Source organism: Galbibacter kalidii, assembly GCF_026241135.1.
GTDB lineage: Bacteria > Bacteroidota > Bacteroidia > Flavobacteriales > Flavobacteriaceae > Galbibacter.
The window spans coordinates 57,672-173,014 of the sequence record NZ_JAPFGA010000008.1; the positions used below are offsets into that span (position 1 = coordinate 57,672).

The window sequence follows — 115,343 nt, forward strand, 5'->3', positions numbered from 1 at the left end:
TGCTTATGATGACTACAGCATGGAAGGGAGAACATATAAGTATATGGATGAAGACCCGATGTACCCTTTTGGTTTCGGATTGAGCTATTCAAGTTTCAGTTATGGAACGATGGATGTGTCATCAGAAACAATAGCGGAAGGAGAGGAGCTTTCAGTAAAAGTTAAGGTCACAAACGATGGGAGATATGACGCAGAAGAAGTGGTTCAGTTGTATATTAGTGATTTGGAAGCTTCGGTAAGGATTCCTAATTTCCAATTACAGGGAACACAGCGTGTTCATCTTCAAGCAGGGAATTCTGAAGAAGTCAATTTTAAAATTACTCCTGAAATGTTGGAATTGGTCAACAATGAAGGAAAGCGTGTTTTGGAAAAAGGGGAGTTTAAAATATATTTAGGCGGTTCGAGTCCGATGAAACGAAGTCTTGAATTGGGCGCTTCAAAATTAGCTGAAGCAGTTGTTACTCTTCAGTAATTTATGATTTTTTCCTGTTGGACGAATCGCGCACAATAATATCGGTGTGCAATACCGTAACTTCAGAAATACCCTCATCATGCGTTTTGTCTGAATGGTTCAGGATTCGTTTTGCTGAGATCCGGCCCATTTTTTCGGCAGGATGCGATACTGTTGATAGCGACGGCTCTACGATAGAAGCGATGGGGTCGTCGTTAAAGCCAATAACGGCTAGTTCTTCCGGTATTTTCACGCCTTGTTTTTTAGCTGTCATAACTGCACTGACAGCAGCGGTGTCGTTGGCAGAAAAAATACCATCCGGAGGGGAAGGAAGTTTGAGAAGCTTTTTTGTTGCTTTTTCGCCTTCCTCAAAACTTAAAGTTTTAAAATGGATTATAAGTTCGTCGTCGATCTCGATTTCATGTTCCTTTAGCGCATCGAGATATCCTTTTTTACGTCCTTCATAAATGTTTCTGTGTTGTGCTCCTGCAAAATGCGCGATTCTGGTGCAACCTTGTTCGATGAGGTGTTTGGTGGCGTTATATCCTGCGGTATAATTATCGATAACTACCTTGTATGAGTTTAATCCGTGAGGAGCCCTATCTACAAATACAACCGGAATACCTTGTTTCATAAATTGTTTGAAGTGATCCAGTTTTATGGTTTCCATGGATAGTGAGACAATGAGTCCGCTTATTCTACTATCATAGAGAGCTTTGGTATTGTTGACCTCATTTTCATATTTATCGTGAGACTGACTGATAATCACATTGTATCCGGATTTTCGGGCTTCTTCTTCTATTCCGCTAATGAGCGAAGACATAAAAGGCCTGTTGATACGGGATATGGAAATCCCAATGGTCTTACTTTTATTGTTCCTCAATCCTGCTGCCAATGTATTGGGCCTGTATCCCATTTCTTGGGCAGTTTCTTTGATCTTCTTGATCGTTTTCTTGCTGATGCTTTTATGATCATTCAAGGCCCTGGAAATTGTTGAGGGTGAATAATTAAGCTCTCTGGCAAGATCATAAATAGTGATCTCTTTTTTTAAACTCATATTAATCTTTAGTTCAGAGTGGTGATGAGAAGTCTTTCTACTTTATAAAAATGTAAAATAAGACTTCCTGTTATGTTTTTTTGTTTTAAATTTCAAACTAGTTTCATTTAAAAACCAGAATTATAGCGCGAAATTTTTATTTGAGGGCTTTCTGTTAATTTGAAAATCAATTGGCTGGATAAATTTAAAGATTTCATTTTTTTATGTAATATTTTTAGATATTATTTTATGCAACCGATTCCGTTATTTATATTTGAGACCTCAAAAGTAATAAAAAAATATGTTTAGTATAGGATATGATATTGGGAGTTCTTCAATAAAAGCAGCTTTGATCGATCAAAAAGATGGTCGAGTAGTAGCAAAAACCCAATATCCGGAAAAAGAAATGCCCATTACATCCTTAAAAATAGGTTGGGGTGAACAAGACCCTGAAATGTGGTGGGAGAATGTTTGTAAAGCAACCCAAAAACTTCTTCAGCTTTCAAAAATAAACGCAAATGAAATAAAAAGTATAGGAATTTCATACCAAATGCACGGTTTGGTGTTGGTCGATAAAGATTTGAATGTGTTGCGACCTTCAATCATTTGGTGCGACAGTAGAGCTGTGGAAACCGGAAACGGATTGTTTTTGAAAAATAAAGAACGAAGTATCGATACTTTATTGAATTCCCCGGGAAATTTCACTTTATCTAAATTGAAATGGGTGAAGGATAACGAACCGGAGATTTATAAAAAGATATACAAATACATGCTTCCCGGAGATTATATCGCGATGAAATTAAGCGGGGACTGTGTCACCACCCCATCGGGATTGTCTGAAGGGATCACTTGGGATTTTAAATCAGATGCCCCGGCCTATTGGTTGTTGGAGTCGGCCGGAATTGATTCCGAATTGATCCCGGAAATAAAACCTACTTTTTCTGAACAGGGAACTGTGAACAGTGAAGGCGCAAAAGCAAGCGGACTCCCGGAAGGAATACCGATTAGCTACAGGGCAGGTGATCAGCCTAACAATGCCATGTCCCTTAATGTCTTTAATCCCGGGGAAATTGCCGCAACCGGAGGTACTTCCGGAGTTGTTTATGCGATATCCGACAAAGGAAGCACACAGGAAAGCACGAGAATCAACAGCTTTGCCCATGTAAATCATACGGCAAAAGCTCCGAGAATTGGTAAACTATTGAATATTAATGGTGCCGGAATTCAATACAGCTGGATTCGAAATCAGTTGACAGATGGCATGTCGTATGGTAAAATGAACGGATTTGCTGAAGAGGTCCCTGTAGGTTCCGAAGGTTTGAAGATTTTACCTTTTGGGAATGGTGCAGAGCGTATGCTGGGAAACAAAAGTAACGGAGCACAGGTCTCTAATTTGAATTTCAATATCCACAGAAAAGGACATATATTCAGGGCTGCTTTGGAAGGTATAGCCTTTTCTATGGTTTATGGGATGGAAATATTGGCAAACGACAATGTAAAGGTTACGTCTATCAAAGCAGGAGGCGATAACCTATTCCGCTCAGAAATATTTTCATCAACCATTTCAACCCTGACCAAAAGCGACATCAATATAGTGGAAACCACTGGAGCTGTTGGTGCTGCACGTGCATCGGCTTATGCTTTAGGGGTTTTTAAAACCTTTGATGAAGCTGTAGCAACAGACGAAATAAAACAAACATATACCCCAGAACAAAACAAACAGGCTTATGAAGAAGCCTATGGGGCATGGAAAGAAGAATTAACCAGATACATAAATAGATTTAATTAAGAAAAAGATGATTATTACCGGAAACAAAGAGTATTTTAAAGGAATCGGCGAAATAAAGTATGAAGGAAAAGAGTCCGATAACCCATTGGCGTTCAAATATTATAACCCAGAGCAAATGGTAGCCGGACGTAAAATGAAAGACTGGTTTAAGTTTGCTGTAGCCTATTGGCATAGCTTCTGCGGAACCGGTGCCGACCCGTTTGGTCCCGGAACCCAAAATTTTCCTTGGGATGAACCAACTGATGCCTTGGATGCAGCCAAAGCAAAAGCCGATGCGGCATTTGAGTTTATCACCAAATTAGGATTTGATTACTACTGTTTCCATGATATAGATGTGGTGAACGAAGCCGATAATTTTGCTGAATCAGAAAAGCGTTTGGCTACTATGGTAGACGTACTGAAAGAAAAACAAAAGACTTCCGGTGTAAAATTACTTTGGGGAACAGCCAACTGCTTTAGTAATCCACGCTATATGAACGGAGCTGCTACCAACCCGGATTTCAACGTATTGGCAAGAGCTGGCGGACAAATAAAACTGGCTTTGGACGCAACGATTGCCCTTGGAGGTGAAAATTATGTGTTCTGGGGTGGACGAGAAGGTTATATGTCCCTCTTGAATACCGATATGAACCGCGAGCTCGATCACATGGGGCGTTTCCTCGGTATGGCACGCGATTATGCCCGCAGTCAAGGATTTAAAGGGAATTTCTTTATTGAGCCCAAGCCTATGGAGCCGATGAAACATCAATACGATTTTGATTCTGCTACGGCGATCGGTTTCTTGCACAAATACGGTCTTCAGGACGATTTTAAAATCAATATTGAAGTGAACCATGCTACCTTGGCACAACACACTTTCCAACACGAATTGGAAGTTGCTGCCGGAGCCGGAATGTTAGGGAGTGTAGATGCTAACCGTGGCGATTATCAAAACGGTTGGGATACCGATCAGTTCCCGAACAATATTTATGAAACCACAGAAGCGATGTTGGTATTTATCAAAGCCGGTGGTTTACAAGGCGGCGGTGTGAATTTCGATGCAAAAATCAGAAGGAATTCTACCGACATGGACGATCTTTTCCACGCCCATATTGGCGGCGCCGATGTGTTTGCCCGTGCATTGCTTACAGCTGATGCCATCATCAAAAATTCCAAATACGACGCATTGAGAAAACAACGTTACAGTTCGTTCGATTCAGGAAAAGGAAAAGCATTTGAAGAAGGAAAACTTCAGTTTAAAGATTTATATGAAATCGCTGCTGAAAACGGCGAACTCGAACTGCAAAGTGGTAAGCAGGAATTGTTTGAGAATATTATAAATCAGTATATATAAACTAATCATTTGAACTAGAATGCAAACTAACTTAAACACTAAATAGATGAAAACTGTATTAGAATCCGCCGACTGGGTTGTATTGGGAATTTACCTGTTGGCACTCATAGCGGTGGCTGTATGGGTAGTACTCCAAAAGAACAAAAACACCGAAGATTATTTTTTAGCCGGACGTAATGTGGGCTGGTTCGTAATCGGGGCATCCATTTTTGCCTCCAATATTGGGTCCGAACACGTTGTGGGACTCGCAGGAACCGGTTTTGAATCGGGTACGCCTATGGCACATTATGAGCTGCATGCGTGGATCGTACTGCTTCTGGGATGGCTCTTTTTGCCGTTCTATATCAGAAGTGGAGCCTTTACCATGCCCGAGTTTTTGGAAAAACGTTTCGACAGCCGCTCACGCTGGTTTTTGTCCGTTTTCTCATTGGTGGCTTATGTGCTGACAAAAGTATCGGTAACGATTTATGCCGGTGGAATTGTAGTTTCTGAATTACTCGGTATTCCGTTTTGGTATGGAGCCATAGGTATTGTCATCTTTACCGGAATCTATACAGTTATTGGAGGGATGAAAGCCGTGATCTACACCGAAACCTTACAGACCATCATCCTTATCCTGGGGTCGTTGATCATTACCTACCTCGGATTGCAGGAAGTAGGCGGTTGGGGACAACTACGTGATACCGTTATTGCTGAAAGCCCTCAGCACTTTAATATGTGGCGCCCCATGAGCGATCCGGATTTCCCGTGGACAGGTTTATTGTTCGGAGGGACCATAGTAGGGGTGTGGTACTGGTGTACAGACCAATATATTGTACAGCGTACTTTGGCGGCCAATAACATTAAAATAGGACGTCGCGGAGCCATTTTCGGAGCCTATTTAAAACTGTTGCCTATTTTGATCTTCCTTGTTCCCGGTATTATCGCATTTGCGTTAACCATTCAACAGCCGGAGGTTTTTAGTGTGGATAAAGCAGACAGAGCCTTCCCAATGTTGGTGAAAACCCTCTTACCTGTCGGATTAAAAGGATTGGTAGCCGGTGGATTGATGGCAGCGCTTATGAGTTCGTTGGCCTCTGTCTTTAACTCCTGCTCTACCATCTTTACGATAGATATTTATAAGAAATTAAAACCCAACAAGACTGAAAAGCAATTATTGAACACCGGAAAAGTTGCCACGGGATTTATCGTAGTACTCGGAATTATTTGGATTCCGATTATGGACAAGATCGGAGGTGGGGTGATGTATCAGTACTTGCAAAACGTACAGTCGTATATAGCACCTCCGGTAACTGCAGTTTTCTTGCTTGGTATCATCTGGAAACGTGTCAACTCAAAAGCAGCCATAACGACCTTATTGGCCGGATTGGTGTTGTTGATATTGCGTTTGGGATCAGAAATCTACTACCAACCGCAACTTTCGGCAGGAGTGGAAGCCGGTGGCATTCTATATGCCTTTGCAGCGATTAATTTTGCACACATGGCTATTTATATGTTTCTCTTTTCGGTGATTCTGTGTGTGTCCGTAAGTCTGGCAACAGCCGAACCGGATTACGCCCGCATCAAGGGATTGTCTTTCGGTACCTTGACCGCAGAAGACAAAGCAGCGACCAAGAAAAGCTACGACACCATCGATGTTGTGCTTTCGGTACTGCTTGTGATTATTGTGATCGCTATCCTATCCTATTTTACCGGATGATAATTTGAATAAAATTTTAATACATGTATAAGCCTCAAACTTTGTTTGGGGCTTTTTTTGTTGGAGATTGATCTATTAATTGTCCCTTTGAGGCAAACAGAGGGGCAAAATATATTTTGCCACGAAATTTGCGAGCGTAGCTCTTTAGGGGTGTTTCCCAGGTATTTTAACCCCAACCCCCCAATCTTTTTACCTAACCGGAACACCTTTTCACCTAAAAACTCCTTGAATATACCTAAAGGAAAAGGGTTATATTTGAAAGGAATATATGCCATTGTGTATATCCAACCGGTTTTAGGGGGATGCGGTATTATATTGGGGGTATAAACAAGTTGTGCGTCATTTGAGAACCGACAACAGACAACTTCCACAGACAGAAAAATCATTCAGAAAAAAATCATTCGACAAAATTTGCGTAACTTTAAAGTTACACATATATTTGTAACCTCAAAGTTACATAATATGCAAAAAGAAATTAAACACGAATGGATTTATGAGCAATCGCCCAGGGAAATTTGGAAGTACCTCACAAAGGCGGAACTTATTGCGTTATGGTTAATGCCAAACAATTTTAAACTTAAAATTGGACACGAGTTTCAGCTTACAACCAAGCCAATGCCAGCACTTGATTTAGATGGAGTTTTTCAATGTAAGGTTCTCGAAATTGAACCTTATCAAAAACTTTCATACAGTTGGAAAGGCGGTTCGGGTAATGGGATTTTTACACTTGATACTATTTGTGAATGGACATTAGAACCACACAAAAAAGGAACAAAGTTGAAATTGAAACATTCAGGCTTCGGAGAAAACAATACCGACATTTTTATTGGTATGACAGATGGTTGGCTTAAGAAAATCGAACAAATGCTTGAACTTATAAACGCCTAAAAAGTAAACGGAATATGAAAATCGGAATAATCGGTGCGGGTCAAATTGGCTCTACCTTAATCAGACAATATGTTAAAGCAGGTCACGAAATAAAAATGACAAATGCAAGCGGAATAGAAAAGTTAAAAGCAATTGAAACCGAAACAGGAGCTATAGCTGTATCCTTAGCAGATGTGGTTAAGAACATTAATGTGTTGATAATTTCAATTCCTTTCAATGAAATTCCAAGCTTAGCAAAACAGTTAGGTCAAAGCATAGCTGCCGACACCATAATTGTCGATACGACAAATTACTACCCTATCAGAGATGGCAAGATTGACGAAGTAGAAAATGGAATGCTTGAAAGCGTTTGGGTTTCAAATCATCTTTCTCGTCCTGTTATAAAAGTTTACAACAGTATTTTAGCAGGTTCACTTTTGAATGAAGGACTTTCAAAAGGTTCGAAGAACAGAATTGTGCTACCTATTTCGGGCGACAATTTAAAATCAAAAGAAACAGTTGCATCATTGGTAAATGATAGCGGTTTCGACAGCATAGATATTGGTGATTTATCGAATTCGTGGAAACAACAACCCGGTAGTCCGGTTTATTGTACTGATTTAGATAAAGCAGCATTTAAACATAATCTTGACAAAGCACAAAGAAACACCTTAGCAGAAAGACGTGAAATTGCTTTGCAATTTATATTAAAGCAAGATCTATCAAATTGGTTAAGTTGGTATAAAGACTGCGTTACCAATAACCGTATTGTTTACAAAACGGCACTAAATAATTAAGTTATGGCAATACCCAATCTTGATGCATTCCAAGTAATTGCAGACCCAAGCAGGCGGCAAATTTTACAGATGCTTACCAAAGACAGTTACAACATCAATAGCATTTCAGAAAATTTTGAAATGAGCCGACCTGCCGTTTCAAAGCACATCAAAATTTTGCAGACCGCAGGTTTTGTTTCCATTCAAATAATTGGCAGGGAACACTATTGTATTTTAAATCGGGATGGATTTAACGAAATCAAAGAATGGATAAATCACTTCGACAAGTTTTGGAACAACAGACTGAAAAAATTGGAAACAATTTTGAAAAATGAAACAAAATCCTGAGTTGATTGCAAAAACGAACGCAGAACATTGTATAAGCATAATGCGGGCTGAGCGGCTAAAATTGAGCATTTTTGCTCTGAATAAACTTTGCGGTGGGCGGACAGTGAATTGCTCCAAAACCCGCACTGCGCTTATACTTGACCATCAGACTGTCGTTAGCTACAATTTTAAATCCCAATATCACATGACTAATGTTGGATCAAGAGTTCGAAATTCAATGAATTAAAAGTAAAAATTAATGAAAATCTTTATAGTTAGGGGGACAGGAAAAACAGGAAGAGAATTAATTAAGCAGGGGCTTGAACATGGGCATTCAATAACTGCATTAGTTCGCAATCCTGATAAATTCAAACTAAATAACCCTAATCTAAAAATAATAAAAGGAAATGTATTGAAACCCGATAGTTTCCAACAGAACGTTCATGAGCAAGACGCTGTTTTATCTGCACTTGGGCATAAAAGGTTTTTAATTCCGACAAGAATCTTATCGAAAGGAACCAGAAATATAATAAATACAATGAATAAGCATAACGTTAAACGGTTTATTTGCATTACATCCCTTGGGGTGAATGACAGTAGATTTAAACTTGGATTGTATTATACCCTTTTTACGATACCATTTATACTTTTATTTTACTTTTTAGATAAATCTAGACAAGAAAAATTAATAATGAATAGCGATCTGGATTGGACAATAATTAGACCAGGACAACTAACTAATGGAAAAAAAAGGACAAATTACAAACATGGGCTCTCTGTCGGTAATTATATCCTTACTAAAATGATCTCAAGAGCAAGTGTTGCTCATTTTATGTTAAATCAGCTTGATGACAATACTTATTTAAGGAAGGCACCTGGGATAATAAATTGAAAAATGTACAAAGCAGCGACCAAAGGAAGCTACTCAACCATCGATGTTGTGCTTTCGGTACTGCTTGTGATTATTGTGATCGCCATCCTATCCTATTTACAGGATGATGATTTGAATAAATTTTATACATAAAAGAGGGGGCTAAAAAGCTTTTTTCTTGTCAGTTCGAGCGCAGTCGAGAACTATATAGCCTATGAAAATCAATAGGTTTCGATGGCTGCACCATGTGCTTTCAATAAAAATATATTTTATTTCAAGCAATACTCAACCTGACAATATCTAGTTTGAATTACTTTTTAGCCCCCTTTTTTTGTTGGGATAGTGTTCGGGACGTAATGGTTTTAACCATTTTTAGTAGAAAGGACATTTATTTTTTGAAAAGCTTAAGTTAAACAGGACACCTTTTCACCTAAAAACTTCTTGAATGCACCTAAATGAAAAAGCTTATATTTGAAAGGGAAACATGTTTTTATCCCGCAACTTTATGAGGTGAAAATGTATTTTAGTGTTTATATAACGAGTTGTAACATATTTAAAAACAGCCTTCTCATTTAAAATTAATGTTAGCAAAAAATATCATACTTGTTCTTGCAACTTTAGGGCTATTTCAGGGATTTTTCCTTTTCATTTACCTTTTTACCCTTAAAAAAGGTAATAGGATACTAAATATTTATTTGAGTTTAATTTTATTGGGTTTAACAATAAGAATTGGGAAATCGATACTTGGCTATTACATTCCGTTGGAAGCTTGGCAAAAGAACATTGGTATCTCAGGAAGCCTAATTGTTGGTCCGGTTTTATGGTTTTATGGGATTATCTTGTTTCAAAGAAGTAAAACTTTATCTAAAAGTTATTATCTGCATTTATTACCATTTACCCTTTTTGCTTTAATGCTAACCTTCATACCCAGCAATGGTGATTTTGAGACTTTTTGGAATTACGGGCTAGTAGTTTTTCATTTAGCTATTTACCTTATCGTCTCTTGGTTTACTTTAATAAGAAGTAACTCAAAAACTACTTTAAAAAAGTCAAAATGGTATAGAAATATTTTAATTGGAGTAACATTAATATGGATATACTATCTAGGTAATTTTTTAAATTTAAAACTGCATTATATCTGGGGACCTATTTTTTATTCATTCCTGATTTACGCCTTTACATACCTTTTTCTAAACCGTGATAATTTTAATATAGAGAAATATGAAAATTCAGGTCTAGATACAGAGAACTCCATAGCATTGTTTAAAAAGATTAAAAAATTATTTGAAAACGAAAATCTCTTTTTAGATCCAACTATTTCGTTAAATACCTTGTCAGAAAAACTATCAAAAAGTTCAAAAGAAGTTTCTCAATCTATAAACCAAAATGCCCAACAAAATTTTAGAGAATTTGTAAATAAACATAGAATAGAAAGAGCTAAAGCACTATTGGTTGATTTGGAAAGTAAAGATGAAAAAATGGCTACCGTGGCCTATGATTCAGGCTTTGGCACTGTCACAGCGTTTAATATTGCTTTTAAGAAGATTACTGGACTGACTCCATCTGCATATCAAAAAGAAAACATTTCAAATTAAGTTTTTCATATTAAGAAACATGTTTCTTAAAGAATATCAGCTTTAAAACATTGATATTAGCTTTTATAATTAAAACTAATATCATGAATAGAAAAACATTTATTAAAAACTCATTAGGAGGAATCGTATTAGTAGGAGCTGCTGTTTCACCAGCTTTATCATTTGCTCAAGCTCTTCAAGAACCAGAACCTCTTGATTTAAAATTAGTCAAAGAATTTGTAGTAGCAGGACACAAAAACTTAACTCTTGTGAAAGAGATGCTTCAAGAATACCCAAACTTAATTTATGCTCGATATGATTGGGGAAATTCAGATTTTGAAGAGGCTATTGAAGGGGCAGGTCATTTAGGCAATAAGGAAATTGCTAATTATTTGATTTCTCAAGGAGCTCGAGTTAACTTATTTGTATTGACAATGCTGGGGAAAACCGACTTGGTAATACCAACTTTGGAGGCTTATCCCGAATTAGTTTTTGCTAAAGGGCCACATGGTTTTACATTACTTCATCATGCAAATGTGGGTGAGGCCAAAGATTTGAAAGATTATTTAAAAGAAAAAGGGCTTAACGAAACTCATGTAAAAATCAAATAAAAATGTATTTTTAGTAATTATATAGCGAGTTGTGCAACATTAGTAAAAACGAGCAATTTTTCGGATATTTAGAGCCAAAATTTAGATAAAATGGCAACAGTAGATAACATACGAAACGGATTGATTGACAAAATACTATCCATTAAAAATAAAGATTTTTTAGTCGCCCTTGACAAACTAATTACTTCGAGTTCTTCTGAATCAGAAATAGTCGAATTAACTAAAGAGCAGAAAATAATATTGGAAATGAGTGAACAAGATATCAAAAAAGGCAAATTGATTTCTCAAGAGGCTATGGATAAAAGAAATCTGGAATGGTTAAACGCGATGTAATATGGACACGAACAGCAGACATTCAGTTCGTGGGAATTTTGGAATATTGGGTTAAGAGAAATAAATCCAACACATACTCAAAGAAACTTGTAAAACTGGTTACGGAAAGAACAAAACAAATTGCAGATAAGCTTTAATTTACAAAGCAACTGATTTTAAAGACATAAGAGTAACTTCATTAGGTAATTTCAGTATTTACTATAAAGTTACTGACACAGAAATTATAATCACTGCTTTTTGGGACAATAGACAGAACCCTAAAAACTTTTAAAAATATTAGAAAACAAAAAATAACGTTGCAATAACACCTCCCATAAAAAGCACTAACTATAAACCCCGCAACCTACAGCCATCCCCATAAAATATAAACTATCGGGCAACCAAGCCCAAACAACCGATGTGTTCTTCCTTAACAAAACCCGAAAAAGGCTATAAAAAAGTGTTGTTACCCCGAAATGTGAAGGGATAAAAATGTATTTTAGTGTTTATATAACGAGTTAGCAGCAATTTGAGAAATACTTACCGACTTCAAAAAATCTGATATTTTTCCTAAAATTTAAAATAATTGATGAAAAATTTGCGAAACTGAATAGTTGCATATATATTTGCAACCGAATGGTTTCTTAAAATAGCAGATTATGAGAAGAGATATTTTTCAAGCGATCGCTGACCCTAAAAGACGAGCAATTATCGCTTTAATTGCATTGCAATCAATGACGCCTAATGCAATTGCAGAAAATTTTAAAACATCTCGTCAATCTATTTCAAAACACCTTCGTATCCTTACAGAATGTGAATTGGTAAATCAGGAACAACAAGGCAGAGAAATTTATTACTCGCTTAAAATCGAAAAGATGAAAGAAATTGACGAATGGCTTGAGCAATACAGAAAAATTTGGGAGACTCGATTTGATCAACTTGATGAAGTATTATTAACAATTAAAAATAAGAAAAAATGAAAAACAATTTGCAATTTAACTTTACCGTTGACAAAGCAACTAAAACGGTATTCGTAGAGAAGGAATTTGCGGCAGAACTTCCATTAGTTTGGGATGCATTTACAAAACAGGAAATTCTTGACCAATGGTGGGCACCACAACCGTGGAAGTCTGTAACAAAATATATGGATTTCAAAATTGGTGGGCGAAGATTTTATGCTATGGTAGGTCCGGAAGGACAAGAACATTGGTCTATTCAGCAATATTCTTCCATTAGTCCAAAAACCAATTTCAAAATGTTAAATGCTTTCGCAGACAAAGATGGAAATCCTGATTTGCCAGGTTCCAATTGGGATTTGAATTTCAACGAACAAAACGGAATGACAAAAGTGAGTATTACTATTAAAAATGACTCTCTCGTTCGGATGGAAAAGATGATTGAAATGGGCTTTAAAGAAGGATTTACTATGACGTTAAACCATTTGGAAAATCTATTGACAACTTTATCACAAAAATGATTTACGTTTTCAAAACAAATATCAAAACTAAATTACAGGTAAAAAAACTCAATATAAACGGGTTAGCAACAATTTGACGCAACCACGTTATGAATTATGCATCTACTTTTTAAATGATAAAACCAAAAATCATGAAAAAACAAATTCTACTTTTAATAACTATCGGGATTTTACTTTCTTGTTCTAATGATGACGAAAGTGGGTCACAAGTTATTGATATGCGAATTAATCATTATCAAAATACAGGTATAGCTGTAGGTCCTGTGTTGACATTACTTGTACAAAAGGACGATGCTGTCGGGACAAATAAATGGAACAGGTTTTACACAAATATTGAGGGTTTTGATTATGTTCCCGGAAAAATTTATAATCTTTCTGTTAGGGTTGAACAAATCAGCAATCCTCCTGCAGATGGTAGTTCATTTAAGTATACCCTATTAGAGGTCAAATCAATTCAAGAAGTGGATAATGAAACTCTATTTGATATAGATTTAAAGATAAACGGGCAAAGTTTTGTTACTACAAACTCTGGTTACGAACTACTAAGCCAAATTGAGATAGATTGCAACACGCTATGTGATGAGCTAGATGCAACGGTACAGAACCAGGATTTTGTCGTTGGAACTTTTAAACGGCTTCCTAATAATGAAATACAGTTGGTTGAACTGGAATAAAAAAACTATTGCTTGTGATTGCTATCCTATTTTACCGGATGATTTGAATAAAATTCTTATATGTGTAAAAGCCTCAAACCTTGTTTGGGGCTTTTTTGTTGGAGATAATTTTGGAAGTCAAACCGTTAAAACGGTTAATATTTATGTGTTAGACATGTAATATTGGAAAGGGTATTGTTTTTGAAAAGCTTAAGAGATACCTTTTGGGCTAAAAACAGCTTGATTATACCTAAAAGGAAAAAGGATTATATTTGATAAGAAATATGTACTATTGTGTATATCCAACTGGTTTTTTAGGGGATATGCGGTATTATATTTGGGTGTAAATAATTCATAAACAAGGTTTTAAATAAGAATATGAGTAAAAAAGAAATATTTAAAAAAGAGAATCTTGAAGAATTATTTAAAGAGAATTTTGATACAACAAAGACCAAAGGCATAGATAAATTAAACGCGATTGGTTTTCAAAATCGGAAAAAAGAATTATTGAATGCTACTGAAAGAAAAATTTATGATGAAACATATACCTTCAGCCCTTACGTTGAAGTTCTAAAATTAAAGGGCAGAAATAAACATCCAAGAATTATTTCAATTCCTACCGTTAGAGATAGAATAATATTATTCGCTGTCAAAGAATATCTGCATGACTTATTTCCAGACAGTATAAATAAGAAATTACCAAATTCATTCATACGTGATATAAAGAAATATTTCTCTATAAATGGAAAGAAAAAATACTTTCTCAAAATTGATATAACTAAGTATTACGACACCATAAATAGAGAATTACTTCTTCAGAAACTAAAAGATAAAGGTGTGGATAATTTTGTTTTGAGGTTAATAAAAAATGCCATTGAAACACCAACAGTACCACAAAACACTAAAAAATCAAAATATCATCACTTTGAAACAAAAAAAGGAGTTCCACAAGGTCTATCAATCTCAAATATTTTGGCGCAAATCTACATGGAGGAAATAGATGAAATTCTAAATAAGAGAAAATATTTTTATTCTAGATACGTAGATGATATATTGATATTAAATGATGATCCCATCTCAAAATACCGTTTTAAAAACGTAGAAAAAGAGATTAAAAAAATAAATTTGGAACTCAATAATTCAAAAACTGAATTTGGTAAAGTTTCAGATGGTTTTATTTTCCTTAGCTATTCTATTTCAGATAAAAAAATTTCAATTGCAGAGAAGAATGTTCAGCTTTTTATAAGAAGAATTGCGGGAAAATTTACTTGGCTTAAAAATGGATTATCAAATAAGCATGATAGGCCAAAATGGCTTAAAGATGATAAAGAAAGATTTAAAGAGGTTTTCTTAGAAGAACTAAATGAAATGATTACTGGAATTATATCAAAAAATAAAAAATACGGATGGTTATTTTATTTTGCTGAGATGAATGATAAATCTTTATTATTTAAACTAGATAAAATTATAGATAGTTTTTTTAAAGCTTTAAAAGTTTTTGATAATAAACCACCAAAAAATCTGAAAAAATTAGTAAGAAGTTATCATGTAATTAGATTTGATAGCAATAAAAATTATCTTGCAAATTATGATGAAATAGATACAGTTAGGAAGAAAAGGGAATTTTTAGTTTTTCGAGGTGAAATAGGATCTGAGATACCTTATACAAATGACGAAATTGACGATTTCTTCGAGAGATTCACAAAAAAGACTATCAATAAACTAGAAAAAGATTTAGGTTATAAATATTAAAAACCGGGGCTACTTCCACTTTGTGGGACTTGAGATTCTCAAGTATTTGTACAATTATCACAGAAATGTGTTTAGATTTCCGAAAGGAAAAATTGTCCTATTGTTCTTTTAAGTAGCCCCTTATTACTCAATTATGGAGAACGAATTAAATCGCTGGTATAAAAAATTATGGGAAACTAAAGGAAGTAGATTTATTGCTGCAAAGAGGTATGAAAGACATGAAAAATGGTCAACAATAACCATCAGTTTAGTGTCAATTTATATTATTTGCATAAACTTATTAGTCTTCGTTCCTAATAGACCTCCAATACTTTCAGAGATAAATATAACTTTATCAACTATTAGTCTTTCAATTTTAGTAATTGTAATTTCTATCATTTTGAATAATATGAGTTATAAGCATCTTTCTCATCGGTTTCATGATTGCGGAAGGGAAATAACTATTGTTTATGATAAATTATGTCTTTTAAAGGCTGACTCGGAAAAAGTAAGAAAAGAAGATTTAGAGGAAATAACTAACCAGTATAATTCGATTTTAAGAAAATATGATATAAACCACACACCTCTTGATTATTATGTTTTCCAAAAAAATAATATAAAAGAATATTCAAATATAACTTATCCGTATTTATTCCAATTCTGGATATTCTTACGTTATCAATTTGACACCTTAGGTCGTTATGTCATATTTATTTTAATTCCAATTGCATTATATTTTATTTTCATAAAACCCAGTGCCTAACAACGGTAACCGTAGCATAAGCCCATAAATTGTAAAACATTGACACCCATAGCCACTTTTTAAGACTTATTAGTTAAATTTGAAATGCCACACAATCGTGCGGCAGCGGGCATAAATGGTATTATATTGAGTATATAAATAAATTGCCCACCATTCATAAAATCCGTCAAACGATAAAAATTTAAAAATGAATAACGAACTCATTGAACAAAAAAGTTGGTGGAAACGGAACTGGAAATGGTTTACGCCAGTTTGTGCAATAATTTTAATTACAGTTATAATTTTCTTCTCTTCAGGAATGGGCGGAATTACAACTGATTTGGCTCAAGCTTATGCGGATACCGAACTTTATGAAAATGCGCTGGAAAAGGTGAGATCTGACCAAAAAGCAACCGAACTACTCGGAGAAATAGCACCAGTTGACAAGCTTACGATTTTGGAAGGCGAAGTGAATTACTCAAATAATAATCAAACCGTAAACTCTACAATTCGGATAAAAGGAACAAAAGGGAAAGCCCGAATGGATATCTCTGCTGACTGGGAAAATAACAAATGGAATTATAAAAAAATCAACATCCGAATTAAAAACCCACCCGAAAAAAAACAGACGATTGAAATAATCACAGCGGAATAAAACGGTGGGAAACAACACCCCCTACAAAAAACACCAACCAAATATTTAAATAAATCCAAACAAATGAACCGAAGAACTTTTATAGGAAAAACAGCAATCCTTGGGTCGGCAGCCTTGTTGCCCATATCGTGTTTTTCAAATGCCAATGCACCTCAATATAAAATGGGCCTGCAATTGTACACCGTTAATGAAGATATGAACAACGATCCCATCGCAACTTTAAAAGCGGTAAAGGCTATGGGGTATGAAGATTTTGAGACCTTTGGGTTTGATGCCGAAAAAGGAACTTTTTACGGTTATACATCTTCTGATTTCAAAAAAATACTGAACGACCTGGAACTTACAGCCTCCAGTGGACATTATGGGTTTTCTTCCTATCTCAATAAACCCGAATCGGATTTAAAACGGTTTGTGGATCAATGTATAAAAGGAGCCCGTGCTTTGGATATGAAATATATCACCTGGCCATGGATAGCCCCGGAACAACGAACAATGGATAATTTTAAATTGATGTCCAAAAAACTGAATGTGATAGGGGAGCAGGTTACGGATGCAGGTCTTGGATTTGCCTATCACAATCACGGTTTTGAATTTGAAGACCACAATGGCGAAAATGGTTTTGATGTTATATTAAACGAAACAGACCCTTCACTGGTGAAACTTCAAATGGATATGTATTGGGTCATGCGTTCTTCTAAATACACGCCCAAGGAATTGATCAGCAAACAACCGGGGAGATATGTGATGTGGCACATCAAGGATATGGATAAAGTAACAGAGGATTATACCGAGCTGGGCAATGGTGCTATTGACTATACCGAAATACTTCCCGACCCGAAGGCATCCGGACTCGAATTCTATTATTTGGAACAGGGTGGTAATTTTACACACAACCCCATGCAGAGTGTGGCCGATAGTGCAGCTTATTTTAAAAAGCATTTACAACAATATATTTGATTTGAATGCACCCACAACTGTTAAATAACATATCAAATTATATCAAACTAACCCCTGAAGAGAAAAGTTTATTTGAAACTTTTTGGACAGAAAAAAAATTGGAGAAAGGGGATTACCTATTGAGAAATGGAGAAGTTTGTCGAACCGATAACTTTGTTATATACGGAACTTTAAAAGCTTTCTATATAAATCCCATTAAGGGCAAAGAAGAAATTTTATATTTTGCCATTGATGATTGGTGGGCAACAGATATGGAGAGTTTTCAAAAACAAAGCCCTTCAATTTATAATATCCAGGCGATTGAAGACACCAAATTATTGCAAATCCACTTTAACTCATTTCAGGAGATGCTAAATAGAATTCCAAAACTTGAACGTTTTTTTAGGATTATTCTAGAGAACTATCTTGGCAGTTTACAAAGAAGAATCATCTTGAACAATGTATATAATGCAGAGCAACGTTATTTTGATTTTTTGGAGACATATCCGAAAATAGCAGAAAAAGTTCCGCAATATTTAATAGCCTCCTATTTGGGTGTTTCCCCCGAATTTATTAGTCGTATAAGGAAAAAATAGGTTTATTGAACTAGATCAATTTTTTTGATTACCGTTTTTATGACTTTTGCTTTTCAAATTAAATATGAAAGCAAAAAGAACACATGAAAAAAGTACTTATCATTAATGCCAGTGTAAGAAATGAAAAATCACATAGCAGAAAACTGACGGATTTGTTTGTGAAAAATTGGAAACATAAACACCCTGACGATTCTTTTACGTATAGGGAAGTTGGATTAAAAGAAATCCCCCCAATTGATGAAAACTGGATTGCAAGTGCATTTATAAAGCCGGGAAATAGAAATGAGCAAAATCAAAAAGCAGTTGAATTAAGTAATGAATTAGTGAAAGAATTGCAAGAGAATGATATTTATGTGATTGGGACGCCTATGTATAACTGGTCTATCCCCAGCGGACTAAAGGCTTATATTGACCAAATTATGCGCATCAACGAGACGTGGAGATTTCGTTCCGGAAAACCCGGTGGCGATTATGTTGGATTACTTCAAAACAAAAAAATGTTCATTCTATCAAGCCGAGGTGATACCGGATATGGGGTATACGAAAAGAATGAACATATGAATTTCCAAACCTCTTATTTAAAATTTGTTTTTGAAATGATGGGTATAAAAGATACAACCATAATTTCCTTGGACAACGAAGAATTTGGCGGAAATATTTTTGAAAAATCAAAACAAGCTATTTATAAAAAAATTGAATCGATTGAGTAAAAATTTCGCATCAATTACCATAGCCCACAGTTTAAACCGTGGGCTATAAGGATATGTGTTTGGTCTGTAATGGTTTGAACGATTTTTAGTGGAAACCATATTGTTTTTTCTGAAAATCTTAATTTTAGAACACCTTTTTGGCTAAAAAACCTTTTGAATATACCTATAAGGAAAATGGTTATATTTGATAAACAATATATGCCATTGTGTATATCCAACCGGTTTTGGGGGATAAACGGTATTATATTGGGGATATAATTAAGTTGGCAGCCATTTGAACAAAAACAACAATATGAAATGTGACATATATACAATTTGGGAAACTTATCAAAACGATTTAAAAGGCTATGTAAGAAAACGCGTATCTGACGTGAATGATGTTAATGATATTATGCAATCGGTTCTTATCAAAATCACAAACTATTGTGAGACAAAAAATAATGTAAAGTACATAAAGGCTTGGCTTTACAAAATCACACAAAATACAATAATTGACTTTTATAAGAAGTCAAAACGGACAACAACCAATGCCGATTTTGAACACATGCACCTACAAAACCATCAAGAATATGATGAAAATATCTTTGTTTGGCTTCATAACTTTATAGACAATCTTCCAACTGAATATTCAGAGCCATTAAGACTTTCAGATATAGAAGGTAAACCACAAAAGAAAATTGCTGAACAACTTGGTTTGACGTTAACGGCAACTAAATCAAGAATTCAAAGAGCCAGAAAAAAGTTAAGAGAGAAATTTGACGAATGTGGAACAGTACAGCCTTCTGAAAATCAGCTACTTTCTTATACTATAACTAAAGCTTGTTGTCTGAAATAAAAAATAGAAAAATTTTGCATCTTTTCAATGCCTTCTCAGTCTTAGAAGTAAATATTAAATCTTAAAAATAAAAAGACAATGGAAGCACAAACAAAAAATGCATTGAAAGTAGAATTTATTCAAGTAGAGATGCCAACAAATGCCAACAATTCTTGTTCAGCCTGTGATACCGTGCAAGGTAAATTAGTTTCGGCAATTCAAGATGTTCAAAAACTCTTTGATAATTTGGATTGTGAAATCTTCTTCAAGTCAACAACAGTTAGGACTATTAAAGAAGTTGAAAAAGCCCAAATAGTTGCTTCACCAACAATAAGAGTTGGCAATTTTGACTTTTATCCTAACCATCCAAGAGATAGCTCTGAAAAAAGAGAATGGGCTTGGAATGGATTGACTATATCTGAACCCAACAAAGAGACTTTGATAGAGGTTTTGCTAAAAGGATATTTTGAACCAAAAAAAGGGAATGAGAAAAAGGAGTTATCCCCATACATTCTCAAACACTTAAATGAAAGTGAATTGACAAAATCTAACTGCGGATGTAGTTAAAAAACGTCTGCCAACATTGGTAACCGTTACACAAACCACTAGTTTTATAAAAACAAGATATATAAGAGCCCTTTTAAGGGCTTTTATTTTACCGTGTAATTTAATTGCAACCTAAAATCGGTTAGATATTATCCTGACCCCAAAACCCAAATCTCACAACCCCATTAGGACATCAAAAGGCTAAAATGTATCTTTACGCCTTCAAAACAACTCCATGATTTTAGCGAAATACACAAAAGAATTCGGATACAATCTGCGCTTGGCCTTTCCGGTGATCTTAGGGATGTTGGGGCATACATTTGTGGCTTTTGCCGATAATGTTATGGTAGGGCAGTTGGGAACTGCCGAACTCGCAGCTGTATCCCTGGGAAACAGTTTTATCTTTATCGCGATGTCGATCGGAATCGGTTTTTCAACGGCAATCACACCACTGGTAGCAGAAGCCGATGCCGCCGGGAATATAGAATCGGGGAGATCGTCGCTTAAACACGGAACGCTTCTTTGTACCTTGATGGGGTTGATATTGTTTATCATGCTCTTGTTTGCCAAGCCCTTGATGTACCTTATGGATCAGCCGGTGGAGGTGGTCGAATTGGCGCTTCCGTATCTAGATCTGGTAGCGTTTTCTTTGGTGCCGTTGATTGTCTTTCAGGCCTTAAAACAATTTTCAGACGGACTTTCACAAACGAAATATCCCATGTATGCTACTTTGGTGGCCAACATCATGAATATTACGCTTAACTATCTTCTTATTTTCGGTAAGTTCGGTTTTCCGCAAATGGGTATCATAGGGGCTGCCATAGGGACACTGGTCTCCCGGTTCAGCATGGTCGTTTTCTTGTGGTTCCTGTTTAAAAAGAACTCAAAAATCAAACAATATGTGACCCATTTTAAATGGAAGGTCATTGATAAAGACAGGATCAAGAAAATCATCGACTTAGGCTTTCCTTCGGCTTTGCAAATGCTTTTTGAGGTGGGGATCTTCACTTCCGCAGTATGGTTGAGTGGTGTTTTGGGTAAAAATCCGCAAGCGGCCAATCAAATTGCCTTAAACCTGTCCAGTATGACCTATATGGTGGGGGTTGGTTTGAGTGTCGCGGCCATGGTACGTGTAGGAAATCAAAAGGGTTTACTCGATTTTAAGAATCTGAGGCGAATTGCCGTATCGGTCTTTTTCCTCACCTTTCTTATTGAAGTGGTTTTTGCCTTGTTCTTTATCGTGTTCAAAGATGGGTTGCCAACCATTTATTTGGATCAAAACGATATGATGAACCTTGCCGATAATACCGAAGTAATCACCATAGCATCACAATTATTATTGATCGCTGCTTTTTTCCAGATTTCAGACGGTTTACAAGTAGTTTTTCTTGGAGCACTACGCGGATTGCAGGATGTGAAGATTCCGACCCTGATTACTTTTGTTGCATACTGGATCATCGGTTTCCCGATTTCTTATTATTTAGGACTGAAAACCAATGTGGGGAATATGGGAATTTGGATTGGATTGTTGTCCGGACTCACCATCGCAGCAATATTTTTGTACTTTAGATTTAATTATTTAACGAGAAAACTGATCAAAACGCAGGGCGTAGCGGCGGTTAACTAACAATTTCAACATAACAAAATGGAATTACCAAAGTTTTTATTAGGTGATAATACCGATTTCCCTAATGCAATTTTTATTGTCCATACCGATTATCCACGTTTTATCATCAATTTGGAAAATGACGAGGTGGAATGGCTGGAAGATTTTTCTGCTGAAGATGAAAGGGAACTCTCCAGCGAAGCCGAGAATTTGATTCAGGCGGCCAATGATTTTTACGATCGGGAGATCAATAGATATGATGAAGATTAGTCTTTATGATCGATAAACTTATTGAATACGACCAACGATTATTCCTTTTCCTGAACAGTCTCGGAAACGAGTCCTGGGACGGATTCTGGATGTTTATGACCAACAAATGGGCATCGATTCCGCTGTATGTTTTCTTACTCATACTCTGTCTTCGAAGCTTTAAATGGAAGAAGACACTGCTGATTTTAATATTGGTCGCCTTGATGATTGCCGCAACCGACCAATTGGCCAACGCTTTCAAATACGGATTTGAACGTCTGCGTCCTTGTCACCAAGAAGGGGTGCAGGAGATCATGCGTTTGGTGAAGTCTTATTGCGGAGGGAAATTTGGTTATTTTTCTGCCCATGCTTCCAATTCGATGGCGGTTGTAGCCTTTTTTTCAATACTGTTTTCGAGAAATTATAAATGGCTGCCTTTTTTGTTGATTGTTTGGGGGATTACAGTAGCGTATAGTCGAATCTATATCGGAGTTCATTACCCACTGGATGTCATTACCGGAATTTCTATTGGAATGTTACTCGGGTGGTTGTTTTCCAAATTGTTTATGTGGATTGTGGAGAAGGGAAAACTTTGACATCCCCCTGCGCTGATAGCACTACCCAGTTTTTGGGTAATATTGTCAGGTCGAGCGCAGTCGAGACCTCATTCTAAGATAGCAAAGTCCAAAACCTCTCGGCAAGCTTTGCTTGGTATCTTCAATCCAAAATATATTTTGAATCTCGATAATGCTCGAGGTGACAGTGGTAAAACCTTCTTCCGCGCTATCTAACGAGAATTAATTTCCATCATCCTCAAGCCCAACAAAACAAAAACGACTCCCATCAAACAAGCCTTTATCACTTAATTTTAAAGATGGAATCACCAGCAAAGCCATAAAAGAAAGCGTCATAAACGGGGCTGAAAGTGTACTTCCCAAGGTTTCTTTGGCAAAAGTATCTAACGCTGCATAAGCCTTTCCGATGGTTTCAGCATCTTGATCACTCATGATTCCGGCTATCGGAAGTGGAACCGTTACCGATTCGCTACCGGAAACGGCACAAACCCCGCCTTTGTTTTCTATGATGGTGTTTACGGCCTTACAGAGGGCTTCATCGTTTACACCCACAGCAATGATGTTGTGAGAATCGTGAGCAACGGAAGAGGCGATGGCTCCTCTTTTCAGTCCGAAATTTTTAATGAATGCAATAGCAGGCGGTTCGTTTGAATAACGATTGACCACAACTATTTTTAAAAGATCGTTTTCGGTGTTTGAAATCAACTTTCCGTTTTGAAGCGTAGCTTTTTCAACAGTAATATTGGTGATTAATTCGCCGTCCATAGCCTCGATAACCTTGATTTTTTCTGCGGAAGAGCTGATTTCAAAATCGGAGGGCTGCTTTTTTTCGGTTTCAAATTTATTCAGGATAGGAAAGTCAACCGGATTGATTTTTGAAGTGCCTTGATCAAACACAAGTTCGCCATCGATATAAGTTTGTTGTACTTTAAAATCCGTTAAGTTTTCAACCACAATGCAATCAGCAGTATCGCCAATTTGCAGCAATCCGACATCCAAACCGTAATGTTTTACGGGATTGATACAAGTGGCTTGTAATATTTTAAAAATATCGATGCCTTTAGCAACCGCTCTGGCACATAACTGATTGATATGTCCGATAAGGAGATCATCCGGATGTTTATCGTCACTGCAAAGCATCATGTTTTCGTAGTGTTCGGACAAGAGACCGATCAAAGCTTCAAAATTTTTGGCGGCGCTTCCTTCTCGGATGATCACTTTCATGCCTTTTTGTAGTTTTTCCAAACCTTCGGCATAGGTAAAACACTCATGATCTGTACTGATTCCTGCCGCAATATACTTGGAAAGATCGTCCCCAATAACTCCCGGTGCGTGGCCGTCGACGGGTTTGTCAAAATGCTTTGCCCAGGCTATTTTTTTCAGCACTTCTTCATCATTGCGAATCACTCCGGGGTAGTTCATCATTTCAGCTAGATATTTCACTTCAGGTAATGAGAGTAATTCTTTTATCCCATCAGAATTTATAGTAGCTCCGGCAGATTCAAAAGTAGTTGCCGGAACACAAGAAGGAGCACCAAAATTGAACTTAAAAGGTGTTTTTTTACCATTTTCAATCATAAAATGAACCCCATCAACCCCTAAAACATTAGCGATTTCGTGTGGATCGGAAACTGTTGCCACCGTACCGTGTTTTACGGCAATCCGGGCAAATTCAGAAGGGACCAACATCGAACTTTCAATATGGATGTGCGCATCGATAAACCCGGGAAGAATATAGTGTGAATGTGCGTGTTCTTTTTCTTCAATCGAGGCAATTTTTCCATTTTCAACGGTGATTTCACCTTTAAAAATACGTTTGTTATGGATATCGACGATTTGTCCTTGAAGTTTCATGAATGCGGTTTTTTAGTGTCTGTTAACAGACACTAGTAAAGCTAATATAATTTCATAGTTTCACAAAGTTTTATGGAAAGTGACCGGTTTTTTATTAATTATATGGCTCCCCTCTTCAGACGAAGAGGGGAATGAATCCGTCTTTGGCGGAGAAAGGGGAGTTTTGAAAGCCCAAGCTTTATGGTTAAATCACCAAGCATTTGTTCTATACCAATGACATGGGATTTCAGAACCCTCCGTTTTCAGTTCTGCTATCGCAAAACTGCCATTTCCCCACGCGCCAGCTGGCTCGTTCGCTAAAACAGTCCACAGGACTGCTTCTTAACGCTCCGCTCCCTTTGTCTAAAGGGAGGAGCCATTTTTTACTTTTATTATATATTACTTGAATGAAATCAAAATTGCAAATTCTACCAACAACCTATTCCCTGTCAAAAACAGAAGCGTTCAGCGGTCCCAGAAAAATCAAAAAGAAAATCACCCCGAAGGCCAATTCATACACCTCCCATTTTCTGTCCGGTGGGATAACGGTCACAATAAGGGTAGAAATGACAAAAGCTATGGTGTGCTGCCATTTAACAACAGGAACGGCAAAACGGTCGACAGTTTTTTTGATCCAGGTGTTTTTTCGGTATAAAATGGGAAGGAAAATGAGATAGATTACCATCCCCACCATAAGCAACTGACTGAAAACAATTTTGTTGACTTTTTTCCCGCCTACGACCAGATTGTGGAAATTGGTTTCTTTTTGGGCGTTGTTCTGCAAGAAATATTCACCGGATTCAATGTTGAAGATACGTTGTCCCCAGGAAATCTCTTCCCCGGCACCAAAGAGGAAAAGTATGGCAAATAAAAATACGCCAAGTTTCCAGGTAAAAGATTTACCCTTTCCGATGGAAAACAAACGGAAAAAGCAGAGCAAACTCACGCAAAGCAGCATGAGGGCTGTGGCATATTCTACGGTATTGTCCTCAGCGGCAAAAGTATTGTCAAAATACTGTGGGTTGCTAAATCCCAGATACAGGCTTAAAACAAAAATGATGCTTAAAAATGTATATCCTAATTTTTCAGTTCGATTTATCATAATAACTAATTTTCTTTTTTGATAATGTAAAAATGACTCGTCAACCGCTGTTTGTGTGCTCTTTCTTCAGGGCTAGCGGTATAATTAATATCGAATACCTCTTGAAATTCGATTCTATAGCTTGGAGGGAATAAGCTTTGTAGTTCGTCGAGTTTTTCCGTACTGACTAACAAACCAAATTCTTTTTCTTGAGGGATTTTAAGTTTTTCCCCATGTTGAATTTCCGGGGCGGACTTACCGTAATGCCAAATCATTTCCGGTGATGGCTCTCCCAGCGAATAGAGTGATAGTTTGGTTTTCAGTTTGCTGATGTTGTTGAAACCTGTATTACTGTTAAAGCTTTTCGCCAATGGAAATCCGACTGCCATGACCACAATGATAAAGGTAATGGTGAGATAAAAAAGTGGTTTTATCTCTTTTTTCCGAAGGAAATAGAACATTAAAATACCAATCACGAACAAAAACAATCCGCTGAGGACAAAATAGAGGTAGAATCCACTTAACTTATCCTTTAAAAACAGAAATCCACCAATGGGGAATGCGATACCTATGCAGGCGATTAATCCGAAATAGAGATAAACGGGGAATCGTTCACCTTTGTTTTTGATGCCTTTAAAATGAAGAATGAGATATTCCACATAAAAAGCGGTGTTCATCGCCATGGGAATCAACACCGGAAGCAAGTATCTCGATTTTTTTTCAGGAATTAGCGACAGCAAAACCACCGAAGCTATGGTCCATAAAAATGTGAATGTATATGCTTTTTTGTCGCTTACTTTGTTTTTTAAGTAGGGATAGAGTAGAGCCACAAAAGCGGGGATGGTCCAAATACCACTTTGTGTAAAGAAACTCCAGTAATAATAAAACGGACGCACATTATAACTCGACCAATTGCTGGCCTCTTCTTTGGCTATTTCTATAAACGCCTGCGGATCGGCATAGCGCACATAGACAAACCAGGAAAGCCCGATGGAGAGTCCGATGACGAGCATGGAAACAAACGGAAGTATCTTATTCCTTTTGAGTTGTTCTTTGTAGGTGATTCCGTAGGCAATAAGGAATGGCAGCCACAACGCATATAGAGAAACAGGCCCTTTGCTTAAAAACGCAAAACCGAAAAACAGTCCGGACAGCAAGGCATTCAACCCTGTTTTTGTGTTTTCTTTCATCATTTTTATGAGGAAGAAAATACTAACAACCATAAAAGCGTGCGTAAAAATATCCCATTGACCGTTTCTTCCTGAAAAGATGATGTAAAAAGAAGTAGGAAGGATTAAAGCAGCATATAAATTCAGTTTTTTATTGTTGAATAGCAGATTGCCTATTCGATAGACAAAAAACACGAGTACCACAGAACTCAATGCAGCAGGGAGTCGCAAAGCAAACAAGCTGTGAATACCAAACAAAGCGCTACTAATGGCAGTAAGCCATGTGGGAAGTGGTGGTTTTTCATAACGTGGATAATCGTTCATGGTGGTGAGGATCCAATTTCCATTGGAAAGCATCTCACGAGCCGTTACAAAATTACGGGCTTCCATGATATTGACATAAATGACATCTAAATGGGTGAAAAAGATGCACAAACACACCAAAAGGATCACTTTTACCGGATATTTTTCTATAAGATCAGTCATTTTGTTTTTTTAGGATAAGTAGGTTTCTGATGTAAATAATACTTCCTAAAGAATGTCCTACCAAAAGTACAGGATCTTTTCTTAAAATGGCATAGGTCAATATCAATAAGGCTCCACAAAGGCTCAACAGCCAAAAACCAGTCGGTAGGGATGATTCTTTCCGTCTTTCCGAGTAAATCCATTGATAGATAAACCGGAAAGTAAACAGGATTTGTGCAAAACTTCCCAAAATCAATAACCAAAACGGGATGTCTTCATTCCTGAAAAGTTGATCGAGATCGTAGGTGTTGTTGTTATATCCGTAAATGATGATCAGGACAGGGAAAATGAGTAAAAACACTCGTAAAACCATAGGCGATTTCTGCCATTCTCCTTGAATCTGCAAATTTCTGATATAAATGAAATAGGTAAGGGTTTGCCCTAGCATAATAGCAAAATCATCGCGCAGCCATCCGTAGACAAACAAGAGAAACGATGCAAACAAACTCAGTTTCCAAAAAAGGGAAGGAGTGAGCACTTTCTTGCTCTTTTCAGAGATTAACCATTGGTAGAGAAGCCTTCCGGAGAAAAGGATTTGAGCCAAAAAACCTATGGAATATATAAGCCAATCGTTCATTTATCCTTTTTTAGCAATGCTGTAGTTGATATACTTTTTTTTCATCCACAAATAAGCAAAACAATCCATCAGAGGACCAAGGAGACGGTTCCATAAGCCAAATTTTGCTTTTCCTGCAATTCGGGGGAAATGCCGCACGGGAATTTGGATGATTTTTCCTTCCTGCAACAAGATCATGGCCGGGAGAAAACGGTGTAATCCTTTGAACATCGGAATGCGTTTGGCATATTCCGTTTTTATCACTTTTAGTGGACAGCCCGTATCATCCATACCGTCGTGTGTAAAACTCCTTCGGATGCCATTGGCAATCTTGGACGACATGTTTTTCACAAAAGAATCCTTTCTGTCGGAACGCACTCCTGTAACCAAGTCGTATTCCCTAATATGTGCTAACAGCAAATTAAAATCTTCGGGAGCTGTTTGCAGATCAGAATCAATATAACCCAAAAGCGGTGTGTCCACGTGGTCGACCCCAGCTTTGATAGCGGCACTCAAGCCTCTGTTTTCTACGAAAGCGATGTATTCAAAATGCTCGGAACGCTTGCAAATGGTTTCTATCAGTTCCTGGCTTTTGTCTTTAGAGCCGTCATTCACGAAAAGTACCTTGGTAGGTTTTGAAGCGACCTTGAAGTAATTATTAAATTCCTTTTCAACCCTTTCCAGATTATCCTCTTCATTATATACCGGAACGATGATTGTAAATTCGTAGTTCATATTCTTTACCGATTTTTCATGCAAACTTTACTCACTAAGTGAGATTTTAAATGATCCGACGCCTGCCTACCGTCAGGCAGGCTTGCGCCGAAATGTTCTTAAGGTTTTTCGCCTAGTGCCTCGTGGGTTTACCCCGAGGTAATTTATATCAAATATTTGCAAATGTAGGTATTTCACTTCAAACGGGTTCTTAAGATTTAAAGTATGGAAAGTAAATATTGAGCAGCAGCAAAAGGAGTGGTTTCGTTGTTCTCAATCGCCTTAAGTTGTTGTCCGAGGGCCGATTTTATCCTTTCATTCTGATAAAAATTTGATTTTAAGTGCTCATCAATGGTTTGGTAGAGCCAAAATTTATTTTGCTCGGCCCTTTTTTGATGAAAAGATCGATCGGTTTTTGATTTTTCAATATAGTTTTCAATGAGCTCCCATATTTCTTGAATTCCCTTATTTTCGATAGCGGAAGCAAGTAAAACTTCAGGGGTCCATCCATTGCTTTTTGGTTGATACAGGTGCAAGGCGTTATTGAATTCCGTCTTGGCTTTTTCGGCATTTTTGATGTTGTGGCCGTCTGCTTTGTTGATCACGATAGCATCAGCAAGCTCTATGATGCCTCGTTTAATACCTTGAAGTTCGTCCCCGGCACCAGCGAGTTTCAGCAATAAAAAGAAATCAGCCATGCTGTGTACCGCGGTTTCGCTTTGTCCCACGCCTACGGTTTCGATAAAAATAGTGTTAAATCCACAGGCTTCACATAAAATGATGCTCTCGCGTGTTTTACGGGCAACACCTCCCAAAGAAGTTCCCGCTGCTGAAGGACGGATATAGACATTGGGATTGTTTACCAGCGATTCCATTCGGGTTTTGTCACCTAGGATACTTCCTTTAGACACAGAACTGCTGGGGTCAATGGCCAGCACAGCAAGTTTGTTCTTTTTGTTGGCAATGTAACTTCCCAGCGATTCGATAAACGTACTTTTTCCAACTCCCGGAACTCCTGTAATCCCAATTCTGATAGAGTTGTTTGCATGCGGTAAACACAATTCGAGTATTTTATTGGCTTTTTCGATGTGTTCGGGCTTGGTGCTTTCCGTTAAGGTGATGGCTCGACTCAAAGCTACAGTATCTCCGTTGATAATGGCCTCTGCAAGCTGATTGGCAGTGGGAAGTCTGCCTTTTTTCGCTTTTAGTTTTGCGATGGAACCCTCGTTAGTGTTTTCGTTTGCAGAAATCTTTTTTCCTTTTTTTGGATCTTCGCTATGTGATGGTTTGGATGACAATGGTTGAATTTTAAAGCAAATTTAATAACTAATTATGTGATTTTCCGTGTTATTAAGGGTATATTAGGGAAGAACAAAAAAATTAAACTGTATGAAAGTGTTATATTCAGCTGTAGCTACGACTACAGGTGGTCGCGGTGGTTATGTGAAAAGTGATGATGAGGTTATCGATATGAATTTGGAATTGCCTAAGGAATTGGGTGGAAAAGGCGGGAAGTTCACCAATCCTGAACAACTGTTCGCAGCAGGTTATTCCGCTTGTTTTGGTAGCGCTCTTCAGTTTGTAGCCAAGGAAAACAAAGTTGATCTGGATGAAAATTTTAAGGTTATGGCCACCGTTGGCATCGGAAAACATCCCGAGTTGGGCGGTTTTTTATTGGAAGTGGTCTTGGATGTTACCTTACCGGGTATCGATAAAGAAACCGGAGAAAAATTGGTAGCTGAAGCCCATGAGGTTTGTCCGTATTCCAGAGCAACACAAGACAATATCGATGTTACTTTAAATTTGATGGTGTAAAAAAAGAAAAGCACTTGTGAGAAATACAAAAGCCCTGCCTTATGATAAAGCAGGGCTTTTAATATTTATTGAAGGATAATTATTGACCTCCGTATTGTTCAAGAATTTTTTCCTGCATTTCTTGAAGTCCTTCAACGCCAACAGTACTGTACATATAAATAACATAAATTATGTATATGGCACTTAGTATAATACCTATGATGGCCATTGTTCGTCCAGCTTTTACGTTTTTTAAACCCTCATAAAGCTCAGGGTCGCTTGCATAGAGTTTTAACGATTTGTTTGCCATAACCAAGGCAACGATACCAAGGATAAGCCCTATAATCCCATAACAACAACAGGTAACTATAGACAAGATTCCGAAGACTAAAATGAGGGTTGAATTAGGTAATTTCTGTTTTTCCATGATTTTAATGATTAGTTATAATAGTATTCATTTTTATAATATAACTAATTACTACAATGAGTATATTGATAGTAATTAATGTTATTTTTATAATGGATTGGTATTTAAATTTCACAAAGAGGTTGAAAAGTAAAAAAAGAGTTAGAAGAATAAGCGTATACACAGCCGGGTACATTTTAAAAGCGGCTGTAAAATCTCCTTGAAAAAGTAAGGCCACTGAACGTTGAAGTCCGCATCCCAGACATTCAACCCCAAACAGTTTTTTGTTTAGGCAGGGAAGCATATAATCTTCGGTATTGGCTAGTAAAAAATATGTCATAAATGTAAGTAACACCCTCATTACTTTTGTAAACTTATTAAAAACTTCTTAAAACTAACCCATTTCAATGTATTATTTTTGTAACCTAATTATTTAAATAAAATTGATATGAAGTTCTTTTCGTTTTTGTGTATTGTCCTCGGTGCAGTGTTTGTATTTATGTTCAATGATCAATCTGAATATGATAAATACATGAAGATTTTAGGTTTTGTGTTATTGATGTTCGGTCTTTACCGATCGACAAAACTTTGGGTGAAAGACAATCCTAAAAATGAAAAGAAAGACGAGTCTGATGAGTTGGACGATGAATCAAAGAAATAGGCAGATGAAGTTTCAAGTGGGTAATTTTGTTGAGACCATAGACGATTCCATAAAAGGAAAAGTGGTTGAAATTGTAGGTCGGAATATAAAAATTGAGACAGAAGATGGTTTTGAACTCGATTTTGATGCTGATGAGCTGATGAAGATCGATACAGACAATACGCTGAATGTGACCAATGCCGATGTCTATAAAGCAGTAAGAGAGAAACAAAAAGGGGAAAAACGCAAGAAACCTTCTCCGAAAATAGAGAAGACAGTACCGCCGATGGAAGTGGACCTGCATATCCACAAACTGACCCAATCAACAAAGGGAATGACCAATTTTGATATGCTGAACCTACAAGTAGATACTGCCAAAAGGCAATTGGAGTTTGCTATTAAGAATAGAATTCAAAGGATGGTTTTTATCCACGGAGTGGGTGAGGGCGTACTTAAAACAGAACTCGAATACCTGTTTGGGCGCTACAACGAAATCAATTACTACGATGCTGACTACAGAACCTATGGATTAGGCGCTACTGAGGTTTATATTTATCAGAGCAAAGTTCAGTAAGGAATTATGGAAATACGAAATTAGAAGTACGAAGTAAAGCCCTTCAAGGGTTTGAAAACCTCGTATGTTTGACCTTCGGGATTCTGACTCCCGTCTTCAGTCCTGCTGTGGCAATTTGTTTCAATCCGCCTGCCCGCCAGCTGGCCCGTCGCTAAAACAGTCCAATGGACTGTTTTTTAACGCTCCGTCCTATCACAAGGGAGGAGCTATTATTTGCTACATGGAATTTGAAATTTCACTCCGAAATAGCCTCTGTGTTTTCAATTTCCCCGAAAAGATATTCCGGAACGTCGTATTTTATTTCCTGATTACCGTTTTCCAATTGGAACCCGTCAATAATCTTTATAGTACTGCTATACAAACGTTGATATTCATTCTTTTTCCTTCCGAAAACATTGGTGGTTTGTTCTGTTAATGATGAAATTAAATAGTTTGGCTCATTGTTCCCTACTTGAACGTCATTTGCAGGATTGCCATCTCCATCTAGGTCTTCATCAATGGTTAGGGTTCCGTCTCCGTCGTCATCATTATCCAGATAATCCGGTGTACTGTCACCATCAGTATCTGTATAAACATTAGCGCCATCTACTACGTCATATTCATCGATGGTGAACACATTGTCATCATCGTCATCACGGTCGATATAATCAGGGATTCCGTCCCCGTCAGAATCTTGTGAGCCTGCCTTGTCAATGGTGCCGTCTTCAGCATATACAATACCTTCTTCTTCTGCCGGAATACCATCGTTATCATCTTCTCTTGTGGTGGTTACAATTTGGATAGTACCGCTCGGAGCTGTCCATTCTTCGATAACCAAAGGTGCAGTAGGCGGAATATCGTTACAAAAATAGGATGAGCTCACTTCATCGTCAAATATCCTGTAAATAACTTTATTTGCGTTATTGTTTATGTTGAAGGTAAGCGTATCTACATCATTTTCAGTTGTTGTAAAAATATCGGCACTTGCATTCAGTTCTATAATGAGTGCTTCTGTTCCATTTTCAGCAATTTTATAAAGGGTAAGCTCACCACAGGCAGGCGCTATTTCAGAATTTTCAAAAACAAGTCGTTCAATAACAAAATCACCATCATCACAGGCTACCAGCGTAACAAGAAAAATAAAAAAGAAGATTCTTTGCATTGTTGAAATTTTAAACTTAAGCAAAAGTAAGACATACTTGTTTATAACGAAATTTATTGTCAATAATTTTATTTGAAGTATTTTTGTGCCCATGCAAAAAGTGTATTTAGATAGTGCCGCAACTACACAGGTGCGCGAAGAGGTAATAGCCAAAATGCAAGATGCATTGGCAAATTTTTATGGGAACCCGTCATCGACACATAGTTTTGGAAGGTCTGCCAAGACCATGATCGAGAAAACCAGAAAAACGATAGCCAAACGCCTAAACGCGAGTCCGTCGGAAATCATATTTACTTCGGGAGGAACTGAAGCCGATAATATGATCTTGTCCGGGGCGGTTCGTGATTTGGGAGTTGAGCATATCATTACGTCCAAAATAGAACACCATGCAGTTCTGCATACCATAGACCAGTTGAAAGAAACATATAAGGTTGAGGTTTCGTATGTTAAATTGGATGAAAAAGGGACTCCTGATATTACAAACCTTGAAACTTTGTTGAAGGGGAGTAATTCAAAAACATTGGTGAGTTTGATGCATGTGAACAATGAGATCGGAAATATGATCGATATTGATGCTTTTGCTGATGTTTGTAAGGAGCATGACGCTTTATTTCATTCAGATTCCGTACAATCCATAGGACATTGGGAGTGGGATGTGCAAAAAACAAAAGCTGATTTTTTAACGGCTGCAGCACATAAATTTCATGGCCCGAAGGGTATTGGTTTTGCATACATAAGAAAGAATATTCCGCTAAAACCCCTTATTTATGGTGGAGAGCAAGAACGCGGATTCCGAGCTGGAACCGAAGCTTTTCATAATATTGTTGGTTTGGAAGAAGCTTTTATACAGGCCTATGACCATCTGGAAGAAGAACGTAACTATGTGAGCGGACTCAAAAATTATTTTATTGAGCAATTAAAAACAGCATTGCCTGGAGTGGAGTTCAATGGAACTTCGGCTTTTGCAGATAAAAGCACCTATACCTTGGTCAATGTACGTTTGCCTTTTTCTGCTGAAAAGGGAGCGTTGCTTTTATTTCAGTTGGATATCAAAGGTATCGCTTGTTCAAAAGGGAGTGCATGCCAGAGTGGAAGTTCTGCCGGGTCTCATGTGTTGAATGAAATTTTATCCGAAGAAGACACTCAAAAGCCATCGGTGCGTTTTTCTTTTTCAAAATACAACACTAAAGAAGAACTCGATTATGTTGTGGCATGCCTTAAAGAGTTTGCTGAGAGTTAATCTTAAAACTCCCCGTATACCTGCCTACCGGTAGACGTCCTATTTACCTCTTCCGCCTAAGGCGGATCAAAACTGCCATTTTTGGAAGTTCTGGATGAGGTATAATAAAAAATCCCGGCAGAGCCACTGCCGGGATTCGTAACCCTAAGGCTACAACTTAGAACGAGTAAACGGCTACTTATAAATCTCTTTTCAAGATTTTAATTGGTTATAGGTTATCCCATTTCGTGGGATTAAAAAGAATAAACAGCCGCTACCAAGAATGATGATAAACTTCCGGTAGGCGCTCCATCGTTGTCCACAAAGATATCTTCTGATGCACTGTCGTACCTCAACTCAGGTTTAAAGGTAAGGTCGCCTATAGAATAGTTACCTGTAATGGTAAAGTCGTAAATATCTGCGTCTCCATCGGGATTGTACATTCCCAATGCACCTGCACCGCCTTCAAACTCTTTAAAGTATTCTCCTCTAAATCCTATTGAAAAACTATCGGAAGCACTTACTTGAGGATATAGGGCAAAACCGTAGAATCCGGCACCGTCTGTTGTGTTATAGGTAGTGTTGATTCCGAGGTAAAACATATCCGTTACGTCAAATCCGCCGGTATAATCCACTTGAAATGTTTTTTCCGGCATGCCTGTTTGTGCTCCATAGAGGAAATTTACATATTGGTCTTTATATCCTAATTGTGCTCCTGCGGTATAACTTCCATCGAGATTGAACTCGGTGTGATCGGTACTGTTCATTACAGCCAACATTAATGAGAAATCTTCAGAAAGTGCAAAATCGGCTTTTAAACCTGTGTGTGAAAAAGGTCCGTAAGAAAACATATAAGAAGTTGAGTAGTTGAAGTTATCAACCGGGGAAATCACTTCATACCCTAAAAAGGTGTTGAAATTACCCATGGTTAAAGTTACACTTTCACTTACATTCCAATACACGTATAATTGATTTACAATATTTGCTGAACCCACAGACAAGAATACGGCGTCTTCACCTCGTGGCCCAAAAACAAGATCGGCCACAAAACCTACTTTTTCGCCTTCATATCCGGCAATGAGGTTGGCCATTCCTATTGAAAATCCACTCCTGTCGGCAAAGGAGGTAGGAGGGGTTAAGAAACTCCCATCTTCATTAGCCTGATTGGTTCCCGAAATGTTTGCTTTATAATAAACATCTGCAGAACCGCTAAGTGTGAATTTATCACTTACCTGGGCAGAGGTAGTTAGAGAGGCAAGTATAATTGCCAAAAAAAATAATTTTTTTACGACATTTGTTTTTGTAATCGCTTTCATAGTTGTAAAAAGTTAATTGATTAGATAAATTGGTTTTTGAAATAGTCTAATTTTCGAAAGTTTAACTATACTATAAAGTGGGTTACCGAACGGAGCGTACCGCCAAATACCGCTCCGTTCTTTTTTACCCTGTTATTTATGTTAAACTAACTAACGATCGATAGTAAAGTCGGGATAAGCCGCACCATCGTGTTCGTGCATATCCAGTCCTTCAATTTCTTCTTCTTTTGTAACGCGAAGTCCAATAGTCTTTTTAAGTACGAAGAATACAATAAACGAAGTGACTAGCACCCATGCTCCGATACTTACTACCCCTATGGCTTGAACGCCAAGTTGACCAAATCCACCGCCGTATAGCAATCCGCCATCTGTTGCAAATACTCCTACGAGTAAAGTACCCAAGGCACCACAAACGCCGTGTACGGAAATAGCTCCTACAGGATCGTCTACTTTAAGTTTCTTGTCTATAAATTCAATTGAAAAAACAACGGTAAGACCAGATAAAATCCCTATAATTGCTGCTCCTCCGGGGCTTACGGCTGCACAACCGGCAGTAATACCAACCAAACCGGCCAAAGCACCATTCAGCGTCATAGAGACCTCGGGTTTTCCATATCTTATCCATGTAATGAACAAGGCTGTTACTGCACCTGCCGCTGCTGCCAAGTTGGTTGTGATGATAATTCCGGCAACGTTGAAAGAACTTTCGCCGCTAATGGCCAGTTCAGATCCCCCGTTAAAACCAAACCATCCTAACCAAAGGATGAATACCCCTAAGGCTCCGTACATCATATTGTGTCCGGGGATGGCATTTGATTTTCCTTCGGTGTATTTTCCAATTCTGGGACCTACGAGAATAGCGCCTACCAAGGCTGCCCATCCACCAACAGAGTGTACTACTGTCGATCCGGCAAAGTCTATAAATCCAAGATCGGTTAACCAACCGTCTCCTTGCCATACCCAATGTCCTGAGATAGGATAAATCACTACCGTCAAAATGAAAGAAAAGATAAAATAGGTGGAGAATTTAGTTCTCTCTGCAACTGCTCCCGATACAATGGTTGCTGCTGTTGCACAGAACACTGTTTGGAAGAACAAATTGTGCATATCTTCCCTTACATTGTAAAATAAGGAGGGGGAACCTATAAAGCTCCCTATAGATTCTCCATACATGATGGTGTATCCTATCGCCCAAAAGGCAAGTGAACCTATAATAAGGTCCACAAAGTTTTTCATTACAATATTTATTACATTTTTAGATCTGGTGAACCCTGATTCTACTAAAGAGAAACCAGCTTGCATAAAGAATACGAGTATTCCCGAAATTATGATCCACATCAAATCTAAAACGGCGTTCGCTTCGATTACATTTGTTTCCATAAATAAATTTTTAAGTTAGTTTGTTGGATTAGTTTAATGATTCTTGGCCTTTTTCCCTCGTTCTAATTCGGTAGGCTTCTTCTACAGGAGATACAAATATTTTTCCATCACCGACATTTCCTGAATATGCCGATTTTAAAATCGCTTCAACCGTACGGTCAACAAATTCGTCTGACACGATGATTGATAAATACCGTCTTTGGATGTCGGCTGTACTGTAACTCACGCCACGGTAAACATGGCCCTTTTTTTCGTTACCTACACCCGTAACATCCCAGTAACTGAAAAAGTTTACTTCCACTTGATGCAATGCGTCTCGCACATCATCAAATTTTGATTTACGAATAATGGCTTCAATTTTTTTCATTGATTTAAAATTTTTAATTAACTGAAAAATGAAGAAACTAACCCAATCCCGATAATTATCAAGAGCTGTCAGGGTTTTACACTATTCACGAACACCTTTATAAAAACAGTATGTTCGTGAATCTTTAGTTTCACATAAAAAATAATCATTTTACTCAGTAAAGTAATGATGAAGTTTATTTATGCTGATTTCATTTTACAGATTTGTTTGCTTAAAACTATGTTAAATAATTGTTACTTGAAAAAAAATGAGGGGTTTGTAACGAATTTTTATGAAATTATTAAATAAGCCCCCTTTTTAATTAGGGGTAATCAGAATAAATGTGTTTATTTTGATTTTTTTAATAAGCTTTTTTTGAAAGAAGATGCTTTTGAGTCGTGTAGAGATCAAAATAACAAATGTGAAGGTGATGTATTGAAGTTAGGTTATTGATTTATAGGAATTTGACGATCCAAACCCCGAAAAAAACAGCAATAATACCAATGACAAAGCTTGCGATGGTGTATGTTATAAAACTGAGCATATCACCCGATTTTAAGAACACATGATTTTCGTATGCAAAGGTAGAAAAGGTTGTAAAACCACCGCAAAACCCGGTAGCAATAAACAGTAACTGGTTTGTGGTAAGGGATTGATGTTTTGCTGCAAGTCCGAGAACAATCCCGATAATTAAACTTCCTACAATATTGGCTGTGAATGTACCATAGGGAATTCCGGTTTCGGCAGAATTGAGGTATTTGCCTATTAAATAGCGCAATGTACTACCCAAACCTCCTCCTAAAAAGACCAAAATAAGTTGTTTCACAGGGTTACAGTTTTGTGATTAATCAAAATTTCCAAACACCAAATTCCAGATTTCCTCCCTGCCTAAGTCAGGAGACCGGGAGGGGATTTAAATCCCAAATTCGACTACTCACTACTATCAGTATTTAAAAGTGTCGGGATATATATTTCTGTGATCAAGTCGGCAGGATTTTCATAGTCTTCAGAGGTTTTTACATAGGTTTCAAAGGCATCCCTGTAGGGATCGATCTCTATTTCATTCTTTTTGAGTTCATCATACGTTTTACTCCAGGCCTCCTTCAAATTATCATGATTACCTTTTAGAACAGTTTTGTAATATGTCCCGGGTTTCAAATATCCACATAAAACAGTACTGCCTGCAGGAGTAATAACCCTTTCTTTGACCGGAATTGACGACGATACTATAGTAGTGCTGTTTGTGTCATCCTGTTCTTTAAAAATGGTAAAGGCAGAACCGGTTTTTTGTATGTCGTGTTGTTCCATGAACGCTAATATTTCAGGAAACATTCTTTCTGTAGCCAGGTCAACCTCGTTTTGTTTGGTACTTGTGGTTTGGTATAGGTAGTAGCCGCCACCATATTCTGTTTCTCCTTTTAGAGAAATGGAATATGCTTTCATATCCTCTTGAACCAAACTGTCCAACCTGTGCAAACTTTGCTGAAAATCCAACCCGACAACACTTTCCATACCACCTTGAAGAAAGATTAAGGCTTTTTCGGTAAAACTTAGCGTGCCTTCTATGCCCCAGGTAACCAAAACGTTATTTTTCTTTCCGGTAGTGGATTTAAGTGTCCAGTAATTGTGAGCATCAGATTCATATGGACTTATGAAATTTACGGCTTGGCTTATAGAATCTTGACTGCTGAATATGGTTTTAATAGTGCCTTGACCAGTCGTCTTTCCGTTCCACGAATATGAGGCATTATTACCTGAAGAAGAGTCTCCAAAAGAAATTGTGGTATTGGCTTTCTTTTCATTCCAAGGACTCCATTTTGGCCATTCCTTAAAATTGTTGATATACTTGTATATAACCGATTTGGGAGCAGTTATAGTGTATTCCCTTGTGATCTTATAATTGTCCGGCTGTATAGCTATATAAATAGAAAAGCCTATCACAATAATAAGAAATAAGAAGAGTAAGTATTTTAAAATTCTCATAAGTAAGATCTCTTTAAATACCTAAAATACAAAAAAAGTGCATTTCAAAGAATTTAAAATACAAAAGTAATGTTATTTATAAATGTCATTTGGAAGCTTAAATAGCTTCTTTTAAAACCACATCGTATTCTTCTGCGTCTTTTGTTTTCTTTTCCGTTTTTACATTATCCTTAACATTAGGAGAATTGTAAATCGGTTGTCTTTTTGTCTTCTGAAGTTTAGGGAGTTTGTTTACGCTAAATACTAATAATATGACATTAATAAATAACAGACCGAATAAAATTGAAAAAAATATCATCATTGCTTTAAATTGATTGCCTGCCACAAATTTAAGGAAATTATAGTATAAAATCCCATAAATGATAAAAAATTAATTTTTGTAGGATATATGTAAAGTTTTTATGCATTTTACGTTATTTCTTTGTAAAATATTTAATTAATACCAAACAAAATATAAAAATTATAAAACCAACCAAGATCCAAATGCTGCCTTTATATTGTTTTTGATGCAATTTTTTATCTCTTTTATAGCTGATTATCATGATGATAATGAATGCCAAAGCAAATATTCCAGCAAAGATCCATTGTCCGGTACTAAACATAATTTTTAATTTTATGCGAAAATAGTCAAATTAACGGAATCCGTTTTTACTTACTAAGTGAGATTTGATCCCAATAACTATTTGGTATGGTGAAACATTGCTACAGCTCTATCTCCTAGGATAGTCTGTTTCAAGAAATTTTTATTAGATTTAGATCTGCTATAAGGAACAAGAATAAAACCGAGAAATAAATGAAAAATAAACTTAAAGCCGTGGAGGAGTTCCACAAGGCATTCGGATTGGGAGTTGCAACAAAGCCGATGGCCGAATTAGATCAAAAGAAAATTGTGCTGAGACATAATCTAATGGCAGAGGAAAACGACGAATACCTTGAAGCAGCGACCAATAGCGATATGGTCGAAGTGGCTGATGCCTTGGGCGATATGCTGTATATTTTGTGTGGTACTATTTTGGAACACGGAATGCAACATATTATTGAAGATATCTTTGATGAAATTCAATTGAGCAACATGAGTAAGTTGGGAGCTGACGGAAAACCAATCTATCGTAAAGATGGAAAAGTAATGAAAGGCCCCAATTATTTTAAACCGGATATAAAAAAGATTGTCGCAGGGTAAAATGAAAGACAATTTTTCTTCCCAATCCGATAAATATGCAAAATACAGGCCTGCTTATCCATCAAGGCTTTATCAGTATTTAAACTCACTTGTTCCCAATAAGAATATGGTTTGGGACTGTGGAACGGGCAATGGACAAGTGGCTTTTGAACTGGCAAAGACCTTCAATAAGGTTTTTGCGACAGATATCAGTCAGTCGCAAATAGATCATGCACCCCAAGCAGACAACATTGGTTATTCTATTCAACCGGCTGAAAAAACCAATTTCCCGGATCATCAGTTTGACCTGATTGTTATCGCACAAGCGATTCATTGGTTCGATTTTGAAAAATTTTATGCAGAAGTCAGACGAACTGCCAAAGAAAATGCACTGATTGCCGTGATGGGGTATGGAAGGATAGAAATTTCAGCTGAACTGGATGAAATTCTTTCCAGGTTTTATCACAACACTATCGGAACATATTGGGATGAAGAAAGAAAATATATAGACGAACATTACAAAACCATTCCCTTTCCGTTTGAGGAAATACAAGTCCCGAAATTTGTAAACAAACTGCGGTGGACAAAAGGACATTTGATAGGTTACCTAAAAACTTGGTCTGCCGTAAAACATTACATCAAACAAAACGGAAGCAATCCGGTTGATAGCATAATGAGTACTATTGAACAACATTGGGGTGACCGGGAAGAAAGGGAAGTGCGATTCCCACTTTTATTCAGGGTAGGGAAGGTGAGGGACTTTGCTTAAGCCTATCAACAGCTTCTCCTTTATTAGTTTTTCTGATAAAATGTTGTGATGCGTTGTTTGTTCTGCATTATAAACCAACTAAGTGGGTTAATCCATATGAAACATTTCCGTTAATGGACTTTCAACAGGTGAATTATCCGGGTTTGTTTCCATGATATCAGCCATATATGCCCACCATTTTTTTACGATGGGATGATTGGGAATGGCTTTCTGGTCAAAATCATCGGCCAATTTTTGTACGGCGAATAAGGTGTGTGTTGTTTCATCAAGAAAAATGGAATAATCCGAAATCCCCTTATCTGATAACAATTGTTTAAGCTCCGGCCATATTTCATCATGACGTTTTTTGTACTCATCCTTAAACCCGGGCTTAAGTTTCATGGTAAATGCGTTTCTTTTCATAGTTGTTAATCGTTATTTATTCACTGGCATAATTACCTCCCCGCTTAAGATGGGAAGCCGGGAGAGGACTATTCTTCATTAAAACCTATAATATTCCAATGTCTATCCTGTACCTGCCTGATGACATTCTTATTGAGGCAATCCAAGATTCACCGTTTTACTGTCTTTATTAAACTGATGAATAAGTTTTGGTTCTAATTCAGCAAAAATATCAGGATGTTGTTCAAGAACATTGTTTTTCTCAAAAGGATCTGTATCTAAATTGTATAATTCGTGTTTAATAGGGCCATCGAGGCTTCTTGTCCGTATCAATTTCCACGGTTTTACAATAATGCTTTCCTGTCGGTGTCCCCTAACATAAATTTCACGGTCTATGAGCGTTTGGTTGTTAAGAATGGCATTGGAAACATCAATACCTTCAACAGTATTGGGGATGCTTTCTGCTCCGATAAATTTCGCCAGGGTTGGCATCATATCGATTACAGAAATATATTCATTGTTGATTCCGTTTGAGGTGTGATCTTTCCAGTAAACAATGGCAGGGGTCCGGATAGCGCCTTCGTAGTTGGAAGTTTTCCAGTCCCTAAGCGGTAAATTCTTGCCCAGCTCCGGATGGTCGTCAAATTTTCCGTTGTATTGCTCTTTTGGGTACCAGTTTTCCATAGCACCATTATCGCTAAAGAATAGGATGATCGTATTCTCGTCCAGTTGTTTTTCTTTCAGATGGGTAAATATCTTTCCGATGGCATCGTCCATATGAGCCATGGATGCAGCATAGTCTACCCTCGATTGGTTTTTAAAGACATCTTTGTACGGAGCTTTCCAATGTTCTTCTTCCTGTAGGGGAAAATGAGGTGCACTATAGGCTATTTGAACAAAAAAGTTTTTGGAGGTATCCTCGATACTGTCGAGCCATTTAATGGTTTCATTGGTAATCAGGTCGGTGGTGTGGCCTTTTTCTTCTATAAAATTCCCGTTCCTGTGCCAACTTTGGTCACCATTTTTGTACTTGTGGGTGTACTGGTCTATTTGTCCGTGCAGGAATCCGTAGGAATAATCAAAGCCATATTTTTTTGGTCCGTTTTCAGGATTAAGTCCCAAATGCCATTTACCAAAAAGAGCGGTTTTATACCCCTTCTTTTTTAAAAGTTGAGGAAGGGTAGTAACCGAATCGGGCAGGGAAAGTTTACTTTTACCACTAATGGGAGCTACAATACCCATTCTGCTGGCAGGTCTTCCGGTAAAAAAGGATGCCCTGCTTGGAGAACAGGTAGGGTTTACATAGAATCGGTTCAATTGCAGTCCTTTTTCTGTCAGGGCATCAATATTAGGAGTTTTTATTTTTGAATTGTGAAAACTGAAATCGCTCCATCCGGCATCATCGGCTATAATGACAATGATATTGGGTTTTGAATGTTCTTCAGATGATTGTTTTTTACAGCTGAAGCATCCGAGTAAAAAGAACAGGGTGATAGACAGGAGGATTTTCATCTATATTAAAATTTTATTTCAATAGTATTTGTTTTATTCTTTCCAATTTCAACGGGAATGCTAATGATGTTTTTCTCAAAGCTGTAGTTACGATATCCAGTATTGTTGACCGATACTTTTGATGGTTTTGATGCTGAATGAATTTTTAAAAGATACTCGTTTTGTGCACTGTTGAAATCATCTTGATCGCGGTTTACTTTAATATTGATTTTACCTTGATTCTTTTCAACTTCAAATAACGTAGTGTTGAACTTTCCTTTCTGATAATCTAAAGTTTTACCATCGTCATCATACAGTGTGAAAGCACTTTTTTTTGCTGAAGGATATATATCGACGGCTATTTTTTTGATGTCTTTTTCTCCAATATACTGTTCTGGTTCTTGCTGCGGAATGATAGCGCCCTTTTTGATAAAAATAGGAACTTCATCCAGCGGACACAACACATTTAGATATTGATTCCCTTTAAATTCTTCCTGTGTCCAATAATTAATCCATTTTCCTTCAGGTAAATACACCACTCGGGTTTGTGCGCCTTTGGTGGTTATGGGACATACCATTATATAATCCCCCAACATGTATTGATCGGTGATATTGTACACATTGGGATCGTTTTGGTAGTCCAACACTAAAGCTCTCATGATGGGTTTTCCTGTTTGGTATTGCTGGTAAGAAGTACTGTATAAATAAGGAATGAGACTGTATCGCATTTGGTCATATTTTCTGAAGATCCTTAGTGCTTCTTCACCATAGTTCCATGGTTCTTTGTAGTTGGGATGTTCCATTCCGAAGAGATGGGCTATCGGACTTAACAAACCGAATTGAGTCCACCGGATATAGAGCTCAGGGTCTGCTACATGTTCGAAACCACCCATACAATGCGCCCAATATCCAACACCGGATAGCCCGATGTTTAGCCCGGCTTTTATAACGGGCTCAAAATACTGCCATTCACTAGGCCAGTCACCTGCAAAAATAAACGGATAACGCTGTATACCAGCATAGCCTTCACGGGTGTTGTTCATGCCTCTGATCCCATTATACTTCTGAAATTTCTCATAGGGTGCTTTGGCATAAGCAAGTGGAAAAAGATTGTGTAAATACTTAACGTCTTCACCTTGCGGACCGGTTTTGTCGCTTTCATTGGCTTTGCGGCCAAAAGCACTTCCTTCATCGGTTTTTAAGAACATAGCCCCTTTTTCAGCTATTCTCATCACTCCGTTTTTCCACCACCAATCCACAGCTTCGGGATCAAAATAGTTTACAAATTCCCCGGGATTACCCTCTTCAGGATATACATAACCTTTTTTTCTGGCTTCATCCAAAAGGCGTAATTTTTTTCCATTGTCAAACCTCGGACGCAAGTGTAACCCCACCATATTTAGGTTTAAAGCATAAAGACTGTCAAACATGGCTTCAGGCTGGGTGAAAGTTTCACGCCATTCAAAAGAGGTGGCTCCTTTACCACCGTTTTCACCAAAGATTCTCCATGTGGAGTCGAGGTGTAACACATCAATAGGGATGTTTAGCTCCCGGAATTTTTTCACTAGTGAAACAGGGTATTGGCTCGATGTTTTTTCTTCGTGTCCCCAAGTGCCACCGCTATATGTTCCTACTTGTAGTCCCAAAGCAAATTTGGGGAGCAACGGGGATTTTCCGGTGAGGGAGGTGTATCCATTTAAAATAGTCGAAAAATCAGGTCCGTAGATAAAATAATAGTCCAATTCGCCTTCGGAAGAGAAACTATAAACATTGGGGTTGTCGGCTCCCATATCCCAATGACTCGGATAGGCAGTGTGGAAAAAGATTCCGTAGCCCTGTGTACTCATAAAAAACGGAATAGGAGCGTAGTTGGCTTCAAGAACGTTGTAAGCTCCGATGATGTGTGGTCGTCCTTGTCCACGTCCCACATTGAGTGTTATTTTTTTTGAACGCTGATCGAGGAAGTCCATTCGCTCACCAAAACCGAAAAAGTGTTCGTTGGGGTGTAGTTTTTTTTTGACCCCGGCGGATTCACCCTCAGAATAACTTCCGGTAATATGTTCTTTGTCGATGATCTCTGTAGATAACATGTTTCCATCGATATCATAAATGCTTATGGCAAATGGTTTTTTATTGATTCTGATTTCCAGTTTTTCCGTAGACAGATTGAGAACATCGGGAAAATCATTTTTCTTGAAATCGACCTTGGGCCAGGAATATTGAGTAACCATCCATGGTTCGTTGGGCTCAAAAGTTTCATTCCAACTGGTTCTGAATCGAACAATTTCAGGGGTGCAGAATTCAATTTGAACAATAGCTTCAGTGGTTTTGATCCGGATTTTGTTTTCCTCTTCAGAAGAAATATCGACATAATCACCTGGATTTTGTTGGGCTGTAATCTGAAGTGACCAAAGTAAAAAATATAGAAAAGCTATTTTTATTTTCATCTGTTTAAAATTTATTTGTGTTCATCCCATAGTATAGGCAACTTATCAAAAATAAACGTGTAAATAAGTAATTCCATCCTGTGCCATGCTGCTTGTGGAAATTAAAAATATAGGGTTGTTGTTTAAATCACTTCATTATAAAAAAACGCCATGGCAATATAGACATGACGTTTTTCTTTTTGGCATTAAAAAAACTAATTACAATCAGGGTTTACAATGATGCTTTCCTGTCGGTGTCCCCTAACATAAATCCCACTAAATGGGTCTTATTCCCCCTCGAACCGTCGGGGCTGCATTTATTTATATGAACCTGAACGACATAATCGGGCAGGCGGGTACCTCGTGAGCCTGCCTTTGTTAGTCTCCGGCGGCCAAAACCTCTGGCGACGGCTCGTAGACAGGCTTGCCCCGAGGGGTAGTTTGCTTATTACTTTTAATAACCCGGGTTCTGCTGTAATTTTGGGTTGGCATTTAAAGCCGATTGTGGAATAGGAAAGATGGTTCTGAAATCTTCAGACGCTTCTTTCCATTCCCAGGCATCGCCATATTTTCCAAACCTGATAAGGTCTCTCCTTCTCCCCATTTCGAACACGAGTTCACGTCCTCGTTCATCAAAAATATCTTCTAAGGTAACGGAAGCCAGAGCAGTTGCATTACTACGTTCCCTAATCTGGTTTACAATATCTAAAGCGGTAGCCATATCGCCTAAATGGGCTGCTGCTTCGGCTTTAATAAGCAGTACACCTGCATATCTAAAAAATGCTACATCATTACCGGCGTTACCACCATTCGTATTAGGGTCTATTTGCCATTTTATCCATTTAATTCCGGCGTTCATGGGTTGACTCCTAATCCCGGTTGCAGGAATAACTTCATATTCTACCGGCCCTTCGGCTGAAACACCTTCAACATAAAGAGCAGAGTTATTGTCGGGAACAATTCTTTCTACCATTATGGTTTCACCATTTCTAGGGTCAACAAGCGGGCCATAACCTATAAACATAGATTTTCTATCATCGGTATCCTCATATTGATCCATTACAGACGGACGTGTAGCGAAACCGTTTTGTGGTGTATAAGGCAAGCCGAACAAGCCTCCTGATATTCCCGGTAGCACTTTTTGAACAAATGGATGCCCAATTCCTCCCGCTACATCGGGGGAATAAATAGCTCCGAAAATAACTTCGTTATTATTTTCGTTATCGGGCACAAAATTATCGAAATAATTAGGTAATAAAGAATATGAACCTGAATCTATAATCAAGTTGGCATAATCTAAAGCCTTTTGGTATTGTTCTGTTCCGGTATATACCTCTGCATTTAGGTATATGGTTGCCAAAAGTGCATAAGCAGCTTCTTTAGTCAATCTTCCATAATAGCTACTACCTGCATCTGCTTTGGTGGGCAGGTCTATCAAAGCTGCTTCCAATTCAGAAGTGACAAAATCGAATACTTCTTGCCTTGTGTTTTGTTCCGGTAGGTTTAATGGATCTACTTTAGGATCAGTAAAAATGGGTACGTTACCAAACAAGTCCATCAAATAAAAATAGGCATAGGCCCTTAGGGCTTTCAATTCTGCTTTTGGTCCTGCTATATCCAGATCTGAACTTTCCAATGAATTTAAGAGTCCGTTAGTTTGTCCAACTGTGCGGAAAAAAGTGTTCCATGTGCCGCTTATATACGAGTGATCTGCTTCCCAAGTATGTTCCATGAGTTGCCAGAAGGAATCACCACCCCACCAGCCTTGAATTTTTTGCTGAACAACTACTTGGTCTGCAGGAAGTTCGAGGGTTCTGTACTCGGCACCCATGCCGGTAATTCCCGCAAACGATCTGTATACACCCGATAATGAGGATAAAACCTGATATTCGTTAGAATAAAATGTTTCGGGAGTATATATAGAGTATGTCTTCTCGTCTAAGCTACATCCGCTTGTTATAAGCAATGTGGCCAGGCCAAGCATTATCTTGTACTTTGTAAATATTGAATGTTTCATCTTTATAACGTTTCTTTCATTATTTTGTTTAAAAAGTAATACTTCCACCTATTAGGTAGGTAGTTGGTCTTGGGTACATTAAATAATCTATCCCTACAGCCCTTGTTCTTACTTCCGGATCATATCCTGAATAGCCTGTTATTACAAAAAGGTTTTTTCCAGATACATAGATACGTGCCTTTTTAAGGAAATCTATATTGGTCGTATTAAAAGTGTATCCTAAACTTAAGTTATCTAACCTTAAATAGCTACCGTCTTCCAACCATCTTGAAGAATACTCAGCAGTAAATTCCCGGTTGGTTCCGTTGGTTAAGGCTGACTCCAATACATTTAATGCCGGTGCTTGTTGTGGATATGAAAACTCGGCAGCGGTATTGTTGTAAATATCATTTCCAACAACTCCCCTCATGTTTACAGACAGATCAAAGTTTTTGTAATTAAAGGTATTGTTAAACCCATAAGTGAAATCCGGATTGGGGTCACCAATAATTAATAAATCTGCTCCTTCTTCGCCATCTACATCCAAATAGGTTTCATTCCCATCAGCATCAAGTCCGGTATATTCCCTTCCATAGAATGATCCTAACGGCAGGCCGGGACGTATCATTTGAATTTCCACTTGATTTCCTACAACTCCCGAACCGTTTGAAACCCTTATTTCATCTCTTTGGAAGTTCTCGTTCGATAAGCTTTTAACTTCATTTCTGTTAAATGAAAAATTTAGATTGGAGCTCCAATTAAAATCGGGAGTGTTTATAATATCTCCGTTTAGATTGAATTCCCATCCTTTGTTTTCAACTTCACCTACGTTTGCCCATTGTGTTTCAACAACAGAAGGCGATGCAGTAGAGAATTCCAACAATAGATCTTCGGTATTTTTAATATAGTAGTCTACCGAACCCGATAAGCGTTGATTAAAGAAACCAAAATCGACACCAACATTTAACTGGCTGGTCTGTTCCCATTTAAGATCGGGGTTGGAATAGTTTGTTGGAAGTACACTCGGTACCGCTTGTCCGCCAAAAACATATACACTCGATCCGGCTATGGACAATTGTTCGCGATACAAGTTATTTGGTATTTCCTGGTTACCGGTAATTCCATATCCGATTCTAAACTTCAAGTTACTTACCTTGGTATCTTCTAAGAAACTTTCGTTGGTCATGTTGTAGGCAAGAGCTCCAGAAGGGAATGTACCCCAACGGTTGTTTTCACCAAATCTGCTCGATCCGTCCCTTCTTAAGGTAAGGGTAAGTAAATATTTGTCTTTGAATTTGTAGTTTAACCTCCCGTAATACGAAGCCAGTCTGTTAGCATCTTTAAATGATGTATTGGCTAAAGTATTTCCCGATTGAATAAGGTTCCATTTTGTGGCCGTTGATACAAATTGGTTGGCCATGGTGAATGTGTTTTCATTCTGAAACCTTTGAAATGAATACCCGGCAAGGAATGTTACATGATGATCTGCACCAAACTGCTTGTCGTAGGTCAATGTAGTTTCCATTAAGGAAGTAGTGTTCTTAAACTTGCTAATGGAAGCTCTTCCCCCTTCTGTAGCAGCAGATGGATGTGAATCAGGAGCGTTGGTAAATCTGTTTACCTGTTCGTTTGAATATCCTATATTTAACCCCAAGGTCAAGGATTCTAAAATATCGTAACTGATGTTTGCATTTCCTAAAAAGAAATCAGTTTCATTTACGTCTTCAACCTGTATCCACGAAACAGGGTTTATCCTGAGCTCTCCAATTTGATAAAAACTTCCGTCTTCATTTCTAACAGGAAGTGTTGGTGCCCATCGCAAAGCATCTTTAAGTATATTACCTCCTTCGTTATTGATGTTAGATGAGATAGCTACCTTGTCATCGTCCAGTTTTGCATAAGACATATGTACTCCGATCTTTAATTTGTCATCTAAAGCCCTGTGGGAACCGTTTAAACGACCGGTATATTTTTTTAATGCTGAAGAGAGTATTATCCCTTCTTGTTCTGAATAACCAAAGGAAGCACGAAATTTACTCGTTTCCGAACCACCGGCGAACGACAGGTTATGGTTCTGTGAAAAAGCAGCCCTGAAAATTTGGTCTTGCCAATTGGTATTAGCACCCAGGTCTGAGTATTCGGCACCAACACTTTCGGCATATTGCCGGTACTGATCGGCTGATAATACAGGAAGATTTTCCCTAACATGCCCAATACCTGCAAAAGTATCGTAGGTTACCGTTTCTCCGGTACCTTTCTTGCTTTTGGTGGTAATGATAACAACTCCATTTGCCCCTCTGGAACCATAAATGGCTGTTGCAGATGCATCTTTTAAAACATCGATGCTTTCTATATCGGAAGGGTTTATAACGTTTAGCGGATTGGGGACATCGTCTGATAAAGCCGAAGTACCTCCTTGTGGGCCAAGCTGAACATAATTATTGGCACTCCCAAACTGTAATGGAACACCATCAATTACATATAAAGGATCGTTCCCGGCAGAGATTGAGCTAATACCTCGAACCCTAACGGTTGAACCTGCACCCGGTTGTCCACTGTTTTGTACAATGTTAACTCCGGTTATTTTACCTTGAAGTATCTGTTCCGGTGCCATCGGTGGGCCATCTTCAATACTGCTAGCCTGTATAGATGATATTGCTCCGGTTACATCGCTTCTCTTCTGTGTACCATAACCAACAACGACCACTTCATCCAATTCGCTGCTGCCGAGTTGCATGACTGCATCATAGGTGTCGGTCTGGCCTACAGTTTTCTCAATCGTTTGCGAGCCAATAAAAGAAAACACTAATACTTCACCCTGTGAAGCATTTATGCTGTATTGGCCATCAAAGTCGGTACTGGTACCTCTTTGTGTTCCTTTAACGACTACGTTCACTCCGGGCATAGGAACACCGGACGGATCTGTTACCGTACCGGTAATATTCTTTTCTTGCCCGTAAATTACATTGGTGACTAAAGCCAAAAGTATTGTTTTTAGCCATAGAAAAATCTTGTTTTTCATACAGAGTTTATTTGGTTAATTTATTCCAAATGTATTTAATACTCTTACCGATACTATCCTGTGCTATGCTGCTAATAATCAGTGTGTTTTATAGATGTGAAACATGTTTTAACATCTATTAATCTGTATTTCAGGTAATTACGTTATATTCTTTTTTATGTTAAAAAAGCGATATTTTGATAAGTAAAAAGATGTTTTATTAAAAAAATGATTTTTAAATCCACTTTTTCAAGTGATATTTTAGTTTCTGAAAAAACAAAAACGCCTTATCAGTTGATAAAGCGTTTAGTGAAAATGAAGTTAACGTATTTGAATAAACAAAGTCTTTTTTGTATTTATCTAATTACTAACTAACATATAAGAACAATAGATAACCTCATTTGTGTCAAATGTATGGAAACTATTGCCCAATACTATCCTGTGCTATGCTGCTAATAACCAATGCTTTACTTTTTAGATAGAAGAAAATCAGGATTGATGATAAGATGAGTGTCTGTTTTTCTTCAAACCCAAAGATGTCAGGACGGCACAGGATACAGTAGTTTTTCAATTGCATTACTTTTAAAAAATGGATCGTCTAAGCTCAATATGTAGTATGAAGTTTTTAGAGCTAATTTTAAAGGAGACACACAAATTTATGCGGTAAAACTTAGTAAAGAAGATTAAGAAACATGTGTAAAAAACAATTTGCAGCTGTTTTATTGGGAATACTTTCTTTTATAGGATGCTCTCAGGAAGGAAATCATAAGGATGTGCTGTGGCCGGAGATCAACAAAGAACAAAAGCCATGGACGCGTTGGTGGTGGATGGGAAATGCCGTGGATTCCGCCGGAATAAAACAAAACCTGATTTCGTTCAGCAAAGCCGGATTGGGAGGTGTGGAAATACAACCGATTTATGGAGTAAAGGGTGAAGAAGACCGTTTTATAGAGCATTTATCGCCGGAATGGTTGGCCATGTTGGATTATACCATAAAAGTAGCAGATAGTTTACAGATGGGGGTGGACATGACCCTCGGAACCGGATGGCCTTATGGAGGACCTCAAGTAGAAATTGAACACGCTGCAACACGTTTGATCCATGTGAAAAAGGAATTGAAAAAAGGTGAGATTCTAAATCAATTTATAGGGGATTCTACCGTAAAAAAACTACCGCTGACTTTAAAAGGGGTTTACGCCTATGCTGATGATGGGGAATACAAAGACCTGACACAAAGACTGGGGCATAAAAAAGAAAAGTGGGAGGCAAAAGACAAAAACTATGATGTGTATTTTGTTTACGAAGCCAAAACCGGTCAGCAGGTAAAAAGAGCGGCTCCCGGGGGAAAAGGTTTTACAGTGGATCATTATTCTTCTAAAGCATGGAATGATTATATAGAACCCTACAATAAGGCACTTCCTGAACTAGATGGGACGCTCCGTTCTGTTTTTAATGATAGTTATGAGGTCTACGGAACTGATTTTTCCCCGCGTTTTTTTGAGGAATTTGAAGAAAGAAGAGGATATGACCTCAGAAAATATTTAAACCGCTTGTTTGAAAAGAAAGATGATGAAATCAGTAACAGGGTTCGAAGTGATTACAGGGAAACCTTGTCTGATTTATTATTAGAGGAATTTGACCGACCATGGACGGCTTGGGCGAACTCCAAGGGGATGAAAAGTAGGTTGCAGGCGCATGGTTCTCCGGGTAATTTGATTGATTTTTATGCCAGTGCCGATATTCCGGAATGTGAAACTTTTGGCTCGATGCCTTATGATATTCCCGGTTTTCGCAGGCTTGAAGAAAACATCAGAAAGGGAGATGCCAATCCTGTGATGCTGAAATTCTCATCTTCAGCAGGACATATTTCAGGAAAACCCTTGATTTCTTCAGAAACATTTACTTGGTTGAGGGAACATTTTAAAACAGCACTATCACAATGTAAACCGGAGGTGGAAGATCTCTTTTTAAGTGGAATCAATCATGTTTTCCTGCACGGTTCTACCTATTCTCCGGAAAGGGCAGCCTGGCCGGGTTGGAAATTCTACGCTTCGGTGAATTTTAATCAGAATAATTCCATTTGGGAAGATGCTCCAGAACTTTTTAGGTATATGGCAAATTGTCAATCGTTTTTGCAGCAGGGCAAACCGGACAACGAACTTCTACTTTATTATCCTATTCATGATACTTGGAATAAGTACCTGAAAGGGAATCTGTTTTTTCAGTTTAAAATTCATTCATTGAACGAATGGCTTTTGAACACACCGTTTTATCAACTAACACAGGATTTGATGGAAAACGGTTATAACATGGATTTTATTTCTGATCGTTTTGTGGAGCAAATTGCGCTTGAAGGCAATTCAATTGTACTCCCCGGAGAAAAATACAAAGCCTTGGTGGTGCCACAGAGTCATACCATGCCTTTGGAAACACTGAAAAAACTTACCGAACTTCAAAAGCAAGGGGCAAACATCATTTTTATGGAGGCTCCGGAAACAATACCCGGCAATTATGATGTAGAGCGTCGCAATACTGAATTAAAATCGGTTACTGAAAATATAGATCTGACTTCTAATCTGTATGAAGAACTGCAAGATGCTAATGTTATTAAAGAAGATTTAATTGATTTGGGATTGAAATATATCCGCAGGGATGTGGATGGAGAAAAAGTTTATTATATAGTAAATCACACTTTAGAAACAGTAAAAGAACTGCCTATCAATATTTCTACGGAACAAGTGACTATTTACGATCCCTTAACCGGAGAAGTGGGGAAAGCCAGGATAATAGCAAAAAACGATAAAACAGTGGTAGGAATTACCATCTTGCCCGGACAATCGTTTATACTCAAAACTGGAATTGACACAGGTGTAGGACCATGGCTGTACACTGAACCTATGGGAGAAGAATATAAAGTTGAAGGAAAATGGAAACTGAGTTTCTTAAAAGGAGGGCCATCCCTGCCATCAGATATCGAACTGAACGATTTGAAATCGTGGACAGCACTCAATGATGAAACCAAAGCCTTTTCGGGAACAGCTGTCTATGAAATCACATTCAATCTTCCTGATACAGACGCGGAATATTGGGAATTGGATTTTGGGGATGTAAGGGAAAGTGCAAAAGTGTGGGTTAATGGGGAATATGCCGGGGCTTTGTGGTCGGTTCCTTATCAACTAAAAACCAGTTTGTTTAAAAAAGGAGAAAACACCCTAAAAATACAGGTAACCAATTTACCCGCCAACAGGATTAAGGCTTTGGAGAGCAGCGGTAAGGAGTGGAAGATATTCCATGAGATCAATATGGTGAACAAAGACTACCAAAAATTTGATGCTACCCAATGGAAAGATACCCCTTCGGGTTTATTGACTCCTGTTGTAATACAACCACTTAATGTTATGAATAAGAACCAATAAACTTTAAAAATGAAAAAAATAATAGTATTTGTTTGTGTTTCTATATGGATGACAAACCTACAGGCACAAGATATTTTTAAAAAACAAGAAGTCCTTAAAAGCATGCAAAAGGCCAATACCTATTTTATGAAAAAATGGCCGGATGTGGGCAAAACCATTATCACGAATAGGGAGCGTCCCAGTAATATATGGACGCGTGGAGTGTATTATGAAGGCTTGATGGCCTTGCATGAGATTTATCCAAAGGAAGAATACTATCAGTATGCATTAGATTGGGCAAATTTCCATGAATGGGGTTTCCGCGATGGAAATACGACCCGTAATGCCGATAACTATTGCGCTGCACAAACCTATATCGACCTGTATAATTTAGAGCCTTCACCTGAAAAATTGAGAAACACCAAGGCGAATATGCAAATGTTGTTGAGTACACCTCAGGTAAACGATTGGGATTGGATCGATGCTATCCAAATGGGAATGCCGGTATTTGCCAAATTGGGCGTATTGGAGGAAGACGAGCGCTATTTTGAAAAAATGTATCAGATGTATATGTATACCAGGAATGTGGAAGGTGATAACGGTTTGTTCAACCCTGAAGATGGTTTGTGGTGGAGAGATGCTGATTTTGATCCGCCTTACAAAGAACCCAATGGAGAAGATTGCTATTGGAGCAGGGGGAATGGTTGGGTGATTGCAGCTTTAGTAAGGGTTTTATCGATTATTCCTGAATCGGCACCGCATAGGGAACAATATGTTCAAGATTTGAAGGCCATGGCCAATGCCTTGGTTCCGATTCAGCGTAAAGATGGCTTTTGGAATGTAAGCCTTCACGATGAGAATCACTACGGGGGTAAGGAAGCTACGGGGACGTCCCTGTTTGTTTATGCGATGGCTTATGGCGTGAACAACGGTATTCTGGATAAGGAAACATTTGTTCCGGTAATCAAAAAAGGCTGGGAAGCCTTGGTAAAAGACAGTTTACACGATAACGGATTTTTAGGTTGGGTGCAATCTACCGGAAAAGAACCCAAAGAAGGACAGCCTTTGTCGTATGACAAGGTTCCTGATTTTGAAGACTACGGACTGGGGTGCTTTTTATTGGCCGGAAGCGAGGTTTATAGAATGAGTTTATAATATATTTGTGATTGGAGTAAAAGTCTGTTACCGACTGTTGTGGGCGGTTTCAGGCTTTTTTGATTTTAAACCTTCGAGGTCTCAAAGACCTCGTATGTTTGACCTTTAGTTTTATAATTAAATTACAAATATTATTAAACAAAAGGGCTGGAAAGGGGTATGATTCTAGAATGCTCATAAAAAAACCTCTAAAGGTTACAGTCTTTAGAGGTCATACAGTTATAGTTTATTAGGGAGTAGGGAGGTCAACTATCGATAGACCCCATAACCCGTTGCATAAAGCTGTTGAGCGCTTCTTTTTTTGGAGTCCCTTCTTTCAAAGTTTTATTGACTTCAATTGCCCCATACATATTGGAGATCAGCTCTCCGATTACATCGAGTTCTTCGTCTTTAAGCGAAGGCAATTCAGTGAGGTTTTCTAGGGTTTCTATAGTTTCAATGACGTAATCTTCATCATTGTCCTCTATAAACTGTGTTAAATGTTTTATGACAGGTAATTTCATTATCCAATTATTTTACCGTTTCTACCAAGTCTTTCAATACCTCAAACTTGTTGGTTTGTTCCTGATTTACAAAGACTCCGCCTTTAAAAGCAGCGAAAGTGGGTAAATTATCTACATTGGCAAGTTTGCGCGACTCCGGAAATTTTTCTGCATCGGCAATCACAAATTTGATACTTTCGTTTTCTGTTGCCAGTTTTTTGAACTTAGGTTTCATAATTCTACAATTCCCACACCATGAAGCTGCATATTGCACAAGCACAGTGTCGTTACTGCTTACAAGTTCTTGTAGATTGTCCTGATCTAATTCTTGAATCATGTCTTAAATTTGATTTAAAACCCAAACTCCAAATGCATAAAACACATTTGGAATTTGGAATGTTGTTTATTGGAATTTCTCGTCTTAGTGAGCAGCAAGATATTCTGCTACGCCTTCTCTGTTAGCGTTCATGGCTTCTTTTCCTTCTTCCCAGTTAGCCGGACATACTTCACCTTTTTCCTGAACGTGGGTGTAAGCGTCGATCAAACGTAAAAATTCATTTACGTTACGTCCTAGCGGCATGTGGTTGATACCTTCGTGAACTACAGTACCTTCTTCATCTATGATGTAGGTAGCACGGTAAGTCACATTATCACCGTCAACAGTAACAACTCCGGTCTCTTCGTTATAGGTTTCGTTGCTGATATCTAAAATACCCAAAGTTGAAGCCAGGTTACGGTTGCTATCAGCCAAAATAGGATAAGTAACTCCTTCGATACCACCATTGTCTTTAGAGGTGTTCAACCAAGCGAAATGTACTTCAGGAGTATCACAAGAAGCACCGATAACGATAGTGTTACGCTTTTCAAACTCAGCCATAGCTTCCTGGAAAGCGTGTAATTCGGTTGGACAAACAAAAGTGAAATCTTTTGGGTACCAGAATAAGATCACTTTTTTCTTGTTATTTACCGCTTCTTCAAGAACGTTTAATTTAAAGGTGTCACCCATTTCGTTCATTGCGTCTACGTTTAAATCAGGGAATTTCTTTCCTATTAATGCCATTTTTAAAACTCTTTTTTAAATTAAAATAAACTTATTTTCAGTCCACGAAATTACCTAATGTTATCAACCTAACCCAATAATAACCGATTATAAAAAACTATGGATAAATAGAGAATTTAAATGGTTTAAAAAAAGAAGAATATTTATTGTTGACCTAATAATTGTAAGTATTTGTATGTGTAGGTTTTATGGTGTGTTTGAAGAAAATCATTGAAGTTTAAAGACCAAGAAAAACCTTCATTTTTTTATATCTTTTAAAGCTGAAAAAAGTTTAGATAACGTGGATTTGCAATCCATGTATGAGTAATGCTCAGCAGGTAAACTTTTTTGTGTTATCAATTCAATGATGGATCTCTTTAATCATTCTGAACATGCCTCTGTATTTTTCTTTCATCATTTCAAACTCCAATGTAAAGGTGCCGCATTTTACAAATCCTAATTTTTCATAAAATCCGATAGCGGTATCCTGGGAGTCCATAGCTTCCAACCATAAGGGAAGCGAATGTTCCTTACAAAACATCTCTTCTACCCATTTTATCAAGAGTTTACCTATTCCTTTGCCTTGTAATGAAGGGGCGAGATAGATGCGTTGAAGTTTTACCATAGCGTTCTCTGCTCCTGGCATACTTTCGTTTACAATAACCTTTAATATCCCAACGGTGTTGCTTTTATACTGAACGAAGTAATAATATGAATCCGGATTGTTTAATTCGGTTGCCATATTTTCTTTTGAGTATAATTTGTTGAGGTACCACTCGCTATTATCAAGCCATAAATGGTTGTACACAGGCGGATAGATGTCATTCATCAATTTAGACAAGCTTTCATGATCCGTTAACGATATAGGGCGTAGATTGATATCATTAGATAATTTAATCATGTTTTTTTCAGGGAGTTTTTTTAAATAGAGGTTAAGGAAATATTTTTTTGAACCGTTTCGGAAGTTCATCTACAATGTAAATTTCTTCCTTGGTAAACGGATGTGTGAATCTTAGCGAATAAGCGTGCAAGTACAACCCCTTTCCGTTTAAAATCAACCCTTTTTTACTGTACTCTTTGTCGCCCAAAATCGGATTTCCAATGCTAGACAAATGTTTACGCAATTGATGTCTTCTCCCTGTTTTAGGTTTTAATTCTACCAGATTGAGCGTGCCGAATCTTTCAGATGAAACCGATTGATGTACGGTATATCCTGATTCTGATTTCTTGTTGTCTATCGCTGAATTGATTTTTCCGTTGGAATCCATTTCACCTATGGTTACCGCATAATAGGTTTTCTCAATCTCCTTGTCTTCAAACATTTTGTTTAAAGCCCGAATACTGCTGTTTGTTTTTCCGATCAGTAAAATACCTGTCGTAGGATAATCCAAACGGTGGACAGGTTGAGGTTTTGTAGCATCGGGAAGTGTACTTGCTTTGATGTTTTGTGGTAAAGCGTTAGCAACGGTCTTAAAGCTATTCCCACTTACTAAAATACCTGCAGGCTTATGAGTGAGCGCCAAATGTTCGTCTTCAAATAACACTTGTAGCGGAAAGATAAGTTTTTTCTTGGATGGAATGACCTCCGGGATAGATAGTGTTATAGTTTCGCCTCCTTTGATATAAGTAGCTGTGCTGGCAATAGCACCATTAACAGTGATATATTGCTTCTTTAATGCTTTTTTTAGTGCTGATTTAGTTGGACAAGCCTGGAAAACACCTACCCCGTATTCCTGAAGTCGAATAGGGGAACTCAATGTTGAAACCAAATGAATTTCTGTTGAATCGGACATGCTTTTTTGCGCTTGTATTACAAGTTAGCAAAAATACATAAAGTTATAATCCGCTTAAAAAATAAGTTAGAAGCACGATATTAGAGTTAAAACTAACCTGTAATCTATTCTATTTTAAATAAAAATTAATGATTTTTCGAAGATAATTGTTTAACTTATAGGATTAAAAAGATTGTCTCATGAAGTATTTACCTTATTTTTCGTGTTTGATTTTGATTGTTGTATGCTGGAGTTGTAGTGGGACAAAAAATACCCTTGCAAATGCTCAGGATATAAGAGCCTTGGATTCACTTGTTCAACAAAAGCAATTTAAGGTGGTGAACGATTGGGCCAGTCCTATGATGACTACAGCTATGATGAGTATAAGTGGTATTTTAGGTCCGCAGAATAATATGCAGCAGGTCAATTTAATCGGAAATGCTAATTATCTGGAAATAAAAGGCGATTCGGTCAAAGCCTACCTCCCGTATTTTGGGGAGCGACAAAGGGGTGGTGGTTATAACCCTGATGGTGAGGGCATACAGTTCGATCAGATAGCTGAGGATATGGAGGTAAATTTTTTAGAAGATAAAGAATTATACCGAGTGAGGTTCAACGCCCATAACAAATCTGAATCCTTTGCAGTCATGCTGGCAATTTTTCCCAATAGAAAAACGAATCTTGTAATAAATAGCACCGATAGGAACTCCATCAGATATGAAGGGAAGCTCTCTGCACTTGAAGAAAAGTAGGTTGATTTAATTAAACTTGAGTTGATGAATAACTTAGGTTTTATTTTGATCGATCCTCTTGAAAGATACCTTTATTTTGTTCGGTAAAAATACTGAACTCATTTAAACTTTTTTTGATTTCAATCAAACTCAATGAATAGTATAATTTTCACATTATTAAATTTTTAGGGTGAAAACATCCTTCATTTAGGGGAATTTTCCTTATGATATATAATAACTATTACCATAACTTTATAGGGAAAAATCATAAAGCTGACCTTTTGAAAGCCCCTTATGACATATCATATGAGAAAGAAATTTCTTTTGACAAAAGTTATGACCGTGAAACTTCATGGCCTCAACTTAAGGATAGGCTGAAGAATATATGTGAATGTTCCAAAAATTTAATGGTTAGTCTTTTCGATGTAAAAAAGAGGACTTTTATCTGTTGTAGTGGCTCTTTTGAAACTGTTTTAGGATATACTCCATCAAAGCTTATTGATGGTGGATGGGACTTTTGGATTGATAAGATTGATTCAAGGGAAAAATCCTGTGTTAAAAAGCGGATAACTGAATTCCTCTATACCTTAAATTCAGACAGTGCAACGATATATTTAAGATATCACCTGAGATCGCTGTCGGGGAAGTGGTATTATCTAAAACATGTTATGGAGAAATATTCGGTGTGTAATAAAACACTGACCTTTAACTATATCTATGATTTTACCGAAAACGAAAGTATAAACAGATGTTTAAAAGGCAAAAACTATAAGAATCATTCGTTTTTTCTACAAGAACTGAATGTTTCATCTCGCGAATGTGAGGTATTAAAACTCATCTCAAACGGGTTGTCGTCAAAGCAAATAGCCGACAAATTGTGCATCAGCTATCACACTGCAGTTTCCCATAGAAAACACCTTATTGAAAAGTTTAAAGTTTTGAATACTGCACAGTTGGTAAAAATGGCTTCAGAGATTATCAGATTGTAATTGCGTTCGATGTAAAATCCCCAAAAATGGGGATTGATTTCATTACTTTTTTTTTAAACCTTAGGGCCATTATTTACACTTCCCCAAATTTTCATTAAGAGTTAAGATTTAGTCTGAAAAGAATTGATGGCATCTTTTTTACCAGAATTTAAAAACTATTTGTGCACTAATGATAGGTCTAGCTTTAAAATTATTGAGAGATGAGTTGAGTCATTATGTTTTCCAGAATAAAAGGCCAACAGATTCTATCCAAGAAGATGATATTATTCTTCATAATATCGCATTGATGGAAGGTGAAAACCAAGGCGATCTTGATAACAAAATTGTAATAACCCTTGTAAACACAGAAGAAGAAAGTACCTTAAAGAACAAGGGACATTCCATTAAAACGCTTAACGGCATTCAATATAAGGAACCTCCTGTTTTCCTGAACTTATATATTCTTATCTCAGCTACTATGGGGCAAGACTTGCAGGATGCCTATGAATTTGCTTTGCATAGGTTGTCATTGATTATTCAGTTTTTTCAGGCTAAAAAGCACTTCACCGTAAAAAATTCTCCTTTTACTACCATATCGGGCGATAATAGCATCCTTCAGGAGATCAAAAGCGATATAAAACTCAATGTTGAACTCTATACGCTAACCTTCGAGCAAATCAACCATTTATGGGGCTCTTTGGGAGGAAAACAAGTACCCTTTGCCATGTATAAAGTACGATTGGTTAAGATACAGGAAGATACTAAAATAGAAGCTCCGGTGATTGAAGAAATTAAAACGACCGAACAAATTATCAATAACGAATGCTAAAGTATGGGAACCAAGGTGTTTAAAAGATTATTCGAGATCCAATTACTACAGGATTATTTTCTTACCTCGGAAGATGGTATGTCTTTTTTCGATAAGAATGAAGAGGAGAAAAACGAAATCTTAAGAACCAAACTCATCTTTGGGATGTATGACATAAGGGATATGTTTTTTATAAAGCCCGTTGGGAATACAACATTAAAGTTAAACGAATATAAACTGAGATTGCATAAAACTCCTCTGGGCTTTATTGTGGGAGTTGAGGTGAATGTGGAAAACCAAGCGGGGGAAACCCTATACAAGCCGGTTTTTGGTCTGGACGAATCGATAAGCCTTAGTTTTTGTGTCAAACCAAGACTTTCGTTTTTCAAAAGTATTACAAATGTAAGTTTCACTCCCGAATTTCCTGCCATTTATTATTTCACCAATAAAGATAAAGAAGTGTTTAATGAAACCGTAGTTCCTGCTTATACATCATTACCAATTTCTGACAAAGTTATGCCTCATCAAAACGGAAAAAAATATGAAATGGGCGCCCTTGTGGATTTTGGAGGAACGATAAGGGAAGCTATACAACATACCGACGAGGCTAATCCGGCACATTGGGAAGATATTGACGATAGAAGGTTTGTGACAGAGGCCGATAGGATTTTATTGCCACATAACTTTATCTATTCTTTTAAAAAGGAAGCTAATGTAACAGAATTTGAAATAACCTTAGAAGACCTGGCAAGCACAGAAATAAAAAAAATAACAGAAACCTTCACAGATCCCATAACGAGTATACTGCTTAATTTTACCAAGGTCGATGAAAATGATGATGAATCAGATGATATTGCAGATGGGATCTATAACCTTAAAGTAAAGGTAAATGGAGGAGCGGAAGTAATTTACACTGTCTATTTGAATGATGATCTTTATCAAAAAGATAGTTTAGGTGTAATAGATATTCGTTTTGATGAATTAAACTCACCATTTAGCCTTTTAGACGCTTCCGGTTTTCTAAAAACCAAGATTGATGCATCCGATCAAAAAATTTCACATCCTGTTTTTGAGGTCAGGTTTAAAAACAGAAAGACCTATTGGAGATATAACAGGGAGGGCGATTTCTCCCCAGCTGAAATAGCGGCGACTTCAGCCTATTTACAACACCAGCCGGAAAAATTGATTTCGATAAAGCCCAGGAGCCTTACCGAAACCTTGATACCCTTTCAGAATGGGACTTCATTAATGTTACCCCATCCTAGGATGCCTTCGGTAAAAGTAGAACAAGACAAGATATATTCAGAGATCTATATTAACCAGTCGAACAGGCTGTTGAGCAATTAAAATAACACCTAAAAAATGAAATTATGAATTACAAAACACCCGGGGTTTACATAGAAGAAATTCCTAAACTCCCACCATCCATCGCACAAGTAGAGACTGCAATTCCCGCTTTTATTGGTTACACCGAAAAAGCTGTGGATGAACGAGGTATAGACTTGACGAATGAACCTAAGAGAATTACTTCTTTGTTTGACTACGAACGTTTTTTTGGTCTAGCCGCCATTGAAACAGGTCTTACAGTAAACATCCCTGGAACTGTAGATGCTCCTGGTTTAGTGAGCGTATCTGTAGAGGATCGATCTAAATACCTCATGTATTACGCCATGCAGATGTTTTTTGCCAATGGTGGAGGTCCCTGCTATGTGGTCTCCATAGGGGATTATGAAACAAGTGGAGGATTGGTAGATTCCAGTTTATTACAAGGAGGACTTGAAGAAACAGAACGAATAGATGAAATCACACTTTATGTATATCCTGATGCACAGGGAATCAACGATCAGAATAATTTTTATGGATTGTTCAAAGCAACGATGGATATGTGTAATAAGCTGAAAGATCGTTTTGCAGTGATGGATATTTGGAACGATTCTGATGCACCCAATTTACTTGCCAATGTGGAAACCATGAGATCTTCAGGTATCGGATCTGAAGAAAATACATTGAAGTATGGAGCTGCCTATTTTCCCAATGTAGAAACAACGATCGATTATTATTATGGAGGGGAAGGTGATGGTGACGCTAACGTAACGGTAACAGGAGGTTTTGATGGGACTTTAGAAGAATTAAAGTCGGCCAACAATGCCACTTATTTCGCTGTACAAAATAAACTGAGGAATTTTCCTATGGAAATGCCTCAATCACCGGGAATTGTTGGAATATATGCACGTGTTGATTCCGCACGAGGGGTTTGGAAAGCTCCGGCCAATGTTAGTATGGATTTGGTGATCAAACCTGTATTAAAAATCACAGATAGTCAACAGGAAAGTTTAAATGTTGATGTCACTGCAGGGAAGTCGGTCAATGTAATCCGATCGTTTGTAGGTAGAGGACCGGGAATTGTATGGGGTGCCCGTACGTTGGCCGGTAACAGCAATGAATGGCGTTATATCTCCGTAAGAAGATTTTTTAACATGGTTGAAGAATCGGTTAAAAAAGCAACAATACAATTTGTTTTTGAACCCAATGACCGCAATACTTGGTCGAGGGTAAAATCAATGATCGATAACTTTTTGGTACAACAGTGGAAAGCAGGTGCATTAATGGGAACTACACCAGAGCAGGCTTTTTATGTAAAAGTAGGACTCAATGAAACTATGGACGAAGTTGATATTTGGGAAGGGCGCATGATAGTTGAAATAGGTATGGCTGTTGTTAGACCTGCCGAGTTTATCATCTTGAGGTTTAGCCATAAGATGCTATCAGAATAATATATAAATAACACTAAAACATTAGACATGGCAAATATGAACGGAAAAGACTGTGGTAGCTCACATAATCCGGATACGGTGATATGTGGCAACCTCAAAGTGATAAAAACAGACAAAAAGAACACGAACAGTTCCTATAAATCAGGAAAAACACGGCAAGAGTCTATGGAAAGAGCACGGGCTTATAAAATATGCTGTCTTGAAAAAGCAGAAGAATCTCTTGATGTGTATCTGGATATAATGACCTGTATTTCCATAGGAAATTTTAAGAAGACAGAGATTATTCAAAGTAGTGTAGATGAATATATAAAAAAGGATGATGCAATTGAAAAGCTTATTAAAGAATCATCAGCACTTTTGAATGGTATGCGGGTAAAACTGGAAGAGGCAAATAATGCGGCCTGTGCAATGTCTAATTGTATTAAAAATAAGATTTTACCTAAATCGGGTGATGTCAATACCAAACCTAAGCTTGTTGAAATTGAAGAAGCATTAAAGGAAATCACCGATAAAACTAAAAAACTTGATGAAAAGGGGCAAAATGCTTTTGAATCGGTGGTGACCATTGCCGGTATACAAACATTTACCAATACAGAAAGCCTTAAAGGTTTTGCAAAATTGCTTATGGAGGCCATGAAGAAATTCAAAGACTGTGTAAATACAAACATAGAATCTACCGATGATGATGTGACATCTATTAGGGAACAATTAAATACAACAGTTGAAGAATTGGCTCAGGTTATATGTGATAAAAAAGGGTTTTTAACGCATGAAGAAGGATTGGAAGCTGTGATAAAATTTGTTTGTGAAGGTGAATGTGATGATAACTGTTTAGATCTATGTAAGGAAATAAAAGATTATTGCAATCCTGACAAGGAAGAGAAAACCTCTCGCCGAAGACGCAGAAAGAAACAATCTGCAGATCAAAACTAAGGTAGTTAATAAATCAAAAAAGTAAAAGTTATGTCAACAAAATTCTTAAATGATAGTTCCTGTTGTAAAGATGGAACAAATGACCAGCCCGAACCACAGGATTGCCTGGACAAATGGAAGGAGCAATTAGATGATGTTTGCAATCAGTATAATGAAACCGCAGCTGAGACTTCAAAGTATAAAGAAGAATATACAAACTCTCAGGCTTGGTATAAAAAACTTGAAAATTGGAATACCATCATTAAAGATACTGATGAGAAAGCCAATCAAATAGTAACCGAACTCGAATTTTTCCTCGAACAGGTAAAAATAGTTTGTGAGAATTCTGAATGTACGACAGAAGCTCTGGAGCAATTGACTTGTTTAGTAAAAACAATATTTGATTGCCTTTACACCTATAAACAGGGCGAAGAAGGACTCAAAGACAAAATCAAAGATTTCAAAGAAGCAATTGAATGCCTTTCCAATATTGATGAGGAAGACAAAGCAGAAGTGATGAAATGCATTGAAGACTATGAGCAAAAAATAACGCTCGTTTGTGAAATGCAGGATGCTATTCTTTCCAAACTTCTTGAAACGCTTAAATGCGCCCATCTTTTACATGCATATATATGTGGAGATGATGGTCTAATGTCCAAGTTAGAAGGTATTTTGGTTGATTTCAATGGCGTAGAAGAAGATGAAGACGAAGACTGCGATCCGGAAGAAGAGCAGGAAGAACAAGATGATGATACTGATCAATATCCTTGTAATGATAAAAAAGCGAAGCCTAAGCCAAAATTCCCTATAAATGAAAGCGATTACTATAAGGAAATTGAGGAGGCTCTTGAGGCAGCTAAAGAAAAAACTACTGAGCTGGAAGAACAGTGGATCGAAAGCAAGAAGATAAGTGATGGTATGTTATCGCAGAAAAACAGCTTAAAAGATGCTATAGAAACTGCAGAAGCAGCTGAAAGCGGAAAATAATTAGATAAATAGTATAAACTAAAAAATAAAGTAAAATGGCAGCAATAGGAGATTATCCATTACCAAAGTTTCATTTTAAGGTGGAATGGGGAGAGGATTTCAGGATCGGCTTTACCGAAGTAAGCGGACTTGACTTTGAAACAGAAGTTATTGAATATCGTGAAGGTAGCAATAAAAAATATAATAAGACTAAACAACCCGGTCTTACTAAGTACAGTAACATTACGCTTAAAAGAGGAACTTTTGAAGGCGATTTTGATTTCTTTACAGAATGGCAAAAAACATATTATTTCCAGGAAGGAAATGATACAGGAAGTAAGTACAGACGTTCTGTTACCATTAAACTTCTTAATGAAAACCATGAACCTATCATAACATGGATACTGGAAAATGCATGGCCAAGTAAAGTACAGTCAACAGACCTTAAAGCTGATGCGAACGAGGTGGCTATTGAAACCATGGAAATTGTTCATGAAGGATTAACCATTTTGGAAGCTAAGTAATTATGGTGTCTGACTATCAAATAGTTGGTTTTCACTTTCGGGTAGTGTTTTTAAACCTGCCAACCGAAAAGAAAGAAGTAGATGTAAAATTTCAATCGGTAACAGGGCTTGATGTTCAAATAGATAAAGAAACCATAAAAGAAGGTGGGGAAAACAGGTTTGAACACAACCTTCCGGGAAGGCGAAAATACACCCCCTTAACTTTGAAAAGGGGTATTCTTAAACCTGATGATTCCGGCTTGACAAAATGGTTTCAACAAGCGTTTCAAGATCTGATTATTAAACCTGTTGCTAAAGTAGATGTGGAATTACTCAATGAAAACCACGATATATTGATGCAGTGGGAGTTGTCCCATGTGTGGCCTGTAAGCTGGAAGGTGGGAGAACTTAATGCTGAAAGGGGAGAGGTACTTATCGAGACTCTGGAGCTAAACTATAACCGCTACAAATTGGTAAATTAAATCCATAATACCATGCCAATAGAAATCAGGGAACTTATAATCAAGGCAAAAGTTGATAATGAAGGAGCTTCCACAACCGCAAGCTCGTCAGGATCGGGAAATTCCGAAATTAATATCAATGAGATTGCAGAGCAAGTATTGAGGATAATCAAAGAAAAATCTGAGCGATAATGGGACAGGAGGGAAAATTAATAAAGGTATTGATAGAAGCTTATGACGATGAGGACTTTCAGAAAAAATCGAAAATAGATCCAAATCCTATTTCATTGCCTGTAAATCCAGAGAGCTATACAAAAAACTACAAAGTAGAACTTAATCAACAACAAGGACAGGGAAATCAGGGAACAAACCCTGATTATAAAGGAACCAAGCCCGAGGAATTGAAACTGGAATTCATTTTCGATGGCACTGAGACCATAGAAGGCTATATATATAATAGTGGGAATCATTCGGTAAAAAAGCAGATAGACATTTTTATGGATGCGGTGTATAATATGAACGGGGACATACACAGGCCTCATTTTTTGAAGGTTAAATGGGGAGATTTAACATTTCCCTGTATCCTTTCCAACCTTGATTTAAATTATACGCTATTTGATCACTGTGGTAATCCTCTTAGAGTAAAAGCTAGTGCTACATTTCTGAATTATATCGCACAAAAAGAGCGTGTAGCAAGAGAAAATAAAAAATCGCCGGACCTTACCCACGTAAGGATGGCCAAGGCTGGAGATAGATTGGATTTAATGACATCAAACATATATAATGATCCCAAATATGTGACTCAAGTTGCAAAGGCCAATGACCTGACAAGCTTCAGGCAAATACAACCCGGTAAAGAATTTATTTTTCCACCATTGGATAAAACAGCTACAACATAAATTCAAACAAATTAAAATATATATGAAAGAGAGAGAAATTCCTGTAGAAGCTACGCACAATGTTGCAACTTTTGATATACTCATTGATGGCCAATTGGTAGATCCTGGGTATCAGGTGCTTTCTATTTCCATTATTAAAGAAGTAAATAGAATCCCTTCTGCAAAAATAGTGTTTAAAGATGGCGATTCTTCCGAAGAATCATTCACTATCAGCGAAGAGGAAGGTTTTTTGCCGGGAAAATCTGTTCATATAAAAGCAGGCCGGGATAGTGAAAACAACCAGCTTTTTAAAGGCATCATAGTTAAACACGGGATCCGCGCCAAGGAGAGCGGGGAAACGGAGCTGATTATAGATTGCAGGGATGAATCCGTTAAAATGACCCTTGGTCGACATAACCATTATTATGAAAACGCCAAAGACAGTGAAATTATGGAAGAGGTCATTGGTAGATATTCGGGTTTAAGCCATGAAGTGGATGTAACAAACTTAAACCACCCCGAAATGGTACAACATCATTGCACCGACTGGGACTTTATTCTTATGCGGGCAGAAGCTAATGGAAAATTAGTGACAGTAGACGATGGAAAGATCAATATAAAATCTCCTGAAACCAATACAGATCCTGCTATTGCTGTTTTATTTGGATCAACGCTGATTGATTTTGAAGCTGAAATGGATGGACGTAATCAATGGACCACAGTTGAAGCAAAATCATGGGATTATGCCAATCAGGATATGTTCGAACATATTACAGACAATGTTCCCATAAATGAACCTGGAAATGTAGCCGGACAAGAATTATCAAACTCAATTTCACCTCAAAAGTACGAGTTAAGGCATACCGGACAAGCCATTGGGGAAGAACTTCAGGAGTGGACCAATGCCATCATGCAAAAGAGCAGGTTGTCAAAAATACAAGGTCGGGCAAAGTTTACAGGATTTGGGGAAATAAAACCCGGACAACTAATCGATTTACAAGGATTAGGGGCACGGTTTACCGGAAAGGCATTTGTGTCGGCTATAAGACAGGATATTGTCAATGGTTCTTGGTATACCCAAGCACAATTTGGATTAAGTCCGGAATGCTTTGCTCGGGAACATAAAGACATTACAGATGTATCAGCAGCAGGATTGCTCCCAGCTATTAACGGATTGCAAATAGGAAAGGTAGTACAGTTACAGGATGATCCTGAAGGAGAAAACAGGATTTTGGTGCGGTTACCTGTGATTGATAATTCAGCAAGGGGAATTTGGGCAAGGATAGCCACTTTGGATGCGGGAAATAACAGAGGATCTTTTTTCCTGCCTGAAATAGACGATGAGGTTATCGTTGGATTCTTAAATGACGATCCGCGTGATGCCGTTGTCATGGGAATGCTGAATAGTAGTGCAAAACCCGCCCCTATGGATGCAGAGGATGTAAATCATGAAAAAGCATTTGTAACCCGTTCGGGGATGAGGGTTCATTTTAACGATGATACTAAAACAATCACCATAGATACCCCTGCTGGAAATAGTATTAAACTGGATGAAGACGGTAGCGCTATCACTATCAAGGATCAAAATGATAATTCAACCACATTAAATGCTTCAGGAATAGAAATGAGTAGTCCGGGAGACATTAAGATTGATGCACAGGGAAAAGTTGATATAAGTGCCGGGATGGCTTTAACGTTAAGTGCAGCGCAAATGGCAATTTCTGCCCAATCGAGTATGGAAGTTAAAGGAGCTACAGCCAAACTTTCTTCAGACGGGATTACGGAAATTAAAGGGTCATTAGTGAATATTAATTAAAAAAAGAAAACGATGCCACCAGCAGCAAGAATAGCAGATATGCATACATGTCCGATGGTTAGCGGGACTGTTCCACATGTTGGCGGACCAATTACTGGTCCTTCAGTACCAACAGTGCTCATAGGTGGGCAACCGGCAGCAGTTGTTGGCGATATATGTGTTTGTGTAGGGCCTCCCGATACTATAGTTAAAGGCTCAGGAACAGTTTTTATCGGTGGAAAACCGGCGGTGAGAATTGGGGATATTACAGCACATGGTGGTGTTATTGTACAGGGATATCCAACAGTAATGATTGGTGGATAAAAATTGAGATTATGGAATCAAACAAGGCATATTTAGGCACAGGGTGGTCATTTCCTCCCACTTTCGATAAAGAAAGTGAAACAATAAAGATGGTTAGTGCAGAAAAAGATATTGAACAAAGTATGGAAATATTGCTTTCCACAAGCTTGGGAGAACGGGTTATGCAACCGGAATATGGCTGCAACTTAAAAGATTACCAGTTTGAGAGTATGGATAATTCTTTTATCGGGTTTATCAAAGATTTGGTAGAAAGAGCCATTCTTTATTATGAGCCACGGATAAGGTTGGAGAATGTTGAGGTAACCGAAGCTGATTCGGTAGAACTGTATGAAGGACTATTAAAGATCAATGTTGATTATCGGATAGAAGGGAGTAATACCCGATACAATTATGTATATGATTTTTATTTAAGGGAAGCCGATCAGAAGATATAAACAGATAGCAAATGAAGAAAGCCTCCAACATATCACATCCGTTAAAAAACCGTTCCGGGTTGAGTCAGAAAAACCGTGTCAAACAGGCACTTTTACCCGATTCGGTGGCTATTGATGGAAAAACCTTAGCCGACAGGTTATACCTGATAAGTGAGTATGCCAAACAGATAAATTTTTATGACCATAAAAAAGATGGGTCGGAAGGGGAATTTCAGGAAATAAGTAATTGGGTAGCATTTTTTAATAACAGCTTGCCTTTTAAACTCGCTGTTTTAAGTAAAACAGATACTAATGAACTCGAAACACAATTTTTACTTTTAAGTAAAGAGCTAAAGAACAATCCTTCCAAGCAAACCCTGGAATCACTTTTAGAATTCATTTACAATAAAATCATACTACCGGTTTCGACATTGTTTAATGTTGTTGAAAAGAATCAGAACAGTTTTTCTACTTCACTTCTATCTATTATTAAATCATCGTTTGCAGAACCTTTAAAATCATTTATAGGCCTTTATAATGCCAGCGCTACATTTTTATGCGTCAGAAAAAGGAATTTTAATGCTTTTTTGAATTTGCCATGGCAATTAAAAGTAGAGGATATCTATGCAATAGAAATATGTATACAGCAGGAAAAGAAAGGGAAAAAAGGTGCCTTTTTAAAAGCGGAAGCCATATTGAATACCATTTTTTATCAAATGTTGAGCGGCTTTAACCAAATAACGGAAACTACCCCTGATTTTATTGAAGAAAGTCTGTATCCATTGGAAGAATCTTTACAAAAAAAACACCAACCTCATTTAGCCTTATTATTTACTTTTTTAGAGATTTTCAAATATTTTCAAGGCAATCTTAACGAACTGGGAAAAAAACATCTGGATTTCTTCTATGAAAAGGTATTAAAAATGATACCCAAAGAGGCTGTGCCCGATAAAGCTCATATTGTTTTTGAGGTAGCAAAGCATTTAGATGAATATCCACTGCCAAAAGATTTACTTCTAAAAGACGGAAAAGATATAAATAAACAGGATATCCGTTTTGGATTGGATCATGAGATTATTTTGGATAAAGCCCGGATAAAAGACCTGAGAACGCTTTCTTTAAACCCGATTAGAGATGGTGATAATGGATATATAGAGGGTGTTTACATGGCTCCTGTAGCGAATTCAACAGATGGGAAGGGTAAAAAATTTCAAAAAGAACAATCTCCCAACTGGGCTACACTGGGAGCAAAATACAGTAAGTTCATTCAGGAAGGGAATAATATCCCCGATCAACATCCACAGGCACGATTAGGTTTTGTATTGGCCTCTCCAGTTTTGTTTTTGCAGGAGGGAGAACGGACTATTAAAATATTTCTTAACTGTAATATGGGTTCCGGGGCTAGTGAGATTAGTAAATTAATAACTAACGCAAAAACAGTTTATACCCTTACGGATGGCTGTATTGATGAATTGTCTATAACAGCCAAAACATATGTAACCCAAATATTAGCCAAACAAAACCCTTATACGTTTGATGATAAGAAGAAGTTTTTAGATACAAGAGATCCTGTAAGTTGTGATTACATATTCAATGATAAGGATCGACATAATATCATGCGTTGTATACATTCATCTTCACCAGTTGATATGCCATTGTTCAAAGTACGGTTTAGTGGTGAAGAAGAGTGGATAGAAGGAACACCTGAAATTAAAATAAATAATCCACCTTTTGCTGAATTATCTTCTCCGGGAGAAATTCAATTTGAGTTGAATATTACTTTAGAGGCTGATAAACCTGCAGTAACTTTTTTTAATGAAGAAGTGCTTAAAGAAAAAATTGATTTAAAGGAAAACTTCCCTGTAGTTAAGATAGAACTCAATAAAGATCTTAAAATAGATTTGACCCAAGAAGATGAAGGTACGGAAACGGATGAGGATAGTGAAGAGAAATGCTGCTTAAAAAAGAGAAGAGAAGAGAACAACCTTTCCAATATTTCACCATACCATTTTTTACAGCAATTAAAACTGGTTAATGCAAAAATTGATGTTAACGTATGTGGGGTGAAAAATTTAATTGTCCAGAATGATGAAAATTTACAGGACGTAAACAAACCTATCTATCCTTTTGGGCCAAGGCCAAAAGTAGGAGAGGATTGGTTTGTGGACGGCGGAGCTGATTTTTATATAGGTAGCAGGGAGGTGTTTTGCAAGAATTGGAAAAAATTCTGGATCAATACAGAGTGGAAGGACAAACCTCTAGATCTACATGAACATTATAGATTTTACAGAGATCCGAATTTCGAAAATGGAGATAAGGCTATTACTGAACTCAGCTTTCGTTTTTTGACCAGTATATTGTACAATGGGGAATGGGTTAAAGATAGTATAAATAACAACAAACCTCCACAGCCAACAACTACTGATGGTTCCGAAGTAACTGAGCATGATAAAAATTATTCTGCAAATTATAATCCCGGAGAATTAATGCCATTATTTGAAAGTGTTCAGATTGAAAATAACCCATGCGAAAGTATCTCAATATCTGATAAGACGACATATGGGCATCAAATAAATGAAGACTTTTTTGATGGGAACGGTTATTCCTATTCACCAAAATCAATGCCTATTGAACCCTTACAACCATTAACTGTTAATTCCCGTAAAGGCTTTGTGAAACTCACTTTGGCAGGAATAAGTTTTCAACATGAAAGGTTTACTCATGTTTTAACACGTCAGATGATGGCATTAGCTAATTTGGTTGACCCTAAGTCTATAGAAGAGGCTTTAGATAAATTAGAACAGGCAGAAACTCTATGTGACGAATCTGAAAACAGAATAGATGAAATTAAGAGTTGGAGCGATACACTTGATGATTTAAAAGATGAAGTGAAGAAAAGTCCACCGCCCCCTCCTTTTAGACCATCCGATATTCCTGATACTTTACCAGATGATCTTTCTCCTTATGGTTTGGAAAAAATAGGGGAGAGTTTGTGCGATCGTATTACGGCAATAAAAAATAAGTTTGATAATGAGGCAGTAGCTGGAATTCCCAAAGAACCTTACACACCAATAATAAAAAACCTATCTATAGACTACAATGCCGTCGCCAACATAAACGACATAGATATCATTCACCTATATCCTTACGAGAATACCTCCAAATACGAAGATATAGAGCAAAACCCTACCTTATTCCCGTTTTTTGATGATGAAGGCACCTTGTTTATCGGTATTGAAAACTTGACACTGGGTGGACAATTGTCCGTTTTGTTCCAATTGGCAGAAGCTACGGCCGATTCAGAAAGCGACAGGGCAGAAATCAAATGGCATTATCTCACAAACAATAACTGGCAAACTTTAGAACCCGATTTTGATATTCTTTCAGATGAAACGGATGGACTTACAGTTTCAGGTATTGTGACAATTGCTGTGCCGGCTGAAATCAGTAAAACAGGCAATACTATAATGCCCGACAACTTATACTGGATAAAGGTATCGGCAGGGAAAAATGTAAAATCGGTTGCCGAAACCATAGGAATTCATACCCAGGCGGCAAAAACATCGGCACGTTTTAGCGAATTAAGCGATAAAACGAGATTGGATACCGCTTTGGCAGCAGGTAGTGTGGCTAAACTTGTTGAAAGTGATTTTAGTGTTAAAAAAGTAGAGCAATTATATCCTTCATTCGGGGGTAGGTTACCCGAAGCATCCGGTCATTTTTACGTACGTGTAAGTGAACACTTGAAACACAAAGGCAGGGGGGTAACAATACATGATTATGAAAGAATTGTATTGGAAGGATTTCCTGAGGTTTACAAAGTAAAATGTATTTCCCACACCATGGGACTTTCAGCCAACAGCTATAGAAGGGATCTGGAAATAGCACCGGGATATACAGTGGTAGCCGTTATTCCTGATTTAACAAAGCTTAAATCCGGTAATCAATTGGAACCAAAAGTACCTGTAAGCTTACTGGAGAAAATCAGCAGGCATTTAAGAAAGAAAACATCTCCTTTTGCCCGGATAAAAATAATGAACCCAAGATATGAATATGTAAATGTAACAATAGCGGTAACTCTTCATAAAGGGAAATCCCATAGCTTCTATTCAAAGAAATTAAAAGAGGATATAACCTTATTCCTAGCTCCATGGTTTTTGGGAGATTCAGAAAAGATAGCCTTTGGTCAGGTTGTGCTCTTCTCAGATATAGTAGGGTTTGTTGAACAATTGGAATATGTAGATTATATAAAAAACCTGGAGTTAAAAGGTGAATGTGACCAGACTGGGGACATTATCAAACCCTTAACGGCAAGATCTGTTCTTACTGGCGGGGATATTTGTGTAAGTATAGTTGAAGAAGAATGTATAGAATGTGATGATGAGCCTATACGTGAGCCTCAAATTATTAATTAAATATAGCAATTAGTACAAAATGGCAACATTACCAGAAAATACAACATCCGTTATAAAGTTGACCGATCCGGATCTGCCTCAGTTTCTTGATTTCAAAAAATTAAGAAAAGAAGGACTCGAACATATAGGGAATCTTTCTGGAAAAATATGGACTGATCACAACGTACACGACCCGGGTATAACCATTCTTGAAGTATTGGTTTATGCACTCATGGATCTGGGCTATAAAACAAATTTACCCTTTGAAGACTTAATAGCACAAGAGGATACCCAGACTGAGGATGACAATTTTTTAACCCCACTGGAAATATTAACAATAAACCCCGTTACAGTCACCGATTACAGAAAACTACTCCTGGAAATTAAAGGGGTCCGTAATGCTTGGTTAATACCTGCAGAACAGGAAAAGCTATTATATATAAATCCGGAAAATAACACGCTGTCCTGTCAAGATACCCAAGGAGTGATTTATGATTGTAATGACAGGCATGAAGTTTTGGATGACAAATTCAAACAAATTCACCTTAATGGATTATACAATATATACATTGAAAAGGAAAATGAGGTTGAAGACAATGATACCCTTATTCAAGAAGTAAAAGAATTACTGTCTGCATATAGAAACCTTTGTGAAGATGTAGCCAATATAACGGTGTTAAAACCGGTTGATTTCGGGGTATGTGCAGAAGTGGAAATGCATTCCGGTTACAATGCCGAAACCGTCTATAAAAAAATAATAATTGCGATCAAAAACTTTATACAACCGCAAATAAACTATTATACACTTAACGAACTGCTAGAGAAAGGAAAAGCCATTGACGATATTTTCGCCGGAAGACCATACAGGACTGAAAGTTTTGGTTTTGTTGATACTGAAGAGCTCGAAAACCTAAAAAAAAGAAAATTTATACATCTGTCCGATCTTTATAACGTGATCTTGACTATTGAAGGGGTCAGAAAGATTAAAAAAATACATATTAAAGGGGGTAAAATAATTAATGATCCTTCTCCAAAATGGGTAGAAAGTAATATGCTTTGTGATGATGAGGTTCCCGTTTTTTCACTGGAAAATACCTGTATTGACCTTTATAGTGCCCAAGGTTTGCTGAATATTGATAAACCTAAAGTACATAAGACCTTTTCTTTTGCTAAAAAGTTTGAACTTCCATTAAAAGATCTGGATTCACAAATACCATCCGGTAGATACAGGGAAGATTTAGGAGATTATTACTCTATACAAAACGATTTTCCTGTTGTATATGGTGTAGGTGATGAAGGCTTACCCGATAGTGCTACATTATTGAGAAAAACCCAGGCACTTCAGTTGAAAGGCTATTTAATGTTTTACGACCAAATATTGGCTAATTATACATCGCAGTTAACCCATATTCGTTCCTTGTTTTCATTAAAACCTGAAGAGGAAAGAAGTGCTGAGGAGAAGCAAACTTATTTAACACAACTTCCCGAATCCATTCCGGGAATTGAAAAACTGCTCAAATTTTACGACCAGAGCACAAATATTACCGAAGGCACCGAATTAGCATTACCTGTTTCAAATAACTTAGAATGGAAAACAGCTTTGGATAAGCTTAGGAATAATCCGAGGACAGCACTGACTATCGGAAATTACTGCGATGATAAAAATGGATTGGTCAGCCTTTTTACATTTACTTCAGCAAATATCAGGTCAATTTATATCAACCAGATAATCGATTCTTTTTTTGATGAAAACTATACAATAGAGATCTTTTCAGACCGCTATGGCTACTTTTTTGTACTGCATCCTTTCATTCCCAATGATTTGTTATTGGTGGGTACTAAAAGATATACGTCTGAAAGTGAAGCGCGAAATGAAGCCAAAAGTGTTGCTTTTCTAGCTTCAATGCAAGAAAATTATAAACTTGTCACAGAGAAATCAGAAAGCGATACTTTACCGGACAGTCATTATTTCGGACTTAATTATCATCCTATTTCTTATATGGGGTTAATTAAAGAATTAACCGAAAATAAGGATGAATACATTACAAGGAGAAAACAATTTTTAGATCATCTGCTTGCTAGGTTCGGTGAAGATTTTACAGATTATACCCTCCTACAATATCAACAAAAAATAAGTAAAGAAGAACAGGATAAAATAACTATTAACGACCAGTCATCCTATTTAAATCAATTTGCCGAAATAAGCCGAAACAGGGGCAAAGCTTTTGATTATTTACAACCCTCATGGAATACCGATAATGTTTCAGGGTTTGAAAAACGTATTTCTTTATTATCCGGAATAGAAAATTACAATCGACGTAACCTATGCAATTTTGAAGTGACACCATGCTTCAGGTTACTGTTGAAAGATGAGAAAGGAAGTGTACTCTTCAGAAGCAATAGGAGTTATGAAACCAAAGTAGAATTGGATAATGCTTCAGCAAAAGTATTAGCACAGTTACGCGATCCAAAAACTTATAAACAGTTGGAGAAAAACCTCAATGGTTTTGATGCAACCTCCATGAACAGGATTTTCTCAACAGTTGCAGACGATGAAAATACTATCGTTAAAAAGTATCATTACAGTCAGAAATTATTTAATAATAAGGATGAGGAGATTGCCATTAGCAAGAACAAGAAAATGACATCTGCCAAAACGGCAAATGATAAGAAAGACGATTTTATAAAAAACATTAACAAACAAGATTTAAAATCTGCTGAAAAGGATAAAACCTATGAGTTGATTCCTATTGAAAAAAAAGACCATTATCTCGATGTTAATGCTCTTGATCTAAAAATATCAACCCTCAAAAGTTGGAAATGGCATGTTATCAATGCTGAATCCGCTGAAAAAGAATCAAGTGATAATATTTTTGAAACCAATAGTGATGAAGCCTGGGATAATCTTGTTGAAGAAAAAAAATACGGTAACTATTTAATCGAACATGACGAAGCACTTCGCTGGAAGCTTAAAGTAAATGATTATATAACCTTTACTGCTTTAAATTTTTATCCGGATGCATACAAAGCCGTAGCTGCATGGCGCCAAGCCAAGACATTGGGCAGTTCAACCAAAAATTATGATGTAGTTGAGAAGGAAAAAGGCGTATATGTAATTTATTTAAAAGGGGAAAAAGGGAACAATATTGCCGTTTCCGGAGAAATAGACAGTAGCCAGTTTAATTCAGACAAAGCCATTGATGAATTTGTAAGCGTTTTTACCAATAGGAATACCCAACCCGATTATGACAAAGAAAGGGATAAATTCGGTTTTAATATCCCTGTAAATAAAACGGAATTCCTGGTTAGTTATATTGCATTTAATACCGAAAAAGATGCACTTCAGGAGATAGAGAAGATATATGAATTGGGCAAAACCAAAAAGAACTATTTATTATCAGGGGATGAAGGGAATCCGGAATATAATTTTATCCTCCGCGACAAAGATGACTCGTTTATTGCATTGCCATCAAATCATTTTGAAACAGCAGCAGACCGTAATAAGGCATTGAATGCTATCATCCGGTTTTTTAAAAAGAGTGAATTGCCGGTTTTTGTTAAGGAAGAACCAAGAAGGTATGTCTGGTCACTTTATGACAGTGATGGAAAAATGATAAGGTCATCCGACGAATTTTCATCTAAAAGAAAGGCAAAATTAGATTTTAATGAGTACGCGGTTAAAGAGCATTCAAAAAGCTATAAAAATCTTTTTGCGCCACATATTTATGAGTTTAAAGTAGGTTCAACTCCCGCACTTTATTGTTTTTTATATGGAATTACCAATGCGCACAATAAGTTTGAACCACTTTTTATAAGTAATAAGACTTTTAAAAAACCTGAAGAAGCATCGCAGGCATATACAGATTTTGCAAATAAATTATCTGCCTTATCCTTGAAAAAAACAAGAGGAAAAAATAAGAAATATGACTTTGCTCTGTATGAATCTTCAAAAATGGAACCCATAGCAGTTCAGTATAAAAGTGGTAGGGAAAAGGCATCTATAGAAGCAGCGGAAACCAGCACAAATTATATAAAAAGTATATACACCAAGAGCGGACAAGCCCGGAAAAGTTTTGTAGCAAATGAAATGGCCGAAAGCCAGGAGGGAAGATATCAATGGAGGTTTTACAAAAAGAACAACCCTTTGGTTAGAAGTCCTTACTGTTGTGAAAGTGAATCGCTTGCAAAACGGATTAAATCCATTATATGTGGTATCATACCACCAATTGACCTGAAGGAATGTCCGCCTAAACCCATTGTGGTATGCCCGAAAAAAGATTCGAAAAAAGATTCGAAAAAATACCATTATCAGATATGTTTTGGAGACAAAGAAAAGAAAGAAAAGAATGAGTTTGTATTGATTAGTTATGTGGGGTATAATACCCATCAGGAGGCTGTAGATGCCTGGAAAAAAGAGTTGCTTGACGTAATTGATCTGGCAAGGAACCCTAAACAATATGAGGAAAATGGTAAAATTAGTACGGACGAAGTTTATAAGGACCCTAATTCCAAGGCATGTGATGATGCTTCATTTATAGCGGTAATCCCCGAAAGAATTAAACAGAAAGTAGAAGGAACCAGATCGGATTTAGTGGAGTACTATACAAAACTAGCTGATATTTTCCCCATCTATAAAATTGAAGAAGATGATGTGGTAAAATATAAATACCGTGTAGTTGTTCCCGAGGAAGGACTTATCAGTATTGATTGTGAATATAAAGGCGGTGAGCATTTAGGAAGTTTAATATGGACAAGTATTGATTGTTTTGAAAGTTATGAAGAAGCTGTTAAGGCCTATCAACATTTTTATGCCCTTGCGGGGACGTCAAATAATTGCAGGATATTTTGTGAAAGAGGTTGTTACTATGTGGGATTAATCGAAGTTTTGGCAGAGAGCTTTTGTGAATACAATAGTGAGGATGAAGCTTGGGACGCAGCCTTTCCGGAAGCAAAAGACAGCTGTAACAATTGCCTTCCCGGCGGGGTTAGGGAATTTGTTTATGCAGCCGAAGATGATAAAAACTTTATACCCGTTTGCGATCAGAACTACTGGAAGTTTAAAGTCGTTTCTCCTGCTTATTTTGTGGCAGATCATAAGTGTTATTATAATTCTGGATTCGAGAGGGACAAGAACATGGAAAAATGGGTGGATGCTCTGGAACAGCTGAATTGGAGCGACTATACTTATTTCAATCAGGGATCGAACGAAACAATAAATGCTGTAGAATCAGGATTTATGGCAAGAATGACCAATTTGCCATCCGAAAGATACCAACTGGGAGATATTTGCGATATAGTACATACAATTAGAGAGTGTTTAAAAGGATGTTCAAAAGGGGCGGAAGATCAAGAAAGTCATCAAGCAAAACTCATAAATTGCTTAAAGGAAAAGATAAAGAATGAGGCTTTCCTGAATGCCATGAACGATCTTGATATAACTGCTTTATATCGTATAGCCGATTATTTTCCAGTGTATAAAACTGAAAAAGGGTATTGTTACAGGCTTTACTGGCCTCAGAATGACCGGGTAATTACAGAAAATGGACTGCAACCATGTGGTTGTGACGGCACGGTTGTTGAAGATAGTGATAGTCCTTGTAACGAACCCTATCCCTTTGTAAGTAGCAACTGTTATAATTGTTGTTCTGAAGCCTTAGATGCATTTATGAAGTTTTGTGAATTAATTAAATCAGGCTCATATGCTTTGGAATGTACCTCAGTTAGTGAATATGGTCCTTATAGCTTCAGAATAGTAGATAAAAGTAAGGAACTGGCCTATCACCCACAGCAGTATGATAGCTTACAGGAAGTGAAAGATGCCATTAAAATAACCAAATCTTGTGTCAATGATGTGGGAATGCATCTTCTGGAACATATTTTACTAAGGCCAAAAACAGACCGCGAATGTAGAGGGGATATTATAATTGATGCTGATGGTAACAGGACATCTTTCGATTGCCTGCTTCCTATATGTCCGGACTATTGTTGTGATATAGAATGGCAAAAAGATACTGAAAATGAGGATTCCTGTGCAGAAGAAAATTCAAATATAATCCATTATCTACCGGGGAGTGATCCATATTCTTTTTGGGCAACCGTGGTATTACCTTCATGGGCAAAACGTTTCAGAACCGAGGAATCGCGACAGGCCTTTGAAAAATTACTTTACAAAGAAGTTCCGGCATTGGTTGGACTTAATATTTTATGGCTCTCGCCACGGGATATGTGCAGGTTTGAAGAAGGGTACAGGAAATGGTTGCAATGGATGCAAGATCCAAACAATATCTGTGATTTTGATGATTTAAAATGTGTACTGGCCCGTCTTATAAAAAACCTTAAGTCGGAAGCGGTTTGTCCGTCACCTCCCGGACAGCAAGGGAACTGCAATTGCGAAGAAGAAGATCAAAGGGATATCGATCCGTGTTGCTTACCCCCTGATGCAAAAGGAACCCTATTTTGGGGATATTGTCCGCCAGAAAATATACCTGTGGATGACCCGGGGCCGTTCGTTACTACCCACGTATCTTCGGTGAGGTCTGAAGCTACAGAGGTTAAAGCTATTGAAGATGATGGTAAAGCAACATTAACCATGGTCAGGAAGAGAAAACCTGCATACCTATCCAATATTGTAGAAGTAGCCGATGAGCGTATGTTAAAAACCAAAAGTTATGAGCGTACACATTTCTTTTTGGAAAATATCCCCACAATAGACAGCTATGTTCAACTGGTCAATTTTTTTAAGAGATACAGTCTGCAGAAAGACAACAAGCTCGAAAGCTTCTTTGAATTGATCAAAAATGCCACTTGGCATTTACTCGATAAACTGGTGCTTGAAAGAAAGACAAGCCTTAAAAAGACAGAGATAAGCAAGTTGAAATCCAGTCTGAAAACATTGGAGGAAAAAGGAATATCCCTTAAACAAATCAATAAAGAATGGAAAAGTGAAGACCTAAAATCATTGGCGAATAAAAAGCCTTTAAATCAGCTTAAAAAAATATTAAAGTAAATGGCAAATAAGCACCTCATAGGAAGACAGGTTTTTCAGGTGGAAATAAATTCTTCCCAAAAGGCCTATGCCGTTCAGCAACAGTTAAGTGAGATGGTATGGAAAAATCTGGTGCCGGAATTAAACAAGTTGTTTGACAGTATTTGTGGTGAAGATGAACTTATGCGTTTTGACACCATAGAACTCGATATCGGGGAAATTGATTTAAACGAAAAGAGTACAGCTGATTTTGTTGAAAAAATAATAAGCCTTCTTAAAGAGAAATGTACAAGGAAACACCTGTCATTTAAATTGAAAGATATCCCGGGTCATTCAAAAAAAGATAATTCTCAAAAATCACTCGGGGCATATTACTTTGATTTATGGTTATACTGGCTCGAAAAAGGCACCTTGCCTTCTTATGCCATTCAACCAGAAGAAGATTGGCTCGAAAAAGTATTGGAAACATTGGCATTGGATTTTGATGCAACAGTACTTCTCGGAAAAACACTGGAAAAGTATGACTTTGCAATGGATAGGTTAATCCTGCAACACTCCATAAAAGATTTAAAATCTATTGTGGAACTCTATACAGGTTATTCCCAAACTGGTTTGCTGGAGTTCTTTAAGGAATTGCAATTCTTATTCAAAAAGGTTTCTGTTCAAACAGAAATAAGTTACAGAAAGCTGGAGATAAAACTTTGGAAAGCTGTTTTCAGAACTGTAATCCTTAAAAGAAGAAAATCAGACAGTAAAACAATAGCAAAACTGATTATTAATGATATCCCTGGAACACTGATCAATAAAATATCGGAATCAAATCTTTTAAAAACTTCCGACTATCCTTTTTTAAGAGAAGTTTTTAATAATAAAGTAGAGATCAACACCTTTAAAGAAGTAGAAAATTTAGTTGATACTGGGGATGAGTCAACTCCTGAAACAGGTTTAAAAGATAAAGAGATAGTATCCCCCCAATTTTTTAAAAACGCAGGGATCATACTGGTACACCCCTTTTTAAATCATCTTTTTAAAAAGTTAGATCTTTTGGAAGATATGGCATTCAAAAACTTTGAATGTCAAAATAAGGCTGTATTGCTGTTAGAATATATAGCAACCGGGAATGAACATATTCCCGAATACGAAATGGTTCTTCCTAAGTTCCTTTGTGAAATGCCCGCTAATATACCTCTTGATCATACCCTTTTACTGACGGAAGAGGAAAAAGAAGAAGCAAATGGGTTATTACAGGCAGTTATAGAACATTGGGGAGCTCTGGGAACCACCTCAATTGATGGTGTACGGGAAGGATTTTTAATGCGGGAAGGAAAACTGGAAAAAGAACAAACAGGCTGGAAATTGTATGTAGAACATAAAACCATAGATGTTTTGTTAGACCGTTTACCATGGAACTTGAGTATTGTCAAGCTACCATGGATGAAAGAAATGCTAAAAGTAGAATGGAGATGATAAACATAAAAATTAAGGATCATGGAAAAGACAACACCTCGCAGATATGCCTATCAATATGCAGTAAAATTGGTATGTACGGCACACATTCCCGGAACATCACAAACTTCGGATGGCTTGTTGCCGGGCGTTTATGAAACAGCGGTGAACATTCACAATCCGAGCGAAAAAGCTGTAAAACTGAGAAAAAAACTGGCACATCCCGGTCAGGTATCCAAATTTAAAAATTCAACCATCAAGTCGGATGGTGTAGAACGTTTTGTTTGCCGTAATATTCAAGATTTCGGCATCACTTTTATTCACGGTTTTGAAGGTTTTCTGGTCATTGAGAGTTCGGATAGTCTGGATGTAACAGCAGTATATACCGCCGGAGCAAGTGGGGGAAGTATTACCAGTATGGATGTAGAACAGATTAAAGAACGTAAACTATAAAAACAAAAAGCTGAAAGCAACTGTTGAAAAAACAGCCACTACCGCCCAAAATCAAATCCAGATGGAGCGGGAACCTTTCTTTAGTAAGGAAGGAGAGGATCCCTTTTTTTCAAAATCCGGCAAAACGGACAATTCATTTTTTAATCCGACTTCAATTCAGCCAAAATTATCCATAGGTCAACCCAATGACAAATACGAAGTAGAAGCAGACGCCATGGCCGACAGGGTAGTGCAAAAATTAAGTCAACCTGCCAACTATTCCCCCCTTGAGGGGGGCCAGGGGGGTGTAAATGGAGGTAGCCACATACAAACCAAATGCACCGAATGTGAAGATGAAGAGAAGCTACAGAAAAAAGAAGAAAGTCTGGTTGATAGCATAAGCCACATTCAGCGTAAACCCATTTTTGAGAGCGATGCAGAGCAACCTGAGCAGGAAGTACAAACAAAGCCCTTAATTCAAACCAAATGCGCTGAATGCCTGTCTGCCGAAAAGGCAGGTGAACAGGGGGAACCGGAACAACTTCAAGCAAAAGCAGAAGGTTCTTCCCTGAATGCTCCTTCCGGTATAGAGAGCAAGCTAAATGCAAATAAAGGTAGCGGAAACCCTTTGTCTCCCGGGATACAAAACTCTATGAGCTCAGCATTTGGAACCGATTTTAGTGGTGTCCGTGTGCACACCGGGTATAATGCAGTGCAAATGAACAAGGAATTGGGGGCACAGGCATTTACGCATGGTCCGGATATTTATTTTAATGAAGGGAAGTATAATCCTGAGACTTCCCCGGGTAAACATTTGCTGGCACATGAGTTAACGCATACGGTGCAGCAGGGGGCTGTTCAAGACCAAAAGAAAATTCAAAAAGAAGTTGATTGTAACGGAACAAAAATATATACAGATCAACAAGTAAAACCGGAAGCCCAGGAAAAATCTGTGTCCGAAAGTAATGACTCGGAAACTGCGGTAGAAGCAAAACCTATGGCTAAAAGTATCTTACATAAGCCAGATAGCTCAGGGCAACTGACAAATACAACTCCATTATCAGCTAAAATTAGTTCTATCCAACCCAAATGTGAAGATTGTGAAAAAGAGGATGCCGGGGAAATGGAACAGCAGTCCGAATTGCAAAAAAAATCGGTTTCAGGTGTCACTCTTCCACCTCCCGATGATAATGAACCCAATATTCAGCGCAGGACCCTGGAGATGGAAAAAACGGAATATCCCATCCTGTTTAAAAAAATACCCAACATACAGCTTCAAAGCAATAGCAGGGACGAAGGCACTACGAGAAAAAGAATCGTGGAAGAAGCCCAAAAAATGGTAGGAAAGATAGAGGCCAAAAAGAACGATGGCAGTGGACGTAGGGTAGGCGCAGATCACCTCCTGAAAGTCTTTCATCTGGCCGCCAAAGATGCCTGGCCGGATGAAGTCATTGAAAATGTGAGATATACAAAAGAACTTCCCCATTGGTGTGGTATTTTTTCTGTGTATGCCATAAAAAAAGCAGGGATCGACCTGGGATACTGGGAAGTAGGTAAAGGAGTATCCAATTATGGTACACTTAAACCTACCGATAACCCTCAACCCGGTGATATCGGGTATTTCCATGAAAAACAACACCATTGTATTATCAAAGCCGTTAATGGAGATGTTATAGAATCCATAGATGGTAATAGTGGAAACTTTAGCGAAGTAATAGAGAAAACAAGGCCCCGAAATGCTTTTACAGGTGGTTTTATGACTGCCTTCACCGGTTCTGAAAAATACCTCCAAAGGAAAGAAGAAACTTCAGCTTTCCAAACCTCTGACGGTCCTTCACTAGAAGATAAACTAAGTGCCAAAGCAGGGAAAGGCTCATCCATGGATGAAACTACTAAAACCCAAATGGAATCCGGATTTGATGCCGATTTCAGTGGAGTGAAGATCCATACGGACAGCGACGCGGTGACCATGAACAAATCGTTGAATGCCCAGGCCTTTACGCATGGTAGTGATATTTATTTTAATGAAGGGAAATATAATCCCGAGACTTCCTCGGGGAAACATTTGCTGGCGCATGAGCTGACGCATACGGTGCAGCAGGGAAAGACTAGACTCCGAACCAAAAAGCAGTCAGGTAGGGATAAAAGAGAGCTTCAGAATAGGGAGGTTCCGAATGTACAAAGAGCGTGGTATAATGTGGATATACCATTTACGAATTATCAATTTGATCCAAGTATAAGGGGACTAAAAAATGCTGCGAGAATTACCGGGGATACAGTGCGTGCCGGTGGTAGCTATGTCTATGAAAAAGGGAAAGAATTCATAATTGAACAATTAGAAAGATTTGCTCCGGGATTATTAGACTTTTTGAGAAAAGATTGGATTGAAGTCATTAAGGAGAAAATTGGAAGTGCAATAGATAAATTGTTTGGTGGGATTATCTCAAAAGTTCAAACTTTTGGATTAACAGGGATAATTACCAAGTTTGTCGGACAAATTGCAGGAAATGTATTAGAGTCTTCAACCAGTTTAGCATTGAAAACAGAAGCAGCTGTTAAAAAGACTTCAATGGCCATTTTTAAGTTCGTCAGTTCGTTTACGAGGCCTCTTTTTAAAGCTTTTCAAAAAGTTTCAGGACAATTTATCGCTGTGCTTGATGGTTTATGGAACAAACTGGGATTACCAGTATTTGAAGCTGTAAAATCCATGAGCAGTAGCGTTTGGAATTCTCTTAAATCCAAGGCGGAATGGGTATGGGGTCTTATATCACCTATCCGGGAAACACTCAGTGACGCATGGGATTGGGTAAAAGAGAAGTTTAATATTTCCTGGAATGGAGTGGGGTCGGTATGGGGTTGGCTTAAGGACAAGATCAGTGCGGCCTGGAATAGAATATACAAATTTATAAAGCCGGTTTTAAAGCCTTTGAAATCGCTTAGTAAAGTATTTAAACTGTTCAGTTCGAATGGTCCGTTGGCATCTCTTCTCGAAGCAGGCATAACATTCTGGAACTATGCACAAATCTTAATCAGTTCTCTGAGCGTTCCTAAAATGTTTATTCAAGCTGCTCAAGTTCTTAAAAATATAGTCTTTCCTGTTTTAATGAAGGGAATTAACAAAATCAAAGCCTTTTTACTATCTGGATTTACATGGTTTGTATCGGTTTTAAATTCAATATCGACAGGATTTACAAATTTAATCAACGTCCTAAATGGTGTGCTTTTATCCGTAATAAGAGCAATTGTACAAGCGGTTTCCTTGGTATTTAATTTAATTAAATCTATGGTAACCGGGCTTGTTGGTGTACTGGTAAATGCAGTAAATTCATTAATGACAGATTTCTGGGGCTTTTTAAAAGACCTGTTAATTTTTGTCACAGGGATTGTAATAATAATAGTAAATCCCGCAAACTGGTTTTTCTATATGGGCGCATTGGCTGCAAAATTGGCATGGACATTAATCCCTAATTTTATTAAGCCGACAGCTATTAATTTCCTGCTCGATATGACCATTAAAGGGTTAAAGCTATTGGGTAGGCCAACAATGTTAGGTCCTCTTTGGGAAATAATTGTACATGGTATGATTGGCTTTGTAAATCGTATCAAAAATATGAAACCTGATACACAGATCCGTTTTATCGAAAAACTAATAAATACCGGGATTAATCCCAGTTATTACACAGGGCTCTATTCAGGAGTTATTAAAGGAATTGTCTGGGATGGGCTTGTGGGCTTAATTATGACTATTGTAGACATCATTACAATGGTCCCAGATCTGATTTCTGGTATATATAACTTCTTCAAAGGAGTTCTGGAAGATATTGCGTCCATTAAAAAGTTTATCCAAAGTTTTGCTAAACTGGGGAAAGAAATAGAAGCATTTATAAACGATCCCAAAGCTTTAAATCAAATAGTAGATCTTATTAAGAAAAGTCCCAAGATTTTGTTTTCTATGGTAGAAAAGGCTTTTGAGATTGCTAAGGACTGGTCAAAAAATGCAGGTGAAAAAATTGCGGACTCCCTGTTTTCTTTTGTGCTTAAAAATGATGCCTTTACCATTGGACTTGAAATCGGCACTGTTATAGGAATGATATTATTTGAAATACTGTTACTCGTGTTCTCAGGATCAATAGGTAATATAGTTAAATGGGGTGGAAAAGCAGTAAGCTGGATTGGCAAAGGCTTAAAAATGTTAATTAAAGGCTTAAAAACGGGAGGTGGTCTTATAATGAGAGGATTTAAGGCTATACAAACTGTAGCATCTGCAGGATGGAAAGTTTTAAAAAGTGTGGTAAAAGGATCTTTAGCTAAGGTTTTCAACAGGCTTAAAAAGATTATGGATGATGTTATTGCATGGTTTAAAAAACTGTTTCAACGCGTATTTGGGAAAAAAAAGGGAGCAGGAAGAAAAAAGGGAGCAGGGAGAAAAAAGCCAAAGGATGCACAGTGGCAGGTATTTAAATTGGCAGTTAAAAAACATTTTTACAATTTCCAAAAAAATGGGCTTTCAAAAACCAAGACCAAATCTGAGTTTGGAAAAATAGTTAGAAAGCATAGAAAAGTAGCTTCCAGATCATTACGACCTGTTAGGACAGATCATGGTTACTATACACTTCACGCAAAAAGAAAAAGAAAAGGTATTCTTGCCCGGGAAGTAGGGAAAGTTCCACTTCCTACGAATCTTCGTTGGAAAAAAGGAAACAAAGCAGTCAGGGAAAGGCTTAAAAAGTTAAAAAATAATGAATTTAGTACTAATGCTATTAATTTGATATTAAAACCTTTTATACGCAAGTATAAATATTCATCTCTTGAAGCCAAATGGGATCCTAAGGAAAATGATTGGGACATCATGGGCAAAATGAATCCTGAAGGTAAAGTAGCTGAGGTTGAGAAAGAAGCTAAAGACTTACATACTGGCAGTGCATCAGATCCTATACCTATTCATTGGTATAAAAGACCGCAGGATTATCCTCGACAGATTAGCTTGATTATTGATGGGGAGTCAGAGCAGATACCTATGTATGGAAATAAGCAGGTATATTGGAAAAAACATAAAACTCGTCCAGGGAAAATGTATCGTATAGGTGTATCTGAACGAAACCGTGTATACAACGGTAGGAGACTTAAAAAAGCGTCTATACATGGCCGCAGACCAAATGCCCAAAGTGATTTTAAAAAATTATTAATAGCGAAAGGTTATAAGCGGTTTTTTGATAGAAAAGACCCCAGAACAAAAGATGTAGATCATGTGACTGATTTAGGCTTTGGAGGAAGTAATAGGAACAGTAACTTATGGCCACTTAAAGCAGATATTAATCAACGCCCAGTTCCATGGAGGGGTCCCAATTGGTCAGAGAATTATATCATTAAATACAAAAAAATTGAAAATGGTAATATCCGGGCAAAAGAATCTCCAATAGGTAGCCTGTGGGGTAAATATTTTAAAATAATTGGATTTAAGGTTCCTCCTCCACTGCCTGGAGGTAAAGATAAATAATAACTTAATTATAGATACAATGTATGTGAACCCATTTTATTTGATTACGCCCATTAATAAAAATGATAAACCGAACCCTTTAAATAAGATATTTGGTCCATCTCCTGTGGTCCCTGAGGAAATGTGGCCAAAAGTTGGCGAGCTGTTTTATCATCATATTATATCTTTTGACGCTAGAGACTTAGTTTTTCCACAAAATAATAAGGTAATGGCTATTTCCATATTTCAGTCTCCAGTGTCGTCCGGAAATTTTGAAAAAGATTTTTTCAAAATAGTAAGGACAAGTAGAATTGATAATGTATCTCAAAGATTGTCTTACCCAAAAGGTTATTTACCCTGGTGGAGTGGTCATCCAAAGGAATCCATTTTCTCAACAGGGCTTCCCTTTACATTGGAAGAGCAAAATTTTGTGCCTCAACATATTATTAAAGAAGGTCTTGCTTGTAAGGATGAGTTTTATCCCATTCCATATGAATACGAAAAAATTGAGAATTTCCAGTCGTACATCGGAGGTTTTCCCGTATGGATACAGGGCAATGAATCTCCAATTCAAGAAAATGGCGAGCCAGCTGATTTTCTGATGAAACTTTCCGGATTTGATGACTGGTTTCAAATGTCAATTATAAACGGATATGATTTATATGTTTTTCTCACAGATAGCGGCGAATTAAAATATATTGGACAGTCTTAATAATATGAAGCATATATATAAATTAATAAAAAATTAATCATGTCAACAAACAACACATACACACCCAGCAAAGCCCACCAATGGAACCGCCTGACCTGTGATGCCCTGCATTATACGGCAGCGCCACCTACCATTGCAGCGCGGGCATTGGCCATGGTACATACTGCAATGTATGATGCATGGACCAATTATAATGACGGAGGTTGCGAGGTAAGCACCACCACGGGAAGCTACTTAAAGCAACCGGATAGCGAATGTATTTCAGAAAACCGTAAAAAAACGTACAGCTATGCAGCCTATACGGTGTTACAGACCCTCTTCTGCCTACTTCTGCCACCGGAACACAAGAACATGTTCCGCGATTTTATGTGCGATTGTGGTTACGATCCCGATGACAAAAATTTAAAACCCGATAATCCCGTGGGTATAGGGAATTTATCAGCGAAACTTATTTTGGAATGCCGGGCGGGTGACGGTTCCAATCCGTATGCAACCCTGCATCAAGGGAGCTATACCGATTATAGTGGCTATTGTCCTGTAAACCCTCCTGAGCCTCAGCCTATAAAATACACAGACCGCTGGCAGCCCTTGTTAAAAGGACATAAACCCCAAACTTTTTTAACAGCCCACTGGGGACTTATAAAACCTTTTGCCTTGGCATGGGGCGGACAGTTCAGACCGTCATCACCGTCATCTTGTGGTGATCGTGATTTTGTTAAACAGGCTGAGGTAATTTTAAACTACAGTAAAAATCTTACAGACGAACAAAAAATAATAGCTGAGTTATGGGCCGGAATGCACGAGGATAAATTTGAAGATGCGATAAATGACAAGGACGGCTCTTGGGGAGTGCCACCCGCACAGTGTTGCAGGCAGGCAAGATATTTGTCTAAAAAATATGGGCATAAAAACGCTTATGATATCAAAATGTTTTTTGTAGTTGCCAATGCACTGCTCGACGCTGGTATTGCTGCTTGGGACTGCAAAGTGTATTACGATTATGTAAGACCGGTTTCTGCCATTCGAAATATTTATAGGGGTAAAACCATTGAGGCCTGGGGCGGACCATGTGAAGGCACCAAAAAAATTGAAGGTGAAAACTGGATCCCCTATATCCCAACACCTCCTTTTGCCGAGTATGTATCGGGACACAGTACATTTAGTGCTGCTACTGCTGAGGTATTGACAAATTTTTGCCAAAATGGAAAATATGGTGAATCCGTGACCATCCCAAAAGGAGGGTCTAAAATTGAACCCGGATGCACCCCTTCAGAAGATGTTGTCCTCGAATGGAAAACCTTAAAAGATACTGCCGGTGAAGCAGGAATATCAAGATTGTACGGAGGTATTCATTTCGTGGATGGTGATATGGAAGGGCGGAAATTGGGTAGCAGGGTAGGATGTGTGGTATGGGACAAAGCCATGCAATATTTCAATGGAGAATTAGGATAAGAAAAATGACAAAAATTATTTCCATAGCAAATTTTAAGGGTGGTGTTGGCAAAACAACAACGGCCATTAATCTTGCTGCAGCGTTAAGAGACTTGGGTAAAAAAACATTGTTGATAGATGTAGATCCTCAGGCAAACCTAACACAATCGTTAGGAATAAAAGATGGAGTTGAAAGATCGATTTACGACATCTTGCACAAAGAGGCTTTTGGAGAGGATAACGACCTTACCGCAGCGATTGTAAAAGCCTCGGGATTGGATGTAATCCCTTCGTCTTTGGAATTGGCCAATGCCGAACTAGAACTTGCCAGTATATACGGAAGGGAACAGATACTGGCGCAACTTACTAAATCCTTGAACAATTACGATTTCGTATTTATCGATTGTCCGCCTGCCATGGGAATGCTTACGATTAACGCGTTGGTGGCCAGTGATACGGTATTATTGCCTTTGCAGGCAGAATTCTTACCTTTAAAAGGGGTGCGCAATTTTTTAAAGCATTTTGACCATATCAAGAGGCTGAATAAAAAAGTGAAACTGCTGGGATTTGTCCTTACCAAATTCGATAAGAGGAAAAAAATGAACCGTCATGTTAAGGAATTACTGGAAAGCGAATTTTCAAAGGATAAAGTGTTTAAAACCCATATCAGGATCAATATTGCCCTGGCCAATGCACAACAAAAAGGGATGGATATATATTCGTATGACAAGAACTCCAATGGAGCTATGGATTATAAAGAGCTTGCAAAAGAATTCTTATTGAAAGTATAAAAGAACAATCTGTAAAACCGAGAATGATGAAAAGTATGTTTTCAAGCCGTAGGCACAAGAATCCCCATAAAAATGAGATGATTGAAAAAAACGATGAAGCTTTTTTTACCAAAGAAAGCAAAACACCTTTTTTCAACAGTACTAACAATGTGGGCATACAACCAAAGCTCACTGTGGGGCAACCGAATGATAAATATGAGAAAGAAGCAGACAGTATGGCTGATACTGTGGTCAGTAATTCGTCAAAACCCGATATACAGAACAAAGAGATAAGCAGCATACAAAGGGAATCATTGGCAACACCTCTGGAAGATGAAAAATTGGGAACCGCCGAACAGCGTATGGAAGAAGATAAATTGGTTCAGGAAAAACCGGAAGGCGAAGCTATGGAAGAGCCGGAAGAAGAAATGGTCAGTAAAATGGATGAAGAAAAGGAAGAGGAAGAAGGTGAAGCCGTTCAAACCAAAAGCAATACATCGTCAAATACAGCAAGCTCTGGATTAACACAACAAATAAAAAAGAAGACCGGTAAGGGTGAAAAACTATCTAAAAATACCAAGGGAGAAATGGAATCTTCTTTTAGAAAGGATTTTAGTGATGTCAATATACATACCGATAAAGATGCAGTGAACATGAACAGGGAACTCAAAGCCCAGGCCTTTACACATGGGAAAGATATCTACTTTAATTCCGGAAAATACAATCCGGATACCACGGAAGGCAAACGTTTATTGGCTCATGAATTGACGCATGTGGTGCAGCAGAACAAAAATATCGAACGCAAAATTCAAAGAGATCCTTTAATTATTAATCACAGGCAATTTATGGAAGGGGAGCTTAAGCTAAATCACAGAGCCAAAAGAGATATTCTCAGACGGGGAAACTTACTGGCTGGACCTGATCAGGCACATATAGCGGTAACAAGAAACAGCAAACTGGCTTATGAAATTAGTTATACTGCCCCGGTAGATCCTTATAGATGGAACATTTTAAAGCGATTTATTGATAACGAAACAGTTGAAATAAAAGCCATTGATGCCGCAACAAGTTTTGATACCAAAATAATCAGGTTTGCAAATGGGCAAAGATCAGAAGCCATTAACAGGATCAGCCTCATATCATTATTGGCGGGGGGGATAACGCTTCCTACAGAAGCTGTTCTACAAGCAATTAATCCTAATCAAACTCTGTTGGCAAGTACAAATCCTAACGCACATCAAATCTATTATGATTCCTCCTCAGGAGGGAGAGGCATATTAGGGTCAAATTCTTTAGCACATGAGCTATTTGGGCACCTATGGCTTGCTACAAACGGGGTGCAATATCAGCATGGACGAAACCTCGCAGGAACAACTAATATTACAGACCCTTTAGGCAGGCAATATGCAGGATCTGTTGATGATTTTATTAGGAATTATGCGGGAGCTAGTTCTACTGCTTTTGAATCACCTACACAAAATGTGAGCCAACAATTTATGTTAAGTAGTTTAGTTTGGATTGAACGGAATGGTGAAACAAATATAACTACTGACGGAAATGGAGCAATTACCGGATCTTTTGGTACGCAATGGGAAATTTTGAGTGGGAATTATGATGTTCTTAGAACTAACAGCGGACAGGCTGTTAATGTGACACCAAATACAAGCTTAAATACAACGGGAATAGAAAATAGAGTAGTGACCTGGGCGAATGCCCTACCACCAGACAAAAGGACCGCCTTTGGCAATGTATTAAGAGCCATGACAACAAATTTTGGATTAAATAGAAGAACACGCCTGGCTAATACTGTACTTAATAGATTATAAAACTCTGTTCGAATATTAGCTTAAAAAATAGAATTCATGACTAATTTTTTAGAACTCAAATATCTCAGTGATTTTATCCAATATCGTTTGGAACAGCATTTTAATTCTGAAAAGGACAAACCCAACCCCGAAATACCTGATATAAACGATTGGAACCTCCATATCCCAAACTTTATTAAAAAAGCGAAGCTGGACAAGGAGGAAAAACTATTGTTACTTCTTGCTTTATCTCCCCATATACAAAGCAATTTTTTAGATGGAATCATTCAAAACAAGCTGACATCTACCGGTGATTTTCCGCAATTGGGTGGCGTGAGAGGGAAAAATTTCAGGGGGTTTTTACCTACGGGGGAAACGGCCTTGTTCTTACTGGGGGATAATGATTTTGAAAAGCGGAAAAAGATACAGGGTTTTTTTAGTTCCGAACACTTTTTCGGAAAACATCATATCCTTTGGCTGGAAGACCCGCCTGAAGGCGAACCCAGGATGAGCGGAAAGATTGTTGTTTCACAAGAATATGTTGAGATTATGACTCTTGGAGAAGCCAACAAGCCGAATTTTAGCATGAAGTTCCCTGCTCAAGTTATCGAGACAGAGATGGAATGGAAAGACCTTGTGTTACCCGAAGGAACACTCAATCAGGTAAAAGAACTACAAACTTGGATCGACCATGGGGACACGCTTCTAAACGACTGGGGTATGCGAAAAAAACTGAAACCCGGATATCGGGTATTGTTCCATGGTCCTCCGGGAACCGGAAAAACATTGACAGCCAGTCTACTGGGAAAATACACAGGGAAAGATGTGTATAAAATAGATCTGTCCATGGTAGTTTCAAAATTTATTGGTGAAACAGAAAAAAATCTAGCCAATTTACTTACAAAGGCTGAAAAAACTGGGAATATTTTATTCTTTGACGAAGCAGATGCTTTATTTGGTAAAAGAACGAATGTGCGGGATGCACATGATAAATATGCCAATCAAGAAGTGTCTTACCTCTTGCAACGGATTGAAACGTATAACGGACTAGTCATTCTGGCATCCAACCTGAAAAGCAACATAGATGAATCCTTTGTTAGAAGATTTCAGGCTATTATTCATTTTCCTATGCCAAAATTTTCGGAAAGGAAAATTCTCTGGAAGAATGCTTTTCCAAAAAAAATAAGACTTCATAAGGATGTAGATATTGTACAAGTAGCACAAAAGTATGAATTATCAGGAGCCGAAATTATGAATATAGTCCAATATGCCTGTTTGTGTGCTTTGAAAGATAAAAAAAAGACGATCTACATGAACTATATTACCAATGGTATAAAAAGGGAATACGAGAAGGGTGGAAGGATTATGAGATAATGAGAAGAATCGAATAAAAGCTTACTTTCCTTATATTAATAAATAGATGGAGTTATTTTATTTTGTACAGAACAGCCCTATATTCAGTAATTTCTATCCTATCCACCATTCCATTAAGGTAATTTACCCATAAGTTTTTGAGCTTGATCATACTCTTCCACATTTTTCGGAATGGCTTTGAGTAAGGCAACACATGCTTTATATTCTTTTTGTTTAAGAGCACTCAGGGCTTGTATCCATATAGCCTTATATTTATACACGGAATCTCCTTCAGCAAGTATTGCCAGAATATTTTCTGCTTTATCAAACTGATTTGTTTCTACTAATGAAACCGCCAGATACAGTTGAAGCTCACTGTTACTAATATCTTCTTTTAATATCCTTTCAAAAAGAGCAACTGCTTTTTTATACTCTTTATTATTAAAAGCTTCTTGTGCATTGTATAACATGGTTTCTCCTTCTCCCCTTACTGTCAGGCTTATTGATTCGTGTTGGGCATAATCGGCATAAACAGGTGCTCCGGAATCTTTAAAAAGAAACAAACCAAAAACAATCAGGATACTTGCCGCTATTGCATAGTGCCAGGGTTTAAAAGTTCTTTTTTCAGACTTCCGGTTATTAGTAACGGAGTGGGAAGCGGCTATTTTTTTTAGATTCTCTTCAAAAGCTTGTGCTTCATCTTCATTCGATACCTTTTTTTCCAAATAACCGGAAAGTTCTTTATACAATCGAAAAGACGCTGCCAGCTGCTCATCAGTTTCCAACCTTTGTTCCAGAAGTGTTGTTTCTTTCTCTGACAGGTTTCCGGAAAGGTAATCTTCAAACAATATATAATCTTCCTCTTTCATTACAGTTGTTGATTTTGGATTTTCTTAAAAGCGGACGATGACTGCACCATTTCAGTGAGCTGCCCTATGCATAACGATTTTCTCTTTCTCACATATGCATACGAAACCCCGAGTTTTTCAGCTACTTTTTGCATATTCTTTATTTTAAATGCCATTAGCAATAACTCTTTGCATTTTTTTCCGAGTTTTTCGAACATCGCATCGTAAAGTGCTTTTTTCTCTGCAAACAAGGAGGCCTCTTCTGCTAAAAGAAGCATATCGTCAGTAATAGATACAACTTCCTCCTTAATTGTTACCTCTTTTTGGTTAGTCTTTTTTAATTCATTCAGCCATCGGCGTTTGCACAGCAGAAAAAAATAGGCATCAAACGGACAGGTAAGTTTAAGGTTTTCTGTTTTGGACTGATGGTATATGGTAACCAGCACTTCCTGTACCACATCTTGTGCCTTGTCCACATCCCCACTATTGTTAGCTATATAATGAAGCACCTTTGGGACATACTTATCATATATAGCCTGAATGACAAAAGAGTTGTTTTGCAACAATCCTTCTATGTATTTCTGATCGGGGTGCGTATTTTTTTTACTCATAAATCCTGTTTCCTCCTTACGAATGTAAAAAAGTTTTCCAGATAAAGGGTAACAATTTTTAATGCCGGTTGATATAGGGGTGTAAAACAATAAAATGTAGAAATCATGAAAAATTCAGTACAAACCCAAAACGTTAAAAATAACGGTAACTATTTTAAAATGAATTTACTGCTTAAAACTACGGCCTTATTGGCAGTAGTGTTTATATTAACTTCGTGTAGGCATAATGATGATTTTGATGATCTTGATTCCGATGGCGATTTTATCGCAACACTTCCTACAGCAGAAGCTTTTACTCAGATAAAGGAGCAAGCACTGGAGAATCAAAGGCAACATTTCCAATTCAGTGCAGAAGACGGAACCGGGTCTTTTACCTCAAACAGTGGTGTAGAGATCAATATTAATGCTTCTTGTCTGGAAAAAGCAGGGGACGCTGTAACCGGTGATATTGATGTGGAATTTGTTGAACTCTTTGAGAAAGGCAATATGCTTTCCACCAATAAACCAACTATGGGCAGGCTGCCAAGTGGGGACAAAGCTATGCTGGTCTCCGGTGGGGAGTTTTATATAAACGCCACACAAGACGGCGAGCAAATCGATCTTATTTGTCCTTTACAATTAATTGTGCCGGCTGATCTTACCGGAGGAGAAGATCAGGATATGACCTTGTGGACTGGCACTATTGACGAGGACGACAATTTAACTTGGGACGAGGAAGAAGAGGATGGTGTTCATGATGGTGCTGCCGGACAAGGAGGTGATGTTTTTGTAGAAGGACCAACGTATTATGCATTCGTGGGTGAATTTGGATGGACAAATGTGGACCGTTTTTACAACGACCCCAGACCAAAGACAACCCTAAAAGTGAGTGTGCCAGAGGGTTACAACAAAACCAACAGTACAGTTTATTTATCCTATGACGGCGAGCCTAACGCCTTGGCCAATTTAGATACCTTCTTATCGGATGAAGGCGTATTTAGCGAGCATTACGGACAAATACCCATAGGGCTGGAAGTACATGTGATCTTTGCAACCGAAGATGAAGGGGATTGGAGATACGCCATAAAATCGGCCACTATTGTAGAAAATGGGGTTATAAGCATAGTCTATAGCGATACGGCTATTGCAACAGAGCAGCAACTTATTGACCTTATCAACGATTTGCCGTAAGGGCTAAACTATAATACTGCATAAAGGGAAGTGATGACCTTAAAACTTCCCTTTTTGCTAAAAAAATAAAATCATTTAAAAAGTACAATCATGAAAAATTTAAGAAACACATCCATAATTATATTAGCTACACTTTTTTCAGTCACAAGCTGTAGCACAGACGACGGATTTGATCCAATCAGTGAAGATCCTTTTACACCTCCAACGGCAGCTGCTTTCAAAGCACTTCAGGAGGATGCATTCAACAACTTAAAGCAAAATGCAACATTTAATGCCGAAGACGGGATTACTTTTGAATCTGATGCAGGAGTTACCCTAAGCATCTTTGGAGATTGCCTCACACTAAATGGTGACCAGGTTTCAGGAGCTGTTGATTTGGAGTTTGTTGAGATCTTTGATCGTGGAAACATGCTTACAACAAATGCAACAACTGTAGGAAAGAATGAAGATGATAACCTCGAGCAATTGATCTCCGGCGGAGAGTTCAATATCAAAGCATATCAAAACGGGGAAGAGTTGGAGTTTGATGAGTCTTGCGGGATGATGATCAAGGTACCCGTTTCCTTAACCGGTGGGGAAGTGGACGGAATGGGACCCTTTACAGGAGAAATGGATCAGGACGGTAATTTGGTTTGGTTAGAGCAGAACACTGAATTCTGGGTGGATCAGGAAGGGGAAAGCCCTACTTACAATGCCTTTCTCGATAGTTTCCAGTGGTTCAACTGTGACGTTTTTTCCTATGACCCAGATCCTAAAACGGAAATTGGAATATCCGTGCCACAAGGTTTTGATAGCAGTAATTCATCTGTATATCTTGCAAGATCCGGACAGCCTAACAGTTTAGGCTTTATCTATGGCGAGTTTCCCATAGGACTTGAGGCGCATATTATCTTTTTGTCTGAACACGAAGGCGAATTTAGATATGCCATTCAATCTGTTACTGTGGCTAGTGGACAGGAAGTCACCTTTACTCTTGAAGAAACCTCTATAGCTCCTGTAGAAGATTTGACCCAGATTATCAATGATTTACCCTAATATCATGTTTTAGGCGATAAAAGTGGTGGCAAGCCGTATTGTCATCACTTTTTAATATCTTTAATTTATCTAACCCACTAAAAATATGAACCCTAAGTTTATTCTACTGCTTTTAGGCTTTTGCTATATGCCTATTATTGCCCAGCAAGCTCAAATAACTGATTCGCTTACCCGAAAGGCAACTTTTGAATTTGACATTGAAGGTAATACCATTGACTTTTCACCGGAGACGCCGACACTGATACAAATTGCGGGTGCTCCCAAAGCATTTTATTCCTATTACTGGGAGTTTGGCGACGGCAACTTCAGTAGAGAGAAAAATCCACAGCATAACTATGAAAAACAAGACGAATACCAGGTGCGACTTTGGGCTACTAACCATTATGACAATGGAAAGCCTCCGACCACCAGACCTCAAAAAGTTAAGGTAGACAAGGTGACACAAGACTACAAAGAATCCGCGTCCATGACAGAGGACATACAGCTACTACGCAACCGCGAACCCATACCGGAAGAAGAAATAGTGGTTGTCCTAAGTTATAAAAACGCTAAAAATTATACCTCCTCCGGTAAAATCCACTTTTTCTTTAACGAACAAAAATACAAGGCTGATAATTTTGAGTTAACAGCAATAAGGAAGTACCATAACGAACGCATTGTAGAAGATGATATTTTTGCAGTTACAGGTGATGTAGCTCCTGATGAAACCCTGCTTGCCTTATCTGAAAAAGAAATGGACAATTTTTATATAGCACAAGATTCTACGCTAAAAACAAATTTACCCTTAACACTTGAAGAGTCCAAAGCTTATTATAGAGACTACAAGACGTTGGACTTTAATGAGATGCCTCCGGGTGAAGAACGCAACATTTTCTTTTCTTTAAAAACCACCCCGGAAATGCTTAAAGACACCAGTGCCATTATTAGTGTGCGTGGTATTTATATACCGGACAATAATTACGACGATCACAAGGTAAAAGATATGGAGATGGAAATTGTTACCTCTCACGACCCCAACAGAATGTCTTCTACCGGCACGTTTATGAATTACAGGTTGGTACGCTTTAAAAGGGTTACCTACAAAATAAAGTTCCAGAACAACGGGGAGGGACCGGCAAGAACGATCCGTCTCGAAACCGACATTCCCGATATGTATGACAAAAGCACTATTGAAGTAGAAGACATGTACCCAAAATGTCCCATCTGCCCTAAAAAACCGGTGGAATACAGTTGCCTCGACACTACTTATACAGACACACAAGCCATTTTTACGTTTAAAAACATATACCTGCCCGGAAGCGAGCAGAAAAACGTAAAAGAGCGTGATTCCACAAAGGGTTTTGTAAAATATAGCCTTAAATTCGGGAAGGACTTTCACAAGAAAAAAACTAAGAGTAAAACAGCTATTATTTTTGATAAAAACGAACCTATTATAACCAATTATTCCGCTACACGGTTCATCCCGGGAATTTCTATTGGTGCAAAAGCCGGATATAATCATTATCCCGATCTGGAAAATTCAAAAAGCCCCTTTGTGGGAGTCACCGTATCCCCGTATAAATCATACCGGTGGTACTGGCAGGCCGAACTCGTTAATAGCTTCCATTCCTATGAAGAGAACACCATAAGGGAGAGGATTAATGAAGATTTGGGTTTTGGACAACTGGAGCGGACTACCACCCATCATGAGTTTACCAACCTAAACTGGGAAGTTCCATTACTGCTGAAGTATAATATCAATAATTATCTGGCTATTGGTTCAGGGCTGCAGGCAAATTTTAATCTTAGCCAAAAAAGGAAAACAGATATCTTAACGGAACGATATGAAGGTCCTACAGATGAATTCCTTATTAATTCAAGTACACAAAATGAAGAAGAAAATTCATCTTTTACAGATCTTAAAACCGGGGTGTTATTCGATGTTACAGCAGGATTTGCCCGAATAGGACCAAGTGTCGGTGCCCGGTATGTTATCAATTTTGAAAATTCATTCAACTATTGGCAGTTTTATGCGAGATGGAAATTTTAAAACATCTTTGTTCTGGCTGGTTATGGTATTGCTTTTGCCCTTTTGGCTGGGTGCACAGTCTTTGGAAGAAAGCATATACCGCAGTCTTGATTCCTTTGTGGCTAACCCAACTGAGGCTTTATTAGGTAAGCTACACAAAAGAGAACAAAAATTCAGCGAAAAGGCTATTTCGGAAGAGGAGCAACTGGCCCTGGTTGTATTGCAGTGCAATATGGGGTATTATTACAAGGAATATAACAAAGCTAAAAATGCAATTAATACTTACGAAAATGCATGGAACAGGTATAAGGAAAATAAGCTGTCGGGGTATGATATCATTGAATACTGCCTGAAACCTTTAGGCAATCTTTATACAAAAACAGGAAACTATACCAATGCCGAAAATACCATAAAACAATACATCTACCTGGCCGAAAAAGAGGGGGACAGGACTCAGGAAATTGGTGGGATTATTAATCTTTCTGTGGTTTATCACAATACCGGAAATCACCGGATGGCCATTTCATTGTTAAAGAAAGGATTGGGCTATCCATCGCTTTCCAAGGGGCAAAAACAGCAATTGCAGAACAATCTTACCACTAACCTTATCGCATTGAAAGAATATGAAAAAGCCCAATTACTTTTAAAACAACAAACACAACCTGAAAGCAATATTGGTTTTACAGCCCTTATGAATGCTTCGCAAATAGCATTAAGACAAGGTGACTACACCAAATCCCTGAAATTATTAAATGAAGCTGAAAAACAGATTCGGTTTGAGGATAAACCGACAGCCCGGGACCTGGCAAAACTATATGTGGCACAAGCACAGGTTTTAGTACTTCAAGAGAAAGTAACCGAAGCCCGTCAGTATTTACAAAAGGCATTGTTGACCCTGATCCCCAATTTAAAAAACACACAAGAGCTCAGGTCACTTCTCTATGCAGAGAATACGTTTATAGATTTGTTTGATCTTTATGCCCACACAGAGAACAAAACAAAACAGGCATTACACTGGTATGATCTCAGCTTTTATGTTTCCAGGCTGCTTCAGGATCAGTTAACCTCCCAAAAAGCCAAAATACTCCATCAAGCTACCGACAGGGAACGAAGTGAAAAATGCATTGATCTGCTCTATAAGGCTTACCTTCAAAATAAAAACCGGGAGCTTATACACACTGCATTTCAATATGCTGAAGAAAGTAAAGTCCGTGTTCTTAAAGAAACTGTTTCCCGAAAAGATTTGTTGCAACAGTTCCCAAACGATACCCTTTTACAAAAAGAACAACACTTACAGCAACAACAGGAAGAATTGATTAATAATCTTATACGCGCTCAACTTAACAAGCTCACCAACAAAGCATATATAAACGAACTCACCTTACAACTTGATAATGTTAGTTATACATTAAAAACGTACAAAACCATTCTCGACAAACGATACAAAAGGAACCATCATATAAATGTCTCTGTTAACGATCTTCAGCAAAAATTAAAAAGGGACAATGCGGCCATGTTGCATTATTTCTATGGAAAAAACACATTGTACCAATTCTACATCTACGAAAGCAAAACCAATATCAGTAGTATTGCTATAGACAGTTTAACGGATCACCGTATCAGGAAGTTCATTCATTATTTTGACAGTGCTTCCGCTATAAACAATGACTTATCCGGTTTCCGCAAAAATGCATATGAATTGTATCGTCTATTAGGACTTGAAAAGCTTTCCACCTACAAAAACAATCTTATAATTCCGGACGGTTTGCTCAATTTTATTCCGTTCGAAGCACTCCTTAGCTCTCCTACAAAAGCTTTTAATTTTGAAGCGATGCCTTTTTTAATAAAAGACCATGTTGTAGCTTATAATACCAGCACAAAATTTTATATGGATGAAATGAAACCTTCTGAAAATGATGCCGTTTTAGGGGTATTCCCTGTTTTTAAGAATAGTTCGAGATCCCTGCCGTATTCACTTGAAGAAGCTGACTTTCTGAAAGATAAAGACAGCTCCTTATTATTACTTCATGAAAAGGCCAACAAGGCTTTATTTATGGAAAAAGCGCCGGATTTTGGCATTCTTCATCTTTCAACCCATGCCGGCAGTGGAGATTTTGTGATGCCTTCCCATATCCAATTTTACGATGATGTCATGCTTGTCCAGGAATTATATACACTCGATCTTCATCCCCAACTGGTTGTTTTAAGTTCCTGCGAAACAGGTATCGGGAAATTATACAAAGGAGAAGGGGCCATGAGTCTTGCAAGGGGCTTTCAGTATGCAGGGGCAAACCGCTTATTATTTTCATTGTGGCAAATTAACGATCAGTCTACTTCATCTATAATGCATTTATTCTATGATGAATATTTTTCAACTACATCAGCTGTAATTGCCAATAACGTTTCTAAAAAAGCATACCTCTCTGATAAAAGTATTCCCAATCACAAAAAATCGCCTTACTATTGGGGAGCATTTGTATATTATGGATCCTTTACCAAAAAAGTAGCTCCTCCTGTTTATTATTATATAACCGGCATTATTATAATGCTTTTGCTTATAGTGCTTTTAGCAAAAAAAGGAATATCCTTAAGATCATAGAAAATAACTACTGACTCACGCTTGGATAGAACGTACAAAGTGGTTCTTCTTCTAATTTGTGGGAAAGAATTGCCTACTTCCTTAATAGATCAAACTAACTTTGTCCACTTAATAGTTTTAATCAATAGAAAATTCCCCGCTCCCGCGGGTTTTTAAAACTTGTGGCGAATTCAGGGTAAGTCATAAAACCGCGCTCTCCGAAGAGATCATAAATAAAAACCAATATACTACGCCCCTGAGGCTTTGGGATCCTGACTTCGTACAACAATAACAGCAACAAAGCCTAAAAAGCTAAGGAATTTTATTGAATATTGATCACTAAAAAAATAGATTATTTATGTTAAAATAGATTTAAAATTAGTATGTTTATCACATGAAACGAACATTAAGAAATTTAAACATTACTTTACAAAAGGGGATGTTTAAATTTTTTAATGAGAGAACGGAGTGCAGCGGAGTAGTTACACACGTTCTTAATTTTATATTATATAATCAATAAATTACTAAAATTTAAATGTGTGAATAAACCAATACTACTACTTACGGTTTTACTGGCAGTATGTTCCTGTAAATCGGTAATGATAAACAATAATCCCCAGATCATAAGTGATTCACAACCTCAAATGGGTTCAATAGGTTTTTTGAGCCAAAATATGCTGAATTATACTTTCAACACCCTTGTTGTGCCTGAAAATGATGAGAGAATCAGGCTGGAAGTACACCAGGAGCAATTCGACAACAAGAAGTTCAATGCCTATTTAAAAACTTCACAGGACAATCCGTATAACATATCCTATGTCGATTCCCTGCCGGAAAAACCGGGTTTTGTGTCTTTAAAACTTGCTGATAATCTGGATTATATCCGTGGGGTTAAACAAAACGATAAGCTGATCGATTTCTTAAAAGAACGCGGAGATGCAGAAGTAGTTACTTCCATTTCCATGGTTGGAAAGAAGGAGTCACTACAGGCTTTGACCCAAGCGGAAAGTGTTTTTCTGGTGTATGATATGAAGCTTAAAAAGTATTATATGGAAGCCCTAAGACCGGAAGGTAGTCCCAAAAAAATATATTTTAAGGAGATGTCTGTATTTGCCTACGGACTTTCGGGATTTTGCTGGGGAACCAACCGTAAAGGGGAAGTCGTTTTAAAAACCTTGGCCTATGGGGGTAAATGTTCAAAAGGCTTAAAAAGAAAGGCTGTTAATGTGGATACGGAAAGGGATTATTTAGGATTTTAAACATATGAAAAAATTAATACAAATCTATATCGTCAGTTTTACTTTTCTATTTATATCCTGTGCGGATATCATCGAAGTACAGGACATATCAAATGAAAAGGTGAATTTGATCGCCCCGGCAGAGGGGACAGTCGTAAAGGGAAATGTGGTCAATTTTACCTGGGAACCCCTTCCTGATGCAGATAGGTATCTGTTGCAGGTAGCTACTCCGGATTTCTCTTCAGCAACACAGGTATTGGTGGACAGCCTTGTCAACGGCACTTCATATAGTAAGGAATTACTTCCCAATATGTATGAGTGGCGTGTCAAAGGGGTTAACAGTGCTTATGAAACCGGTTTTTCTTCCAATGTGTTCAGTTTGCAGACAAGCGACGGTTTTGAAGGGAATACTATAATACTGGATGCCCCGAAAAATAATGTAGCGACCAATGAAGGAGGTATTACTTTTTCATGGGAAACAGTGGAAGGAGCCGTTGAATATCAGGTTCAGGTCATTGATAACAATGATACGGTTGTTAATGACGAACAGACAGCAGAAAACAGCATAGAATTGACCCTGCAAGAGGGTGTTTTTACCTGGCAGGTAAGGGCTAAGAATGAAGATGGCATCAATACTTTGTACAATTCGCGGAAAATCACCGTGGATCTCACCAAACCCAATACCCCGGCATTAGAAACACCTGCAGATGAGGCTACTGAAGCCTCAGGCACTGAGATAACTTTCACTTGGTCACGGGAGGATATTCCGGGAAGTGCCGAAAAAGACAGTATCTATATCTATAATGATGAAACACAATCCGATCTCAATGAAAAAGGGCTTGGTTCAGAGAAAAGTTTTAATACGACTTTAGAGGCAGGAAATTACTATTGGAAGGTAAGGTCGTTTGATGCTGCCGGTAACGTTAGTGATGATAGCAATGTTTTCGAATTATCCATTAATTAAAACTTAAATCGATGAATAAAATTCATTTCACATTTTTTTTGTTTTTTATCAGTGCTGTTGCGTTTTCACAAAGTTTTATATTGCCGAGCGATGGTAAATGGTATTTAATAGCAACCATTGGTGGGAAACATGCTTTTATTGAATATATCTATAATCATACTACAGCCCATAATCCTTCCATTGTTAAAGGGGAAATACAATTTATAAACTCTAAAACATATATTATTCAAAAGCAGCAATCAATGGGATATAATTCTTGGAATCAACCTCAATTTGCTGTAATTAATAAAAGTGGAACTTCGGAACTTTGGATTAAAGCTACAACTGGTGTGAATTCGGGAACCTTTCAAATTATCTATTCAAAATATGCTTCTTTAAACCTAGGAGATACCAGTGATACAAATTTGAGTGATAATGGTGGACTTCTGAAAATTTATGAAAAGCTACCGGATAATAGTCATGTTTATACTGGGAATATGAATGTTTTAGATGGTAAAGTAGGCATAGGAACCACAAACCCTGACTCCAAACTCACCGTAAAAGGAAACATTCATGCCCAAGAAGTGAAACTGGATCTAAACGGATCGGTAGCCCCGGATTATGTGTTTAAAGAAGGGTATGATATAAAGACATTGGAAGAGGTTGAAGATTATATTCAAAAAAAGGGCCATTTACCTAACATCCCATCGGCAAAGGAAATGGAAGAAGAAGGTATTGATCTGAAGGCGATGAATTTAAAACTGTTGGAGAAAATAGAGGAACTAACGCTACATATAATAGAGCTAAAAAAGACAGTTGATAATCAAGAGAAAAGAATTAAAGGATTAGAAGGGGAATAATACAAGGCAATTATGAAAAGGTATATTTATTTGTTTTTTATGGGGGTTTGTTTGATAGCGAATTCTCAAGATCATTATAGTACAAAGATTTCCTTTAGCACAAATACGGGTTGGTGTAAATTGGCAACTTTTGATTTAGAAGGAAACGGAATTCACAATTCGGTAATTGTGAATGCTAAAATAAATTATGTAAGGACTAATGAGAGAGGCTACTCTGCAACCGCTCAGTTAATTTTAAGGGAAGGTGCTTCCCAGGTAGGGGCTTGGAACTATTCGATTACTGGAACAGAAATTGGGGATTATATTAAGTTTAAAAAAATAAATGATACAACATATGAGCTTTTTGGAATGTCAACCAATAGGTATGGCCATATTTCTGTAGAACTTTCAGTAACCAAAGAAGCTCCGTTAATTGTTGACTTACCAACATCTTTAGTTCATGTAGCAGACCCTGACATATATCAAGATGTTCCTGAATACGGTAAAACTTCATTTGTTGAGGGGAATGTCGGTATAGGAACAACAAACCCTGACTCCAAATTAACTGTTAAAGGAAATATCCATGCCCAAGAAGTTAAACTGGATCTAAACGGATCGGTAGCCCCGGATTATGTATTTAAGGAAGGTTATGATTTGAAGATATTAGAAGAGGTGGAAGATCATATTCAAAAGGAAGGACATTTGCCCAATATCCCATCGGCAAAGAAAATGGAAGAAGAAGGCATTGACCTGAAAGCGATGAATTTAAAACTGTTGGAGAAGGTTGAAGAGCTTACTTTGTATGCAATTCAACAAGAAAAGCGTGTTGATACTTTGGAAAGCAAAAACAGGGAGTTGACAGATGCCGTCAGCAAACTTATGGAAACACATGAAAAATAAGCTGAAGACATATTTTTTATTGTTTGTAGTCCTGGTCATTTGGGGATTGATTGGGTATAATATTTATGCTTCCCTATATGGAAACCCAACACCCAAAACAGCTGAAAATGATGTACTGTCTATGACGTATAAGCCCCGGACACCTGAAAAACAAAAATCCTTTTCAATCAATCGGCATGAAAGGGATCCTTTTTTAGGAACCATGAGTGTGAAACCTAAAAAAAACAGGGTTGCAAAGAAACAGGTAAAACCCAAACCGGAAACACCGGCAGTAAACATCACGTATTCAGGAATGGTTGGGAACAACGATAAAAAAGAACGCATTTTCTTTCTGTCGATAAACGGCACACAGCATTTGATGAAAATAAATGATGAGATGTCCGGAGTAAAATTGATCAGCGGGGATGAGGTCAAGATCATCGTACTGGAAAATAAAAAAAGGAGAACCATAGAACGGTCATAACAGGTGGGTATACTGAAAAAAATAAAGGGAGGGGCATTGCAATTTGTACTGTTTATCGGTGTGGTCATTGCCATTTTGCTTCTTACGTTTATTTCCCTGGCACATTCCCACCGCTTTTTTCAGACAAAAGGAGGGCTTGTTATAGAAAACATCAATGCTGTAAATGATGGGATCAACCACAGTTTACGAAACAATTCCGTGTTTAACGATACCGTTGTCATGAATATCTATCCCGAGAACCCTAAAGAAATATCTGTATACCGATCTTATTGGGGGATGTTTGAAAAAGTATCCGTTACATCTGAAGCTTACGGGAACAAATACGCCAAAACAGCATTGATAGGAGGGTGGTTCGACAAAAAAGACTGTCCTTCCTTATTCCTTAGGGAGAACAACAGGCCTTTGGTCGTAGTAGGGGCTGCTGTGATCAAAGGAAAACTACAACTACCCGAAAGAGGTATCAAAGCCGGAAGCATGGGCGGTAAATCTTTTACGGGAGTTATTTCCGGACCCGGTAACATATCGAAAAGTTCTTCAAGATTGCCAAAGTTGACGCAAAGTCTTGAGCAAAATATGAATCAACTGATAAAAGGAAACTTTGGGGAAGGTGTGCAAATGGCAGAAGTAACATATCCACTCCGTATTAAGCATTCTTTTGAAGAAGAAACCCGGGTCGTGTATAGTGATGGCGCAATAGAGCTATCGAATTCATCAGTTATCGGGAATGTGATCGTGTATTCAGGATATAAAATTGTAGTGGATCGCAGTAGCAACATAAAAGATGCTATCCTCATCGCCCCTGAAATTGAGATCAAAAATAATTCTACCGGACATTTTCAGGCACTGGCTTCTGATAAAATCACTGTAGGCAGATCGTGTAAATTGAATTACCCTACTGCTTTGGTCATAACCAATGACAGAAGGATTGAAAATAAGGAAGATGAATCAGGGGTTTTTATAGCTGATAATACGATTGTAAAAGGCGGTATTGCCTATCTGTTAGATCATTCGGACGATATGCGACCTTATAGCCCTCAGATACGGATAAGTGAAAACGCACTGGTCTTCGGAGAGGTGTATTGCACAGAAAATCTGGAACTTTTGGGAGAAGTCAGGGGAAGTGTTTATACATCGAGTTTTATGGTGCAGAAGTTTGGTTCCATCTATCAAAATCACATTTATGGCGGAAAATTGGATATAAGGAATCTCCATGAGCGCTATGTAGGATTGTTACTGGATAAAAAGGATAAAAAAGTAATGAAATGGCTTTATTGAAAAAAGTAAAAGCTTCAACCCTGATGGAAACTATGGTAGCGACCGTGCTTATAGTTGTGGTTTTTATGGTTTCAAGCCTGATACTTAATAACCTGTTCACAAATTTCGCAAACAATAATACCCGGGATGTTCAAACATATATCGATCAAACGGAGTATAAGATTGTAAAAAAGGGGATAAAAATGCCTTATTATGAAGAATTCAAGGATTGGGATATTGAGGCTGACAAGCTATTGGTTTCCGGCGACTCGATTCTTGTGATAAGGGCCGTAAACACAAAATCAGAGAAACAGATTTTAAAACAATCCATTATTGAATAAAAGAGCGAAAATACCTGCCTTTACCCTCAACGAGCTTATCGTGGCCATAGTCATTACACTACTTGTAGTGGGGATGGCCTATTCCATACTCTCTTTGGTGCAGTCGCAAATGAAAGGGATTGAATATAACCTAAATCATACCACAGAAACTTACTTGTTGAAACAAGCCATGACAATAGATTTTAACAAGTATAACACTATAGAAGTCAACAGGAAACATACGCAGATCTCACTAAAGAATGATATGGATTCGGTTTACTATCAGATTGACCCGCCTTATCTTTTAAGGCAGCAAGACACCTTCGGATTGAAGGTTCAGGCAATGGAATTTTATTTGGATGGCTCTGTAGTGAATGGAGGGGCATTAGATGCCGTTAAGATCGTGATGGATGTAAAGGGAAGCACTCGCGAAATATTTATCCACAAACAGAATGATGCAACATTATATATGAACCCAAATGGCTTTTGACCTGGATAACATATCAAGCACAAAAAAGGAAAAGCTTAATACCTCTTCCGATATCAACTCGCTTTTAAAGAAAGAGATCAACCTGTTTGGGACTAAGTTTTCGAATAAGCAAAAAGAAGGCTTCTATACTGAACTCAGTGTGTTGCTTAAGGCAGGGATTTCCTTAAAAGATGCCTTGGTGATTATTTATGAAAATGAAAAGAAGAAACCGCTTCAAACTTTTTTTAAAAATATAATAGACAATATTGTCGCCGGGAACAGTTTTTCCGGTGTGATAAAAGAGGTAAAGGAATTTTCTGAATATGAATTCCATTCATTAAAGATAGGGGAGGAGACAGGGATGCTGGCTGAAATTACAGAAGAACTGGGTGTCTTTTTTATGAAAAAAAATGAACAGCGCCGTAAGCTGATAGCAGCTTTGACATACCCCGCGATTATATTGACCACGGCAGTTGCAGTGGTTGTGTTTATGTTACGGCTTGTAGTGCCCATGTTCCATGATATTTTTTCACAAAACCAAGTAGAATTGCCATGGGTGACCAAAATGATTATCAAACTATCTGCCCTTGTCGAAGACTACGGATGGTTTTTTATACTATTTTTCATATTGATTATCGTGGTATGGAAAATGATATCCAAAAAAACAGTGTATAAGAAGTGGAGGGATATCATCCTGCTTAAAATTCCTTTTATCGGTCCTTTTTACAAGAATGTATACCTGTCCCAGTTTACCCAGGCTGTAGCCTTGCTGACGTTTTCCAAAGTTCCTGTGGTGAACAGCATACAACTCGTGGAAAAAATGATTGATTTTTACCCCCTTCAACAGGCATTAAAAAATGTGGAAAATGATATTCTAAAAGGGAGTAGCCTAAGTCAGAGTTTAAAAAACACTTCTTTATTTGACAATAAGATGATCTCCTTGGTAAAAGTAGCCGAAGAAACCAACCAGACCGAATTGATCTTTCAAAAGCTTCATCAGCAATATACTATAGAGGTGGACCAAAAATCAAAAGTGCTGTCCACGATCATGGAACCCTTTATCATTTTGGCCGTTGGGATTATCGTAGGGGTTATTTTAATAGCCATGTACCTCCCGATGTTTAAATTAAGCAGTGTGTTGGGGTAAACGTAACTTCTTGTTCTACGAATAAAAAAAGGGATATGGAAGCCCTATTCTCAAAATTTTTTTTAATTTTTTGTTAAAATTTAAGAAAATTTTATATATTAGAGCTTAAATACATGGTTTAGCATTCCCTCATTCTAAATTTTGTAACCTAAAAACCTGGCAACCTACTATGATTGCACATCTTCATGTAAAGGATATCTTCATATTCCTTTTCATCACAATTATATATACGGGGGCATATGCCCAGAAACAATATCCCGAAAATTTAAGCCCGGATCAAATTGATATAGGTTTGTATTACCAGTGGGGACCGGGAGCCAATAATTCCGGTTATGGTTGGAGCTATCCCTATGGTACCAAATTGACACTTAATGGAAGCGCTTATAGGAATTTTGAATTGCTGGTGACCCATTATCCATATGGCAAGCTCAAGCTGCGTCAATGGTCTCCGGACAATCAATGGACGACTTGGCGGAATATACCTATCGCTGATGAGAATGGAAACATTGGGTTAGGCATTGACAATCCCGAAGCTAGGTTAGATATATACAGTGAAATGCGCATCAGCAGTAGAAATGAAAGGGACAATACATACTTGAGAATTAACCGCGGAAGTTCAGGGAGGGACCGTGCGGTAGTTTCTTTCGGACAAGGAAACCAATATAAATGGCATGTAGGGCTTTTGTATAGGGGCGGTGCTGCGAATTCAGATTTTTTTATAAGCCAACAAAGTGAAATTAGGGATGGTAATGGAAATTATGTGCATACCCCAGATTTTACGATCAAACAAAATGGTAACATAGGAATCGGTACTGAAAACCCGGATGCTAGATTAACCGTTGTAGGTGATGTTCATGCCCAAGAAGTCAAAGTAGACCTAAACGGAGCGGTTGCTCCCGATTATGTGTTTAAGGAGGATTACGAACTTAAAACTTTGGAAGAAGTTAAGAGGTTTATTCAAAGTGAAGGTCATTTACCCAATATCCCTTCGGCAAATGAAATGGAAGAAGAGGGAATCAACCTCAAGGCAATGAACCTGAAGCTTCTGGAGAAAATCGAAGAATTGACTTTGTATGCCATAGAGCAGCACAAGACGAATGATCAACAAAGTAAATTCATCAAAACACTTTTGTCCAGACTTGAAAAACTCGAAAAACAGAATATTGAATTAAGTGAACAGATTGAATCAATAAAAAAGAAAATAAAATGATTAAAAAATTACTTTCAGTCATATTTTGCATAGTATCGGGCTATGGCTTTTCGCAGACAAATACTTTCCCGAATTCCGGGAATGTAGGTGTTGGAACTTCAAGCCCCCAAACCAAGCTCCACATATATAAAGGAAACTCAGGAGGGAGTATACATTACATGTCAGATATTGTTATAGAAGACAATGATAATGGGATGATCAATATCCTAACCCCAGATACTAAAAATGGATACTATGGATTTGCTGACCAGGATGATAATTTCGTAGGTGGGATTCAATATAATCACCCCAATGATGAAATGTATTTCAGGGTAAACAACCATGGTGGCAACAATGCGGATATGGTTATAAAGAAAAATGGTTTTATAGGAATTGGCACAACAACACCAGAGTACAGATTACATGTTTCTACGGGGGTTAGGTTTAGAAGGACAGCAATCAGTACGATATCTGCCAGTGCCGAGAATAGTTGGGTCAGGGACACATGGCTGACCGGGAATAACAACCCTCCCAAATGGAACCAGTCAACTGCACGATGGGAAAGATCATCAGGTGTTTATAATGATATAGGGGGAATTATGTGGCAGGACGAAGGCACCTATTTTATAAGGGAAAAAGCCGGTACTCAAACTGAATACACAAATAGTGAATTGCTCAACAAGGCTTTTTTGTTTTCTGATATGTTTACCGGGAATATCGGCATAGGGACGAACAATCCTGGGAGTTGGAAACTAGCAGTCAACGGAAAAATCCGAGCCAAAGAAATCAAAGTCGATACAGATTGGAGCGACTTCGTTTTTGAAGAGACCTATACACTTCCATCGCTTGAAGATGTAGAACAACACATCAAGGAAAAAGGACACCTAAAGGATATCCCATCAGCCAAAGAAGTAGAGGAAAACGGGATCTATCTAGGGGAGATGGACGCTAAGTTGTTGCAGAAAATAGAGGAGTTGACGCTTTATACCATAGCACAGCAAAAAATGATAAAAGAGCAACAAGAACTCCTGAAGCAGCAGGAAAAAAACTTTGCAAAAATAATTGCAGGACTAAAGGAAGAAATAGACACAATAAAGAATAAAAAATGAGAAAACATTACTTTTTATATCTCTTGATACCGACAGTCAATGGAGATATTCATGCTAAAGAGATCAAAGTTGACTTAAATGGTGCTGTTGTACCAGATTATGTTTCTGGGGAGGACAATGAATTACATTCTTCGGAAGAAATACAGGCCCATATTAAGGAAAAAAGGCATTACTTCTACTAAATAAATAGAAGAAGAAGGGATTAATCTTAAAAGAATAAATTTAAAAGTTATTGGAAAAGTTGTAACATCAGCAATTAAAGTAAAATTAGGATAAAAACTATAATTATTTAACCAAACCAAAAAACTTTACTTATGAAAAGAATCTTACTAGGGTTTCTATTGATAAATAGTTGCCTTTACGGGCAAATCAATATTGAACTTCCCAATTTGAGTCCTACATCACCAACAGCCTATCAATTCACAAAATATGGTGAAGTAGAAGTTAATGAATCTACGGGAACCGTAAATCCTGTTATTCCCATCCATACCTTTCAGACTGGAGAAATAGAAATCCCCATTGTACTGAATTATTCGGGTAATGGGGTAAAAGTAGCTCAGGAACCTACCTGGGCAGGGATAAACTGGAACCTTACTCCCGGAGGGGTTATTACCAGGCAGGTAAGAGATGAGATCGACGAAAAAACTGCGGCTTCCAAGAAAAAATATTATACGACAAGTGAACTGGATAATATGGAAGGAGCCTATCAATACAATAATTCAGGGACTGAGTGGTACACTGAACTTTATGCCATTGCCAATCCGTTGAGTGATATTGATTCAGAGGTGGATATTTTCAATTATAATTTTTTGGGATATTCCGGCAGTTTTTATCTTGATGAAGATTTGAACACCCATTTGATTAAGTATGACAAGGAATTGGATATTTCTTTTCAATACATGCAGAATAATAAAAGCATAATCGTGATTAAAACCCCGGAAGGAGATAGTTACTTTTTTGGTGGGCCGGATGCTTCAGAATCTTCTAGAACCTGGGCTAACAACGGAAGTGGGTCTACCGTAGGTATAGAATATGCCCAGAATGCTTTTTACCTCTATAGGATTTCACCATACAACGGGGGCACAATAAACTTTGAATATGAACAGGTTAATTCTGGAGGATATACAAACTATGTGATTGATAAACAGGAACTTTTGGCGAAATATATAGGGAGTGAGAGTAATTGTGGAGGAGGAGCCCCGACCTATAAACGTGAAACACCGAGGGACATTTATCTCGATATAGAATCTCTGGTGGTGTTGAAAAAAATAACCTCAACTTTTAGTAATACCTACGTGGAATTTTCTTCTTCCCAATTGGGAAATAGAAAACGGAAGCTTCAGAATGTTTTTATTAGGGATGTCAATACTGATATTTTAAAGAAAGTCGAGTTGCAATACCTCACGATCGATACAGAAAGTAATTTTTCTGAAAATCGTTTTTTTCTTCAAAAAGTTGATTTCTATGATAAAGACCTTTCAAAAGTTTATGGCTATCAAATGGAGTACAATTCGCCTGAAGAACTACCATCCAAGCGATCATATGCCCGGGATTACGGAGGATATTATAATGGGATCGAAAGCAATGAAACCCTATTACCTATACATCCATTTTTTAAGGGTGCAGGATCGCTGGCAAATAGGGAGGTAAGCTTTTATGATATGCGATATGGCTCTTTATCTAAAATTACCTATCCGACAGGAGGATATTCGGTTTTTGAGTATGAAGTCCCTGTTATAGATTATATAAGTCAGGTTGATGAAAGTACCGCCTTCGTCTATCATAATGACCCTGCCAGAAATGGAGAAAGTAAATATCAGGATTTTTTGCGTTATCAGGGAAATGGAGTATTTTATTTGGAAGCCGGACAGGTAATTCCGGTGCATTTGACGGCCACCACTGTTGGGGATTTGAATAGTTATAATAAAATTACAATTACCGCTATGCAAACCTTAGGAGGGGAAGGTGATATTTTATATTCCATGGGAATAGGAAACCCAGAAAATTCTACAAAAAATTACGATCAAAGTTTTTCGATAGAAATTCAGGAAACCGGTAACTATCACTTTCAGTTGAGTCTTGATTTACATGATACTGCTATAAATGACCAAACATTAAACATAAATGCCAGTGTTGGGATGGAAATTCCCAATGGAACGTTAGAACCTGTATACTTTCCGTCGCTAAGAATTAAGAATATCAGGAC

103 protein-coding genes (2 of these 103 cut by a window edge) are annotated in these 115,343 nt (G+C 37.7%); 75 read left to right on the forward strand and 28 right to left on the reverse strand.

The window, feature by feature from the left end; translation table 11 throughout:
- Positions 1–472: the end of a glycoside hydrolase family 3 C-terminal domain-containing protein gene (locus tag OOZ15_RS09895; RefSeq protein ID WP_265956239.1), read on the forward strand. 1,784 nt of this gene lie to the left of the window's left edge; the window shows 472 of its 2,256 coding nt (coding positions 1,785–2,256); its start codon lies off the left edge, out of view; its stop codon occupies positions 470–472.
- A gap of 1 nt (position 473) precedes the next feature.
- Here the strand turns inward: OOZ15_RS09895 and OOZ15_RS09900 are convergent, their stop codons facing one another.
- The gene (locus tag OOZ15_RS09900) at positions 474–1,508 is read right to left on the reverse strand and encodes a LacI family DNA-binding transcriptional regulator (protein ID WP_265956240.1); all 1,035 of its coding nucleotides are present in this window, start codon (positions 1,506–1,508) and stop codon (positions 474–476) included.
- A gap of 280 nt (positions 1,509–1,788) precedes the next feature.
- Here OOZ15_RS09900 and OOZ15_RS09905 point away from each other — a divergent pair, with 280 nt between their 5' ends.
- The 25 genes from OOZ15_RS09905 to OOZ15_RS10025 all read left to right on the forward strand — a co-directional run bounded on the left by OOZ15_RS09905 (position 1,789) and on the right by OOZ15_RS10025 (position 22,957).
- The gene (locus OOZ15_RS09905) at positions 1,789–3,276 is read left to right on the forward strand and encodes a xylulokinase (protein WP_265956241.1); all 1,488 of its coding nucleotides are present in this window, start codon (positions 1,789–1,791) and stop codon (positions 3,274–3,276) included.
- 7 nt (positions 3,277–3,283) lie between these two features.
- On the forward strand, positions 3,284–4,609 hold the full coding sequence (gene xylA, locus OOZ15_RS09910) for a xylose isomerase (protein ID WP_265956242.1): 1,326 nt from the start codon (positions 3,284–3,286) through the stop codon (positions 4,607–4,609).
- Between the two features lie 46 nt (positions 4,610–4,655).
- Positions 4,656–6,308: a sodium:solute symporter gene (locus tag OOZ15_RS09915; protein WP_265956243.1), complete on the forward strand. Its 1,653-nt coding sequence runs from the start codon at positions 4,656–4,658 to the stop codon at positions 6,306–6,308.
- A gap of 462 nt (positions 6,309–6,770) precedes the next feature.
- Positions 6,771–7,196, forward strand: a complete 426-nt coding sequence (locus tag OOZ15_RS09920) for an SRPBCC family protein (protein ID WP_265956244.1) — start codon at positions 6,771–6,773, stop codon at positions 7,194–7,196.
- 14 nt (positions 7,197–7,210) lie between these two features.
- Entirely contained in the window at positions 7,211–7,972 is a 762-nt protein-coding gene (locus OOZ15_RS09925; RefSeq protein WP_265956245.1) for an NADPH-dependent F420 reductase, read from the forward strand.
- Positions 7,973–7,975: 3 nt separating this feature from the next.
- Entirely contained in the window at positions 7,976–8,299 is a 324-nt protein-coding gene (locus OOZ15_RS09930) for an ArsR/SmtB family transcription factor (RefSeq protein WP_265956246.1), read from the forward strand.
- A 238-nt stretch (positions 8,300–8,537) separates the two neighbouring features.
- Positions 8,538–9,170: an NAD(P)-dependent oxidoreductase gene (locus OOZ15_RS09935; protein WP_265956247.1), complete on the forward strand. Its 633-nt coding sequence runs from the start codon at positions 8,538–8,540 to the stop codon at positions 9,168–9,170.
- Positions 9,171–9,173: 3 nt separating this feature from the next.
- Positions 9,174–9,302 carry a hypothetical protein gene (locus OOZ15_RS09940; RefSeq protein WP_265956248.1) on the forward strand — a complete coding sequence of 43 codons (129 nt, stop codon included), beginning with the start codon at positions 9,174–9,176 and terminating at the stop codon, positions 9,300–9,302.
- Positions 9,303–9,730: 428 nt separating this feature from the next.
- Positions 9,731–10,744, forward strand: a complete 1,014-nt coding sequence (locus OOZ15_RS09945) for an AraC family transcriptional regulator (protein ID WP_265956249.1) — start codon at positions 9,731–9,733, stop codon at positions 10,742–10,744.
- An 83-nt stretch (positions 10,745–10,827) separates the two neighbouring features.
- Positions 10,828–11,334: a hypothetical protein gene (locus OOZ15_RS09950; protein ID WP_265956250.1), complete on the forward strand. Its 507-nt coding sequence runs from the start codon at positions 10,828–10,830 to the stop codon at positions 11,332–11,334.
- A gap of 90 nt (positions 11,335–11,424) precedes the next feature.
- Positions 11,425–11,667, forward strand: coding sequence for a hypothetical protein (locus OOZ15_RS09955; RefSeq protein ID WP_265956251.1), 243 nt, complete (start codon positions 11,425–11,427; stop codon positions 11,665–11,667).
- A gap of 638 nt (positions 11,668–12,305) precedes the next feature.
- Complete coding sequence (locus OOZ15_RS09960) at positions 12,306–12,626, forward strand: ArsR/SmtB family transcription factor (protein ID WP_265956252.1); 321 nt, start codon at positions 12,306–12,308, stop codon at positions 12,624–12,626.
- Complete coding sequence (locus tag OOZ15_RS09965; protein WP_265956253.1) at positions 12,623–13,123, forward strand: SRPBCC family protein; 501 nt, start codon at positions 12,623–12,625, stop codon at positions 13,121–13,123. The genes OOZ15_RS09960 and OOZ15_RS09965 overlap by 4 nt, the downstream gene beginning before the upstream one ends.
- Before the next feature lie 131 nt (positions 13,124–13,254).
- Positions 13,255–13,797 (forward strand): DUF4377 domain-containing protein, encoded by a 543-nt coding sequence (locus OOZ15_RS09970; RefSeq protein ID WP_265956254.1) that lies wholly within the window; start codon positions 13,255–13,257, stop codon positions 13,795–13,797.
- A 357-nt stretch (positions 13,798–14,154) separates the two neighbouring features.
- Complete coding sequence (locus OOZ15_RS09975; RefSeq protein ID WP_265956255.1) at positions 14,155–15,528, forward strand: reverse transcriptase domain-containing protein; 1,374 nt, start codon at positions 14,155–14,157, stop codon at positions 15,526–15,528.
- Between the two features lie 133 nt (positions 15,529–15,661).
- A complete protein-coding gene (locus tag OOZ15_RS09980) occupies positions 15,662–16,270 on the forward strand; it encodes an SLATT domain-containing protein (protein WP_265956256.1) in 609 nt (202 codons plus the stop codon).
- A 187-nt stretch (positions 16,271–16,457) separates the two neighbouring features.
- On the forward strand, positions 16,458–16,904 hold the full coding sequence (locus OOZ15_RS09985) for a cytochrome c oxidase assembly factor Coa1 family protein (protein ID WP_265956257.1): 447 nt from the start codon (positions 16,458–16,460) through the stop codon (positions 16,902–16,904).
- Positions 16,905–16,967: 63 nt separating this feature from the next.
- Complete coding sequence (locus tag OOZ15_RS09990; RefSeq protein ID WP_265956258.1) at positions 16,968–17,861, forward strand: sugar phosphate isomerase/epimerase family protein; 894 nt, start codon at positions 16,968–16,970, stop codon at positions 17,859–17,861.
- 5 nt (positions 17,862–17,866) lie between these two features.
- Positions 17,867–18,436, forward strand: coding sequence for a Crp/Fnr family transcriptional regulator (locus OOZ15_RS09995; RefSeq protein ID WP_265956259.1), 570 nt, complete (start codon positions 17,867–17,869; stop codon positions 18,434–18,436).
- A gap of 83 nt (positions 18,437–18,519) precedes the next feature.
- The gene (locus OOZ15_RS10000) at positions 18,520–19,146 is read left to right on the forward strand and encodes an FMN-dependent NADH-azoreductase (protein ID WP_265956260.1); all 627 of its coding nucleotides are present in this window, start codon (positions 18,520–18,522) and stop codon (positions 19,144–19,146) included.
- A gap of 292 nt (positions 19,147–19,438) precedes the next feature.
- Entirely contained in the window at positions 19,439–19,981 is a 543-nt protein-coding gene (locus tag OOZ15_RS10005; protein WP_265956261.1) for a sigma-70 family RNA polymerase sigma factor, read from the forward strand.
- Positions 19,982–20,059: 78 nt separating this feature from the next.
- Positions 20,060–20,527 carry a hypothetical protein gene (locus OOZ15_RS10010; protein ID WP_265956262.1) on the forward strand — a complete coding sequence of 156 codons (468 nt, stop codon included), beginning with the start codon at positions 20,060–20,062 and terminating at the stop codon, positions 20,525–20,527.
- Between the two features lie 214 nt (positions 20,528–20,741).
- Positions 20,742–22,133 (forward strand): MATE family efflux transporter, encoded by a 1,392-nt coding sequence (locus OOZ15_RS10015; RefSeq protein WP_265956263.1) that lies wholly within the window; start codon positions 20,742–20,744, stop codon positions 22,131–22,133.
- A gap of 18 nt (positions 22,134–22,151) precedes the next feature.
- Entirely contained in the window at positions 22,152–22,382 is a 231-nt protein-coding gene (locus OOZ15_RS10020) for a DUF8828 family protein (protein WP_265956264.1), read from the forward strand.
- Positions 22,383–22,387: 5 nt separating this feature from the next.
- Positions 22,388–22,957, forward strand: a complete 570-nt coding sequence (locus OOZ15_RS10025) for a phosphatase PAP2 family protein (RefSeq protein ID WP_265956265.1) — start codon at positions 22,388–22,390, stop codon at positions 22,955–22,957.
- 201 nt (positions 22,958–23,158) lie between these two features.
- On the opposite strand, the gene ade is transcribed toward OOZ15_RS10025, so the two are convergent.
- The 6 genes from ade to meaB form a co-directional block, all read right to left on the reverse strand.
- Complete coding sequence (ade, locus tag OOZ15_RS10030) at positions 23,159–24,790, reverse strand: adenine deaminase (RefSeq protein WP_265956266.1); 1,632 nt, start codon at positions 24,788–24,790, stop codon at positions 23,159–23,161.
- 418 nt (positions 24,791–25,208) lie between these two features.
- A complete protein-coding gene (locus OOZ15_RS10035; RefSeq protein WP_265956267.1) occupies positions 25,209–25,871 on the reverse strand; it encodes a hypothetical protein in 663 nt (220 codons plus the stop codon).
- A 5-nt stretch (positions 25,872–25,876) separates the two neighbouring features.
- Entirely contained in the window at positions 25,877–27,505 is a 1,629-nt protein-coding gene (locus OOZ15_RS10040) for an ArnT family glycosyltransferase (RefSeq protein WP_265956268.1), read from the reverse strand.
- Positions 27,498–28,121 carry a lipid-A-disaccharide synthase N-terminal domain-containing protein gene (locus OOZ15_RS10045; protein ID WP_265956269.1) on the reverse strand — a complete coding sequence of 208 codons (624 nt, stop codon included), beginning with the start codon at positions 28,119–28,121 and terminating at the stop codon, positions 27,498–27,500. The genes OOZ15_RS10040 and OOZ15_RS10045 overlap by 8 nt, the downstream gene beginning before the upstream one ends.
- A complete protein-coding gene (locus OOZ15_RS10050; RefSeq protein WP_265956270.1) occupies positions 28,122–28,835 on the reverse strand; it encodes a glycosyltransferase in 714 nt (237 codons plus the stop codon).
- 197 nt (positions 28,836–29,032) lie between these two features.
- Positions 29,033–30,112: a methylmalonyl Co-A mutase-associated GTPase MeaB gene (gene meaB / locus OOZ15_RS10055; RefSeq protein WP_265956271.1), complete on the reverse strand. Its 1,080-nt coding sequence runs from the start codon at positions 30,110–30,112 to the stop codon at positions 29,033–29,035.
- A 91-nt stretch (positions 30,113–30,203) separates the two neighbouring features.
- Here meaB and OOZ15_RS10060 point away from each other — a divergent pair, with 91 nt between their 5' ends.
- Entirely contained in the window at positions 30,204–30,629 is a 426-nt protein-coding gene (locus tag OOZ15_RS10060; RefSeq protein WP_265956272.1) for an organic hydroperoxide resistance protein, read from the forward strand.
- Positions 30,630–30,708: 79 nt separating this feature from the next.
- On the opposite strand, the gene OOZ15_RS10065 is transcribed toward OOZ15_RS10060, so the two are convergent.
- Positions 30,709–31,035 (reverse strand): CCC motif membrane protein, encoded by a 327-nt coding sequence (locus OOZ15_RS10065; RefSeq protein ID WP_265956273.1) that lies wholly within the window; start codon positions 31,033–31,035, stop codon positions 30,709–30,711.
- A 4-nt stretch (positions 31,036–31,039) separates the two neighbouring features.
- Complete coding sequence (locus OOZ15_RS20290; RefSeq protein ID WP_323670661.1) at positions 31,040–31,375, reverse strand: DUF2752 domain-containing protein; 336 nt, start codon at positions 31,373–31,375, stop codon at positions 31,040–31,042.
- Positions 31,376–31,462: 87 nt separating this feature from the next.
- Here OOZ15_RS20290 and OOZ15_RS10075 point away from each other — a divergent pair, with 87 nt between their 5' ends.
- The gene (locus tag OOZ15_RS10075) at positions 31,463–31,675 is read left to right on the forward strand and encodes a hypothetical protein (RefSeq protein WP_265956275.1); all 213 of its coding nucleotides are present in this window, start codon (positions 31,463–31,465) and stop codon (positions 31,673–31,675) included.
- A 4-nt stretch (positions 31,676–31,679) separates the two neighbouring features.
- Complete coding sequence (locus tag OOZ15_RS10080; protein WP_265956276.1) at positions 31,680–32,228, forward strand: DUF8465 domain-containing protein; 549 nt, start codon at positions 31,680–31,682, stop codon at positions 32,226–32,228.
- 235 nt (positions 32,229–32,463) lie between these two features.
- Here OOZ15_RS10080 and OOZ15_RS10085 read toward each other — a convergent pair whose 3' ends face one another.
- Positions 32,464–33,369: a hypothetical protein gene (locus tag OOZ15_RS10085; protein ID WP_265956277.1), complete on the reverse strand. Its 906-nt coding sequence runs from the start codon at positions 33,367–33,369 to the stop codon at positions 32,464–32,466.
- Positions 33,370–33,460: 91 nt separating this feature from the next.
- Here OOZ15_RS10085 and OOZ15_RS10090 point away from each other — a divergent pair, with 91 nt between their 5' ends.
- Positions 33,461–34,609 (forward strand): cysteine desulfurase family protein, encoded by a 1,149-nt coding sequence (locus tag OOZ15_RS10090; RefSeq protein ID WP_265956278.1) that lies wholly within the window; start codon positions 33,461–33,463, stop codon positions 34,607–34,609.
- A 233-nt stretch (positions 34,610–34,842) separates the two neighbouring features.
- Here the strand turns inward: OOZ15_RS10090 and OOZ15_RS10095 are convergent, their stop codons facing one another.
- The 6 genes from OOZ15_RS10095 to OOZ15_RS10120 all read right to left on the reverse strand — a co-directional run bounded on the left by OOZ15_RS10095 (position 34,843) and on the right by OOZ15_RS10120 (position 39,938).
- A complete protein-coding gene (locus OOZ15_RS10095; RefSeq protein WP_265956279.1) occupies positions 34,843–35,904 on the reverse strand; it encodes a porin in 1,062 nt (353 codons plus the stop codon).
- Between the two features lie 150 nt (positions 35,905–36,054).
- A complete protein-coding gene (locus tag OOZ15_RS10100) occupies positions 36,055–37,284 on the reverse strand; it encodes an ammonium transporter (protein ID WP_265956280.1) in 1,230 nt (409 codons plus the stop codon).
- A 28-nt stretch (positions 37,285–37,312) separates the two neighbouring features.
- Positions 37,313–37,651 (reverse strand): P-II family nitrogen regulator, encoded by a 339-nt coding sequence (locus OOZ15_RS10105; protein WP_265956281.1) that lies wholly within the window; start codon positions 37,649–37,651, stop codon positions 37,313–37,315.
- Positions 37,652–38,084: 433 nt separating this feature from the next.
- Positions 38,085–38,456, reverse strand: a complete 372-nt coding sequence (gene crcB, locus OOZ15_RS10110) for a fluoride efflux transporter CrcB (RefSeq protein ID WP_265956282.1) — start codon at positions 38,454–38,456, stop codon at positions 38,085–38,087.
- Between the two features lie 104 nt (positions 38,457–38,560).
- A complete protein-coding gene (locus OOZ15_RS10115; protein WP_265956283.1) occupies positions 38,561–39,613 on the reverse strand; it encodes an SRPBCC family protein in 1,053 nt (350 codons plus the stop codon).
- Between the two features lie 97 nt (positions 39,614–39,710).
- Entirely contained in the window at positions 39,711–39,938 is a 228-nt protein-coding gene (locus OOZ15_RS10120; protein ID WP_265956284.1) for a hypothetical protein, read from the reverse strand.
- Positions 39,939–40,406: 468 nt separating this feature from the next.
- On the opposite strand from OOZ15_RS10120, the gene OOZ15_RS10130 reads away from it, so the two are divergent.
- Both OOZ15_RS10130 and OOZ15_RS10135 read left to right on the forward strand, forming a co-directional pair.
- Positions 40,407–40,793 (forward strand): nucleoside triphosphate pyrophosphohydrolase family protein, encoded by a 387-nt coding sequence (locus tag OOZ15_RS10130; protein ID WP_265956286.1) that lies wholly within the window; start codon positions 40,407–40,409, stop codon positions 40,791–40,793.
- Position 40,794: 1 nt separating this feature from the next.
- Positions 40,795–41,541 (forward strand): class I SAM-dependent methyltransferase, encoded by a 747-nt coding sequence (locus OOZ15_RS10135; RefSeq protein ID WP_265956287.1) that lies wholly within the window; start codon positions 40,795–40,797, stop codon positions 41,539–41,541.
- Between the two features lie 87 nt (positions 41,542–41,628).
- Here OOZ15_RS10135 and rhaM read toward each other — a convergent pair whose 3' ends face one another.
- The 5 genes from rhaM to OOZ15_RS10160 all read right to left on the reverse strand — a co-directional run bounded on the left by rhaM (position 41,629) and on the right by OOZ15_RS10160 (position 50,857).
- Positions 41,629–41,943: an L-rhamnose mutarotase gene (gene rhaM, locus OOZ15_RS10140; RefSeq protein WP_265956288.1), complete on the reverse strand. Its 315-nt coding sequence runs from the start codon at positions 41,941–41,943 to the stop codon at positions 41,629–41,631.
- A 129-nt stretch (positions 41,944–42,072) separates the two neighbouring features.
- A complete protein-coding gene (locus tag OOZ15_RS10145; protein WP_265956289.1) occupies positions 42,073–43,434 on the reverse strand; it encodes a sulfatase-like hydrolase/transferase in 1,362 nt (453 codons plus the stop codon).
- Positions 43,435–43,439: 5 nt separating this feature from the next.
- Positions 43,440–45,860 carry a glycoside hydrolase family 31 protein gene (locus OOZ15_RS10150; protein ID WP_265956290.1) on the reverse strand — a complete coding sequence of 807 codons (2,421 nt, stop codon included), beginning with the start codon at positions 45,858–45,860 and terminating at the stop codon, positions 43,440–43,442.
- Positions 45,861–46,293: 433 nt separating this feature from the next.
- Positions 46,294–47,856 (reverse strand): RagB/SusD family nutrient uptake outer membrane protein, encoded by a 1,563-nt coding sequence (locus OOZ15_RS10155; RefSeq protein ID WP_265956291.1) that lies wholly within the window; start codon positions 47,854–47,856, stop codon positions 46,294–46,296.
- 28 nt (positions 47,857–47,884) lie between these two features.
- A complete protein-coding gene (locus OOZ15_RS10160) occupies positions 47,885–50,857 on the reverse strand; it encodes a SusC/RagA family TonB-linked outer membrane protein (protein WP_265956292.1) in 2,973 nt (990 codons plus the stop codon).
- Between the two features lie 671 nt (positions 50,858–51,528).
- Between OOZ15_RS10160 and OOZ15_RS10165 the strand changes: the two genes are divergently transcribed.
- Both OOZ15_RS10165 and OOZ15_RS10170 read left to right on the forward strand, forming a co-directional pair.
- Positions 51,529–54,252 (forward strand): glycosyl hydrolase, encoded by a 2,724-nt coding sequence (locus OOZ15_RS10165; RefSeq protein WP_265956293.1) that lies wholly within the window; start codon positions 51,529–51,531, stop codon positions 54,250–54,252.
- Positions 54,253–54,261: 9 nt separating this feature from the next.
- The gene (locus OOZ15_RS10170; protein WP_265956294.1) at positions 54,262–55,386 is read left to right on the forward strand and encodes a glycoside hydrolase family 88/105 protein; all 1,125 of its coding nucleotides are present in this window, start codon (positions 54,262–54,264) and stop codon (positions 55,384–55,386) included.
- A 245-nt stretch (positions 55,387–55,631) separates the two neighbouring features.
- Here the strand turns inward: OOZ15_RS10170 and OOZ15_RS10175 are convergent, their stop codons facing one another.
- The 5 genes from OOZ15_RS10175 to OOZ15_RS10195 all read right to left on the reverse strand — a co-directional run bounded on the left by OOZ15_RS10175 (position 55,632) and on the right by OOZ15_RS10195 (position 58,700).
- Positions 55,632–55,889, reverse strand: coding sequence for a DUF6952 family protein (locus OOZ15_RS10175; RefSeq protein ID WP_265956295.1), 258 nt, complete (start codon positions 55,887–55,889; stop codon positions 55,632–55,634).
- A 7-nt stretch (positions 55,890–55,896) separates the two neighbouring features.
- On the reverse strand, positions 55,897–56,205 hold the full coding sequence (locus OOZ15_RS10180; protein WP_265956296.1) for a thioredoxin family protein: 309 nt from the start codon (positions 56,203–56,205) through the stop codon (positions 55,897–55,899).
- 84 nt (positions 56,206–56,289) lie between these two features.
- On the reverse strand, positions 56,290–56,928 hold the full coding sequence (locus OOZ15_RS10185) for a peroxiredoxin (protein WP_265956297.1): 639 nt from the start codon (positions 56,926–56,928) through the stop codon (positions 56,290–56,292).
- 340 nt (positions 56,929–57,268) lie between these two features.
- On the reverse strand, positions 57,269–57,808 hold the full coding sequence (locus OOZ15_RS10190; protein WP_265956298.1) for a GNAT family N-acetyltransferase: 540 nt from the start codon (positions 57,806–57,808) through the stop codon (positions 57,269–57,271).
- A gap of 31 nt (positions 57,809–57,839) precedes the next feature.
- Positions 57,840–58,700 carry an RluA family pseudouridine synthase gene (locus OOZ15_RS10195; RefSeq protein WP_265956299.1) on the reverse strand — a complete coding sequence of 287 codons (861 nt, stop codon included), beginning with the start codon at positions 58,698–58,700 and terminating at the stop codon, positions 57,840–57,842.
- Between the two features lie 179 nt (positions 58,701–58,879).
- On the opposite strand from OOZ15_RS10195, the gene OOZ15_RS10200 reads away from it, so the two are divergent.
- The 24 genes from OOZ15_RS10200 to OOZ15_RS10315 all read left to right on the forward strand — a co-directional run bounded on the left by OOZ15_RS10200 (position 58,880) and on the right by OOZ15_RS10315 (position 95,037).
- Entirely contained in the window at positions 58,880–59,431 is a 552-nt protein-coding gene (locus OOZ15_RS10200) for a DUF4251 domain-containing protein (protein WP_265956300.1), read from the forward strand.
- Positions 59,432–59,691: 260 nt separating this feature from the next.
- A complete protein-coding gene (locus tag OOZ15_RS10205) occupies positions 59,692–60,399 on the forward strand; it encodes a response regulator transcription factor (RefSeq protein ID WP_265956301.1) in 708 nt (235 codons plus the stop codon).
- Between the two features lie 169 nt (positions 60,400–60,568).
- A complete protein-coding gene (locus tag OOZ15_RS10210) occupies positions 60,569–61,207 on the forward strand; it encodes a Pvc16 family protein (protein WP_265956302.1) in 639 nt (212 codons plus the stop codon).
- A 3-nt stretch (positions 61,208–61,210) separates the two neighbouring features.
- Positions 61,211–62,533 (forward strand): hypothetical protein, encoded by a 1,323-nt coding sequence (locus OOZ15_RS10215; RefSeq protein WP_265956303.1) that lies wholly within the window; start codon positions 61,211–61,213, stop codon positions 62,531–62,533.
- Between the two features lie 23 nt (positions 62,534–62,556).
- Positions 62,557–63,960, forward strand: a complete 1,404-nt coding sequence (locus tag OOZ15_RS10220) for a phage tail sheath family protein (protein ID WP_265956304.1) — start codon at positions 62,557–62,559, stop codon at positions 63,958–63,960.
- A 27-nt stretch (positions 63,961–63,987) separates the two neighbouring features.
- The gene (locus OOZ15_RS10225; RefSeq protein WP_265956305.1) at positions 63,988–64,893 is read left to right on the forward strand and encodes a hypothetical protein; all 906 of its coding nucleotides are present in this window, start codon (positions 63,988–63,990) and stop codon (positions 64,891–64,893) included.
- A 30-nt stretch (positions 64,894–64,923) separates the two neighbouring features.
- On the forward strand, positions 64,924–65,859 hold the full coding sequence (locus OOZ15_RS10230) for a hypothetical protein (RefSeq protein WP_265956306.1): 936 nt from the start codon (positions 64,924–64,926) through the stop codon (positions 65,857–65,859).
- A gap of 35 nt (positions 65,860–65,894) precedes the next feature.
- On the forward strand, positions 65,895–66,362 hold the full coding sequence (locus tag OOZ15_RS10235) for a phage tail protein (RefSeq protein ID WP_265956307.1): 468 nt from the start codon (positions 65,895–65,897) through the stop codon (positions 66,360–66,362).
- Positions 66,363–66,364: 2 nt separating this feature from the next.
- The gene (locus tag OOZ15_RS10240) at positions 66,365–66,823 is read left to right on the forward strand and encodes a phage tail protein (RefSeq protein ID WP_265956308.1); all 459 of its coding nucleotides are present in this window, start codon (positions 66,365–66,367) and stop codon (positions 66,821–66,823) included.
- 12 nt (positions 66,824–66,835) lie between these two features.
- Positions 66,836–66,994, forward strand: coding sequence for a DUF5908 family protein (locus OOZ15_RS10245; RefSeq protein WP_265956309.1), 159 nt, complete (start codon positions 66,836–66,838; stop codon positions 66,992–66,994).
- Positions 66,994–67,701: a CIS tube protein gene (locus OOZ15_RS10250; RefSeq protein WP_265956310.1), complete on the forward strand. Its 708-nt coding sequence runs from the start codon at positions 66,994–66,996 to the stop codon at positions 67,699–67,701. The genes OOZ15_RS10245 and OOZ15_RS10250 overlap by 1 nt, the downstream gene beginning before the upstream one ends.
- Positions 67,702–67,723: 22 nt before the next feature.
- Positions 67,724–69,496, forward strand: coding sequence for a type VI secretion system tip protein VgrG (vgrG, locus tag OOZ15_RS10255; protein WP_265956311.1), 1,773 nt, complete (start codon positions 67,724–67,726; stop codon positions 69,494–69,496).
- 12 nt (positions 69,497–69,508) lie between these two features.
- Positions 69,509–69,799 carry a PAAR domain-containing protein gene (locus tag OOZ15_RS10260; protein WP_265956312.1) on the forward strand — a complete coding sequence of 97 codons (291 nt, stop codon included), beginning with the start codon at positions 69,509–69,511 and terminating at the stop codon, positions 69,797–69,799.
- 11 nt (positions 69,800–69,810) lie between these two features.
- A complete protein-coding gene (locus tag OOZ15_RS10265) occupies positions 69,811–70,233 on the forward strand; it encodes a GPW/gp25 family protein (protein WP_265956313.1) in 423 nt (140 codons plus the stop codon).
- A gap of 11 nt (positions 70,234–70,244) precedes the next feature.
- Positions 70,245–74,627, forward strand: a complete 4,383-nt coding sequence (locus tag OOZ15_RS10270) for a baseplate J/gp47 family protein (protein WP_265956314.1) — start codon at positions 70,245–70,247, stop codon at positions 74,625–74,627.
- 19 nt (positions 74,628–74,646) lie between these two features.
- On the forward strand, positions 74,647–81,612 hold the full coding sequence (locus OOZ15_RS10275; RefSeq protein WP_265956315.1) for a hypothetical protein: 6,966 nt from the start codon (positions 74,647–74,649) through the stop codon (positions 81,610–81,612).
- Positions 81,613–83,058, forward strand: coding sequence for a contractile injection system tape measure protein (locus tag OOZ15_RS10280; protein WP_265956316.1), 1,446 nt, complete (start codon positions 81,613–81,615; stop codon positions 83,056–83,058). It abuts the gene before it with no gap.
- Positions 83,059–83,079: 21 nt separating this feature from the next.
- The gene (locus OOZ15_RS10285; protein ID WP_265956317.1) at positions 83,080–83,490 is read left to right on the forward strand and encodes a hypothetical protein; all 411 of its coding nucleotides are present in this window, start codon (positions 83,080–83,082) and stop codon (positions 83,488–83,490) included.
- Positions 83,491–83,551: 61 nt separating this feature from the next.
- Positions 83,552–88,966 carry an eCIS core domain-containing protein gene (locus tag OOZ15_RS10290; RefSeq protein WP_265956318.1) on the forward strand — a complete coding sequence of 1,805 codons (5,415 nt, stop codon included), beginning with the start codon at positions 83,552–83,554 and terminating at the stop codon, positions 88,964–88,966.
- A gap of 25 nt (positions 88,967–88,991) precedes the next feature.
- The gene (locus OOZ15_RS10295; protein WP_265956319.1) at positions 88,992–89,657 is read left to right on the forward strand and encodes a hypothetical protein; all 666 of its coding nucleotides are present in this window, start codon (positions 88,992–88,994) and stop codon (positions 89,655–89,657) included.
- A 39-nt stretch (positions 89,658–89,696) separates the two neighbouring features.
- Positions 89,697–91,109, forward strand: coding sequence for a vanadium-dependent haloperoxidase (locus tag OOZ15_RS10300; RefSeq protein WP_265956320.1), 1,413 nt, complete (start codon positions 89,697–89,699; stop codon positions 91,107–91,109).
- A 5-nt stretch (positions 91,110–91,114) separates the two neighbouring features.
- Positions 91,115–91,879 (forward strand): ParA family protein, encoded by a 765-nt coding sequence (locus tag OOZ15_RS10305; RefSeq protein ID WP_265956321.1) that lies wholly within the window; start codon positions 91,115–91,117, stop codon positions 91,877–91,879.
- A 77-nt stretch (positions 91,880–91,956) separates the two neighbouring features.
- Positions 91,957–93,684 carry an eCIS core domain-containing protein gene (locus tag OOZ15_RS10310; RefSeq protein ID WP_265956322.1) on the forward strand — a complete coding sequence of 576 codons (1,728 nt, stop codon included), beginning with the start codon at positions 91,957–91,959 and terminating at the stop codon, positions 93,682–93,684.
- A 36-nt stretch (positions 93,685–93,720) separates the two neighbouring features.
- Positions 93,721–95,037, forward strand: a complete 1,317-nt coding sequence (locus tag OOZ15_RS10315) for an ATP-binding protein (RefSeq protein WP_265956323.1) — start codon at positions 93,721–93,723, stop codon at positions 95,035–95,037.
- A 113-nt stretch (positions 95,038–95,150) separates the two neighbouring features.
- On the opposite strand, the gene OOZ15_RS10320 is transcribed toward OOZ15_RS10315, so the two are convergent.
- Both OOZ15_RS10320 and OOZ15_RS10325 read right to left on the reverse strand, forming a co-directional pair.
- Complete coding sequence (locus OOZ15_RS10320; RefSeq protein WP_265956324.1) at positions 95,151–95,885, reverse strand: tetratricopeptide repeat protein; 735 nt, start codon at positions 95,883–95,885, stop codon at positions 95,151–95,153.
- Entirely contained in the window at positions 95,885–96,475 is a 591-nt protein-coding gene (locus tag OOZ15_RS10325; RefSeq protein ID WP_265956325.1) for an RNA polymerase sigma factor, read from the reverse strand. Before OOZ15_RS10325 ends, OOZ15_RS10320 begins: the two co-directional genes overlap by 1 nt.
- Before the next feature lie 105 nt (positions 96,476–96,580).
- Between OOZ15_RS10325 and OOZ15_RS10330 the strand changes: the two genes are divergently transcribed.
- The 17 genes from OOZ15_RS10330 to OOZ15_RS10410 form a co-directional block, all read left to right on the forward strand.
- The gene (locus OOZ15_RS10330; RefSeq protein ID WP_265956326.1) at positions 96,581–97,645 is read left to right on the forward strand and encodes a hypothetical protein; all 1,065 of its coding nucleotides are present in this window, start codon (positions 96,581–96,583) and stop codon (positions 97,643–97,645) included.
- Positions 97,646–97,735: 90 nt separating this feature from the next.
- The gene (locus OOZ15_RS10335) at positions 97,736–98,680 is read left to right on the forward strand and encodes a hypothetical protein (RefSeq protein WP_265956327.1); all 945 of its coding nucleotides are present in this window, start codon (positions 97,736–97,738) and stop codon (positions 98,678–98,680) included.
- 85 nt (positions 98,681–98,765) lie between these two features.
- Positions 98,766–100,709 carry a PKD domain-containing protein gene (locus OOZ15_RS10340; protein ID WP_265956328.1) on the forward strand — a complete coding sequence of 648 codons (1,944 nt, stop codon included), beginning with the start codon at positions 98,766–98,768 and terminating at the stop codon, positions 100,707–100,709.
- The gene (locus OOZ15_RS10345; protein WP_265956329.1) at positions 100,690–103,287 is read left to right on the forward strand and encodes a CHAT domain-containing protein; all 2,598 of its coding nucleotides are present in this window, start codon (positions 100,690–100,692) and stop codon (positions 103,285–103,287) included. Before OOZ15_RS10340 ends, OOZ15_RS10345 begins: the two co-directional genes overlap by 20 nt.
- Before the next feature lie 518 nt (positions 103,288–103,805).
- Positions 103,806–104,525 (forward strand): hypothetical protein, encoded by a 720-nt coding sequence (locus tag OOZ15_RS10350; RefSeq protein ID WP_265956330.1) that lies wholly within the window; start codon positions 103,806–103,808, stop codon positions 104,523–104,525.
- Positions 104,526–104,529: 4 nt separating this feature from the next.
- Positions 104,530–105,468 (forward strand): hypothetical protein, encoded by a 939-nt coding sequence (locus OOZ15_RS10355; protein WP_265956331.1) that lies wholly within the window; start codon positions 104,530–104,532, stop codon positions 105,466–105,468.
- Positions 105,469–105,479: 11 nt separating this feature from the next.
- Positions 105,480–106,307, forward strand: coding sequence for a tail fiber protein (locus OOZ15_RS10360; RefSeq protein WP_265956332.1), 828 nt, complete (start codon positions 105,480–105,482; stop codon positions 106,305–106,307).
- Positions 106,308–106,319: 12 nt separating this feature from the next.
- Complete coding sequence (locus tag OOZ15_RS10365) at positions 106,320–107,186, forward strand: tail fiber protein (protein WP_265956333.1); 867 nt, start codon at positions 106,320–106,322, stop codon at positions 107,184–107,186.
- Entirely contained in the window at positions 107,176–107,649 is a 474-nt protein-coding gene (locus tag OOZ15_RS10370; RefSeq protein WP_265956334.1) for a hypothetical protein, read from the forward strand. Before OOZ15_RS10365 ends, OOZ15_RS10370 begins: the two co-directional genes overlap by 11 nt.
- Positions 107,650–107,652: 3 nt before the next feature.
- A complete protein-coding gene (locus OOZ15_RS10375; RefSeq protein WP_265956335.1) occupies positions 107,653–108,924 on the forward strand; it encodes a hypothetical protein in 1,272 nt (423 codons plus the stop codon).
- Entirely contained in the window at positions 108,912–109,244 is a 333-nt protein-coding gene (locus tag OOZ15_RS10380; RefSeq protein ID WP_265956336.1) for a hypothetical protein, read from the forward strand. The genes OOZ15_RS10375 and OOZ15_RS10380 overlap by 13 nt, the downstream gene beginning before the upstream one ends.
- Positions 109,237–109,713 carry a PulJ/GspJ family protein gene (locus tag OOZ15_RS10385; protein WP_265956337.1) on the forward strand — a complete coding sequence of 159 codons (477 nt, stop codon included), beginning with the start codon at positions 109,237–109,239 and terminating at the stop codon, positions 109,711–109,713. Before OOZ15_RS10380 ends, OOZ15_RS10385 begins: the two co-directional genes overlap by 8 nt.
- Positions 109,703–110,839, forward strand: coding sequence for a type II secretion system F family protein (locus OOZ15_RS10390; RefSeq protein ID WP_265956338.1), 1,137 nt, complete (start codon positions 109,703–109,705; stop codon positions 110,837–110,839). The genes OOZ15_RS10385 and OOZ15_RS10390 overlap by 11 nt, the downstream gene beginning before the upstream one ends.
- Before the next feature lie 169 nt (positions 110,840–111,008).
- Positions 111,009–112,049, forward strand: a complete 1,041-nt coding sequence (locus tag OOZ15_RS10395) for a KOW domain-containing RNA-binding protein (protein ID WP_265956339.1) — start codon at positions 111,009–111,011, stop codon at positions 112,047–112,049.
- Entirely contained in the window at positions 112,046–113,137 is a 1,092-nt protein-coding gene (locus OOZ15_RS10400) for a hypothetical protein (protein WP_265956340.1), read from the forward strand. Before OOZ15_RS10395 ends, OOZ15_RS10400 begins: the two co-directional genes overlap by 4 nt.
- On the forward strand, positions 113,134–113,319 hold the full coding sequence (locus tag OOZ15_RS10405; RefSeq protein ID WP_265956341.1) for a hypothetical protein: 186 nt from the start codon (positions 113,134–113,136) through the stop codon (positions 113,317–113,319). The genes OOZ15_RS10400 and OOZ15_RS10405 overlap by 4 nt, the downstream gene beginning before the upstream one ends.
- A 132-nt stretch (positions 113,320–113,451) precedes the next feature.
- A protein-coding gene (locus OOZ15_RS10410; RefSeq protein WP_265956342.1) for a hypothetical protein crosses the window boundary here: on the forward strand, positions 113,452–115,343 show its 5' portion. Its footprint extends 1,354 nt past the window's final position; 1,892 of the gene's 3,246 nt are visible here — the first part of the coding sequence; it begins with the start codon at positions 113,452–113,454; its stop codon lies beyond the right edge, outside the window.

What these genes read in the sequence shown, in the direction of transcription:
- OOZ15_RS09980 (WP_265956256.1), top strand. Translation starts at nt 15,662, where the DNA reads ATGGAGAACGAATTAAATCGCTGGTATAAAAAATTATGGGAAACTAAA.
- OOZ15_RS10395 (WP_265956339.1), top strand. Translation starts at nt 111,009, where the DNA reads ATGATTGCACATCTTCATGTAAAGGATATCTTCATATTCCTTTTCATC.
- OOZ15_RS10050 (WP_265956270.1), bottom strand. Translation starts at nt 28,835, where the DNA reads ATGAACTACGAATTTACAATCATCGTTCCGGTATATAATGAAGAGGAT.
- OOZ15_RS10285 (WP_265956317.1), top strand. Translation starts at nt 83,080, where the DNA reads ATGGAAAAGACAACACCTCGCAGATATGCCTATCAATATGCAGTAAAA.
- OOZ15_RS10025 (WP_265956265.1), top strand. Translation starts at nt 22,388, where the DNA reads ATGATCGATAAACTTATTGAATACGACCAACGATTATTCCTTTTCCTG.
- OOZ15_RS10075 (WP_265956275.1), top strand. Translation starts at nt 31,463, where the DNA reads ATGAAGTTCTTTTCGTTTTTGTGTATTGTCCTCGGTGCAGTGTTTGTA.
- OOZ15_RS10150 (WP_265956290.1), bottom strand. Translation starts at nt 45,860, where the DNA reads ATGAAAATAAAAATAGCTTTTCTATATTTTTTACTTTGGTCACTTCAG.
- OOZ15_RS10400 (WP_265956340.1), top strand. Translation starts at nt 112,046, where the DNA reads ATGATTAAAAAATTACTTTCAGTCATATTTTGCATAGTATCGGGCTAT.
- OOZ15_RS10035 (WP_265956267.1), bottom strand. Translation starts at nt 25,871, where the DNA reads ATGATAAATCGAACTGAAAAATTAGGATATACATTTTTAAGCATCATT.
- OOZ15_RS10380 (WP_265956336.1), top strand. Translation starts at nt 108,912, where the DNA reads ATGGCTTTATTGAAAAAAGTAAAAGCTTCAACCCTGATGGAAACTATG.
- OOZ15_RS10200 (WP_265956300.1), top strand. Translation starts at nt 58,880, where the DNA reads ATGAAGTATTTACCTTATTTTTCGTGTTTGATTTTGATTGTTGTATGC.
- OOZ15_RS09955 (WP_265956251.1), top strand. Translation starts at nt 11,425, where the DNA reads ATGGCAACAGTAGATAACATACGAAACGGATTGATTGACAAAATACTA.
- OOZ15_RS10280 (WP_265956316.1), top strand. Translation starts at nt 81,613, where the DNA reads ATGGCAAATAAGCACCTCATAGGAAGACAGGTTTTTCAGGTGGAAATA.
- OOZ15_RS10155 (WP_265956291.1), bottom strand. Translation starts at nt 47,856, where the DNA reads ATGAAACATTCAATATTTACAAAGTACAAGATAATGCTTGGCCTGGCC.
- OOZ15_RS10240 (WP_265956308.1), top strand. Translation starts at nt 66,365, where the DNA reads ATGGTGTCTGACTATCAAATAGTTGGTTTTCACTTTCGGGTAGTGTTT.
- OOZ15_RS10190 (WP_265956298.1), bottom strand. Translation starts at nt 57,808, where the DNA reads ATGATTAAATTATCTAATGATATCAATCTACGCCCTATATCGTTAACG.
- OOZ15_RS10145 (WP_265956289.1), bottom strand. Translation starts at nt 43,434, where the DNA reads ATGAAAATCCTCCTGTCTATCACCCTGTTCTTTTTACTCGGATGCTTC.
- OOZ15_RS09945 (WP_265956249.1), top strand. Translation starts at nt 9,731, where the DNA reads ATGTTAGCAAAAAATATCATACTTGTTCTTGCAACTTTAGGGCTATTT.
- OOZ15_RS10010 (WP_265956262.1), top strand. Translation starts at nt 20,060, where the DNA reads ATGGAAGCACAAACAAAAAATGCATTGAAAGTAGAATTTATTCAAGTA.
- OOZ15_RS10340 (WP_265956328.1), top strand. Translation starts at nt 98,766, where the DNA reads ATGAACCCTAAGTTTATTCTACTGCTTTTAGGCTTTTGCTATATGCCT.
- OOZ15_RS09950 (WP_265956250.1), top strand. Translation starts at nt 10,828, where the DNA reads ATGAATAGAAAAACATTTATTAAAAACTCATTAGGAGGAATCGTATTA.
- OOZ15_RS10270 (WP_265956314.1), top strand. Translation starts at nt 70,245, where the DNA reads ATGAAGAAAGCCTCCAACATATCACATCCGTTAAAAAACCGTTCCGGG.
- OOZ15_RS10250 (WP_265956310.1), top strand. Translation starts at nt 66,994, where the DNA reads ATGGGACAGGAGGGAAAATTAATAAAGGTATTGATAGAAGCTTATGAC.
- OOZ15_RS10115 (WP_265956283.1), bottom strand. Translation starts at nt 39,613, where the DNA reads ATGAGAATTTTAAAATACTTACTCTTCTTATTTCTTATTATTGTGATA.
- OOZ15_RS09940 (WP_265956248.1), top strand. Translation starts at nt 9,174, where the DNA reads ATGTACAAAGCAGCGACCAAAGGAAGCTACTCAACCATCGATGTTGTG.
- OOZ15_RS09995 (WP_265956259.1), top strand. Translation starts at nt 17,867, where the DNA reads ATGCACCCACAACTGTTAAATAACATATCAAATTATATCAAACTAACC.
- OOZ15_RS10390 (WP_265956338.1), top strand. Translation starts at nt 109,703, where the DNA reads ATGGCTTTTGACCTGGATAACATATCAAGCACAAAAAAGGAAAAGCTT.
- OOZ15_RS10000 (WP_265956260.1), top strand. Translation starts at nt 18,520, where the DNA reads ATGAAAAAAGTACTTATCATTAATGCCAGTGTAAGAAATGAAAAATCA.
- OOZ15_RS09925 (WP_265956245.1), top strand. Translation starts at nt 7,211, where the DNA reads ATGAAAATCGGAATAATCGGTGCGGGTCAAATTGGCTCTACCTTAATC.
- OOZ15_RS10170 (WP_265956294.1), top strand. Translation starts at nt 54,262, where the DNA reads ATGAAAAAAATAATAGTATTTGTTTGTGTTTCTATATGGATGACAAAC.
- OOZ15_RS09935 (WP_265956247.1), top strand. Translation starts at nt 8,538, where the DNA reads ATGAAAATCTTTATAGTTAGGGGGACAGGAAAAACAGGAAGAGAATTA.
- OOZ15_RS10275 (WP_265956315.1), top strand. Translation starts at nt 74,647, where the DNA reads ATGGCAACATTACCAGAAAATACAACATCCGTTATAAAGTTGACCGAT.
- xylA (WP_265956242.1), top strand. Translation starts at nt 3,284, where the DNA reads ATGATTATTACCGGAAACAAAGAGTATTTTAAAGGAATCGGCGAAATA.
- OOZ15_RS10265 (WP_265956313.1), top strand. Translation starts at nt 69,811, where the DNA reads ATGGAATCAAACAAGGCATATTTAGGCACAGGGTGGTCATTTCCTCCC.
- OOZ15_RS09900 (WP_265956240.1), bottom strand. Translation starts at nt 1,508, where the DNA reads ATGAGTTTAAAAAAAGAGATCACTATTTATGATCTTGCCAGAGAGCTT.
- OOZ15_RS10065 (WP_265956273.1), bottom strand. Translation starts at nt 31,035, where the DNA reads ATGGAAAAACAGAAATTACCTAATTCAACCCTCATTTTAGTCTTCGGA.
- OOZ15_RS10245 (WP_265956309.1), top strand. Translation starts at nt 66,836, where the DNA reads ATGCCAATAGAAATCAGGGAACTTATAATCAAGGCAAAAGTTGATAAT.
- OOZ15_RS10365 (WP_265956333.1), top strand. Translation starts at nt 106,320, where the DNA reads ATGAAAAGGTATATTTATTTGTTTTTTATGGGGGTTTGTTTGATAGCG.
- OOZ15_RS10045 (WP_265956269.1), bottom strand. Translation starts at nt 28,121, where the DNA reads ATGAACGATTGGCTTATATATTCCATAGGTTTTTTGGCTCAAATCCTT.
- OOZ15_RS10015 (WP_265956263.1), top strand. Translation starts at nt 20,742, where the DNA reads ATGATTTTAGCGAAATACACAAAAGAATTCGGATACAATCTGCGCTTG.
- rhaM (WP_265956288.1), bottom strand. Translation starts at nt 41,943, where the DNA reads ATGAAAAGAAACGCATTTACCATGAAACTTAAGCCCGGGTTTAAGGAT.
- OOZ15_RS10040 (WP_265956268.1), bottom strand. Translation starts at nt 27,505, where the DNA reads ATGACTGATCTTATAGAAAAATATCCGGTAAAAGTGATCCTTTTGGTG.
- OOZ15_RS09985 (WP_265956257.1), top strand. Translation starts at nt 16,458, where the DNA reads ATGAATAACGAACTCATTGAACAAAAAAGTTGGTGGAAACGGAACTGG.
- OOZ15_RS09930 (WP_265956246.1), top strand. Translation starts at nt 7,976, where the DNA reads ATGGCAATACCCAATCTTGATGCATTCCAAGTAATTGCAGACCCAAGC.
- OOZ15_RS10355 (WP_265956331.1), top strand. Translation starts at nt 104,530, where the DNA reads ATGAAAAAATTAATACAAATCTATATCGTCAGTTTTACTTTTCTATTT.
- OOZ15_RS10185 (WP_265956297.1), bottom strand. Translation starts at nt 56,928, where the DNA reads ATGGCATTAATAGGAAAGAAATTCCCTGATTTAAACGTAGACGCAATG.
- OOZ15_RS10210 (WP_265956302.1), top strand. Translation starts at nt 60,569, where the DNA reads ATGATAGGTCTAGCTTTAAAATTATTGAGAGATGAGTTGAGTCATTAT.
- OOZ15_RS10320 (WP_265956324.1), bottom strand. Translation starts at nt 95,885, where the DNA reads ATGAAAGAGGAAGATTATATATTGTTTGAAGATTACCTTTCCGGAAAC.
- OOZ15_RS09915 (WP_265956243.1), top strand. Translation starts at nt 4,656, where the DNA reads ATGAAAACTGTATTAGAATCCGCCGACTGGGTTGTATTGGGAATTTAC.
- OOZ15_RS10235 (WP_265956307.1), top strand. Translation starts at nt 65,895, where the DNA reads ATGGCAGCAATAGGAGATTATCCATTACCAAAGTTTCATTTTAAGGTG.
- OOZ15_RS10160 (WP_265956292.1), bottom strand. Translation starts at nt 50,857, where the DNA reads ATGAAAAACAAGATTTTTCTATGGCTAAAAACAATACTTTTGGCTTTA.
- OOZ15_RS10230 (WP_265956306.1), top strand. Translation starts at nt 64,924, where the DNA reads ATGTCAACAAAATTCTTAAATGATAGTTCCTGTTGTAAAGATGGAACA.
- OOZ15_RS10100 (WP_265956280.1), bottom strand. Translation starts at nt 37,284, where the DNA reads ATGGAAACAAATGTAATCGAAGCGAACGCCGTTTTAGATTTGATGTGG.
- OOZ15_RS10180 (WP_265956296.1), bottom strand. Translation starts at nt 56,205, where the DNA reads ATGATTCAAGAATTAGATCAGGACAATCTACAAGAACTTGTAAGCAGT.
- OOZ15_RS09970 (WP_265956254.1), top strand. Translation starts at nt 13,255, where the DNA reads ATGAAAAAACAAATTCTACTTTTAATAACTATCGGGATTTTACTTTCT.
- OOZ15_RS09920 (WP_265956244.1), top strand. Translation starts at nt 6,771, where the DNA reads ATGCAAAAAGAAATTAAACACGAATGGATTTATGAGCAATCGCCCAGG.
- OOZ15_RS09975 (WP_265956255.1), top strand. Translation starts at nt 14,155, where the DNA reads ATGAGTAAAAAAGAAATATTTAAAAAAGAGAATCTTGAAGAATTATTT.
- OOZ15_RS10085 (WP_265956277.1), bottom strand. Translation starts at nt 33,369, where the DNA reads ATGCAAAGAATCTTCTTTTTTATTTTTCTTGTTACGCTGGTAGCCTGT.
- ade (WP_265956266.1), bottom strand. Translation starts at nt 24,790, where the DNA reads ATGAAACTTCAAGGACAAATCGTCGATATCCATAACAAACGTATTTTT.
- OOZ15_RS09905 (WP_265956241.1), top strand. Translation starts at nt 1,789, where the DNA reads ATGTTTAGTATAGGATATGATATTGGGAGTTCTTCAATAAAAGCAGCT.
- OOZ15_RS09965 (WP_265956253.1), top strand. Translation starts at nt 12,623, where the DNA reads ATGAAAAACAATTTGCAATTTAACTTTACCGTTGACAAAGCAACTAAA.
- OOZ15_RS10360 (WP_265956332.1), top strand. Translation starts at nt 105,480, where the DNA reads ATGAATAAAATTCATTTCACATTTTTTTTGTTTTTTATCAGTGCTGTT.
- OOZ15_RS10220 (WP_265956304.1), top strand. Translation starts at nt 62,557, where the DNA reads ATGAATTACAAAACACCCGGGGTTTACATAGAAGAAATTCCTAAACTC.
- OOZ15_RS10060 (WP_265956272.1), top strand. Translation starts at nt 30,204, where the DNA reads ATGAAAGTGTTATATTCAGCTGTAGCTACGACTACAGGTGGTCGCGGT.
- OOZ15_RS10300 (WP_265956320.1), top strand. Translation starts at nt 89,697, where the DNA reads ATGTCAACAAACAACACATACACACCCAGCAAAGCCCACCAATGGAAC.
- OOZ15_RS10330 (WP_265956326.1), top strand. Translation starts at nt 96,581, where the DNA reads ATGAAAAATTCAGTACAAACCCAAAACGTTAAAAATAACGGTAACTAT.
- OOZ15_RS10105 (WP_265956281.1), bottom strand. Translation starts at nt 37,651, where the DNA reads ATGAAAAAAATTGAAGCCATTATTCGTAAATCAAAATTTGATGATGTG.
- OOZ15_RS10290 (WP_265956318.1), top strand. Translation starts at nt 83,552, where the DNA reads ATGGAGCGGGAACCTTTCTTTAGTAAGGAAGGAGAGGATCCCTTTTTT.
- OOZ15_RS09990 (WP_265956258.1), top strand. Translation starts at nt 16,968, where the DNA reads ATGAACCGAAGAACTTTTATAGGAAAAACAGCAATCCTTGGGTCGGCA.
- OOZ15_RS10080 (WP_265956276.1), top strand. Translation starts at nt 31,680, where the DNA reads ATGAAGTTTCAAGTGGGTAATTTTGTTGAGACCATAGACGATTCCATA.
- OOZ15_RS10225 (WP_265956305.1), top strand. Translation starts at nt 63,988, where the DNA reads ATGGCAAATATGAACGGAAAAGACTGTGGTAGCTCACATAATCCGGAT.
- OOZ15_RS10020 (WP_265956264.1), top strand. Translation starts at nt 22,152, where the DNA reads ATGGAATTACCAAAGTTTTTATTAGGTGATAATACCGATTTCCCTAAT.
- OOZ15_RS10005 (WP_265956261.1), top strand. Translation starts at nt 19,439, where the DNA reads ATGAAATGTGACATATATACAATTTGGGAAACTTATCAAAACGATTTA.
- OOZ15_RS10370 (WP_265956334.1), top strand. Translation starts at nt 107,176, where the DNA reads ATGAAAAATAAGCTGAAGACATATTTTTTATTGTTTGTAGTCCTGGTC.
- OOZ15_RS10405 (WP_265956341.1), top strand. Translation starts at nt 113,134, where the DNA reads ATGAGAAAACATTACTTTTTATATCTCTTGATACCGACAGTCAATGGA.
- OOZ15_RS10310 (WP_265956322.1), top strand. Translation starts at nt 91,957, where the DNA reads ATGATTGAAAAAAACGATGAAGCTTTTTTTACCAAAGAAAGCAAAACA.
- OOZ15_RS10325 (WP_265956325.1), bottom strand. Translation starts at nt 96,475, where the DNA reads ATGAGTAAAAAAAATACGCACCCCGATCAGAAATACATAGAAGGATTG.
- OOZ15_RS10305 (WP_265956321.1), top strand. Translation starts at nt 91,115, where the DNA reads ATGACAAAAATTATTTCCATAGCAAATTTTAAGGGTGGTGTTGGCAAA.
- OOZ15_RS10260 (WP_265956312.1), top strand. Translation starts at nt 69,509, where the DNA reads ATGCCACCAGCAGCAAGAATAGCAGATATGCATACATGTCCGATGGTT.
- OOZ15_RS10335 (WP_265956327.1), top strand. Translation starts at nt 97,736, where the DNA reads ATGAAAAATTTAAGAAACACATCCATAATTATATTAGCTACACTTTTT.
- OOZ15_RS10195 (WP_265956299.1), bottom strand. Translation starts at nt 58,700, where the DNA reads ATGTCCGATTCAACAGAAATTCATTTGGTTTCAACATTGAGTTCCCCT.
- OOZ15_RS10095 (WP_265956279.1), bottom strand. Translation starts at nt 35,904, where the DNA reads ATGAAAGCGATTACAAAAACAAATGTCGTAAAAAAATTATTTTTTTTG.
- OOZ15_RS20290 (WP_323670661.1), bottom strand. Translation starts at nt 31,375, where the DNA reads ATGAGGGTGTTACTTACATTTATGACATATTTTTTACTAGCCAATACC.
- OOZ15_RS10215 (WP_265956303.1), top strand. Translation starts at nt 61,211, where the DNA reads ATGGGAACCAAGGTGTTTAAAAGATTATTCGAGATCCAATTACTACAG.
- OOZ15_RS10315 (WP_265956323.1), top strand. Translation starts at nt 93,721, where the DNA reads ATGACTAATTTTTTAGAACTCAAATATCTCAGTGATTTTATCCAATAT.
- OOZ15_RS09960 (WP_265956252.1), top strand. Translation starts at nt 12,306, where the DNA reads ATGAGAAGAGATATTTTTCAAGCGATCGCTGACCCTAAAAGACGAGCA.
- OOZ15_RS10135 (WP_265956287.1), top strand. Translation starts at nt 40,795, where the DNA reads ATGAAAGACAATTTTTCTTCCCAATCCGATAAATATGCAAAATACAGG.
- OOZ15_RS10090 (WP_265956278.1), top strand. Translation starts at nt 33,461, where the DNA reads ATGCAAAAAGTGTATTTAGATAGTGCCGCAACTACACAGGTGCGCGAA.
- OOZ15_RS10345 (WP_265956329.1), top strand. Translation starts at nt 100,690, where the DNA reads ATGCGAGATGGAAATTTTAAAACATCTTTGTTCTGGCTGGTTATGGTA.
- OOZ15_RS10130 (WP_265956286.1), top strand. Translation starts at nt 40,407, where the DNA reads ATGAAAAATAAACTTAAAGCCGTGGAGGAGTTCCACAAGGCATTCGGA.
- OOZ15_RS10175 (WP_265956295.1), bottom strand. Translation starts at nt 55,889, where the DNA reads ATGAAATTACCTGTCATAAAACATTTAACACAGTTTATAGAGGACAAT.
- OOZ15_RS10165 (WP_265956293.1), top strand. Translation starts at nt 51,529, where the DNA reads ATGTGTAAAAAACAATTTGCAGCTGTTTTATTGGGAATACTTTCTTTT.
- vgrG (WP_265956311.1), top strand. Translation starts at nt 67,724, where the DNA reads ATGAAAGAGAGAGAAATTCCTGTAGAAGCTACGCACAATGTTGCAACT.